Source organism: Pseudomonas sp. s4 (assembly GCF_046764235.1).
Classification (GTDB): domain Bacteria; phylum Pseudomonadota; class Gammaproteobacteria; order Pseudomonadales; family Pseudomonadaceae; genus Aquipseudomonas; species Aquipseudomonas asiatica.
On the sequence record NZ_CP177209.1, the window covers coordinates 4,289,088 to 4,404,430 of the forward strand.

Sequence of the window (115,343 nt, forward strand, 5' to 3'; positions counted from 1 at the left end):
ACAGCTGGGCCGACTCCTCGCGTCCGCTGCCGTTCTTCAATGACACCGCCGATGCCCTGGACGGCCTGTCGCCGGTCGGCAAGCGCGCCGTGCAGCGGCTGAACGACCTGGGCGTGATCATCGATGTGTCGCAAATGTCCAGCAAGGCGCTGGCCCAGGCCGTTGCCCTCAGCCGCGCGCCGGTGGTGGCCTCGCACTCGGTGCCACGGGCGATGGTCGACATCAGGCGCAACCTTTCCGACAAGGAGCTGCAACTGATCAAGGACAGCGGCGGCGTGGTCCAGCTGGTGGCCTTCTCCACCTACCTCAAGCCCTTGAGCAGCAAGACCCAGGACAAACTCAACGCCCTGCGCGCCCGCTACGACCTGCCGCCATTGGCCAACCTCGACTACGCACTGATGCCAGGTGACCCGGTGATCGCCGGCTGGCCCGAGCAGAAGGTCGGCCAGTACGCCAACGCGCTGTACGGCATTCTCGAAGAGGAGCCGCCGGCCACGCTCAAGGACTATGGCGACGCCATCGACTACACCGTGCGCAAGATCGGCATCGATCATGTCGGCCTGAGCTCGGACTTCAACGAAGGCGGTGGCATCGACGGTTGGCAAAACGCCAGTGAAGCACACAACGTCACCGCCGAACTGATCAGCCGCGGCTACTCCGAAGCAGATATCGCCAAGCTCTGGGGCGGCAACTTCCTGCGGGTGTGGGAGCAGGTGCAGCGCGCCGCGCATCCTGTCGCCACCTCATCCCCCTGACCCTTGCGAGCCATTTGATGAACGATCGTCGCACCTTTCTCAAGCAGGCCGGCCTGCTTGCGGCCGCCCTGCCCCTCACAGGCCCACTGCTGCCTGCCGCCCAAGCGGCGGCTGCGCAGCCTGCAACCGCCAGCGACTGGGCCGGGTTTCGCAACCTGTTCGAGCTGGACCCGGCGTACGCGCACTTTGCCAACTTCCTGATCACCTCGCACCCACGGCCCGTGCGCGAAGACATCGAGGCGCTACGCGCCCGCTTCGACCACCACCCGGCCCGCATGGTCGACTGGGACAGCCAATCGGAGTGGAAGCACGAGGCCGCCGTGCGTGAATGGGCAGCCCGCTACCTCGAAGTGACGCCCCGGCAAATTGCCCTGACCGGCAGCACCACCGAAGGCCTGGGGCTGATCTATGGCGGGCTGAAGATTGCCCCGGGGCAGGAAATTCTCACCACCGTGCACGAGCATTCGGCCGCCCGCCATACCATGGGCTTTCGCACCACGCGCGATGGCACACCGGTGCACCGGTTGCGCCTGTTCGACGACCCCGCCAAGGTCAACAGCGACCAGGTACTGACCACCATCGCCGCAGCCATCGGGCCGAAAACACGAGTACTGGGCATGACCTGGGTGCACTCGGGCAGTGGCGTCAAACTGCCCGTGGGCGAGATCGGCGCGCTGGTGCGCGAGGTCAATCGCCAGCGTGACGAGCAGGACCAGATCATCTACGTGATCGACGGTGTGCATGGCTTTGGCGTCGAAGACATGCGCTTTGCAGATCTCAACTGCGACTACTTCATCGCCGGCACGCACAAGTGGATGTTCGGGCCGAGAGGTACGGGGATCATCTGCGCGGCGTCCACCGAACTGAAGCAACTGAACCCGACCATTGCCACGTTTTCCGAAAACGAGGACTTTGCCACGGTGATGACGCCCGGGGGTTACCACGCGTTCGAGCACCGCTGGGCCTTGGGCAAGGCGTTCGAGCTGCACCTGCAGCTGGGCAAGGCGGCGGTGCAGGCGCGGATTCATGGGCTTAATGGCTATCTCAGGCAGCGGCTTGAGGCGCTGCCGGGGGTCGAGTTGGTGACACCGCGCAGCACGCAGTATTCGGCGGGGTTCACCTTCTTCCGGGTCACGGGGCAGGATGCTGACGAGGTGGCCCGGTATCTCAACAGCCAGCGCATCGTGGTCGATGCGGTGTCCCGGGATGTCGGGCCGGTGGTGCGGACGGCGCCTGGGCTGTTGAATACCGAGGCGGAGATCGAGCGATTGGTGGATATTCTGAAGCGCTACCTGCGCGCTTGATGGTTGCCAGTACCGGCCCTATCGCCGGCAAGCCAGCTCCCACCCCGACCGCACCGACTTCAAGTCATGTGCGGTGCCTGTGGGAGCCGGCTTGCCGGCGATAGGGGCGCAACGCGCCCCCGGCGAGCTCAAGTCAGGACTGGCCACCGACCCGCTTCAACCACTCCCCGACATCCCGGTAAATCCCCTCCACCTGCCCCACAATCCCCGACATGCGCAAGAAGTCATGGGTCAACCCCTCCACCCGGGCAAAGGTCACCGCCGTCCCCCCCGCTACCAGCCAGTCACGATAGGCCATGCCCTCATCATGCAAGGGGTCATATTCGGCCACGAACAGGTAAGCTGGTGCCAACGGCTGGCGCAGCGTCGACAGCAACGGCGATACCCGCCAGTCAAGGCGCTGCTCGCGCTGCGGCGCATAGTGCTGGTAGAACCACTCCAGGGTAGGCGTCTCCAGCAGGTAGCCCTCGGCATGCTCGCGATGGGACTCACGCCAGCAGGAGATATCGGTCACCGGGTAGAACAGCAACTGTGCCAGCGGCTTGAACGCCAGCGCCTCGGGCTGCTCCACTGCCGTAGTGGCCAGCACCGCCGCCAGGCTGGCACCCACGCTGTCCCCTGCCAGCACCACCCGGCGGTTGTCCAGGCCCAGCGACGCCGCCTGCTCCGCCAGCCAGTTGGCGGCGTCCAGCACATCGTGCAGGGCTTTCGGGAACTGCTGCTCCGGTGCCAGCCGGTAGTCCGCCGCCAGCACCGCGAACTCGCCCAGGGCCGCCAGGCGACGGCACACCGAGTCATGCGAATCGAGGCTGCCGACCACATAGCCGCCGCCATGCAGGTACAGGATCACTGGCTGCAAGGCAGCACCAGCATCGCCCTGGCGGTACAGGCGAGCAGCCAGGCGGGCACCGTCGCGCGCGGTAATCTGCAACTCGCTGACCCTGACGTTGCCGGGCGGGCTCGGGTCGAGTAACTGCGAGCTGCCTTCGAACTCGGCACGGGCCTGGGCCACGTCCATCGCGTGCATGGGCAGGCTCCTGCCCGTCAGCCGGCCAAATTCGACCAGTTCCAGAAATGCCGCCAGATCAGGGTGCAGTGCCATGTGGGTTCCTTGGGTGAACAATGTGACTCGAGCCTCCCTACGGGACGTAGCAGCACACCGAAAAATTACCCGCCCACACGGCTAAATCGTTGGTGCAAGCACTCGTTATCCCTGCACAACGAAAGACCGCCAGAGGCATACCGTGGACCTTCAGAGCATCCTCAGCAAACTGTTCGCCAACGCCCATGCCGTCGGCATCGAAGGCGTTTTCCAGTTCGTCTTCGGCCAGGACCGGGCCTTCTGGTCGGAGGTGCGCGACAGCAGCCGCACCGGTGCCGGCCGGCACAGCGCCCCGGACGTTACCATCGAAGTGGCCGAGCGTGACTTCATCTGCATCATGGGTGGCACCGCCAACGTCGAAGAGTTGTTCGCCAGCGCCCGGCTGAAGATCAGCGGCAACATGGGCCTGGCCACCCTGCTGCCGCAGATCATCAGCAACGTCCGGCGCGGCGCGCCGGCGACCAAGGTGTCGATGAACCAACGCTACCCGACACCGGCACGCCTCAGCGAACGGGTGTCGGCCGCGCAACCGGTGCAGCGCGAGGTGGCACGCATTGCCCGCGCCGACATGCCGCTGGCGCGCTTCCAGGGCGAATACCTGGCGCACGGCACGCCGGTGGTCATCAGCGATGCCCTGCAGGACTGGCCGCTGTTCACCATGGGCCGCGAAGCTTCGCTAGAGCATTTCGCCGAACTGCAGGGCATCACCCGGCACGGCGACTACGTGAAGAAGACCTTCTCCACCGACCGCGACTTCCGTTCCACTTCCATGGCCGACTTCATCGCCTCGCTGGACACCCCTGCCAAACCCGGCGAAACCCCGGCCTACATGGGCAACAACATCGTGCCGGAAAAGCTGCTGACGCTGATTCGCTACCCGCAGTACTTCGCCCGCGAGAAGTTCATTGCGCCGCGCATCTGGATCGGTCCCAAGGGCACACTGACGCCATTGCACCGCGACGACACCGACAACCTGTTCGCACAGGTATGGGGGCAAAAGTCGTTCATCCTTGCCGCACCGCACCATCGCCCGGCCCTGGGTACCTGGTCGACCAGCCCCAAGGGCGGCCTGGACGGCTGCGACTTCAACCCCGACGCCCCGGACTACCAGCGCTTCCCGGCGGCGCGCGAGGTGCCGTTCCTGCGCGTGGTGCTGCAGGCCGGTGACCTGTTGTTCCTGCCCGAAGGGTGGTTCCACCAGGTGGAGTCTGTGACCACCTCGCTGTCGGTGAACTTCTGGGTGAATTCCGGGCGCGGCTGGTAGCCGGGATTGCCAGGGGGCGCTTTGCCCCCCCTATCGCCGGCAAGCCGGCTCCCACAGGTACAGCGCAAGCCTTTCGGTCGGCGCAGTCCCTGTGGGAGCCGGCTTGCCGGCGATAGGGCCGCGCAGCGGCCCCGGCAATCGATCAGACCGCCGCGATCAACGCCTCGGCAAAGCGCTGCGCGACCTCATCGATCTGCTCGCCACTGATGATCAACGGCGGCAGGAAGCGCACCACCGCCCCATGCCGCCCACCGAGCTCCAGGATCAGCCCGCGCTTGAGGCACTCGCGCTGCACCTTCGCCGCCAACTCACGGTTGGCCGCCGGATGCCCAAGCGCATCCCTGTGGCCTTGCGGATCCACCAGTTCCACCCCAAGCATCAGGCCACGCCCGCGAATATCACCCAACTGCGGATAGTCCCGCTGCAACTGCTGCAGGTGCTGGCGCAGGCGCTGCCCCATGGCCTCGGCATGCTCTGCCAGGCGATGCTCGACCAGGTAATCGATCACCGCCGAACCCGCCGCCATGGCCATCTGGTTACCACGGAAAGTGCCGGCGTGGGCGCCCGGTTTCCAGGTGTCCAGCCATTCGCGGTACACCACCACCGCCAGCGGCAGGCTGCCGCCAATGGCCTTGGACAAGGTGACCACGTCCGGGATGATGCCGGCATGCTCGAAGGCGAACATGCGCCCGGTACGGGCGAAACCGCTCTGGATCTCATCGACGATCAACGCCACGCCGGCCTGCTCGGTGATACGGCGTACACCCTTGAGCCACTCGATATCGGCCGGAATCACCCCGCCCTCGCCCTGCACCACCTCGAGGATCACCGCCGCTGGCAGCGGCACGCCGCTTTCCGGGTCGAGCAGCAGGGTTTCCAGGTAATGCAGGTTGGCCCTGACCCCGGCTTCGCCGCCCAAGCCGAACGGGCAACGGTAGTCGTAGGGGTACGGCATGAACTGCACACCGTTGCCGAGCAAGGCCCCCAACGGCTGCTTCGGCCCATGGCTGCCCATCAGGCTCAGCGCCCCCTGGCTCATGCCATGGTAGGCGCCCTGGAAGGCCAGCACGGTGCTGCGGCCGGTGGCGCTGCGCACCAGCTTCAGCGCTGCTTCCACCGCATCGGTACCGGTCGGGCCGCAGAACTGGACCTTGGCTTCACGGCGTAACGCCTCGGGCAGCACGCCGAACAGGTCCTGGACGAAGCGGTCCTTGACCGGCGTGGTCAGGTCCAGGGTGTGCAGTGGCAGTTCATCGGCCAGTACCCGCTGGATCGCCTCGACCACCACCGGGTGGTTGTGGCCCAGCGCCAGAGTGCCGGCGCCGGCCAGGCAGTCGATGAACTGGCGGCCTTCGACATCCTCCACATGGATGCCACGGGCGCGCTTGAGTGCCAGGGGGATGCGCCGCGGGTAGCTGCGGGCGTTGGACTCCTGTTGTTGCTGGCGTTGCAGCAAGGGTGAATCGGTGAACTCGTACAAGGCACGCGGCGCGCTGGCCGGCGGGACCTGGGCAAGGCAGGAAGCGGTGGACATGGGTGAATCCTCGCAAGCAAGCGAAAGTGCTGGTGTTCGTCGCTTGGAAAACGCTTGAGTGCGGGGAGGATTTAGCGGTTGCTGTGGGATTTTTGAAAGCAGGCCCGGCCTCTTCGCGGGTAAACCCGCTCCCACAGGATTGGCACAGATCTCAGGGTTGATGCAGTACCTGTGGAAGCGGGTTTACCCGCGAAGAGGCCGGCACAGGCAATAAAAATCAATTCCCCGAGCGCGCCGGCACCTGCAACAACACCCGCAACCCATCACTGCGGCTGTCGAACTTCAGGCTACCGGCACAACGCTGCACGATCGCCTGTACGATCGCCAGCCCCAGCCCGCATCCACCACTCTGCCCGTTACGCCAGAAGCGCTCGGTCAGGTGCTCAAGGTCCGCCTCGGCAATCCCCGGCCCATGGTCCCGCACCATGAAGCCCACCTGGCCGTCAGCCATCTGCACCTCAAGCTCCACCGCCTCGTCGCCGCCATGGCGCAAGGCGTTGTCCAGCAGGTTGCGCAGCGCCGCCACCGCCAACGGCGCAGGCATGCCCAGGTAGATCTGCGTAGCGGCGTCAGGCAAACGCAACACGATGCGCCGGTTGTCACCGCCGCCGGCATCCTGCACCGCCTGCCGGGCCACCTGCTCGGCGCTGCACTGCACGCCATCCTCGAACGACAGGCTGCCTTCCACCCGCGCCAGCATCAGCAACTGCTCCAGCGTGCGGTGCATGCGGTCGGCGCCCTGCTCGGCATGCTCCAGCGCCTGCTCGCGCACGGCGCCATCGGTCATCCGTGCCACCTGCAGGTGGGTCTTGATCGCCGTCAGCGGGCTGCGCAGTTCATGCGCGGCATCGTCGGTCAGGCGCCGCTCACGCTCGATGGTCTGGGCAATGCGCAGGAACAGCTGGTTCTGGGTTTCCAGCAACGGTTGCAGTTCGCTGGGCATGCCCGCCACCTGCAGCGGCTCGACGCTGTCCGCGCGCCGGCGGCGCAGGGCATCGCGCATGCGGTTGAGCGGCTCCAGGCCCTTGCCCAGGCCGATCCACAACAACCCCAGGCTGCCAAGCAGGGCCATCAGCACCGGCGCCGAGGCCGCCAGCAGGATAGACTGGTTCAGTGCCTCGCGCTCCATGTGCCGGTCGGCGGTAGTAATGCGCACATCGCCATGGTTGTAGGTAAAGGTGCGCCACAGCGCGTCGTCGATAGTCTGGTCTCGGAAACCACTGCGTTCATCGTCCATGACGCCATCGTGCTTGTGGTTGCTGGCGAGAATCTCGCCACGCAGCGAGCTGACCTGGCAAGCCATGCCGTCCGGCACGCTGAACTGGTCGGCGGAAAAGTGCGCCTCCCCACCCTTGGCAGTCAGCGGCTGCGGCAGCTGGTCGATCAGCCCGGCGACCATGCGCGCCGAAGCCACCAGGCGCTGGTCGAGGGAGAACATCATCTGCTGGCGCAGGTCGCGCAGCATCCACGCGGCGGCCAGCGCCCAGATGATCACGAAGGCGCTGCCCAGGATCAGGCTCAGGCGTACCCGCAGGCTCATGATGCGGCCTGCTCCGGCGCCTGCGCCGGGCCCAGCCGGTAGCCCAGGCCGCGCACGGTCTCGACGATGCCGTTGCCCAGCTTGCGCCGCAGATGGTGGATATGCACGTTCAGGGCATTGCTCTCGACTTCGTCGCTGAAGCCGTACACGCAGTCTTTGAGCTGCTCGCTGGACAGCACCCGCCCGGGGTTCTGCAGCAGCGCCTGGAGCAATGCCTGTTCACGCCGGGACAGGTCGACCGGCTGGCCGGCCAGGGTTGCCTCGCAGCTGCTCGGGTCATAGCGCAGCGGGCCGTGTTCGATCACATTCACCGCCCGCCCGGCCACCCTCCGCAGCAGGGTGTGCAGGCGAGCAGCCAGCTCGCGCAGGTCGAACGGCTTGAGCAGGTAATCGTCGGCGCCGGCCTGCAGGCCATCGACCCGGTCGGTGACCGCATCTCGGGCAGTGAGCACCAGCACTGGCAGCGTCTCGCCTTTCTCGCGCAGGCGGCGCAACAGCTTCAGGCCGTCTTCGTCGGGCAGGCCAAGGTCGAGGATCATCACGTCGAACTGCGCGGCCTGCAGCATCGCCCGTGCATCGGCGGCGTTGCCCACACGGTCCACGGTCAGGCCCTGGGCGGTAAGGCCGGCGCAGATGCCGGCGGCGATCAGGTCGTCGTCCTCGCAGAGCAGAACGTGCATGGTGGGGCTCCCGGAATGGTGTAGCTGGCATTGCACCTTGGGCGGATTAAGGGGGGATTATGGACCTTTTGTGGGGGATTGGGGATGTATGGCGCCTGCGGCAACGAGCACCGCGCAACTGCCACACGCTCCCGGGAGCGACAAACATTTAAAGCCCCACCCAAGGCCCACCCCGACAGCCTAACTCCGCCGAACACGCCGGAAACGAAGTCGCATTTTCCTACAACTGGCTCAGAAACTTCGGATCCGAATCCATGATGGGATTTCCCCCTGCACACGCTGTCAGGGAGACACCTCATGTACCTGGATTACCTCGTGCCCTCCTGGCACGAGATCGAGTCACGTGTCATCGCCATGGTGGGCTACCAAAGCGGTGGCCAGTTCCGCACCAGCCTCAATGAAGAGGTCGCCTCGCTAGGCCTCAACCTGCGCCGGATAGAAGCCGTCCGCACCGCCTTCTACCACGCCGAATGGCAGGCGGCGCACATGCTGCGCCAGCGCTTCGCCGACCTCGACATCAACAGCATCGTCGACGAACTGCTGATGGTCGTGCGGCAGATGGCGATGATCGTCGCCGGCAGCACCATTACCGGTGGCCTGCTTGGCGCGGGGGTTGGCGCATTCGCCGGCGGCGCCGGAACCATTCCGTTTGCCGGCGCGGGCGCGGCCATGGGCCTCAAGGTCAGTGGCTGGATCCTCGGCGCGCTAGGGCTGGCTTCCATCGCCGAGTTCTTCATCGAGGGCTTGCCGCGTATCGGCGAGTACTACGTCGACGGCATTCGCTTCGCCTGGGAAGGCACCTGCGGCAATGAAGGCACGGGCCCGCTCTGCCGGGACGACCCCTATGCGATATCCCGGGCGACGCATCAGATTGCCCAAGCCCACGTGGAAGTCGTGCTGCTGTTGTTGGGGGCGATCGTGTCGTACCTCACCCGCGGCCGCGGTGATGCCCGGGTGCTCGCGCAGGAGATGGCGGCCAGCCGCAAAGGTGCGCGGCTGGGGCAATGGATGCTCAAGCATGAAGAGGGGTTGAAGAAACGGCCGGACCTGCAGGTGCCGGAGCGGCGCAAGGGGGCGGTGGGTGAGCCGCAACCGATGCAGCCTGATCGGCCGGCAGGGAAAGACAAGGAGCCCTCGACAGGGAAGCCCGGTAGCATGCCGTTGCATACCGTGGCGTGCTTCAAGGCCGACAAATTGCCACCCGCCAAGCATGGCGAGTTTGAACGGCAGTTGAAGGGGCAGCAGGATGGGTTGAATCGGCTGACGGTTGAGGAGTTTTTAGAAAACGTTGCCAATCCCGTAAAGCGAAACCCAATTGTAGCGCGCAAAGCTCGTAAACAGATGCAAGACAAGTTAGAGCAACGGATACTGGACGACTTGCCAGACGATTTGAGCCCACGTGAAGCCCAAAGGACGGCTGCAAAATTAGCGAAGGAGACGATGGCAACGCTCGCGGCATTGCACAACCCGGACCTGACCGCTGGAGGAAGAGATGTCATTGCCGATTTCGGTGACAAACAAGTCAACTCCACCATTGGCCCACAGTGGAAAAGCAAGATCAAGGGTATACAGCAAGCTGCCGAAGAAGCATTGAAATCAGGCGGAGATGCCTCCTTCATGAACATCAAACTGGTCAAGTGCTAGATTGATATGGAGCCAAATGATGGATGACGTCTATTCCGTCTTTATCGATACAATTGGACCACCTATTCACAAGCAAGAGGTTCCTCCTTCAACCATCGAGCGTTACAGGAGAAAGCTGCCGAAGAAATTATTGGAACATTGGACGACACATGGCTGGTGTGGATATGGTGATGGTATTTTTTGGACCGTCGACCCCCAAGAGTATGAAGGCGTCGTTGCATCTTGGATTGACGGTACGTCCCTGGCCGAACATGACACCTACCATGTGATCGCGCGCGGGGCGTTTGGCGACCTCTACTTATACGGAGAGAGAACCGGTTTCTCACTATGCATTGCGAGCCATATCTCACACTATTGCGGCAACAACCGCCGAATAGCAAACATTGACAGGCACGTTCAATCTTTCTTTCTACAGGTTAAAAAGGACAGCAATGACTTCGAGGATTTATTCGAACCGTCAAGAAACAATCTAGGCCCACTCAATCACGATGAAATGTATGGTTTCGTCCCCGCACTCGTCTTCGGCGGAAAAGCAAGACTGGAGCGAATTAAAAAAGTAAAAACAATTGAACACTTGATTATGGGCGGCGGCAAAAACTGAGTGCAACACCTGACCTTTCCGGTACGGTGCTGCCCCTATGTCTTATTCCGAACTCAGCGTTGAAGAACGCGCCACCATTCAAATCGGTCGTACCCAAGGCTTCAGCCTGCGCAGGATTGCCTGCTTGATCAACCGATCCCCTTCGACCATCAGCCGTGAGCTGCGCCGTAACCGAGGTGCTTGCGGTGGCTACTCGGCCCGCCTGGCCCAGCAGCAAATGCAGGCCCGCCGCCAACGCTGTCGACCGAAACGAAAGCTCTTGCCGAGTAGTGAGCGCTTCCAGTTGGTGGCCCATATGCTGCGCGAGCGTTTGTCTCCCGAGCAGATTGCCGGCAAGCTGCGCAGCATGAACATTCCCAGCCTCAGAGAAGCCTACGTCTGTCGCGAGACGATCTACAACGCGATCTATGCCCTGCCAGTGGGTGAGCTGCGTAAGGAGCTGATCATCTGTCTGCGCCAAGGCAAGACGACGCGCCGACCGCGCTCTGGTGGCGTGGATCGGCGCGGCCAGATCCCCGAGATGGTCAGTATTCATGTGCGCCCGCCGGAGATTGAAGACAGGCTGATGCCGGGGCATTGGGAAGGCGACCTCATCAAGGGCAAGGCCAACGCCTCGTGTGTAGGCACGCTGGTGGAGCGAACCAGTGGCTACCTGATGCTGGTAAAGATGAACGACGCGACGGCGACCTCGGCGATGGAAGGCTTCAGTGCAGCGCTCAATGGCATGCCGCTGGCGATGCGCAAGAGCATGACCTACGACCAGGGCCGAGAAATGGCGCGGCATGCTGAAATCACCCAGCAGACCGGGGTGGCAATTTACTTCTGCGACCCGCACAGCCCCTGGCAGCGCGGCAGCAACGAAAACATCAACGGCCTGATTCGCCAGTACTTGCCCAAGGGCACAGACCTGTCGGTACATAGCCAGGAGGAGCTGGACGCCATTGCCTTGCAACTGAATATGCGTCCCCGTAAGCGCTTCGATTTCAAATGTCCGATCGAAATGATGAGTGAGGTGATGCAAAAGGCCATGGCTATGCGGCACGATGCGCCCACTTCAATCCAATAACCGTGTTGCACTCAGCTTCTGCAACCGCCATGCTTTCACAACTTTCGGCACTGGTACCCTACAGCTTCTCCGACTTCTAAACACTAAAACGGACTTAATCAAATGGACGTCATCTTCAGCATCTTCCTCGAAACCTTCGGCGACCCCGTCGGCCACCAACCAGTACCGCCCTCTGCCCTCGATCATTACCAAGGCAAACTCCCCAATCGTCTCCTGGATTACTGGCAAGAGCACGGCTGGTGCGGCTACGGCGGTGGTCTGTTCTGGCTGGTAAACCCTCAGGATTACGAAGACGTAGTAGCGTATTGGCTGTCAGGCACGCACTTCGAAGCACGCGACACTTATCACCTCATCGCCCGTAGCGCTTTTGGCGACCTGTACCTGTGGGGTGAGAACACCGGCTCGGTGCTGACCATTGCGGCGTACCATTCCCGTTACCTCGATGGCGCCCACAGCTCAGGCGACGAAGAGCGGGACAACAAGATCCACGGCCTGCTCATGTGGCTGATGACCGAATGCATCTATTTCGACGACCTGTTCGAACCCGCCAGGGAACGGCTCGGCACGTTGGCCGCAGACGAAATGTATGGCTTTGTTCCTGCCTTGATGCTGGGAGGGTCAGACAGCCTCGAGCGGCTTGAAAAGCTCAAAGCAGTCGAGCATCTGGTACTGCTCGCCCAACTGAGCGAGCTTCAACCCTATGAGCTGGCTGACGAAGAAGATGAATAGGCCCTGACAAGTGCGTTCACCGGTGCACCGCATCAGGCTTGTCGACATCCAGCAGCACACCGGTATCCGGCACTTCTACCCTGACACAACTCGCCGGGTTGGCCTTGACCACCGAACGCGCCCCTTCATCGCCGGTCAGGCGCGCAAGCGCCGGCCAGAAATCGCGCCCGAACAGCACAGGGTGCCCTTGCTGCCCTTCATGGCAAGGCAACACGATGGTCGACGCGCTGGCCCTGGAAGCCAGCCGGGCAAGGGTTGCCTGCTCCAGCCAGGGCATGTCACCCAACAGAATCGCTACTGCCTGCGCCTCACTGTCGGCCAGCGAGGCGGCGCCGGCCGCCAGGCTATGGCCCATGCCCAATGCGAAGTCCGGGCTGGAGATGACCCGGCACCCCGCAGGCAGCCCCAGATCCACGCCCCGCTCCCCCTCGCGCAACACCACCCGCACATCGTCGAACACTGCACAGGCCCGCTCCACGCTGTGCACCAGCAAGCTGCGACCATCAACCAACAGCGCCCGACGCTTGTCAGCCCCGAAACGCACGCTGCTGCCAGCAGCCAATATCAGTGCAACCACACTCACAGCGCCACCCGCTCGATACCATTGCGCACGCGAAGGATATCGGCCAGCACCGCCAAAGCGATCTCGGCCGGGGTCTTGCTGCCCAGGTTGAGGCCGATCGGGGCGTGGATGCGGCCCAGTTCGACCTCGCCCAGGCCACCGATCCGCCGCAGGCGTTCGCGGCGCTTGTCGGAGGTCACCCGGGAGCCCATCACACCGATATAGAACGCCTCGGTGCGCACCGCTTCGAGCATGGCCAGGTCATCGATCTTCGGGTCGTGGGTCAGCGCCACCACCGCGGTGTCGGCATGGCAACCGCCATGGGCGATGAACTCCGATGGCAGCTCGCGACGCACCTCGATGCCATCCAGCCGCACGCCGTCGAGCACTTCGTCACGCGGCTCGCAGAGGATGACTTCAAAGCCCATGCCCTTGCCGAACTCGGCACAGAAATGCGCGACGCTGGAGTACCCGGCCAGCAGCAGGCGCTGGGCGGCCCCCACACGCAAGCGTACACAGGCACTTTCACGCTGCACACGCGGCCCCTGGCTGTGGTCATCGGCAAGCAGGCGCCTGCCCTCGGGCAGGCTCACTTCACGCAGCACACGGCGCTGGCCCTGCAATGCGCTTTCCAGCTCACGCAGGTGCGCCTGTACCTCGCATTCGGCCGGCAGGTTCTCCACCAGCACTTCCAGCACGCCGCCACACGGCAGGCGGATACTCGAACGCGAGTCGCTGCCATCGCCATAACGCACGATGGCCACCGGCTCGGGAAACTCCCCCCGGCCCACGCGCTCGAGAAAGTCGTCCTCGACGCAACCACCGGACAGCGAACCCAGCCACTGCCCGCTGGTGTTCACCGCCAGCAGCGAACCCGGCGCACGGGGCGCCGAGCCGTAGGTGGCGAGTACCGTGCACAACCACACCCGCTGGCCGCCGCACGACCACTGCAACGCCTGGCGGACCACCTGTAGATCGAGATGCTGCACCCTTTACTCCGCCTTCAGCTCGGCGAGCTGCTGTACGCTCAGGTCACCGGGCAATCCACCCCAGGCCTGGCGCAGGTAGTTGACCATATCCGCCACCTGCTGGTCATCGAGCTTGTCGGCAAAGCCCGGCATCGGCTGCATGCGCTCGAAGCCGGTGAACTGCTGTTCACGAATGCCTTCGAGGACCACCTTGACCAGGTTGCGCGAGTCGGCCTGGCGTAGCACCGTGTTGCCGCGCATGGCCACGGCGATGTGCGGCTTGCCCTCGCCGTCCACCCCATGGCAGCCGGCGCAGACGTTCAGGTACTGCTGGCGGCCGCGCCTGGCGCTGTCGCTCATCTGCTCCAGTGCCACCGCCTGAATGGCCTTGGCCGACGGTGGCTGGTCGCCCAGCAGGTAGGTGGCCATGGCCGCCAGGTCGGCATCCTCCAGGTGCTGGGTGCTGTGGTGCACCACCGGGAACATTTCGTTGAACATGCTGCCCTGAGCACTGATGCCGTGCTTGAGGAAGGTGGTCAGGTCCGGCTGGGTCCAGCCGCGCTCGGCCAGGTCCTGGGCCAGCAGGCTCGGGGCCAGGTAGCCACCCAGCAGGCCGCCGCTCAGGCGCTGGTCTTGCTGCAACGCACCGATCGGGTTGCGCGGGGTATGGCACTCGCCGCAATGGCCCATGACTTCGACCATGTACTGCCCACGCTGCCAGGCCGGGCTTTTGCCCTCGGTCGGCTGCAACTGCACGCTTTTACCGTACAGCATGTTCCAGCCGCTCAGCCCCTGGCGCACGTTGAACGGAAAGCGCAACGCAGTCTGCGGTGCCGGGCGGTTGATTGGCGGCACGGTCATCAGGTAGGCGAGGATCGCGTCCGAATCTTCGCGCTTGATCAGGTGGTACGAGGTGTACGGCATCGCCGGGTAGAGGTTGGCGCCGTCCTTGCGCTTGCCCTCGGTTACCGCGGCGAAGAATTCGTCGGCGCTGTAGTTGCCGATGCCGTACTGCTTGTCCGGGGTGATGTTGCTGCCGTAAATGGTGCCGAACGGCGAATGGATCGGCAGGCCGCCAGCATACGGCGCACCGCCTTCAGCGGTGTGGCAGGCCATGCAGTCAGCCGCGCGGGCCAGGTATTCACCGCGCTTGACCTGCGCCTGGTCGGCTGCCTGGGCAAGCGAGGTAACGGCAAGCCCGAGAGCCAGCGCCATTGCGCTACGAACAAGACCCATGCTCAACCCTCCTTGACCAGGCCGAGGTCGTTGAGCACCGTACGGGTGGCGTCGTAGTAACGCACGTAGCCGGTGCAACGGCAGATGTGGTGGCCCAGGCTCGCCTCGATGCGATCCTCCACCTCGCTCTTCTTCAGCGGCTGGCGCTGGGCGGTTTCCACCAGCACCGTGGCGGCATTGACGAAGCCCGGCGCGCAGTAGCTGCACTGGAAGGCGAACAGGTCGACGAACTTCTGCTGGATCGGGTTCAGCGTGAGGTTGCCGGCCTCGTCCTGTTTGGCATGGCCCTCGATGGTGCGGACCTTCTTGCCCTCGAAGTAATGCGCGCCGGTAATGCAAGTACGCACCTCCTCGCTGGTGCCGTCGGGGTTGTCGACGATCACCACGCAGGCGTGGCAGATGCCCTGGCCGCAGCCCAGGCGCGAGCCGGTGAGGTTCTGGTGTTCGTGCAGGTAGTCGATCATCGCCAGGTCGTCGGGGACCTCGACCGGGCCGACCGGTTGACCATTGAGGGTCAGTTGCAGTGGACGGTTAGCCATTGAGGGCCTCCTTGATACGGGCTGGGGTGATGGGAAGATCGCGAACGCGCTTGCCGATGGCATGCGCGACAGCATTGCCGATGGCCCCCACGACCGGGATCATCACCACCTCGGCAATGCCCTTGGACGGGTCGGTCGGTGACAGCGGCGGTAGGATTTCACTGGTCTGCTGCCAGACCGCCACGTCGCGCGCATGCGGCAGGCGGTAGCGGTTGAAGTTCCAGTCGCCCTCCCCGGGCCCGCCCTCGTACAACGGCATTTCTTCGGTCAAGGCATGGCCGATGCCCATGGCGATACCGCCCTCGAGCTGGCCCTTGACCAGTTCCGGCACAAGCACCCGGCCGCACTCGACCCAGCTGTGATGGTTGAGTACCTGCACTTCGTGAGTGCCCTTGTTCACCTTGACTTCGACAATGGTCGCCACCGGGCTGTAGTAGGTGACCATGGCGTTGTTCAGCTGGGTGTCGGGGTAGGCGGCGTTCTGCCGGTCGAGCAGGTGGTAGCCGTGGCTGCTCATCTGCGCCTTCTTGGCGCTCACCGCGCCATCGCCGTATTTGACTGCCACCGCATCGAGCGGGAAGCGTTCGCGCACGCCATCGATGACGAAGTCGGCCTCGGCCCAGCTCCAGCGGTTGAAGCCGTGCACGCTGACGCCGGTGACCAGGCCCATTTCATGGGCCTTTTGGGCCAGCTGGGCGAACGGGATAGGTGACAGGCCGTTGCCGGTCAGCTCGCCGTTGACCCATACCGCATTCTCGCGGCGCACCACCAGCGGGTTGGCCTGGCCGCCGTACGGGCCCTGGCGCCAGATGGCCATGGCCGCCGGCCACAGACCGTGGTTGAACAGCACGCGTGCCGCTTCGCGGGTGGCATGGCTGAAGTAGAAGGCCGAGTTGGTCGCCGACGACGGCGAAGCAAGCTTGCCGACCCAGCGCGGGTTGCGCAGCGCGGCGTCCTGCTCGGGCTGGCTGATCAGGTACGGGTTGCCGCTGGTGGTCAGCTGCAGCTCCGGCCATTCGGTGACCGCGGTCTTCACCTCGTCGGCCGAGCGGCCGAGGAAATCGCTGACAACCAGGGCCTGGGAGGTGGACATGCCGGTACCCAGCTCGGTGCCGATGTGGCGCAGGCTGATGCGCCCGTCGCGGCTGAACTCGATGCTGGCCATGGGGGCTTCGGAGCCGGTGCCGAAGTCTTTCTGGCAGATGGCAAAGCCCACGCCATACCAGTGGTCCGGGTCCTTGGCATCCATCTGCTGCTTGCGCGTGTCGCGGTTGCGCCACCAGTCGTGCACGGCGGCCTTGTCGAGAATCTCGTACAGGCGCAGGGCGCCGGCCGGGACCGCGCCCTGGGTGTTCTTCATGCCCGACTTCAGCGCGTTGGCGCGGCGCAGGTCGATGGCATCGACGCCCAGGCGCCCGGCGATCTCATCCACCATCATTTCGGTGGCGGCCATGGTCTGCAGGGTGCCGTAGCCACGCATGGAGCCGGCCTCGACGCCACGGGAATGATAGGCAGTGACCGACAGATCATTCTGCGGCATGTAGTAGATCGACTGCGCCGCCGTGGCGCCGACCGCCGCCACCGAGGGGCTGTAGTTGATACGCCCGCCGCCGTCACAAGTCATGTCGGCGCGGAAGATCCTGAAGCTGTTGTCCTTCTTGTCCACCGCCAACTGGTAGCGGATATCGAAGGCATGGCGCTTGATACCGCTCTGAAACTGCTCGTAGCGGTCGTTGGCCAGGCGGATCGGCACACCGGCGCCATACAGCGCGGCCACGGCGGCGTAGAAGACGAAGATGTTGTTGTCTTTCGAGCCGTAGCCCACGGTATAGCCCGGGTGCATGTTCAGCGTGTTCAGGGCGAAGCGCGACGGCTTGATCATGTGCACGCATTCCTGCGCCACTTCGAACGGGCACTGGGTCGCCACCACAAAGTGCAGCGTGCCGCTGGCCGGGTCGTACCAGCCGTTGCCGTTGTCCGGCTCCAGGGCGGCCGGCTCGATGGACGGCGTCTTGTAGCGCTCGTCGAACACCAGCCAGTCCTCGGGCGGGTTGTCCAGCTGCTCGGCCATGCGCTTGGCGTAGAACAGGCCCTGCTCGGTCAGGTCGCCATGCTGGTTGGGCTGCTTCGACCACACCGGCTTGCGGTTGAGGATGGTAGGGAACAGCATGGAATTCTTCAGGCTGGAGAATTCATCGTCGTCGAACGGTGTGGCACCGCCCACGCGCACGAAGCGGAAGCTGCCGTAGGGGTCGCGCTGGTACAGCGGCGCCTGGGCGCCATAGCGGATCGCCTGGTCATTGAACTGCAGCTTGCGCTTGGCCTGACGGAAGCGCTCGAAGTCGTGCCAGATCAGGATCGCCACCGGGTGGCCGATGAACATAGGCACCTTGCCGGGCGGCAGCAGCGGGTCGGGCGAGTGGGCCTCGGGCCAGGCGATGCCGTCCTTTTCCAGGTCGGCAGCGGTGACGATGCGGTCCGGCTGCAGGTCGGCGCCAAGCAGGCTGAGGTCATGGCCGGCATAGATACGATCGGCCTTGGTCGCCTTGAGCAGCAGCGCATGGCCCTGCTGTGCGGGCCAGCCGGGCATGTCCTTGGCACGGATGTCGCGAGCGAACACCTTGTCGCCGCACACCTTGGACAAGGCATCGTTACGGAAACGTGCCTTGCCATCATGGTTCATCCACTTCTGCGGCGAGGTGGTGACGCGTTCCTCCATCAGCGCGGCGAATGCCTGGCTGCCAAGCGGCGCCATGGTCACGCCGACACCAGCGATCAGGCCGCCTTGCAGGAAGGCGCGCCGGGAAATATCACGGTTGGACATGCTTGATCCTCTGGGCAGCAGGGGGTCTGCCCTTTTTTTGATTCTGGTACTAGCCTGAAAAGCTGACCTGTACGTCAACTTTACAGCAATTGTGTTGGCGCAGGCAAAGTCAAGCCGACAATATGTCGCGACATGTCTGGGATCTGGGGCGGAATTTGCTCTGGGGCTGGTAGGCGTTCGTCTTAGGATCTTCGGCGCTTGGGAGACCGAGCGCCGCCCGCGCGGCGCTTCGCAGCACAAGGCTGCTCCTACATCTGTTTCGGGCCAGTAACGCCTGTGCCAGTGCACGCGACCGCCTTGTTCGTACAACGCGATATCGAGACATGCGCCAAAGCGTTCGCGCACAGACCTCATAGGAATAATTGGCCCGAAACAGATGTAGGAGCAGCCTTGTGCTGCGAAGCGCCGCGCGGGCGGCGCTCGATCCCCCAGGCGCAGACAATCCCACGGCAAACACCTGCAAGCCCTGATGCGCCCCCCCTGACCAAAAACCAGAGTTAACCTTGGGTTAATCGACCCAAGCCAGCATGACCCCTTTCAACGTACTGCCAAGGCGAAGACATGCGCGTCCTCCTGCTCTTCCTGACACTACTGCTGGCCGGCCCATTGCAGGCCAACCCGTTCGATGTCAAACCGGACTTCCTGCCGGTCAACCAGGCCTTCGTGCTTACCCACGACCGCCAGGCCGACGGCCAGATGCGCCTGTTCTTCCAGATCCAGCCTGGCTACTACCTGTATCAGAAACGGCTGAAGTTCGACGGCCTGCCTGCCGAACAGCACCCGCAACTGCCGGCCGCTCTCAACCACCACGACGAGTTCTTCGGCGACAGTGCGGTGTACCGCGACCAGCTCGAACTGCTGCTCCCGGCCGATGCCCAGGGCCAGCTGCGCCTGGGCTGGCAGGGCTGTGCCGACGCCGGCCTGTGCTACCCCCCGCAAACCACGTTGGTCGACCTGGGTGGCAGTGTGGCGCCGGCGGTCGAACAAGCCAGTGACCAGGCCCTGGCCAGCGACCTGCAAAAAGGCCACCTGGCCTGGAGCCTGCTCGCGTTCTTCGGCCTGGGCCTGTTGCTGGCCTTTACCCCCTGCTCGCTGCCGATGCTGCCGATCCTCGCCGGGCTGGTGCTGGGCAATGGCGCCAGCGCCCGGCGCGGCTGGATACTGGCCGGGGTCTATGTACTGAGCATGGCCCTGGTGTATGCCGCCCTGGGCGTGGTCGCCGCACTGCTGGGTGCCAGCCTGCAGGCCTGGCTGCAGCAACCCTGGCTGCTGGGCAGCCTGGCGGGGCTGTTCGTGCTGCTGGCCCTGCCGATGTTCGGCGCCTTCGAACTGCAACTGCCCGCCGCCGTGCGTGACCGCCTCGACCGCGCCGGGCAAGGCACCCGTGGTGGCAACCTGTATGGCGCGGCGCTGCTGGGCGCGCTGTCCGGCCTGCTGATGGGCCCGTGCATGACCGCGCCGTTGGCCGGCGCGCTGCTGTACATCGCCCAGAGCGGCGACGTGCTGCAGGGGGCGCTGGTGCTGTTCAGCCTCGGCCTGGGCATGGGCGTGCCGCTGCTGTTGCTGGTAACCCTGGGCAACCGCTACCTGCCCCGCCCGGGCGCCTGGATGAACCGGGTCAAGGGCGTGTTCGGCTTCGTGTTCCTGGGCATGGCGCTATACACCTTGCGCAGCCTGCTGCCCGCAGCATTGCTGCTGGCCCTGAGCGGCGCCTTGCTGATTGCCCTGGCCTGGGCTGCCTGGCCGGCCCTGCAGCGGTTGCCGGCGTTGCGCGCCTTGCCACTGCTGGGAGCCCTGTGGGGCGGCCTGCTGCTGGTGGGTGCGGCGGCTGGTGGCGACGACCTCTGGCAGCCGCTGCGCCCGTTCGCCGGTGGCGGCGCTGCGCCGGCCACCGGCCAGCACATCGAGGACGCTTTCGTCACCGTCAGCCGCCCCGAAGACCTGCAACGCGAACTGGATGCGGCTAAGGCCCGTGGCCAGTGGGTGATGCTCGACTACTATGCCGATTGGTGCGTGTCGTGCAAGGTCATGGAAAAACAGGTGTTCGCCCGCAGCGACGTGCAGGCCGGCCTGGCCGGTGTGCACCTGCTGCGCCTGGACGTGACCGCCGACACCCCGGCCAGCCAGGCCTTGCTGCAGCGCTACCAGGTACCCGGCCCGCCCAGCATCATCTGGGTCGGCCCGGAAGGCGACGAACGCCGCGCGCGGCGCATCACTGGTGAGGTGGATGCAGCCGCCTTCCTGCAACACTGGACCCAGACCAGGAGCCAAGGCTGATGCTGACCGTAACCCTCGGGCCACTGACCATGGCCCTCAACCACCTGCTGATGCTCACCGCCCTGGTGATCGCCAGCATGGTCGGCTGGTGGGTCGCCCGGCGTGGCGGCGAGAGCCCGGAATCGGCACTGTTCAACCTGTTCCTGATCGGCCTGCTGTGCGCACGCGCCGGCTTCGTGCTGGCCTACTGGACGATGTACCAGGACGATCTGCTGCAGATCATCGATATCCGTGATGGCGGCTTCCTGTTCTGGTCGGGCCTTGCCGGCATCGTGCTCGGCGCCCTGTGGCAGGGCTGGCGCCATCCGGGCCTGCGCCGCCCGCTGGGCTGGGCGCTGTTCAGCGGTGCGCTGTTCTGGGGCCTGGCCAGCCTCGGGGGCCACCTGTACAGCAAGGGCACCGAACTGCCCGATTTGAGCCTGCGCAAGGCCAACGGCCAATCCGTGGCGTTGCACAGCTACCGCGGCAATCCGCTGGTCATCAACATCTGGGCCACCTGGTGCCCACCCTGCCGACGCGAAATGCCGGTGCTGCAACAGGCGCAAAGCGCTTACCCGCACGTGACCTTCCTGTTCGTCAACCAGGGCGAGACCCCGGAAAACGTCAGCACCTTCCTCGCCACCACCGGCCTGAGCCTGACCCACGTGCTGTTCGACGGCACCGGTCTGCTGGCCCAGCGCGTCGGCTCCATGGCGCTGCCCACCACCCTGTTCTACGACGCCGACGGGCGCCTGGTCGGCAGCCATCTGGGCGAGCTGTCCCGGGCCAGCCTGCGCCACGCCCTGGAGCCTTTCGACCGGGCCACCGCGCCCGCCCCTGCCGCACAAGGAAACTGACATGCGACTGACTGCACTGCTGCCCCTGTCCCTGGCCCTGCTGGCTGCCCCCACCCTGCAGGCCGAAGAGCTGCCCAAGGCGATTGCGCAACTACAAGCCAAGGGCGCCGTGATCAAAGGCAGCTTCGACGCCCCCAACGGCCTGCGCGGGTATGCCGCCGAGTACCAGAACAACGGCCTGGCGCTGTACCTCACCCCTGACGGCAAGCATGTACTGGTCGGCAGCCTGTTCGACGAACAGGGCAACGACCTCAGTGCCGAGCCGCTGAAAAAGCTGGTGTATGCGCCGATGAGCAAGGAAATCTGGGCGAAGATGGAGAAAACCTCCTGGATCGCCGACGGCAAGGACGATGCACCGCGCAAGGTGTACCTGTTCAGCGACCCCAACTGCCCGTACTGCAACATGTTCTGGGAACAGGCGCGGCCATGGGTGGAGTCGGGCAAGGTGCAGTTGCGCCATATCATGGTCGGCATCATCCGCGAGGACAGCCCGGGCAAGTCGGCGGCGCTGCTGGCGGCGAAAGACCCGGCCAAGGCACTACAGGAACATGAAAAGGCCGGCAAGGCCAGCAAGTTGAAGGCACTGGAGCAGGTGCCGGAGGCGGTGCAGCAAAAGCTGGCGGCGAACATGGCGCTGATGGAAGAAATGGGCTTGCAGGCGACCCCGGCGATCTTCTATCAGGATGAGCAGGGCAACCTGCAGAGCCAGCAAGGCGCGCCGCGGCCGGAGTTGCTTGGGAAGATTCTCGGCAAGCGCTGATGTGAAATCGCCGGGGCTGCCTTGCAGCCCATTCGTAGCACAAGGCTGTGGCGGCCCTGTGGGAGCGGGCAAGCCCGCGAAGAACTCAACGCGGTGTTATGTCACCGGCTGCGCCGGTGTTCGCGGGCATGCCCGCTCCCACAGGTACAGCGCCAAACCTCGAAAACAACGCCGTATCTGTAGGAGCGGCCTTGTGTCGCGAAAGGGCCGCATAGCGGCCCCCAAATTGCTGCATAAAAGCTGAAATTGCTGGGGCTGCTGTGCAGCCCTTTCGCGACACAAGGCCGCTCCTACAAGGGGCGATGCAGACCTCACTTGTTCTGGTCACAACCCCTCCAGCTCGTCCTCGAGCACATCGGCCCAGATGCCAGCCAATGGCCAAGTTCACATTTGGCAACACTAAGTTATACCACCTAAGGCGACAAACACTTTTCCGAACCGATCATCGGAAAACAACGCCCGGCGATAAAACATATAACAATCCCACAACAATTTCAGATCCGCCTTACAAAAAACAGACGTCTTTTTCACTCCCATGACCAGTGAACAGATCGCGATCAGACATACCCCTCAGATACATCTCACAATACCAACTGCAATTCAAACAACTAGATTACACCCCAGCCAACACATTGCCCCATCAAACTTGACGTACATGCAGCCTGAATATAAAACCCTTACCCCCTGCATTCGCGAAGACACTAAAGGCGAGAAAAATGAACAAAAAGCCATACCCCATAACGCGAAGAAAACAGATCCTCATGATCACCAAGGTGTTGATCCTGGAACACCTGCGAGAACCCACTGCGTTGCTGTGGACAGCGGCGGCGCCTTGCTTGATGTTCATACTACTGAGGCAAAGCCGTTCCCTTGCAGCGCCACCAGACACTCTCTATATATCCTCTGCTGCGTGGTTCTACGCCTACATCGCTGCAAACGTTGCCTTCTTCGGCCTCGGCTTTTATCTAATCGGACGACGAGAAAGTGGCTTCGTCCGGTCATTCATTTACCAACGCGAGGCAATTGCACTTTTCCTCACATCGCACGCCGTCAGCTACACATTGGTCAGTGTCGTGTACTCCAGCTTTTTCTACTTCATCTCCAAGCCTCTATACGGATCCTACTCGCCATCAGAATTCCTGTACCTTACAGCCGCGTTCTATACGAGTTACCTGATATTCGCCTGCATCGGCTTGGCAATTGCAGCGATGCCCATCAAATTCAGCACAGCCGGGACGCTATTTTCGCTACTTTCATTCCTGATGTTACTTTCCGGCTATTTGGGCACCACACAAGACGAACTGACCCACTGGTCAACGTTGATCAACCCCTTGCACCTGAGCACAAGAATAATTACCGGAGAGATACCACTCACTATTAGTTTTCTGACAGCTTTTGCCATTTCAACAGCGGGGCTCTATGCAACAGGAAAGCTATTCAGAATCCACCCTATATGGAGCCGCTATTAAAATGCACCTTCTCACCATCAAAAACCTGGACTTCTCATACAACAGCAGCCCTCTTTTACAAAACATCACGTTACAGTTGAAAAAAGGAGAGGCCGTAGGCGTACTGGGCAGTAACGGAGCAGGAAAGACCACGCTTTTCGACCTGATCTGCAACATCAGAAAACCAAGCAACGGCACAATCATAAATTCATCCAGACAGCAGGCTTATCTGACTCAAGTACTGACACCACCGCCCTTGCTCAGGATGAGCGAAGTCTACCAACTGATTACACAGTTAAACTCCAGATCAGCACCGGATCACTGCGAGGTGCTTTCACGCCTCTCTGAATGGTCACATTCCCTGTCGAAACGGTATGCTGAAATCTACAAGAAGAAGGCATCTACTTGCAGCTATGGCGAAGTCCGGAGCTTTGTCACACTGACGCTACTGCTCATGGGCAGTGACCTGATCATCCTCGACGAGCCTACTGCGGGGGTAGACCCAGAATTCAGACACCACATATGGCTAGGTATAAAAAACGCGTGCAAAAACGGGGCTAGTGTTTTGATTTCATCTCACTATACCGAGGAAATTGCCACAAACTGCCATCGTTTCTACATGCTCGCTCATCAACACCTCGAGCCATTTGAGAATGCTCATGAGTTTCTCGCTCGCTACCATGCGAACTCTTATGATGAAGCATTCATCAATGCGTCGATGTCGCAGGAAAAAATCGGGGCCGCATCATGACGGCGAAGAACCATGGGAAAGGTGGGGTTGCAGGTATGGCACCGGCTGCGCCGGTGTTCGCGGGCATGCCCGCTCACAGGTGCAGCGCCAAACCTCGAGAACAACGCCGTATCTGTAGGAGCGGCCTTGTGTCGCGAAAGGGCCGCATAGCGGCCCCAGCAATTTCAACTTTTGTGCACCAATCCAGGGGCGGTGCAGGCCTCACCTGCTCAGGTCACAACCCCTCCAGCTCAGCCATAAGGTCACTGAGCCGGTCGACTTTATCGTCATCCAGCACACTGCCCTGCAGCCCCCGCACATACACCGCCAGTTCCTCCACCGTGCTGCACTCGAACATCGCCCGCAGCGGCACGTTCAGTTGCAGCTGCTTCTGCACCCGCGAGGCGATTTGCGTGGCCAGCAGCGAATGCCCGCCCAGCTCGAAGAAGTTGTCGTGCACCCCGACCCGCTCGGCCTTGAGCACATCCGCCCAGATACCGGCCAGTACCTCTTCCAGCTCATTGCGCGGCGCCTGGTAGGCCTGGCTGTGCTGGCCACCGACGTCGATGGCTGGCAGGGCCTTGCGGTCGAGCTTGCCGTTGGCGTTGTGCGGCAGGCTGTCGAACCAGCCCCAGTGCAGTGGCACCATGTACTCCGGCAACTCGGCACGCAGGCGCTGCTTGAGCTGTTCCAGCAACGCAGCGTCGGCTGCAACGCCCTGATGCGCCACCAGGTAACCCACCAGGTGCTTGCCATTGACGCCCTCCTGCACGCCAACGGCAGCGTCGCGGATTTCCGGCTGTTCGTGCAGGCGGGATTCGATTTCGCCCAGTTCGATGCGGTAGCCGCGAATCTTCACCTGATGGTCGATGCGCCCGACATACTCCAGCACCCCGTCCAGGCGCTGCCGCGCCAGGTCGCCAGTGCGATACAGGCGTTCGCCCGGTGCACCATGAGGATGGGGAATGAACGCCAGCGCTGTGCGCACCGGGTCGCCGACATAGCCACGGCCCACGCCGGTGCCGGCCACGCACAACTCACCTGTCGCACCCAGTGGCACCAGTGCCTGGTCCTCGCCGTACAGGTACAGGCGGTTGTTGTCGGTCGGCGTGCCGATCGGCAAGTAACTGCCACGGGTCGAGGCGGCATCGACGCGGAAGAACGCCACGTCATCGGAGCACTCCGCCGGGCCGTAGGCGTTGACCAGGCCGATCTGCGGGTAGCGCTGCAACCACTGCGCCGCCAGCTCCGGAGGCATGGCCTCGCCGGTCGGCAGCATCCAGCGCAGGCCATCGAGGGCCTGGTGGTCGTTGGCCAACATACCCTGGATCAGCGACGGCACGCTCTCCAGCACGCTGATGCCGGTGGCCTGCACATGCGCCAGCAGGCCCTGCGGGTCATGGGCGATGGCATTCGGCACGATCTCCACCCTGGCGCCGAACAGCGGCGCGGCAAGGAACTGCCACACCGAAATGTCGAAGCTCTGCGAGGCCGTCTGGGCGATCACGTCCTGCTCGCCGAGCGCCAGGTACGGCACCTTGCTCAACTGGTTGTTGAGCATGCCGCGCTGCTCGACCATCACCCCCTTCGGCAGGCCGGTGGAGCCTGAGGTGTAGATCACATAGGCGAGGTTATCCGGCCCGCTGAGAATGCCGGGGTTGTGGCTGGCCACCGGGCTGGCCTGGATGTCTTCCCAGACCAGCAGCTGCGGCCGTGCCGCCAACGCAAGCTGGTCCAGCAACTGCCGCCCTTGCCCGGCACAGGCCGCGCTGCACACCAGCACGGGTGTACGGCTGAGCTGGATGATGCTTTGCAGACGCGCCGCCGGCAGGCCCGGGTCCAGTGGCAGGTAGCCGGCGCCGGCCTTGAAGCTGCCGACGATCATGCCCAGCAGCGGTAGCCCACGCTCGGCCAGCAGTGCCACCGGCTGGTCCACGTTCACACCCGCCGCGATCAAGGCATGGCCCAGACGGTTGGCCGCCAGGTTCAAGCCGGCGTAGTCGTAGGATGCGTCCAGGCAGCGGGCCACGGTACGTTGCGGATGCGCGGCCACCTGCGCCTCGAACTGCGCGATGTAACTCTGTTCCAACGGATAGGCGCGCGCGGTGCGGTTGCAGTCTTCCAGCAGGAAGCGCTGCTCTTCCGCACCCAGCAACGGCAGTGCGCTCATCTCCCCTTCAAAGCCTTGCACCAGCGCCAGCAGCAGGCGCTTGAACTCGGCCAGCAGGCGCTCGACGGTCGGGTAGTCGAAATAGCGCTGGTCGAACGACAGGTGCAGGCCAAGGTCATCGCCCGGGTAGCACACTGCGGTCAGCGGGAAGTTGGTGTGGGTACGACCCGAGTCGGAACTGGCATTCAGGTGCTGGGCGTGGTCGAGCACGGCGGTTTCCACCGGCGCGTTCTCGAACACGAACAGGCTGTCGAACAGCGGCTGGCCCTTGGGCAGTTCGCTGCATTCCTGGATGGCCACCAGCGGCAGGTACTCATGCTCGCGCAGCTCCATGTTGTGCTCCAGCAGGCCTTGCAGCCACTGCCGCACGCTGCAGCGCTCACCCGCCACCGGCAATTGCACGCGCAGGGCGACGCTGTTGATGAACAGGCCGACGGTACGCTGCATCTGCGGCATGCTCACCGGGCGCCCGGCCACGGTCACGCCAAAGGCCACGTCGCGGTCGCCACTGTAGCGCGCCAGCACCAGTGCCCAGGCCGCCTGGGCGAAGGTGTTGACGGTGAGCTGGTGGGCCTGGGCCAGTTCGCGCAGGCGCACACCGTCGCTCACCGCCAGGCGGGTGTAACAGTCGCCGACGATCATGCCGCTACCGGCATGGTCGTGGCGCAGCGGGCGGTCGCTGGGGATGGTGGTAGCGCGTTCGAAGCCGGCCAGGTTGGCCTGCCACCAGGCTCGCGCGTCGTCCAGGCCCTGGCGTTGCAGCCAGCCGATGTAGTCGCGGTAGCGCGGTGGCACCGGCAAGCGGGCCTGGCGCCCCTCGCCGAGGGCCTGGTAGATCTCGAAGAAATCGTTCATCAGCAGCGAACGGCACCAGGCATCGATGAGGATGTGGTGGTTGCTCATCATGAACCAGTAGCGCTCGTCGGCCACACGCACCAGGCGCAGGTGGAACGGCGCCTCGCTGAGCAGGGCGAAACCAGCCTCGCGTTCCTGCTTGTGCAGGGCCTGCAGGCGCTGTTCCTGGGCGTCGTCGTCGAGGCCACGCCAGTCCTGATAGTCCACCGGCATGTTGCCCGGTTTGTGGATGATCTGCAGCATCGCCTCGCCGGTGTTCCAGCTGAACGATGCGCGTAGCGCCTCGTGGCGTGCCACCACCGCCTGCCACGCCTGGGCGAAGCGTTCGGGGTCGAGCGCGCTGTTGATGCGGTAGCGGTCCTGCATGTAGTAAAGGCCGGTGCCCGGCTCCAGCAGGGTGTGCAACAGCATGCCCTCCTGCATCGGCGTCAGGGGATAGACATCCTCGATCTGCGCTGCCGGTACCGGCAGCGCGTCGATCTGCGCCTGGGTCAGGTGCGCCAGCGGGAAGTCCGATGGCGTGAAACTGCCGTTGCCATCAGCCAGGCAATGCTCGACCAGCGCCAGCAGCTCCTGACGATAGGCCTCGGCCAGGCAGGCGATGGTCCGCTCGTCGTAGCGTTCGGCACTGAAGGTCCAGCGCAGTTGCAGGGCACCGCCATACACCTGGCCATCGACACTCAGCCAGTTGGGCAGCGGTGCATCGAGGTCGTGGGCCAGGCCGGCCGCGGCGTCCAGCGGCTGGAACAGGGCTGTGCTGTCGAACTGCTGGTCGAACTGGCCCAGGTAGTTGAAGGTGATGCGTGCCTGCGGCAGGGCCGCCATCTGCTCACGCACTGCCGTATCGGCCAGGTAGCGCAGCACGCCATAACCCAGCCCTTTATGCGGCACCTGGCGCAGTTGCTCCTTGATGCGCTTGATCGAGCCTGCCCGCGCTGCATCGTCCTCGCCTGGCAGCGGGCGCAGGCTCAGCGGGTAGGCGTTGGTGAACCAGCCGACGCTGCGGGTCAGGTCCATATCTTCGAACAGCCCGTCACGGCCATGGCCTTCAAGCTGTACCAGCACTTCTTCGTCGCCGCTCCAGCGGCACAGGGCACGCGCCAGCGCGGTCAGCAGCAGGTCGTTGACCTGGGTGTGATAGGCCGCCGGGGCCTGCTGCAGCAACTGCCGGGTCTGCTCCACATCCAGGCCGATGGCCAGGGTACGGGCATGGCAGTGCAGGTTGCCGCCCTGCGGGTGATCGCATGGCAGTTCGCGGCGCACGCCGCCCAACTGGCCTTGCCACCAGCCCAGCTCGTCGCGCAGCGAATCACTGCCGGCATAGATGGCCAGGCGTGCGGCCCAGTCGCCCATGGCGTGGGTCTTGGCCGGCAGCGGCTGGCCTCGGTACAGCGCCTGAAGGTCTTCCAGCAGCACGCGCCACGACACGCCATCGACCACCAGGTGATGGATAGCCAGCAACAGGCGCTGGCCGCCCTGCCCGTCATTAACCAGCAAGGCGCGCAACAGTGGGCCCTGTTCCAGGTCGAGGCTGCGTTGCAAATCGGTGTACAGCGGTTGGCAATCGGCGAAGTCGGCGACCGTGGCTGTCCACAGCAATTGCCCGGTGGCAAGCGAAGCATATTCGGCCTGCCAGCGGCCCTGGGCCTGACTGAAGCGCAGGCGCAGGCTGTCGTGGTGCTGCACCAGGTCGGCCAAGGCTCGCTTCAGTACCCCCTCATCCAGCGGCTTGCGTGCCTCCAGCAGAACAGCCTGGTTCCAGTGCTGCGGCTGTGGCACTTTACTGTCGAAGAACCAGTGCTGGATCGGCGTGAGGCCGGCCTGGCCCTGGCGCAGGCCCTGTTCGATGCTGCTGGCGGCTTCGCTGCGCTGAACGATGGCGGCCAGGGTCTGGATGGTCTGATGCTGGAACAGGTCGCGCGGAGTGAACTGCAAGCCGGCCTGGCGGGCCCGGCTGACTACCTGGATCGACAGGATCGAGTCGCCGCCCAGCTCGAAGAAGTTGTCCTGCACGCCGACCCGGGCAACGTTGAGCACGTCGCGCCAGATCTGCGCCAGTTGCGCTTCCACCTCGTTGCCAGGCGCCTGGTACTGCTGGCGTGCCTGTTCCAGGTCCGGCAGCGGCAGCGCACGGCGGTCGAGCTTGCCGTTGCCCATCAGCGGCAGGCTGTCGAGCAGCACCAGGTGCGCCGGCACCATGTAATCCGGCAGGTGCTGGCGGGCATCGGCTTTCACCGCGTCGCGCAGCATGCCCTGGACCTCGCTGTCGGCAGCGGCCTGCCTGCACACCAGGTAACCCACCAGTTGCTTGCCGCCCGGCAGGTCGAGGGCCAGCACCACAGCTTCGTCGACATCGGCATGCGCCTGCAGGCGGCTTTCGATTTCGCCCAGCTCGATACGGAAACCGCGAATCTTCACCTGCTGGTCGGCGCGACCGACGTACTCGACAAGGCCATCGCTGCCCAGGCGCACCAGGTCACCGGTGCGATACAGGCGCCCGCCTTCGCTGCCGAACGGGTCGGCGACGAAGCGCTCGGCGCTTAGGCCCGGGCGGTCGTGGTAACCCTGGGCCAGGCCGGCACCGCCGACATACAGCTCGCCAACACCGCCTTGCGGCAACAGGGCAAGGTCTTCATCGAGGATGTAGGCCGTGCGGCTACCGATGACGCGACCGATCGGTACGCTGCCCAGCTCCGCCGGCAGCGTCTGTGGTGCCAGGCAGGCCAGCGGCATGACCACGGTTTCGGTCGGCCCGTAGGCGTTGAAGAACTGCTGCGGCGCGAAGGACTGGCGGATGCGCTGCAGGTGTTCGCCGGTCAGCGCTTCACCACCGGTAATGACCAGGCGCACTGGCAACTGCTCGCCCTGCCCGGCCAGGTACTGCGCCAACTGGCTGCCGTAGCTTGGCGTGAAGCCAAGAATGCTCACCTGCTGCTCACGCACCAGCTGGCAGATGTCTTCGGCGCCCCACTGCCCCTGGGCACGCAGTACCACGCGGGCGCCACACAGCAGCGGCACCCACAGGCGTTCGCTGGCGGCGTCGAAATTGATCGAATAGAAGTGCAGCTCGCAGTCATCGCCGCGCATACCGAACGCGTCGATCACCGCCTGGCAATGCATGGCGAACTCGCCGTGGCTGACTACCACGCCCTTGGGCTTGCCGGTGGAACCGGAGGTGTAGATCAGGTAGGCCTGGTGCTGCGGCAGGTTGAGGTTGTCCAGCGGCGCATAGCTGTAGGCTGACAGGCTGGCGCTGTCGTCCTCCAGGCTCCAGTGCGCCACGCCTTCGGGCAGCTGCCCCAGGGTTTGCAGCAGCGCGCGCTGGCTTAGCAGCAGGCCGATGCGGCTGTCTTCGATCATGTAGCGCAGGCGGTCGAGCGGGTATTCGGGGTCGAGCGGCACGCAGGCGCCACCGGCCTTGAGGATGGCCAGCAAGCCGATGACCATTTCCAACGAACGCTCCAGTGCCAGGCCCACGCGCACCTGCGGGCCGACGCCACGCTCGCGCAGGGCGCGGGCCAGGCGGTTGGCCTGCTGGTCGAGTTCGGCATAGGTCATGTGCCGGCCGGCAAACGTCAACGCGCCAGCGTGTGGCGTACGCGCAGCCTGGGCGGCGAACAGGCCGTGCACGGTCTGGTCGAGAGCGAGACCCTGCTCGCCCTGCAACCGGCCAGCCAGCAACTGCTGCTCGGCGCTGCTCAGCATCGGCAGCTCGCACAGGCGCTGTTGCGGGTTGTCGAGCAGGCCCACCAGCAATTGCTGCCAATGCTCGGCCATGCGCGCGATGCGTGGTTCGTCGAACAGGTCACGGCTGTAGGTCAGGCAGCAACCCAGGCGGCCGTCGAGGTCGGTCACCTCCAAGTACAGGTCGAACTTGGTGGCGCTGGCGTCGTTGACCAGGTAATCCACCTGCATGCCGGCAAGCTGACGGCTTTGCTGGAAGGCCCAGCGCTGAACGTTGCACATCACCTGGAACAGCGGGTTGTAGGCGCTGCTGCGCGGTGGCTGCAGGGCTTCCACCAGCTGATCGAACGGCAGGTCCTGGTGCGACTGGCCTTCGATGGCAACCTGGCGTACCTGCTCCAGCAACTGTGCGGCGCTCATCTGGCCGTCCAGCTCGCAACGCAGCACCTGGGTGTTGAGGAACGCGCCAATCAGCCCTTCGCTTTCCGGGCGGATGCGGTTGGCCACCGGCGCGCCAATGCGCAAGTCACGCTGGCCGCTGTAGCGGTGCAGCAAGGCGGCCAGGGTGGCAGTCATGGTCATGAACAGGGTCAGGCCGCGCTGGCTGTTGAAGGCATGCACGCGGGAGACCAGCGCCGGGTCGAGCTCGAAGCGGTACAGCTCGCCACGGTGGCTCTGCACTGCCGGGCGCGGGCGGTCGGCAGGCAGCGCCAGTACCGGGTGTTCATCGCCCAGGCGGGCCTGCCAGTAGGCCAGCTGGCGGGCGCCCTCGCCGCTTTCCAGCCATTGCCGTTGCCACACGCTGTAGTCCAGGTACTGCACCGGCAGCGGCGCCAGCGGCGATTCGCGGTCATCGACGAAGGCCTCGTACAGCTCGCCCAGTTCGCGGGCGAAGATGTCCATGGCCCAGCCTTCGGTGACGATATGGTGCAGGGTCAGCACGAAGAAGTGCTCGCGCTCTTCGGCTTTGACCAGGCAGGCACGCAGCAGCGGGCCGCGCTCCAGGTCGAACGGCTGGTGCGCCTGGTCGTCGGCCAGTTGTTGCAGGCGTTGTTGGCGGGCATCGGCGGGCAAGGCGCTGAAGTCCTGCCAGTCGAGGTGCAGGCTGCTGTCTTCGGCCACGCACTGATACGGCACGCCATCGATGCTGGGGAAGGTGGTGCGCAGGGTTTCGTGGCGCACCACCAGCGCCTGCAGCGCTCGCTCGAAGGCATCCACATGCAGGGTGCCGCGCAAGCGCGCCATGCCGCCGACGTTGTACGCCGGGCTGCCCGGCTCCATTTGCCAGAGGAACCACATGCGCTGCTGCGAGTACGACAGCGGCACCGCCTGGCGGCGGTCGACGCGGGCGATTGAACCTTGCAGGTTGCGCTCACCGGCAGCACGAATACGCGTGATCTCGGCACAGAAGGCGCCCAGCTCGCTGGCGTCGAACAGGGCCTTGAGCGGCAGCTCGACATCGCAGGCCTGGCGCGTGCGCGAGACAATTTGAGTGGCCAGCAGCGAATGGCCGCCGAGGGCGAAGAAGTCGTCCTGCAGGCCGATGCGCGGCAAGTTCAGCACCTCGCGCCAGATGGCGGCGACCTGCTGCTGCAACTCGGTTTGCGGCTTGACGTGCTGCCGCTGCTGCCACACCGGGGCCGGCAATGCCTTGCGGTCGACCTTGCCGCTGGGGCCCAGTGGCATCTGCGCCAGCGGGATGAGTTGTGCCGGCACCATGTAGGCCGGTAGTTGTTCAGCCAGCACCGTCAGCAATGCATCAGGCTGGGCGCTGCCACTGTAGTAGCCGACCAGTTGCGCACCTACGGCATCCTTGTGAATCAGCACCAGCGCCTGTTCGACCCCCGCTTGCGCCAGCAGGCAGGCCTGGACTTCCTCGGGTTCGACACGGAAGCCACGCACCTTGACCTGCTGGTCGAGGCGGCCAAGGTATTCCAGCGCCGCGGTCTGCACCTGCCAGCGGGCGCGGTCGCCACTGCGGTACAGGCGCTCGCCATTGCCGTCGGCCCGGGGCACGAAGCGCTCGGCGGTGAGGCCCGGGCGGCCCAGGTAGCCACGGGCCAGGCCTGCACCGCCGAGGTACAGCTCGCCCGGCACACCGGGGGCGGACAGTTCCAGCTCGTCGTCCAGCACACGGCACAGCACATTGCCCAGCGGGCGGCCGATCGGCGAGCGTTCGCCATCGGTGGCCTGGCAGTGCCAGTGGGTGACGTTGATGGCGGTTTCGGTCGGGCCATAGCGGTTGTGCAACTGCACCTGTGGCAGCACCTGCAGCACGCGGTCACGCAGTGCCGCGGACAGCGCTTCGCCACCGGAGAACAGCCGGCGCAGGCTGCCGCAGGCACCCGCCTGCGGCTCCTGGACGAACACCTGCAACAGCGGCGGCACGAAGTGCAGCGTGGTCACGCCATGGGCCTGCACCAACGCGGCGATGCGCTGCGGGTCGCGGTGCTCGCCAGGGCCGGCGAGCACCAGCTTGCAACCGGTCACCAGTGGCCAGAAGCATTCCCACACCGAAACGTCGAAGCTGATCGGCGCCTTCTGCATCAGCACGTCGCTGTCGTCCAGCACATAACTGGCCTGCATCCATTGCAGGCGCTCGGCCAGTGCCGCGTGGGTATTGCCCACGCCCTTGGGCTGGCCGGTGGAGCCGGAGGTGTAGATCACATAGGCCAGGTTGTCGCCATGCAGATGCAACCCGGGGGCATGGCTTGGCCAGCTGTCCAGGTGCAGCTGGTCGAGGGCGATGGCGCTGACGCCATCAACCTGTGGCAGCTTGCCCAGCAGGCTGCTGTGGCTCAGCAACAGGCCAGCGTTGCAGTCGGCGAGCATGTAGGCCAGGCGCTCGGCCGGGTAATCGATGTCCAGCGGCACATAGGCACCACCGGCCTTGAGAATGGCCAGCAGGCCCACCAGCAGCTGCGGCGAACGCTCGATGGCGATGGCCACGCAAGTGTCTGGGCCCACGCCTTTGTCACGCAGGTAGTGGGCCAGACGGTTGGCTTGCTGGTGCAACTCTGCGTAATCCAGGCTGCCACCGTCCCACACCAGGGCGGTGCGCTGCGGGGTCAGGCGTGCCTGTTCATTGAGCTGCTCGACCAGCAGGCGCTGCGGCGGCGCAGCGGGTGCCTCGCCCCAGCTCAGCAGTTGCGCGCGGCCAGGCTCGTCGAGCAGTTGCACCTCGCCCAGCGCCCGCTGCGGCCCGGCACACACCTGCTCGAGCAGGGCCAACAGGTGCTGGGCCAGGCGCTTGACGGTACTGGCATCGAACAATTCGGCGGCATAGTCGAAGGCCAGGCTCAGGCGGCCCTGGTGGTCTTCTTCACTGTGCAGCTGCAAGTCGAACTTGGCTTCGCGACTGTGCCACGGCAGCTCTTCGGCCAGCAGGCCCGGCAGGCGGCGCAGCGCAGACAGGTCACGTTGCTGGTGGTTGAACATGACCTGGAACAGGCCTTGCTCGCGAGCCTCGGGCAGGGCTTCGAGCAGTTGCTCGAACGGCAGGTCCTGGTTGGCCTGGGCATCCAGGGTGGCCTGGCGCACCTGGGCCAGCAACTGGTCGAACGGCAGGCGGCCGTCGAGCTGCGCACGCAGCACCTGGGTGTTGATGAAGAAGCCGACCATGCCTTGGGTTTCCAGGCGCGGGCGGTTGGCGTTGGGCACGCCGACACGGATATCGGCCTGGCCACTGTAGCGGTGCAACAGCGCCTGCCAGCCGGCCAGCAGTACCATGAACAGGCTGGCCTGCTGTTCGCGGGCCAGGCCCTTGAGCGCTTCGGTGAGCCTGGCCGGTACCTTGAGGTTGAAGCGGGCGGCGCGGTGGCCGCGCTGGCTGGTGCGCGGGTGGTCGGTGCACAGGTCGAGCACCGGCAGATCATCCCCCAGACGCGCCTGCCAGTACTGCAGCTGACGCTCGGCTTCGCCTGCGGCCAGCCACTGTCGCTGCCAGGTGCCGTAGTCGGCATAACCCAGGGTCAGCGGTGCCAGGTTGGCCTCAAGGCCCTGGCAGTGGGCGGCGTACAGTTTGGCGAATTCGTCGAGCAGGATGTTCAGCGACCAGCCGTCGGCGACGATATGGTGCAGGGTCACCCATAGTTGATGGTGTTCATCGTCCAGGCGCGCCAGGGTCACCCGCAGCAACGGCCCCCGGGTCAGATCGAACGGCTGGCGAGCTTCGGTTTCACGTTGGGCGGCGACCTGTTCGGCGGCCTGGCCTTCGAGGTCCAGGCGGCGAAGGTCGAACGGCTGCTGCGCCTGGATGCGCTGCAGGGCCTGGCCGTTCTCTTCGGCAAACAGGGTGCGCAGCGATTCATGGCGCGCAACCAGCGCCTGGAAGGCTGTTTCCAGGGCGTTTTCGTCCAGTTCACCGCGCAACTGCAGGCCGGCCGGAATGTTGTAGGCCGCCGACTGCGGGTCCAACTGCCACAGCAACCACAGGCGGTTTTGCGCCAGCGACTGGGGCAGCGCCTGGGTGCGTTCCAGTGTAGCGATGGCACCGACCCGGCCACCGCCTTCGGAGATGATCGCGGCCACGGCCTTGGCGTAGTCAGCCAGTATCGGCGCCTCGAACAGGGTGCGCAGGCCCAGGTCGATGGCCAGTTCATCGGCCAGGCGTGCGGTGGCATGGGTGGCGGCGATGGAGTTGCCGCCCAGCAGCAGGAAGTGGTCGTCTGCCGCCACCGCCTCGACCTTGAGAATGTCGCGCCACACATCGGCGATGCGCGCCTGCAGTTCATCGCCTGCGCCCACTGAAGCAACGGGCTCGTTCACCTCAGGGAAGCGGGCGTAGCAGTCCAGGCTGCCATCGTCCATGCGCAGGCGGCAGGCCGAACGCTGCAGCTTGCCGCTGGAGGTCTTGGGCAGCGCACCCGGGTTCAGCAGCAGGACCACGGCCGGTGCCTGGCGGCAGGCGTCGGCGATCACCTGGCGCAGGGTCTTGATCAGCTCCTGGGGCTTGATCGCCTTCTGCACGTTGCGGCTGATTTCCACCGCCACGCCAATGCCCTCCTCGCCTTGCTGCTCGACGGCGAACACTGCCACCCGGCCTTTTCGCAGCACATCCACTTCGCGCTCGAGGGTTTTTTCCAGGTCCTGCGGGTACAGGTTCTGCCCGCGCACGATGAGCATGTCCTTCAGGCGGCCGGTGACGAACACTTCGCCTTCGCGCATGAAGCCCAGGTCACCGGTACGCAGCCAGGTCTGGCCGTCCATGTCGACGAAGGTGCGGGCGCTGGCCTCGGGGTTGCGCCAGTAGCCCAGGGCGATGCTCGGGCCGGCGGCCCAGATCTCGCCCACCTGGTTGTCGTCCAGCACCTGCAGGCGTTGTGGTTCGACAATGCGCACGGCATGCCCGGGCTGCGGGTAGCCACAGCTCATCAGCACACTGCCCTTGCCAGGCTCCGCACGGTTGGCGGCGAAGGCTTCGGCGTCCAGCTCCAGCGCGGCGATGCCCTGGCCACGGCGACTACCGCTGACGAACAGGGTCGCCTCGGCCAGGCCGTAGCTGGCGAAGAATCTCTGCGGGTCGAAGCCGCAGGCCTGGAACTTGTCGGCAAAGGCCGCCAGGCTGTCCTGGCGGATCGGCTCGGAGCCAGAATAGGCCACCCGCCAGCGGCTTAGGTCGAGCCCGGCCAGGGAGGCCTCGCTGACCCGCTCGCTGCACAACCGGTAGGCAAAGTCGGGGCCGCCGCTGATGGTGCCGCCGTATTCGCTGATGGCCTGCAACCAGCGCAGCGGCCGGGCCAGGAAGTAGCCCGGCGACATCAGCACACAGGGCACGCCGCTGAAGATCGGCTGCAGCAGGCCGCCGATCAGGCCCATGTCGTGGTACAGCGGCAGCCAGCTGACGATCACATCGTCTGGGTTGAGGTCGATGCCAAAGCCTTGGCGGATCAGTTGTTCGTTGGCCACCAGGTTGCCATGGCTGACCTGCACGCCCTTGGGCAGTGCTGTGGAGCCGGAGGTGTATTGCAGGAAGGCGATGTCATCACCCTTGAGCGCGGGTTCGCGCCAGTTTGCAGCCAGTGCCGGGTCCAGGCCATCCACCGCCAGCAGCTCGGGGGCGTTGGCCGCTGTCAGGGCCTCCAGGCCCTGCAGGCTGTCGCGCAGGGCCGCGACGGTCAGCAGCAGGCGCGGCTCTGCGTCGTCGATGATCGACAGCAAGCGCTGCTGGTGGTGCTGGCGCGCGGACTCCGGCGGGTAGGCCGGCACCGCAATCACACCGGCATACAGGCAGCCGAAGAACGCCGCAACATAGTCTGGCCCGCTGGGGAACAACAGCACCGCGCGGTCGCCGAAGCTGGCCCGGGTTTGCAAGGCAGCGGCGATGGTGCGCGCACGCTGATCGAGGTCCCGGTAGCTGAGCACGGCCTGCTCGCCGGGAGCGTCGGCCAGAAAGCGCAAGGCGACTTTGTCCGGGGTCTGCGCGGCGCGTTGCGCCAGGGCCTGGACCAGCGAGAGCGGGAGTTCGAAGGCGTCCGTCATGGGGTGTTCCTGCCAGTGTCTGGTTGGGTCGGGCCGGCTGCTGCGCGAACGTGGGCGCGGCGGCATGTGGCGGCCTGAGGTGTACACAGGGGAACGGATGGGCGGGGGGAGAAATTAGCGGCGGTGAGGCTTTGGGGGGGGCGTGAGGGTTGCCGGGGGTTTGCCTTGAGAGATGTTGCGCCTGGGAGATCGAGCGCCGCCCGCGCGGCGCTTCGCGAGTATTCACCTTGACACTTTCTGCGCCTGTGAGATCGAGCGCCGCCCGCGCGGCGCTTCGCGGGACAAGCCCGCTCCCACATTTGTTGCAACGTGGCCATGCCTGTGGGAGAGGCGTTGTCAGCTTTGGTACAAGGCTTGAGACAAGTGGGGCGACAGCAATGCCAACTCAGGAATCCAGCCAGCCCAACAAGGCTGGCAACCATGGCCTGTCAGGTTCGGCACGTTGCAACAAATGTGGGAGCGGGCTTGCCCCGCGAAGCGCCGCGCGGGCGGCGCTCGATCTCACAGGCGCTGAAAATGCCCTGACATGCACCTAGCCACCCTCACACCTTAGAACTGAAATCACATGAAACTAATTACATTTCGCATTTGACAATCATTATCATTCTGAATAGCTTGTCGCCCGTCGTAGGAAGCTTCCCAAATTTGGGTGCGTCCTTTCCCCTCTGTGACAAGGTGATTTCCATGGCGGAACAACTATCCACAAGTAAGTGCGATTCACCATTACTGCAGGCCTTCGTCGACAACCGCAGCATTCTGGTCAAGATCGCTGCCCGCATTACCGGCTGTCGATCGCGCGCCGAAGATGTGGTGCAGGACGCCTTTTTCCGGCTCAGCGCCGCCCCGCAGATCACATCGTCGTTCAAGGCGCAGCTGAGCTACCTGTTCCAGATCGTGCGCAACCTGGCCATCGACCACTATCGCAAGCAGGCGATGGAGTTGAAGTACTCCGGCAGCGAGGAGGAAGGCCTTAACGTAGTCGTGCAAAACGCCTCCCCCGAAGCCACCCACATCAACCTTGCCGCGCTGGATGACATTGCCGAGGCGCTGAACGAACTGCCCCAGCGCACCCGCTATGCCTTCGAGATGTACCGCCTGCATGGCGTGCCGCAGAAGGACATTGCCAAGGAGCTGGGAGTGTCGCCGACGCTGGTCAACTTCATGATCCGCGATGCGCTGGTGCATTGCCGCAAGACGGCCAGTCGGCAGGCCTGATCAGGCAGAGTCTGCTTCTTCGCGGGCACGCCCGCGAAGAAGCCACCCCGATATCAAGCCAGTTTGCAACGATCGAAAAACCGTTCCCGCCCCAGAATCATCAACGCCGCACGCTTGTGCGGGAAGTCGAACTCCTTGTCGCAATGGAAGCACTGGTCGTGCATGTAGCCGATCATCTTGCCGTTGTCGGCACGCGGCTCGGCCACCACCCGCTGGGTGCGCGGGTCATCCAGGAACAGGTAGTGCACCAGCGCCGATAGCCAGCTGGCCACCTTGTGCGGCCCGCGGTGGCTCTCCTCCCCCACCAGCATATGGATGCCACGGTCGTAGTCATCGGCCGGGTAGAACGGCGCAATGCGGTCTTCCTTGGCCCAGTACGCCTCGAAGTAGGCAAACGGCTGGTCATCGAAGCAACCGATCAGCGTCAGGGCATGCGGATCGGCCTCGAGCTTGCCCAGGTATTCGCGATGCTGCGCAAGGGTGCCACCCTCCTGCCAGAACGCCTCCACCCGCGGGTTGTTCTGCCAGCGGTTGAAGCGCTCCAGGTCATGCTCGATCTCCAAGGTACGCAGCGATACCCAACTGCCCAGGCGCGTATCGAAGCGCCGGTACACCTCGCCACGAGGCTTGGGCGCGCGGCGTGGGTGGCGCTTGCCGTTGCTGATCTGCATCTGCTGTGGGTAGGCCACGCTGGCCGACTCGCCCAGCCACGGCTGTGGCAGCTGCCAGAACAGCGCCCGCTCGCACAGGTATTGGCCAGGCTGCTCGCCGGCCAGCAGCAGGCCACTGGTCAATGCCTGAGGCAACGGCTCGGGCAGGTGCCAGGCAAGACGCTGGCAGGCCGCATCGCGGGCCAGCAGCCAATAACAGGCGGCCCACAAGGCCACATAGGGGCGCTCGGGGCACAGCCGCTCGAGGTGGACATGCAGAGTAGCACCCATCTCCAGGCGCAACTGGATCAACGCGCGGCCTTCGAGGGACAGGCTCAGCCAGCTGTCCCCCTCCTCGGCACTGAGGCTGCGCCAGCGTGGCGCTGACTGGGGCTGTGATGCGGCATCGAACGGCATGGGCTTGACTCGCGGCAATGAAAGAAAGGCTCACTGCTGAGAACGTTGCCGCATCACGGGAATTTAGTCGCGCGGGGCCGCTACCGTGATGCGGTAGGGCTCGAAGATGCGCGCCAGCTCGCCACTGTCGCGCAGGGCCCGCAGCAGCGCCGCGAACGACTGCTCGCCGATGGGCGCCCCCGGGCGCAACAAGGCGTAGTGATGGTAGACCTGGTCAATGCGTTGCGAGGGCACCAACCGCTCCCGGCTGGCCGGGTTGCGTGCCAGGAAATCGCTGAGGTAGGAACGCGTGACCAGGGCGATGTCGGCGCGGCCTGCCTGCACCATCAGCAGGTTGCTGTCGTGGGAGTAGGTCAGGGTCGCGTTGTAGGCGGTGCGCAGGTATTCGGGGTCGGAGTTGAAGCCGGCGAACGCATAGTGATAGCCATTGAACAACGCCAGGCGCTTGCCGTTCAAGTCGTCGAAGTAATGCGGGTCACCGCCATTGGCTTGGCGAGCGACGAACACCTCGGCGTCTTCCAGGCCCATGTCCACGGTCTTGTGGGGAATCTGCTGCCAGCCCCATTGCGGGTTCTCGAAAATGGCCATGTCGGTACGGCCTTGCTGGAAGTCGCCGAAACGCCTCTGAATGGACGTGGGTACCAGAACGAAGCGGTAGTGCTGCTGCGCGCGGTTGAGCGCGTCGACCAACTGCGGCAGAAGACCGGTGTCGGCACCCTGCTCCGGGCGCACGGTGTAGGGCGGAAAATGCGCCGCGCCAATCTTCACTTCAACGGTACTTGCCGCCCATGCCGGCACCGCCAGCCAGAACACGGCCAGCAGCATCAGGGAAGACAGGGCCTTCAGGCCGGTCGCTGGAGTCAAGACGGACACTCATCACGGTTCATGCCGGGGTCCGCCTAAGCTAGGCGTTTTCCGGGCCGGACACAACTGCCGGTTAGTGGCCCTTTGCGCCAAAGCTGCGGGCAAACTGCCAGGGGATGCCGGATGCCCGGAGTTTCGCTACGCTCTAGCAGGATCTGCAAGGGAGCCTGGTATGGGCCACTGGTTGGTGATCGACCTGGAAGCCACCACCGACGATGGTGGGTGGCCGGTCACAGAGATGGAAGTCATTGAAATCGGCGCAAGCCTGGTTACCCGCGATGGCCGCGAGGTCGACCACTTCCAGCGCTTCGTGAAGCCTCGGCGGCGGCCGCAGCTGACCCCGTTCTGCCGTGAGCTGACCCACATCAGCCAGGCCAGCGTGGACAGTGCCGCGTCGTTCCGCGAGGTATGGGCAAGCTTCGAGCGCTGGCTCGGGCACCACCGCGGGCAGCTTCAGGCCTGGGTCAGCTGGGGCGACTACGACCGCCAGCAGTTGCACCAGGAGTGGCAGCAGCATGGGCTGGACAGCCTGCTGCGGACCCTGCCGCACATCAACCTCAAGCAACGCTTCGCCAAGGCCCGCCACCTGCAGCGCCCCGCTGGGCTGAACGGTGCACTGCAGCTGGCCGGCATGCACTTTTGCGGGCAGCAGCACCGGGCCCTGGAAGATGCGCGCAATACCGCGCGGCTGCTGCCGTTGAGCCTGCCGGCAGACGCTACCTGAAAGCAGATGACGGAGCCGGTGGGCTTGGGCATACTGGCCAGCCCTTTTTCATCCCCCCTTTTCAGGAGTCGCCCATGTTCCAGGTCAACGAGTACTTCAACGGCACCGTCAAGTCGATCGCATTCGCGGGCGAAGAAGGCCCGGCCACTGTCGGTGTGATGGCCCCGGGCGAATACGAGTTCGGCACTGCCAAGCGCGAGATCATGCACGTGGTTTCGGGTGCGCTGACCGTGAAGCTGCCAGGTAGCGACAACTGGGAAACCTTCAAGGCGGGCGACAAGTTCAACGTGCCGGCTGACAGCAAGTTCCAGCTGCAGGTGAAGGTGGATACCGCCTACCTGTGCGAGTACCGCGACTAAGCGTCAGCCTGGTCCGGCCTCTTCGCGGGTAAACCCGCTCCCACAGGTGCTGCACAAGTTTCAGACCTGTAGTGAACCCGTGGGAGCGGGCAAGCCCGCGAAGAATCCAGCACTATTGCGACAGGAATGCCGCAACCTTCTCAGCCGCCGCCTGCAAGTGCTGCTCATGGCTGAACCCCGAGGCCTTCAGCGGCTTCAGGTCATGGTCCCCCGCCACCAGCCAGCTCACCTCGATCGCCGGCGATAACGCATACCCTGCCACCGCCTCGCGGTTACCCAGTGCATCCCGCTCGCCCTGCACGATCAACGTCGGCGTCTTCAATTCGGCCAGGTGCTCGACCCGTGGCTTTTCCGGTTTGCCCACCGCATAGAACGGATAGCCCAGGCACACCAGTGCATCCGCTTCCAGTTCATCGGCCAGCAGGCTGGCCATGCGCCCGCCCATGGATTTGCCACCCACTGCCAATTTGCCCGCGACCAAAGGTCGCACCTGCCGGTACACCTCGCGCCAGCATTCCAGCAACACCCTCTGCGGGTTCGGCGGCCGCTTGCCGCCGGCAACCCTGCGCTCGGCCATGTACGGGAACTCGAAGCGCACTACCGCTACCCCAAGCGCCGCAAGCCTTTGCGCCATTTCGTCCATGAACCCGCTGTCCATCGGCGCACCTGCGCCATGAGCCAGGATCAGGCAGCCCTTGTAGCCGTCCTTGCCCCGAACGTGCGGGGGATCGCAGCGCAAGCCTGGGACATTTCCGACCTTCGCCCATTGATCCCCGTCAATACCGGCACTTTGCCCATTAATCATGCTTGCCTCGCTGTAAAGCCTGCCAAATAACCGTGGATGGGAACCCATACATGAACACAACCAGCAGTACCGCCTATAACTACAAGGTGGTCCGCCAATTCGCCATCATGACGGTGGTGTGGGGAATCGTCGGGATGGGGCTCGGCGTCTTCATCGCCGCCCAGCTCGCCTGGCCCTCCCTCAACTTCGACCTCCCCTGGACCAGCTTCGGCCGCCTGCGCCCCCTGCATACCAATGCGGTGATCTTCGCCTTCGGCGGCTGTGCGCTGTTCGCCACCTCCTATTATTCGGTGCAACGTACCTGCCAGACCACCCTGTTCGCACCGGGCCTGGCCGCGTTCACCTTCTGGGGCTGGCAACTGGTGATCCTGCTGGCGGCCATCAGCCTGCCGCTGGGTTACACCAGCTCCAAGGAATACGCCGAACTGGAATGGCCGATCGACATCCTGATCACCATCGTCTGGGTGAGCTACGCCATCGTGTTCTTCGGCACGCTGATGAAGCGCAACACCAAGCACATCTACGTCGGTAACTGGTTCTTCGGCGGCTTCATCCTCACCGTGGCGATGCTGCACGTCGTCAACAACCTGGAACTGCCGGTCAGCCTGACCAAGTCCTACTCGGTCTATGCCGGTGCCACCGATGCCATGGTGCAGTGGTGGTATGGCCACAACGCCGTGGGCTTCTTCCTGACCGCAGGCTTCCTGGGGATGATGTACTACTACGTGCCCAAGCAGGCCGAACGCCCGGTGTATTCCTATCGCCTGTCGATCGTGCACTTCTGGGCGCTGATCACCCTGTACATCTGGGCCGGCCCGCACCACCTGCACTACACCGCCCTGCCCGACTGGGCGCAGTCGCTGGGCATGGTGATGTCGCTGATCCTGCTGGCACCAAGCTGGGGCGGCATGATCAACGGCATGATGACCCTGTCCGGCGCCTGGCACAAACTGCGCAGCGACCCGATCCTGCGTTTCCTGGTGGTGTCGCTGGCGTTCTACGGCATGTCCACCTTCGAAGGCCCGATGATGGCCATCAAGACGGTCAACGCCCTGTCCCACTACACCGACTGGACCATCGGCCACGTGCACGCCGGCGCCCTCGGCTGGGTGGCGATGATCTCGATCGGCGCGCTGTACCACACCATCCCGAAAGTGTTCGGCAAGGAGCGCATGTACAGCATCGGCCTGATCAACGCGCACTTCTGGCTGGCCACCATCGGCACCGTGCTGTACATCGCCTCGATGTGGGTCAACGGCATCGCCCAAGGCCTGATGTGGCGCGCGGTCAACAGCGACGGCACGCTCACCTACTCGTTCGTGGAAACCCTGGTGGCCAGCCACCCAGGCTTCATCGTGCGCTTCGTCGGCGGTGCGATCTTCCTCAGCGGCATGTTCCTGATGGCCTGGAACACCTGGCGCACCGTGCGTTCGCCGGCGCTCGATGTCGCCCCTGCGAACGCCCAGCTGGCTTGAGGAGACCTGCCTGATGAAACATGAAGTCATCGAGAAAAACGTCGGCCTGCTGGCCCTGCTGATGGTGTTCGCCGTCAGCATCGGCGGCCTGACCCAGATCGTCCCGTTGTTCTTCCAGGACGTCACCAACAAGCCGGTGGAAGGCATGAAGCCCTACACCGCACTGCAGCTGGAAGGCCGCGATATCTACATCCGCGAAGGCTGCGTGGGCTGCCATTCGCAGATGATCCGCCCGTTCCGCGCCGAAACCGAGCGCTATGGCCACTACTCGGTGGCTGGTGAAAGCGTGTGGGACCATCCGTTCCTGTGGGGCTCCAAGCGCACCGGGCCGGACCTGGCCCGGGTCGGTGGCCGCTACTCGGACGACTGGCACCGTGCGCACCTGTACAACCCGCGCAACGTGGTACCGGAGTCGAAGATGCCGTCGTACCCATGGCTGGTCGCCCAGCAGGTCGACAACAGCCATACCGACACCAAGATGCGCACCCTGCGCACCCTGGGCGTGCCGTACACCGACGATGACATCGCCGGGGCTCGCGACGCGGTCAAGGGCAAGACCGAAATGGATGCCCTGGTCGCCTACCTGCAGGTGCTAGGCACCGCGATCAAGAACAAGAGGTGAATGCGATGGGAATGGACATCGGCATGATCCGCGGCCTGGGCACACTGGTGGTGATGATCGCCTTCATCGGCCTCACCCTGTGGGTATTCAACCGCCGCCGCGACCGTGATTTCGCCGAAGCGCGCCTGCTGCCCTTCGTCGACGACCGCCTGCCCTCTGCCGGACAGAAACCTGCTGCAAAAAGGAGTAACGGGCAATGACCACCTTCTGGAGTACGTACATCTGCGTACTGACCATCGGTAGCCTGATTGGCCTGACCTGGCTGCTGCTCGCCACCCGCAAGGGCCAGAGCAACAACACCACCGACCAGACCATGGGCCACAGCTTCGACGGCATCGAGGAATACGACAACCCGCTGCCCAAGTGGTGGTTCTGGCTGTTCGTCGGCACCCTGGTGTTCTCAGTCGGCTACCTGATCCTCTATCCGGGCCTGGGCAACTGGAAGGGCATTCTGCCGGGCTATGAAAATGGCTGGACTGGCGCCAACGAATGGCAGAAGGAGATGGAGAAGGCTGACGCAAGATTCGGCCCGATCTTTGCCAAGTACGCCGCCATGCCCGTGGAAGAAGTGGCCAAGGACCCGCAGGCGCTGAAAATGGGCAGCCGCCTGTTCGCCTCCAACTGCTCGGTGTGCCACGGCTCGGACGCCAAGGGTGCCTATGGCTTCCCCAACCTCACCGACAAGGACTGGCGCTGGGGCGGCGAAGCGGAAACCATCAAGGCGTCGATCATGAACGGTCGTCACGGCGTGATGCCGGCCTGGGCCGAAGTGATCGGCGAGCAGGGCGTGGCGGATGTGGCCGCGTTCGTGCTCACCAACCTCGATGGCCGCAGCCTGCCGGAAGGGGTCAAGGCTGACGCCGCCAAGGGCAAGGAGATCTTTGCCGGCAACTGCGTGGCCTGCCACGGACCTGAAGGCAAAGGCACCCCGGCCATGGGCGCGCCAGACCTGACTCACCCGCAGGCGTTCATCTACGGTTCGAGCTTTGCCCAGCTGCAGCAGACCATTCGCTATGGTCGCCAGGGTCAGATGCCGGCGCAGGCGGAGATCCAGGGCAACGACAAGGTGCACCTGCTGGCGGCGTATGTGTATAGCCTGTCGCAGGATGGTGCTGCTGAAACCGTGACTGCCAAGTAATACCGCCCAGGGGCCGCTTTGCGGCCCTATCGCGACACAAGGCCGCTCCTACAAGGGATTGCGTACTTCCTGTAGGAGCGGCCTTGTGTCGCGACGGGCTGCAAAGCAGCCCCATTCCCACCTTGCCCCCGCTCTACCCTCCCTTGCACCCCCTCCGAACAGAACTAAGCTTGTTGCCTCAGTGGGCCTCGCTCCGAAAGGACCGAAGCAGACGCGGCGCGTAGCCTGTCGCCGTCCCGATAAAAAGCTTGACCGATCGATCAGAAAAAGGCGAAAAACGGTACACATTACAAATATTTATTTGTGTACAATCGTCCAGACCCGATCGCTGCGGGACATCAGTGAACGGGCTCGGGCACGGGTCGGCGTACCAAAGTTGCGTTGCAGTAACCCCGGTGGTTATCAATACTGGCGCCGATTTTTCGACCAACAAGAACATCAAAACCGTGGAACCTTAGCAATGAGCACAGCAATCAGTCCGACTGCTTATAACTATAAGGTCGTCCGCCAGTTCGCCATCATGACGGTGGTCTGGGGGATCCTTGGCATGGGCCTCGGCGTCTTCATCGCCTCGCAGCTGGTATGGCCGCAACTGAACCTGGACCTGCCCTGGACCAGCTTCGGCCGCCTGCGCCCGCTGCACACCAACCTGGTGATCTTCGCCTTCGGGGGCTGTGCGCTGTTCGGCACGAGCTACTACGTGGTGCAGCGCACCTGCCAGACCCGGCTGATCTCCGACAGCATGGCCGCCTTCACCTTCTGGGGTTGGCAGGCGGTGATCGTCGGGGCGCTGATCACCCTGCCGATGGGCTACACCACCACCAAGGAGTACGCCGAGCTCGAGTGGCCGCTGGCGATCCTGCTGGCCATCGTCTGGGTCACCTACGGGTTGGTGTTCTTCGGCACCATCGTCAAGCGCAAGACCAAGCACATCTATGTCGGCAACTGGTTCTACGGCGCCTTCATCGTGGTTACCGCGATGCTGCACATCGTCAACCACATCTCGCTGCCGGTAAGCCTGTTCAAGTCGTACTCGGCCTACTCCGGCGCCACCGACGCGATGATCCAGTGGTGGTACGGCCACAACGCCGTGGGCTTCTTCCTCACCACCGGCTTCCTGGGGATGATGTACTACTTTGTACCGAAGCAGGCCGAACGCCCGATCTACTCGTATCGTCTGTCTATCGTGCACTTCTGGGCGCTGATCACCCTGTACATCTGGGCCGGCCCGCACCACCTGCACTACACCGCCCTGCCAGACTGGGCGCAGTCGCTGGGCATGGTGATGTCGATCATCCTGCTGGCGCCAAGCTGGGGCGGCATGATCAACGGCATGATGACCCTGTCCGGTGCCTGGCACAAACTGCGCACCGACCCGATCCTGCGCTTCCTGGTGGTGTCGCTGGCGTTCTACGGCATGTCCACCTTCGAAGGCCCGATGATGGCCATCAAGACCGTGAACTCGCTGTCGCACTACACCGACTGGACCATCGGCCACGTTCACGCCGGCGCCCTCGGCTGGGTAGCGATGATCTCGATCGGCGCCGTGTACCACATGATCCCGCGCCTGTATGGCCGCGAGCAGATGCACAGCGTCGGCCTGATCAACGCGCACTTCTGGCTGGCTACCATCGGTACCGTGCTGTACATCGCCTCGATGTGGGTAAACGGCATCACCCAGGGCCTGATGTGGCGCGCCATCAACGATGACGGCACCCTCACCTACTCCTTCGTCGAAGCACTGCAGGCCAGCCACCCTGGCTATATCGTCCGCGCCCTGGGCGGTGCGTTCTTCGCCACCGGCATGCTGCTGATGGCCTACAACGTGTTCCGTACCGTACGTGCCGCCAACCCGGCACAGGCTGAGGAAGCCGCCAAGATCGTCGTCGTGGGAGCGCACTGATGAAGCATGAAGCCGTCGAGAAGAACATAGGCCTGCTGGCCTTCTTCATGGTCATCGCCGTGAGCGTCGGTGGCCTGACCCAGATCGTCCCGCTGTTTTTCCAGGACGTCACCAACAAACCCGTGGAAGGCATGAAGCCGCGCACCGCGCTGGAGCTTGAAGGCCGCGATATCTACATCCGCGAAGGCTGCGTGGGCTGCCACTCGCAGATGATCCGCCCGTTCCGTGCCGAAACCGAGCGCTACGGCCATTACTCGGTGGCCGGCGAGAGCGTGTGGGACCACCCGTTCCTGTGGGGCTCCAAGCGTACCGGGCCGGACCTGGCCCGGGTCGGTGGCCGCTACTCGGACGACTGGCACCGTGCGCACCTGTACAACCCGCGCAACGTGGTACCGGAATCGAAGATGCCGTCGTACCCGTGGCTGGTCGAGCACAAGCTCGACGGCAAGGACACCGCGAAGAAGATGGAAGTGCTGCGCACCCTCGGCGTGCCATACACCGACGCCGACATCGCCGGGGCCCGCGACGCGGTCAAGGGCAAGACCGAAATGGACGCCATCGTCGCGTACCTGCAGGGTCTTGGCACCATCATCAAGAGCAAACGGTGACGCTGATGGATATCGGGATGATTCGCGGCCTGGGCACCGTCGTGGTGATGGTGGCATTCGTGGGCCTGGCGCTGTGGGTGTTCAACCCACGGCGCAAGAAGGACTTCGACGAAGCGACCCAACTGCCCTTCGCGGATGACCCCGAGGCCTGCCGCCACGTCGAGCAAGAGCACGCAAAAGCTTCTGGGAGCAAAAAACAATGACAACCTTCTGGAGTCTGTACGTTACCGTCCTGACCCTGGGCACCATCTTCTCGTTGACCTGGCTGCTGCTGTCGACCCGCAAGGGCCAGCGCGAAGAGGTCACCGACGAAACCGTCGGGCATGCCTTCGATGGCATCGAGGAGTACGACAACCCGCTGCCGAAATGGTGGTTCTGGCTGTTCGTCGGCACCATCATCTTCGCCCTCGGCTACCTGGTGCTGTACCCGGGCCTGGGCAACTGGAAAGGCGTCCTGCCGGGCTACTCATACCTGGATAACGACAAGCAGACCGAGTTTTCCAACGGCCAGCCGGGCTGGACCGGCGTGCACGAGTGGGAAAAGGAAATGGCCAAGGCCGACGCCCGCTTCGGGCCGATCTTCGCCAAGTTCGCCGCCATGCCCATCACCGAGGTGGCCAAGGACCCGCAGGCCCTGAAGATGGGCGCGCGGCTGTTCGCCTCCAACTGCTCGGTATGCCACGGCTCCGACGCCAAGGGTGCCTATGGTTTCCCCAATCTTACCGACAACGACTGGCGCTGGGGCGGCGAGCCGGACACCATCAAGGCAACCATCATGGGCGGCCGCCACGGCGTGATGCCGGCCTGGGCCGAAGTGATCGGCGAGCAGGGCGTGGCCGACGTGGCTGCGTTCGTGGTCAGCAAGCTCGATGGCCGCACCCTGCCAGAGGGCGTGAAAGCCGATGCCGAAAACGGTCAGAAGATCTTCGCCGCCAACTGCGTGGCCTGCCACGGCCCCGAGGGCAAGGGCACGCCAGCCATGGGCGCGCCGAACCTGACCCATCCGCAGGCGTTCATCTACGGCTCGAGCTTTGCCCAGTTGCAACAGACCATCCGCTACGGTCGCCAGGGGCAGATGCCGGCCCAGGAGCAGCTGCAAGGGAATGACAAGGTGCACTTGCTGGCGGCTTATGTGTATAGCCTGTCGCAGCAGGACCAGGCACCGGCCAAGGCAGAGTAAGCAGGCCTGGCCTCTTCGCGGGTAAACCCGCGAAGAGGCCGGTACTGAAAACACATTTGTTGCAGGCCCCATGACCTGGATCAATTGACACCTGCCATAACACGACTCATACCACGAACCCAACGCGACTAAAGGTCGCAGTGCAGCCCCATACTGCCATCAGCGGCGTATCATGGGCCGCAGAGCGCTAGCAGATTGCGCGAGACTGCGGCCGGCATGCACTGGCTGCGGCACTTCTCCACTGCCGTGGGACTTGATGATGAGCAAGCAAATTCCGGTACATGATGTCACCCCGCCTGCCAACAAAGGGAAGGATTCCGTCGACCTCTACGCCTCCCGGGAAAAGATCTACACCCGCGCTTTCACCGGCCTGTTCCGACGCCTGCGCATGGTCGGCGGGGCTGTGCTGTTCATGCTGTACTTCGGCACGGTGTGGTTGAACTGGGGCGGCCACCAGGCCGTGTGGTGGAACCTGCCCGAACGCAAGTTCTACATCTTCGGCGCCACCATCTGGCCGCAAGACTTCATATTGCTCTCGGGCATCCTCATCGTTGCCGCCTTCGGCCTGTTCTTCATCACCGTGTTCGCCGGCCGGGTGTGGTGCGGCTACACCTGCCCGCAAAGCGTGTGGACATGGATTTTCATGTGGTGCGAGAAGGTCACCGAGGGCGACCGCAACCAGCGCATGAAGCTCGACAAAGCCCCCATGAGCGGCAACAAGTTCCTGCGCAAGTTCGCCAAGCACAGCCTGTGGCTGCTGATCGGTTTCGTCACCGGCATGACCTTCGTCGGCTATTTCTCGCCGATCCGTGAACTGGCCATCGAATTCTTTACCGGCCAGGCCGACGGCTGGGCCTACTTCTGGGTCGGCTTCTTCACCCTCGCCACCTACGGCAACGCCGGCTGGCTGCGCGAGCAGGTGTGCGTGTACATGTGCCCCTACGCGCGCTTCCAGAGTGTGATGTTCGACAAGGACACGCTGATCGTTTCCTACGACCCGCGTCGTGGCGAAACCCGCGGCCCGCGCAAAAAGGACCTGGACTACAAGGCCGCCGGCCTGGGCGACTGCATCGACTGCACCATGTGCGTGCAGGTCTGCCCCACCGGCATCGATATCCGTGACGGCCTGCAGATCGAGTGCATCGGCTGCGCCGCGTGCATCGATGCCTGTGACAACATCATGGACAAGATGAATTACCCAAGGGGGCTGATCAGCTACACCACCGAGCACAACCTGTCCGGGCAGAAGACCCACATGCTGCGCCCGCGCCTGATCGGCTATGCCGTGGTACTGCTGGTGATGATGGTCGGCCTGGCCACCGCCTTCGCCACCCGTTCGCTGGTCGGTTTCGACGTCAGCAAGGACCGCGTGCTGTACCGCGAGAACGCCCAGGGCCGGATCGAGAACGTGTATAGCCTGAAGGTGATGAACAAGGACCAGCGTGACCACGTCTACGTGCTGGACGCCACCGGCCTGCCGGACCTGAAGCTTGAAGGCCAGCGCGAGATCCGCGTGGACGCTGGTGATATCGTCAGCCTGCCGGTGCAGCTGTCGATCGCGCCCGAGAAACTGCCATCGACCACCAACGAAATTACCTTCATCCTCAAGAGCGCCGATGACAGCGACGCCCAGGTTGAAGCCAAGAGCCGCTTCATCGGCCCACAGATCCGCTAAGAGAGATAACCCACAATGCCTGCCACCGCCGCCAGCCCCTGGTACAAGCACCTCTGGCCCTGGATCATCATCGGCATTCTCGCCACCTCGGTGTGCCTGAGCCTGACCATGGTCAGCATCGCCGTGCACAACCCGGACAACCTGGTGAACGACAACTACTACGAGGCTGGCAAGGGCATCAACCGCTCGCTGGACCGAGAACTGCTGGCGCAGACGCTGGGCCTGAAGGCCGGCGTGCACCTGGACGAGCTGACCGGCGAAGTGGACGTGCGCCTGGCCGGCAACAGCGACCCGCAGAGCCTGGAGCTGAACCTGATCTCGCCAACCCAGCCGGAGAAAGACCGCAAGGTGCTGTTGAGCCGGGTCGAGGCTGGGCGCTATGTGGGGCAGCTGGAGGACAAGGTTGACGGGCGGCGCTTCGTTGAGCTGCTGGGTAGCGAAGGTGGCCAGGTTTGGCGCTTGTTCGAGGAAGAGAAAGTGGAGCATGGTGTCACTTTGCAACTGGGTGACGAAGCCATTCAAGGCGCCGAGCACCTGTAGGAGCGGCCTTGTGTCGCGAAAGGGCTGCAGCGCAGCCCCAGCGATTCATGCACCGCTGCTGAAGTCCCGGGGCCGCTTCGCGGCCCTTTCGCGACACAAGGCCGCTCCTACAGGGATGCGCGCCAGCCGGCCGATTTGTGTAAGGCAATGATGTGATGACCCAGCCCACCCCCTGCTACCACTGCGCAATGCCCGTCCCCGCCGGCAGCCGCTTCAACGCCGTGGTCCTCGGTGAGTCCCGGCAGTTCTGCTGCCCCGGCTGCCAGGCAGTGGCCGAGTCGATCGTCGCCGGTGGCCTGGAACACTACTACCAGCACCGCAGCGACAACAGCGCCAACCCCGAGGCCCTGCCCAGGCAGCTACAGGACGAACTGGCCCTCTACGACCGCAGCGACGTTCAGCAAACCTTCGTTCGCCATGCTGGCGACCTGGCCGAGACCACCCTGCTGGTCGAAGGCATCAGCTGCGCCGCCTGCGGCTGGCTGATCGAAAAGCACCTGCGCAACCTGCCCGGCGTCGCCGAGGCGCGCCTGAACCTGTCCAACCACCGCCTGCTGCTGAACTGGGATGACAAGCAACTGCCGCTCTCGCGCCTGCTCGCAGAGCTGCGCCAGATCGGCTACGCCGCCCACCCCTATCAGCCCGACCAGGCCGCCGAGCAACTGGCCCGCGAGAACCGCAGCGCCCTGCGCCGCCTGGGCGTGGCCGGGCTGCTGTGGTTCCAGGCGATGATGGCAACCATGGCCACCTGGCCGGAATTCAACATCGACCTGTCGCCCGAGCTGCACACCATTCTGCGCTGGGTGGCGCTGTTTCTCACCATCCCCATCGTGTTCTACAGCTGCGCACCGTTCTTCAAAGGCGCGGCACGCGACCTGCGTACCCGCCACCTGACCATGGACGTTTCGGTGTCGCTGGCCATTGGCCTGGCGTTCGGCGCCGGTATCTGGACCGCCATCACCGGCAGCGGCGAGCTGTATTTCGACACCGTGGGCATGTTCGCGCTGTTCCTGCTAACTGGCCGTTACCTGGAGCGCCGCGCCCGCGAACGCACCGCCGCGGCCACCGCGCAGCTGGTCAACCTGCTGCCGGCCTCGTGCCTGCGCCTGGACGCCGTCGGCCGCAGCGAACGCATCCTGCTCAGCGAACTGCAGCGCGGTGACACAGTGCAGGTGCTGCCAGGCGCGGTAATCCCCGCCGACGGGCGCATCGTCGAAGGCCGCTCCAGCGTCGATGAATCGTTGCTGACCGGTGAATACCTGCCGCAACCACGGCGGGTCGGCGAGCGGGTCACCGGCGGTACCCTGAACGTCGAAAGCACCCTGAACGTGGAAGTCGAAGCCCTCGGCCACGACTCGCGGTTGTCGGCCATCGTCCGCCTGCTGGAACGCGCCCAGACCGAAAAACCACGCCTGGCCGAAATCGCCGACCGGGCCTCGCAGTGGTTCCTGCTGTTCTCGCTGCTGGCCGCCGCGGCCATCGGCCTGTGGTGGTGGCACCTGGACCCGGCGCGGGCGTTCTGGATCGTGCTGGCCATGCTGGTAGCGACCTGCCCCTGCGCGCTGTCCCTGGCCACGCCAACGGCGCTTACCGCAGCCACTGGCACGTTGCACAAGCTCGGCCTGCTGGTGACCCGTGGCCATGTGCTGGAAGGCCTGAACCAGATCGACACGGTGATTTTCGACAAGACCGGCACGCTGACCGAAGGCCGCCTGACCTTGCGCAGCATTCGACCGCTCGGCAGCCTGCCCGCCGACCGCTGCCTGGCCCTGGCCGCAGCGCTGGAGAACCGCTCCGAACACCCCATCGCCCGTGCCTTCGGCCGCACCGCCACGCCTGCTGACGAGGTGCAGACCGTACCGGGCCTGGGCCTGGAAGGGTTGGTCGAAGGCCAGCGCCTGCGCATTGGCCAGGCCACCTTCGTCTGCGCCCTGAGCGGCGCGGAAATCCCCGGAGTGCCAGAGCCGCGCGGCCAGTGGCTGCTGCTGGGCGACCGCCAGGGCCCGCTGGCCTGGTTCGGCCTGGACGACCGCCTGCGCGACGATGCCCCTGCCCTGCTGGCGGCCTGCAAGGCCCGTGGCTGGCGCACGCTGCTGCTGTCGGGCGACAGCTCGCCGATGGTTGCCGAAGTGGCCGCGCAGCTGGGCATCGACCAGGCCATCGGCGGGCTGCGCCCGGACGACAAACTGGACCGGCTGAAGGCGCTGCAGGCGGCCGGGCGCAAGGTGCTGATGCTGGGTGACGGGGTCAACGACGTGCCGGTACTGGCCGCCGCGGACATCAGCATCGCCATGGGCAGCGCCACCGACCTGGCCAAGACCAGCGCCGACGCCGTGCTTCTGTCCAATCGTTTGCAGGCGCTGGTACAGGCCTTCGAGCTATCCCGCCGCACCCGCCGCAACATCCTCGAGAACCTGCTGTGGGCGACCCTGTATAATGGCCTGATGTTGCCGTTCGCCGCGCTCGGCTGGATCACCCCGGTATGGGCAGCCATCGGCATGTCGGTCAGTTCGCTGATCGTGGTGCTCAATGCCCTGCGCCTGACCCGCCTGCCCCCGGCATCGGGTTTGCCATCGACCGAAGCGCCCCTGCCTGGGAGGAAGTCGCCATGCCCGCCCTCTATGTCATGATCCCGGCGGCCCTGCTGCTGGTCGGCGTGGCCGTGTACATCTTCTTCTGGGCGGTGGACAGCGGCCAGTACGACGACCTGGAAAGCCCTGCCCACAGCATCCTGTTCGACGACCAGGACCCGCGCCATCAGGCGGCGGTGAAACCTGACGACAGCAAGGCCGACACCGACAAGGAAAACCCGCCCCGTGCCTGACCTGCTGCCCCTGCTGGGCTCGGCGTTGATCCTCGGTTTGCTCGGCGGCGGCCACTGCCTGGGCATGTGCGGCGGCCTGATGGGCGCGCTGACCCTTGCCATCCCGCCTGAACAACGTGGGCGGCGCATGCGCCTGCTGCTCGCGTACAACCTTGGCCGCATTCTCAGTTATGCCTGTGCCGGCCTGCTGCTGGGCCTGGCCGGCTGGGCCGTGGCCAGCAGCCCGGCGGCGCTGGCACTGCGGGTGGTGGCGGCGCTGCTGTTGATCGCCATGGGGCTGTACCTGGCAGGCTGGTGGAGCGGGCTGACCCGCATCGAGGCGCTGGGCCGGGGACTGTGGCGGCATATTCAGCCAGCGGCGTCGCGCTTGCTGCCGGTGTCCAGCGTGCCTCGGGCGTTGTTGCTGGGGGCGCTATGGGGGTGGCTACCATGCGGCCTGGTATACAGCACCCTGCTGTGGGCGGCCAGTCAGGGCAATGCCGGGTACAGCGCGGCGCTGATGCTGGTGTTCGGCGTGGGGACCTGGCCGGTGCTACTGGCCACGGGGCTGGCGGCTGAGCGAGTAAACAGGTTGTTGAAACGGCGCAGTGTGCGGGTGGCTGGCGGGGTGCTGGTGATGCTGTTTGGTATCTGGACCATGCCGGGGCCGCATCAGCACTGGTTGATGGGGCATTGAGGGGGCCGCTTTGCGGCCCTTCGCGGGCTTGCCCGCTCCCACAGGATCATGTGTACCCCTGTGGGAGCGGGCAAGCCCGCGAAGGGCTGCAGAGCAGCCCCTATGCTCTTGATACAAATCAACACAGATTCCTACAGACGGCCATAGACTCCGGGGCACTGCTGCTCTTTCCGGGGACCACCCTCATGCTCGACGACCTACGTTGGGATACCGACCTGATCCGCCGCTACGACCTGGCCGGGCCACGCTACACCTCCTACCCGACCGCCGTGCAACTGCACAGCGAAGTGGGCTCGTTCGACCTGCTCCACGCCCTGCGCGAGAGCCGTCGGGCCGTGCGCCCGCTGTCGCTGTACGTGCACGTGCCGTTCTGCGCCAACATCTGCTACTACTGCGCCTGCAACAAGGTCATCACCAAGGACCGCGCCCGCGCTGCGCCCTACCTGCAGCGCCTGGAGCAGGAAATCCAGCTGATCGCCTGCCACCTCGATCCCAAGCAGCGTGTCGAGCAGTTGCACTTCGGCGGCGGCACGCCAACCTTCCTCAGCCATGTGGAACTGCGCCAGCTGATGGCCACCCTGCGCCAGCACTTCCACCTGCTGGACGACGACTCCGGTGACTACGGCATCGAGATCGACCCGCGCGAAGCCGACTGGTCGACCATGGGCCTGCTCCGCGAACTGGGCTTCAACCGCGTCAGCCTGGGCGTGCAGGACCTCGACCCAGCCGTGCAGCGCGCGGTCAACCGCCTGCAGAGCCTGGAGCAGACCCGCACCCTGATCGAAGCCGCGCGCACCCTGCAGTTCCGCTCGATCAACCTCGACCTGATCTACGGCCTGCCCAAGCAAACCCCGGAAGGCTTTGCCCGCACTGTCGAAGAAGTGATCCGCCTGCAACCCGACCGCCTGTCGGTGTTCAACTACGCCCACCTGCCCGAACGCTTCATGCCGCAACGGCGCATCGACAGCAATGACCTGCCCAGCGCGGCCGCCAAGCTGGAGATGCTGCACGCCACCATCGACCAGCTGACCGCCGCCGGCTACCGCTACATCGGCATGGACCACTTCGCCCTGCCCGACGACGAGCTGGCCATCGCCCAGGAAGAAGGCACCCTGCAGCGCAACTTCCAGGGCTACACCACCCATGGGCACTGCGACCTGATCGGCCTGGGCGTGTCGGCCATCAGCCAGATCGGCGACCTGTACTGCCAGAACAGCAGCGACCTCAACACCTACCAGGACAGCCTGTCCAACGCCCAGTTGGCCACCCAGCGCGGCCTGCTGTGCAACCACGACGACCGCATCCGCCGTGCAGTGATCCAGCAACTGATCTGCCATTTCGAGCTCGATTTCGAGCCGATCGAACAGGCATTCACCATTGATTTTCGCGGCTACTTCAACGACCTCTGGCCAGAACTGCTGACCTTGCAGCGCGACGGCCTGATCCGCCTGGATGACAAAGGCATCCGCATCCTGCCGGCCGGCCGCCTGCTGGCGCGCTCGGTATGCATGGTGTTCGACGCCTACCTGGCGATGCACAACCGCCAGCGCTTCTCGCGGGTGATCTGAACCGAGTCGTTCAACCGCATGGACAAAGTTCCTTGCCAGGCACACCATGGGCACAGCGAAGGCCCCGGCGCACACCCGCCGGGGCCGGGCCAGCTCGCACCACAACAGCGCACGCTGGCCTACAACCTATGCCGTGAGTTACCCTTACGTCTTATGTGTGCTTTCCCACAAGGATCGAATGAAAATGTCCGAGCCAGTCAAACTGCGCCCACACAACCAGGCCCATTGCAAGGACTGCAGCCTGGCCCCCCTGTGCCTGCCTCTGTCGCTCAACCTGGAAGACATGGATGCACTGGATGAAATCGTCAAACGTGGGCGGCCGTTGAAAAAAGGCGAGTTTCTGTTCCGCCAGGGCGACAATTTCGGCTCGGTCTACGCGGTACGTTCCGGCGCGCTGAAAACCTTCAGCCTCAGCGACAGCGGCGAAGAGCAGATCACCGGCTTCCACCTGCCCAGCGAGCTGGTCGGCCTGTCGGGCATGGACACCGAAGCCTACCCGGTGTCGGCCCAGGCCCAGGAAACTACCTCGGTGTGCGAAATCCCGTTCGAACGCCTCGACGAGCTGTCGGTGCAGCTACCGCAGCTACGCCGCCAACTGATGCGGGTAATGAGCCGGGAAATCCGCGACGACCAGCAGATGATGCTGCTGCTGTCGAAAAAGACCGCCGACGAGCGCATTGCCACCTTCCTGGTCAACCTGTCGGCACGCTTCCGCGCCCGCGGCTATTCGGCCAACCAGTTCCGCCTGAGCATGTCGCGCAACGAAATCGGCAACTACCTGGGCCTGGCGGTGGAAACCGTGTCACGGGTGTTCACCCGCTTCCAGCAGAATGGCCTGATCCGTGCCGAAGGCAAGGAAGTGCACATTCTCGACCCGATCCAGCTGTGCGCGCTGGCCGGCGGCGCAATGGAGGCCTGAGGCCGGCGTTTAGCGGGTATACTTGGGCATTCGTTTTCCCAGGATACCCGCAACAATGCACAGCGACGCCTTCGACCTCAAAGCCCTGATCCGCCCGGTAGTGGACTTCCCCAAACCGGGCGTGATCTTCCGCGATATCACCCCGCTGTTCCAGTCGCCGCGCGGGCTGCGCTATGTAGCCGACCAGTTCATCGAGCGCTACGTCGAAGCCGAGTTCAGCCACATCGGTGCCATGGATGCCCGGGGCTTTCTGATCGGCTCGATCATCGCGCACCAACTGAACAAGCCGCTGATCCTGTTCCGCAAGCAGGGCAAGCTGCCGGCTGATGTGCTGAGCGAGGGTTACCAGACCGAGTACGGCGAAGCCTTCCTGGAAGTGCATGCCGACAGCCTGTGCGAAGGGGATTCGGTGTTGATCTTCGATGACTTGATTGCTACGGGCGGTACGCTGCTGGCAGCGGCCAACCTGGTGCGCCGGACCGGTGCGCAGGTGTTCGAGGCGGCGGCGATCATCGATCTGCCGGAGCTGGAGGGGTCGCGCCGCTTGCAGGCTGCGGGTGTGCCGACCTTCTGCCTGACCGAGTTTTCGCTCAGCGAGTACTGAGTTGGGTTTTGGGCTGCTTTGCAGCCCATTCGCGGCACAAGGCCGCTCCTACAGGGACCGCGAACACCTGGATATTGCGCGGTGCCTGTAGGAGCGGCCTTGTGCCGCGAATGGGCCGCAAAGCGGCCCCAACAATTCTGGATCAGAGCGAAATCGGCCGACGCCCCGCAAACGCATGGGCCAAGGTCCCACCATCCACCAGCTCCAGCTCGCCGCCCAGCGGCACGCCATGGGCAATCCGCGACGCCACCAGGCCCTTCTCGCTCAGCAACTGGGCAATGTAATGCGCCGTCGCCTCCCCTTCCACCGTCGGGTTGGTCGCCAGGATCACCTCGGTGAAGGTGCCCTGCTCCTCGATCCGCGCCATCAGCTGCGGAATCCCGATCGCCTCGGGCCCCAGCCCGTCCAGCGGCGACAAGTGGCCCTTGAGCACGAAGTAGCGACCACGGTAGCCGGTCTGCTCCACTGCATACACATCGGTCGGCCCTTCGACTACACACAACTGGGTATCGTCACGGCGCGTGTCGGCGCATTGCGGGCACAGCTCCTGCTCGGTCAGGGTACGGCACTGACGGCAATGCCCAACCCCTTCCATGGCCTGGGTCAAGGCCTGTGCCAGGCGCAGGCCGCCGCTGCGGTCACGTTCGAGCAATTGCAGGGCCATGCGCTGGGCGGTTTTCTGGCCGACACCCGGGAGAATACGCAGGGCATCGATCAGTTGGCGGATGAGAGGGCTGAAGCTCATGGGAAAGGCCTGACAAATCAATAAGAGGCGGTTTATACCCAGCGGGGGCAGTGGCGTCAAATCAGCCATGCGCACATCGCAAGGCTTGCGCGGTCCCTGTAGGAGCGGCCTTGTGTCGCGATGGGGCGCGAAGCGGCCCCAGGTTATCAGCTTCGCAGCATGGATTGCCGGGGCTGCTGCGCAGCCCTTTCGCGACACAAGGCCGCTCCTACAAAGACCGCGCAGGCTGAAGGAACGCACAAAAAAACCGCCGCTGTCATCAGCGGCGGTTTTCGGTAACGCAAATACCCTTAGAACGGCATCTTGAAGCCCGGCGGCAGCTGCATGCCGGCGGTCATGCTGCCCATCTTGTCCTGGCTGTTCTGCTCGACCTTGCGCACCGCGTCGTTCAGTGCCGCGGCGATCAGGTCTTCCAGCACTTCCTTGTCGTCTTCATCAGTCGACATCAGGCTCTGGTCGATGCTGACACGCTTGACGTCGTGACGACCGGTCATCACCACGCTCACCAGGCCACCACCGGACTGGCCGGTGACTTCGGCGTTGGCCAGCTCTTCCTGCATCTTCTGCATCTTTTCCTGCATCTGCTGGGCCTGCTTCATCAGGCCGGCCATGCCACCTTTCATCATGGGGGTATACCTCGATTGGGTCATGTGATGCGGCCCGGCACCGGGCCGGCCGCATGGTTATCCGTTACTGGCCCTGATTAACCAGGGCTTCTACAGGCTCAATAGTATCCTGCCGCACCTTGGCGCCGAACAACTTGATCATCTGCTGGATCAACGGATCCTGCTCGATCGAGGTGACTGCGTCCTGCTGGCGCTCGGCGCGTTTGCGCGCCGCCGCCTGGGCCGGGGTTTCCTGCTCGGGCAGGATCAACTCGATGCGCAGGTTCAGCGTGCGCCCCAGGTGCTGGTTGAGCGCTTCGTTAAGGCGCCGTTGCTGGGTGGCGTTGAACAGCGCCCCCTGGCCAGGGTCCAGGTGCAGCAGCCAGTCGTCGCCATCGACGGCAATCAACGTACAGTTTGCCGCGATGTTGCCTGTCATCCCGGATACAGGCAACTGTGGGAATAATTCCAGCCATTGCAGGGCCAGGCCGGTGGCCGGCTTGGCTGCGGGCAGCGGTTCGGCTGCCGGCTTGGGTGCTTCTTCCTGGACGTGTTCGGCCAGTTCGTCCAGGTAGCTGAAGCCGACCGGGTCGCTTTCGCCGCCGTAATAGTCCTCGTCCAGGGGCGGTTCGTCGTCGCGATCCATGCCCACGGCGGCATAGGCGGACGGGTCGAAGGGTGGCTCGTCGTCGTGCGCCGGGGCGGCAGGTGCCGGCGTGGGCGCAGCGGCCGGTGCAGGAGCCGGCGCAGGCTCGGCCACTACCGGTGCGGGCGTTGGCGCAGGCTCTTCCCATGGCAGGTCAACCACCTCTGCCACGGGTTCTGGTGCTGGCTCAGGTTCACTGACCGGGGCAGGCTCAGCTGCCACCACAGGCTCGACAACCGGCTGTGGCGCTGGTTCGACCGGTGCGGGCGCCTGCACTTGTTGCTCGGCAACCGGTGCAACCGGCGCCACGACAGCAGCGGCCGGCGGCGCCACGGCAACCGCCGGCGCTGCCACCGGTGTTGCAGGATCAGCTGTGGCCTGGCTGATCCCCATTGGCTTTAGTACCGGCTTCGGCGCGTCGTCGGTGTCGGCGGGGCGGAACGCCAGCATGCGCAGCAGGACCATTTCGAAACCGCCGCGCGGGTCCGGCGCAAGTGGCAGGTCACGGCGGCCGATCAGGCCCATCTGGTAATAGAACTGCACGTCCTCGGCTGGCAATGCCGAGGCCAGTGCCAGCACCCGCTCACGGTCGCCCTGGCCGTTGTCCACCGCTTCCGGCAGCGCCTGGGCAATGGCCACGCGGTGCAGCACATTGAGCATCTCGGCCAGCACGCCACCCCAGTCCGGCCCCTGCTCGGCCAGGTTGCGCACGGCCTCGAGCAAGGCCCGGGCATCGCCTTCGAGCAGCGCCTGCAGCACCCCGTAGACTTGGCCATGATCAAGGCTGCCGAGCATGGCCCGCACATCGGCGGCCAGCACCTTGCCTTCGCCAAAGGCGATGGCCTGGTCGGTCAGGCTCATGGCGTCGCGCATCGAACCATCGGCCGCGCGCCCCAGCAGCCACAGGGCATCCGGCTCGAACGGCACGTTCTCGGCGGCCAGAACATGGCTGAGGTGCTCGACCACCCGCTCCGGGCTCATGTTCTTCAGCGAGAACTGCAGACAGCGCGACAGGATGGTGGCCGGCAGTTTCTGCGGGTCAGTGGTGGCGAGGATGAACTTGACGTAGGGCGGTGGCTCTTCCAGCGTCTTGAGCAAGGCGTTGAACGAGTGAGTCGAGAGCATGTGCACTTCGTCGATCAGGTAGACCTTGAAGCGCCCACGGCTCGGCGCGTACTGCACGTTATCGAGCAGTTCGCGGGTGTCCTCGACCTTGGTGCGGCTGGCGGCGTCGATCTCGATCAGGTCGACGAAACGGCCTTCGTCGATCTCCCGGCACACCGAGCAGGTGCCGCAGGGCGTGGAGGTGATGCCGGTTTCGCAGTTCAGGCACTTGGCGATGATACGGGCAATGGTGGTCTTGCCCACACCCCGGGTACCAGTGAACAGATAGGCATGGTGCAGGCGCTGGTTGTCCAAGGCATTGATCAAGGCCTTGAGCACATGGGTCTGGCCGACCATTTCGCGGAACGAGCGCGGACGCCATTTACGTGCAAGAACCTGATAACTCATCGAAAAACCATCGCAGCCTGATCGAGCGGAAGATCGCTAATGCTAGCGGAGCGGGGGCAAAATTGCACCCTGCGCAAGTCGTCTAAACTTTGAAACTGGCGCGCCATCCAGGGAGGATCGCCTTTGCGAAGACTGCTGGCCCTGTTGCTGCTGTGGAGCACCTACAACCAGGCTGAACAGCCCGTGGTGCGTTTTTCTGTCGCCGAGAGCTGGAGCATGCCGCTGGTGCGCATCGAAGGCGACCAGCCGGTGGAAGGCATGCTGTACGACCTGATGCAGGCCTTGGCCAAGGAAGTGGGCATCCGCCCTGAATACCACGTCATGGCCCGCCTGCGCCTGCAGGAGGCGATGAACAGCGGTGATATCGATGTGCGCTGCTATGTCAGCACCCAGTGGTTCAATGACCGGCCAGGGGATTTTGTCTGGAGCATTCCACTGCTGCACCAGCGAGACCTGCTGGTAGGGCGCGCTGGCGATAGTACTCCGCTGCCCCCGGAGCAATTGCCTGCCCAGGCCATCGGTACGGTGCTTGGCTACACCTATTCGACCTTGCAACCGCTGCTCGCCCAGGGTCGCCTGCACCGCGAGGACAGCCGCAGCCAGTTGCTGGTACTGCAGAAGCTGCAAGCCGGGCGCTATCGGCATGCGGTAAGCAACCAGCTGTCGTTGCAGTGGTTCAACCAGGGCCTGCCCACCGAACAGCAATTGCAAGCGCTGGCAGTACTGGAAGAACAGGACCTGGGGTGCATGGTACGCAATGACCCGTCGATACCGACCCAAAGGCTGCTGCGGGCGCTGGTGCGAATGAAGCAGTCGGGGGAGATCGAGCGGATTGTGCAGCGGTATGGGGGGACGGGCAACCAAGAACCCATGTCTGTGGCTCGCCCCTGAGCCACGCATACCTGATGAAAGACAAACCCGCCCGAAAATTGCACGCCCGCTGTGGGAGCGGGTTCACCCGCGAACACCGGCAAAGCCGGTGCCATCCATCGCGTCGCGTTCTTCGCGGGTAAACCCGCTCCCACAGGGTTAATTGATATCCCTGCTATCTCTACTTACTCCAAGGCCGACTTCACTGGCTTCTACGCTCAACTGCCAGTGCCACAGCATCCGCCTGCCCCCAGGCAATCTGCATGGCCCGTAACCCGTGCTCCAGCAACTGCCGCGTCTCCTCGTCCTGGATACGCTCCAGCGCCCGCCGGCTGTCGCTATAGGCAAACATCAGATAGTGGGTGACATTCATCAACGCGAACTCCATCGGCACGATGCCTTCGCTGATCGCGCGGGAAAGGGATTTACCTTGGGGAAGCTCGAAAACGTGGGGTGGATCGGGGATCAGTTTTTTCATGACAGCTCCGTGTTGGCTGTGTTGTCCCCTTCCGCTTCCACGCATTAGGGTGGCAACTGTACGCGGGGTGGAAGACCAGGTACACGGTAGACCCGGCAGGTACGAATACCTCCCGCGCACAGCCGCCATAAATGACAACCGTCCCGTGTACTGCCCAGGCTTCCACACCCGATCGCTGAACCGACAGCGACCGCAAAAGCCTAGTGGGCGGTGATTCCCGGGACAATCAGACGGGAGTCGACGGAGTGCGTAGGATATTTCGACACCTCCTACAGAAAAAGCGGGAAATTGCCCTGACCGTTGTAGGAAGCATCCTGAAAGCAGATCGCATTCCTGCTACCGATTGCTCGTCTTGAGGAATGTCGCTCTCACACAGCCGCAACCAAACCCGCACTCAAGAACATCCCAACGCCAAACACAGAATGCGTGGCCAGGCTCTTCAAGCAGTTGCGCGCAGGCGTCGGCGTCCTCGACGCAAAGAACCCCGCGCCCATCGCCGGCTGCATGAAGCACAAAGGCGCCACGACCGTCACCACACCGACAACCAGCGCGGGCAACAATGTCGGTGCCAGCAACCAGCCCTCCCCCACGATCATGACCAGCAGCATCGCGAACAGCACGCCGATGGCGTAATGAATCCCCCACCCCAACGCCAGCTCATGCCGCACCGGTTCCGCCTTGGCAATCGCCTGGTGCCGCACACGCCCGTGCAGCAAATGCCCCGCCCAACGCCCGACCATGGCGAAGTTCAGCGTGGCGACACCCATTCGCCTAAGCAGCAGCCCCCACAAGTCCATCACCATCGTGGCACCGATACCAATCGGCAAGGCAGCGGAAAACATCGCAGTAAAGGTCATTGAACAAGCCCTCCAAGATTGACGGTCATCACCATGCCGCGCAGCATAGAAGTTGAAGTCAACTTCAAGTCAAGGGCCCGAAATGGACATTGCCGACGTCGCCAAGCGCACAGGCGTACCCGCCTCGACGCTGCGCTACTACGAGAAGAAAGGCCTGCTCAAGTCACTCGCCGGGCCTGGCCAGCGGCGGCAGTTCGCAGCCGATGTTGCAGACCGGCTGGCGCTGATCGCCCTGGGCCAGGCTGCGGGGTTTTCGCTGGATGAAGTGGGGGCGATGCTGGTGGACCTGCAGGTCGACCGGCAGATGCTGATCGCCAAGGCCGACGAACTGGATGCACGGATCAGGCGCTTGCAGGCGATGAGCAAGGGCCTGCGGCATGCGGCGCAGTGCCCTGAGGAAGATCACCTGGAATGCCCGAAATTCCAGCGGCTGATGAAGCTGTCGGCGGCAGGGCATGGGAAAAAACAGGGCAGTTCAACAGTTGCCTTTAAGCGGCCAGGATAAAACCACCATCTGGATGCATCATCATCTGAATAGAGTAATGGCAATACGATATCAATACGCCACTACTCAGTGTAGAGTTACGCGCCTCCGCGCCCAGCCGTGCGCCGAGAACAGTACTCACACTCAGGAAATGTTGCATGTCCACAATTCGAAATCTGACCGCTGCCGCACTGATAGCGCTGACCACTGGTTGTGCTACCGGCCTCAATTCGGCCCAAGAGTCGGAACTTGCCAGCTATCGCGCCAGAAACCTCGCGGTTGAAGAAAAAAGCCCAGGGCTTGCTGCCGGCCTTGGCCTGCTTCCAGGTGGCGGCTCGTTCTATGGTCGTGCATATGGCTTTGGCGTGGTGAACCTGCTGTTCTGGCCGCTTTCCATTCTGTGGGACCCGGTGAGTGGGCATGACGCTGCAGAGATGATCAACTACCAAGCCACCAAAGCCCATGTTGCAACGCTGAAAAAGCACGACATGGACGAACTCGATGCCAAGCTGGAATCCGACTCGATCGACCTCAAGCGCTACACGCTCGACAAACGCAGAATCGATGAGAAATACAACCTGTAAAGGCATCTGCCGCACAGCGCGACGCTCGGCCTTTCAATAGTTGAAGCCATACACGATGTATGGCTTTCGTCTTGCACTACCGGCATCTCACTCAAGGATTATTAAAGTGACCTACTTCCGTGTGTTTCTGGTCTCGGTATTTATTGCCCTTTGCACAGGGTGCGCTTCGCCTGCTCAAATCTCCGGAATGTCCGTGGCATCCGACCAGACCGATGCGCAGTTTTACGATCAACGCCTGCATCGCAATATTCAGGTAACCGAAGTAAATGGCGGAGACGCCACCAACCCGCTCTGGACTTCGGAAATCGACGGCCCGGACTTTGGCGCTGCACTCAAACAATCACTTGCCAGTGCTGACCTGCTTGGCGAAGCACCAGCCGCCTACACCCTGCGCGCCAACCTGCTACGCGTCGACCAACCCATTTTTGGCCTGGACTTCGAAGTTACCTGCGAGGCTGAATATACGTTGACCGAGTCCGCTACAAACACCGTAATTTTCCGAGAGATCATCAGGACGCCCTTTACCGCTGGCGTTGGCGACTCCGTTATCGCGATCAAGCGCCTGCGCCTGGCCAATGAAGGTTCGGCACGCACAAATATCAACACGCTGCTGAAGCGCCTGAAGGAACTCAAACTTGAGACCAGACAGGTTTCTTTGAAGTAATGAACGCCTGCTGATAGCGGCTTTCGATGCGGGTAGGACGACAGCGCCTACTCCGCTGCATCGGCGCGGTCGCGGCAGGACTGGCGGCCAAACCAGAGCGAAGTTGGGTAAAGCGAGAAATCCTTGAGAATTCAAGGACCTGAAATGGAGGCGGCCCCACCAGCCACACCCCGGCACTCGATGTTCCCGCTATGGCTGCTCCCTTCCGGGCCTGACCAGGTTAACGGGTAATCAATGCGGGGGGACCGATGGGGCCACCACTACAAGGCTCGCTGAACAGCGAGTGGCGCCATTGTACCGGTCTTGGGGGCAGATACAACCTCTGGAGGAGAAAAAGTCATCATTTCTCAATGACTTGTCCGGGCCGGGGTGGCCTGGAGCTGCCAATTCGCGGGTGAACCCGCTCCTACAGGGTTAGCGCTGACAGCAAGACCAGCGCAGGACTTGTGGGAGCGGGCGTGCCGAGGCGTCGAACCGCCGCGAAGCAGGCGCCGCGGTGGATGGCACGGGCTTCGCCCGTGTTCGCGGGCATGCCCGCTCCCACAAGGACTGTGCAAGCAGCAACATCTGCCATTGGCCTGCTAGACAGCGATGCCCTGCTCGCCCAGGAAGGTGACGAAGGCATCTTCATCAAGCACCTTCACGCCCAACTCACTGGCCTTGGCCAGCTTGGACCCCGCCCCCGGCCCCGCCACCACGCAGTGGGTCTTGCCGGATACCGAACCCGCCACCTTGGCCCCCAGGCTTTCCAGCTTTTCCTTGGCGATGTCGCGGCTCATGCGCTCCAGGGTGCCGGTCAGCACCCAGGTCTGGCCAGCCAGCGGCAAGCCTTCGGCCACTTTCTTCTCGCTGCTCCAGTGCATGCCGAACGCCAGCAACTGTGCCTCGATGTCCCGGGCCAGCTTCTGGTTGGCTTCATCCTTGAAGAACTCGCGCACGGCTTCGGCCTGCTTGGCCGCCAGGGCCTGACGCAGGTCGATACCGTCGGCGGCGATGATCTTGTCCAGGCTGTCTAGCTTGGCCACCAGCTTCTCGGCACCGGTCGGGCCAACGGAGGCGATGTCGAGTTTGGCGATCATGCCGGCCAGGGTGGTGCTGGCGGCGAATTCGGCAGCCAGCTCGCCTTCGTCCTGCAGTTGCATGCCGCTGTCGAGCAGCTGCTTGATGACCTTGCGGTTGTGCTCGTCCTCGAAGAAGTTGTGGATCTCGTACGCCACCTCCAGGCCGATGTCCGGCAGGTAGGTGAGCACCTGCGGCAGCGCTTGCTGCACGCGCGCCAGGCTGCCCAGCGAGCGGGCCAGCACCTTGGCGGTCTCCTCGCCTACGTCCGGGATACCCAGGGCGTAGATGAAGCGCGCCAGGCCCGGGCGCTTGCTGGCTTCGATGGCATCCAGCAGCTTCTTGCTGGACACTTCGGCAAAGCCTTCCAGGCCGACGACCTGGTCGAATTCCAGCTTGTACAGGTCGGCCGGCGAGCCGATCAGGCCTTCGTCCACCAGTTGCTCGACGCTCTTCTCGCCCAGGCCGTCGATGTCCATGGCGCGGCGCGACACGTAGTGGATGATTGCCTGCTTGAGCTGGGCGCCACAGGCCAGGCGACCGACGCAGCGGTACACCGCCCCCTCGCTGGTTGTTTCCTTGCCCTTGCTACGCTTGACCAACTGGGTACGCTCGACCTGCGAGCCGCATACCGGGCACTCACTCGGCACCTGCACCGGGCGCGCATCTTCCGGGCGGCGCTCCAGCACCACCTGCATCACCTGCGGAATCACGTCACCGGCGCGGCGGATGATCACCGTGTCGCCAATGCGCAGGCCCAGGCGGGCGATTTCGTCCATGTTGTGCAGGGTGGCGTTGGACACGGTCACACCGGCCACCTTGACCGGCTTAAGGCGCGCCACAGGCGTTACCGCGCCGGTGCGGCCGACCTGGAACTCGACATCCAGCACCTCGGTCAGCTCCTCCATGGCCGGGAACTTGTGGGCAATCGCCCAGCGCGGCTCACGAGCACGGAAGCCCAGTTCGCGCTGGGCGGCCAGGCTGTTGACCTTGAACACCACGCCGTCGATTTCGTAGGGCAGGCTGTTGCGTCGCTCGCCGATGTCGCGGTAGTAGGCCAGGCATTCTTCGATACCGGCGGCATGCTTGAGTTCGCGGCTGATCGGCAACCCCCACGCCTTGAGCTGTTCGAGGATGCCGATGTGGCTGTCGCCAATGCTCGCAGACACCTGGCCGACGCCATAGCAACAGAACTCCAACGGCCGGCTGGCGGTGATTTTCGAGTCCAGCTGACGCAGGCTGCCGGCTGCGGCGTTGCGCGGGTTGGCGAAAGTCTTGCCACCGGCTTCGGCCTGGGCGGCGTTGAGCCGGTCGAAACCGGCCTTGCTCATGTACACCTCGCCGCGCACCTCCAGCACCGCAGGCCATCCCTCGCCTTGCAGCCTGAGCGGGATGTTGCGCACGGTGCGTACGTTGGCACTGATGTCTTCGCCGGTGGTGCCGTCGCCACGGGTGGCGCCCTGTACGAGCAGACCGTCGCGGTACAGCAAGCTCACGGCCAGGCCGTCGAGCTTGGGCTCGCAGCTGTAGTCGACCGCACCGGGCTGGTCGAGGCCGTCTACCACGCGGCGGCCGAACTCACGCAGGTCGGCTTCTTCGAAAGCGTTGCCCAGGCTGAGCATGGGCACTTCGTGGCGGACCTGGCTGAACGCGGCCAGGGCTGCGCCACCGACGCGCTGGGTGGGCGAGTCGGGGGTTACCAGGTGCGGGCATTCGGCTTCAAGCGCCTTGAGCTCGTTGAACAGGCGGTCGTATTCGGCATCGGGCACACTGGGCTCATCGAGCACGTAGTAGCGGTAGTTGTGCTGGTCGAGCTCGGCACGCAGTTCGTGGATACGGGTTTCGGCGGTCATGGAATTTGTCTTCTCTTGCAAAGCAAAAGAGCAGCCTGGGGGTGGTGCCGGGGGTTTGAGGTATTTATTGCCTGTGCCGGCCTCTTCGCGGGTAAACCCGCTCCTACAGGGACACCACAAACCTCAAGGGCTGTGGTGTCCCTGTAGGAGCGGGTTTACCCGCGAAGAGGCCGGAACAGGCGATAACAACACCCGAACCGACCAGCACGCCCTGAGGCTGCTCTTTCGTCTGGATCTGTCAGCGCTTCTGGGTCAGCGCACGGCGCTCGAACTCGACGATGCGCTGGCGATAGTGCTCGATGGTCTGGGCGGTCAGCACGCTGCGCTGGTCGTCCTTGAGCTCACCGTTCAGTTCGTGCGCCAGCTTGCGTGCCGCAGCCACCATCACGTCGAAGGCCTGCTTCGGATGACGCGGGCCCGGCAGGCCGAGGAAGAAGCTCACCGCGCGGGTGCTGAAGTGGTCGATGTCGTCCAGGTCGAACACGCCGGGCTTGACGGCGTTGGCCATGGAGAACAGCACCTCGCCGTGACCGGCCATGCTCTCGTGACGGTGGAAGATGTCCATTTCGCCGAAGCGCAGGCCGCTTTCCAGAATGTTCTGCAGCAGCGCCGGGCCCTTGAAGCCACCCTCGTCGCGGGAGATGACACTGATCACCAGCACTTCCTCGGCCGGCGGCAGCTCCTTGACGCTGCTGCTGGCAGGCGCAGCACCGTTGCTGCGGGTATTTTCCGCGGCAAAGTCGTCATCGCTGTCGGCAAACAGGTCGGGCTCGCGTGGCTCGGCGCTGAGGTTCAGGTCGCCCTGCTGTGCATCCGCAGCAGCGGTGGCGCGCTTGCCGCGCTTGGCAGCCTTGGCCGGCTTGGGCTCGCGCTCGCGATCACGCGCAGAAGCACTGAGCGACGGCAGGTCGCTTTCGTCCAGCTCAGGCTCCTTGTGGGTATCCAGCACCCGCGACGGGCCAAGCACTTCGGCATTGCCCTCTTCGTCCGGCAGGTTGGAATAACTGCGATCCAGACGGAATTTCAACTTGCCTTTCCCGCCGCGCATGCGGCGCCAGCCGTCGAAAAGAATCCCGGCAATGACAATGATGCCGATGACGATCAGCCACTCGCGCAGACCGATTTCCATGTAATCCCGTGCCTCTATAAAAATATGCTTGAAAACAAAGGGTTCAAAGCCCTTTAACACGTGGCGCCAACTCTATGTTCTGACAGGCGTTTTACCCACGCAAAAAACGAGTGACATTAAGCTAGCACGACCAAAGACAACTTTACACCGTCTGTCGCACATGGCGGGGGCATTTCGCTACGGAATATGCCCTTATCGTCGAGCATCAGGCATCGACCATGGCCATGGCCTCCTCCACGTCGACGGCAACCAGACGTGAACAGCCCGGTTCATGCATGGTCACCCCCATCAACTGATCCGCCATCTCCATGGCAATCTTGTTATGGGTGATGTAAATGAACTGCACGCTTTCACTCATTTCCTTGACCAGACGGGCGTAGCGCCCGACGTTGGCATCGTCCAGCGGCGCGTCGACTTCGTCGAGCATGCAGAACGGTGCGGGGTTCAACTTGAAGATGGCAAACACCAGCGCCAATGCGGTCAGTGCCTTCTCGCCGCCGGACAGCAGATGGATGGTGCTGTTCTTCTTGCCCGGTGGCCGCGCCATGATCGTTACCCCTGTATCGAGTAGATCTTCGCCCGTCAGTTCCAGATAAGCGCTGCCACCACCGAAAACTTTTGGGAAAAGTGCCTGTAATCCGGCATTTATCTGATCAAAGGTATCCTTGAAGCGGTTGCGGGTTTCCTTGTCGATCTTGCGAATGACGTTTTCCAGGGTCTCCAGGGCTTCGACCAGGTCGGCGTCCTGGGCGTCCAGGTAGCGCTTGCGCTCGGACTGCTGCTCGTACTCTTCGATGGCCGCCAGGTTGATCGCCCCCAGGCGCTGGATACGCGCCTCGAGCTGCTCCAGCTCCTGTTCGGTACCCTGCTCGCTGGCCTCGGCCTCGAGAGTGGCGAGCACACCTTGCAGGTCGTAGCCATCGGCCAGCAACTGCTCCTGCAAGGTCTTGCGCCGCACATCCAGGCCTTGGCACTCCAGGCGCAGCTGCTCCAGCTGGCCACGCAGCAATTGGGCCTGCTGCTCGGCCTGGGTACGACGCTTTTCGGCGTTACGCAGTTCGCGGTCGGCTTCGTCCATGTGCAGGCGGGCCTGGCGCATTTCCTCGTCGACGCTCATGCGCTGCTCCAACAGCTCTTCCAGCTTCAGGCGCAGTTCTTCCTGCGGGGCCTCGCCCTCTTCCAGGTTCAGGCTCAGTTGCTCCTGGCGCTCGATCAGGCGCGCGGCCTGCTGCTCCAGGCGCTCCAGTGCCTGCCGGGTGGAGTCGTGCTGGGCACGCAGCGAGCCCAGGCGGACAGCCAGCTGGTGGGCGTGATCCTTGTGCTGGCGGGCCTCCTGGCGCACGCGATCGAGGCTTTCGCGCAAAGTGTCGCGGCGGGCCATCAACTGCTCGCGCTGCTCGGTGTCCTGGGCCATCAGCTCCAGGGCCTCCTGCAGCAGCAGGCGGGCTTCGCCCAGTTGCTCATGTTCCAGAGCGCGCTGTTCTTCCAGTTCGGCCAGCTCTTCCTGCAGGCGCCGGCGGCGCAGTTCGACCTGCTCGGCACGTGCGCGGCCAGCCGACAGGTTGGCCTTCAGCTCGCCATGCAGGCGGCTTTCTTCCTGGGTGCGACGGCGCAGTTGTTCACGCTGTTCTTCAAGGTCCAGCTGCTGCTCGCGCAGGGCCTGCAGTTGCTGTTCCAACTGCTCCAGCGCCGCTTCCTGCTCCAGTTGCTCCTGGCCGAGGCGCTCGATCTCCTGGCCGCGTGCCAGCACGCCGCCTTCGGCTTCGCCGCCACGGCGCACCCGCAGGAAGTGTCGGCCAACCCAGTAGCCATCGCGGCTGACCAGGCTCTGGCCTTCACCGAGCGACGCGCGCTGTGCCAGCGCCTGGGCAAGGTCTTCCACGGGTTTGACGTGGCCTAGCCAGGGCGACAGGTCGACACGGCCTTCGACCTTTTCCAGCAGGCTACCAGGCAGCGACGAGCCGGTACCGCTCGCCAGCAGCAAGCGCAACTCGCCCTGCTCCAGGCCGGCAAAATCGAGGTTACCGAGGTCGTCCACCAGTACAGCCTGCAGGTCGGCGCCAAGCACGGTTTCTACCGCAAGCTCCCAGCCCGGCTCAACCCGCAACCCTTCAGCCAGCCGCGGCCGTTGCGCCAGGCCTTGGCCCTGCAGCCAGTCCGCAGCACCTGCACCCGGCTCCAGGGTAGCCTGCTGCAAGGCTTCGAGCGAGGCCAGGCGGCCTCCCAGGCGTTGCAGGTCGCCCTGCGCCTGCTGTTGGGCCTGGGTGGCCTGCTGCAGTTGTTCACGCGCGCCTTCCAGGCGCTCGACCACCTGCTCTTCGGACAACTGCAACTCTTCCAGCAACATTTCGCTACTGGCCAGCTGCTCGGCCAGTTCGAGCATGGCCGCATCCTGCGGGTCGCTGCCCAGCAGCTCGCGCTCCTCGCCCAGCTTGCGTTGGCGCTCGGCCTGGCGTTCCAGGCTGGCTTCCAGCTGCTGCAGACGCGCCTGCTGCACTTCGGCCTGGCGGCGCGGCTCGGCGGAACGGCTGTTGAAGCTGTCCCACTGTTCCTGCCAGCCGTGCATGCCCAGCTCGGCCTCTTCAAGGGCAGCGGCGGCTTCTTCGGCAGCGGCCAGGGTCATTTCCTGCTCGGGTTCGAGCATTGCCAGCTCTTCGCCCAAGGTAGCCAGCAGGGTGCGGTCGTGCCCGAGGTGCGACTCGGTCTCCAGGCGCGTGCGCTCGGCTTCCTTGAAGTCATCCTGCAACTGGCGCAGGCGCTGCTGGCCGTGCTGGATGCTCTGCTCGACCCGGGCGATGTCACCGGCCACCGAGTAGAAGCGGCCCTGCACCTGGTTGAAGCGCTCGGACAATTCGTGATGGCCATCGCGCAAGCGCTCGATGCTGGCATCGGCATTGCGCTGCTCGGCCACCAGCGCCTCATGGGACACATCCTGGTCGCCGATCACCGCCTCGCGCTGGCGCACCCGTTCGTCCAGATCACGCCAGCGCAAGGCCGACAGGCGCGCCTTCAACTGGCGTTCCTGGGCTTTGTATTCCCGGTACTTCTCGGCTGCCTGGGCCTGGCGGTGCAGGCGCTCCAGCTGGCGTTCCAGCTCTTCGCGCAGGTCGGTCAGGCGCGCCAGGTTTTCCTGGGTGCGGCGGATGCGGCTCTCGGTTTCCCGGCGGCGTTCCTTGTACTTGGAAATACCGGCGGCTTCCTCGATGAAGTTGCGCAGCTCCTCGGGCTTGGCCTCGATCAGCTTGGAGATCATGCCTTGCTCGATGATCGAGTAGCTGCGAGGCCCCAGGCCGGTGCCGAGGAAGATGTCGGTGATATCGCGCCGGCGGCACTTGGTACCGTTGAGGTAGTAGCTGTTCTGCCCGTCGCGGGTGACCTTGCGGCGGATCGAGATCTCGGCGTAGGCGGCGTATTCGCCGACCAGGGTGGTTTCGCTGTTGTCGAACACCAGCTCGATGCTGGCCTGGCTGACCGGCTTGCGGCCACTGGAGCCGTTGAAGATGACATCGGTCATCGACTCGCCGCGCAGGTTCTTCGCCGAACTTTCGCCCATCACCCAGCGCACGGCATCGATGATGTTGGACTTGCCACAGCCGTTGGGGCCGACCACGGCCGCCATGTTGCTGGGGAAGTTGACCGTGGTCGGGTCGACGAACGACTTGAACCCGGCCAGGCGAATGCACTTCAGGCGCATCGGTCAGCCTCGGGCCAACGCCGCCAGCACCAGTTCGCAGCTGCGCTGGCCATAGGCGGTGAGCACCTCGCGAATGCGCGGCAGGTCACGGGCGATCACGGCGTCGAGCAGGCGGGCGAACAGGTCCAGGTAATCGATCATGTTGGCCTGGCGCTGGTCCAGCGACAGGTAGTAGGCACGGCTCATCGCCGGCTGCAGGTTTTCCACGGTTTCCTGCAGGAAAGGGTTGTCAGCGAACGGATAGGCCGCCCGCATGACCGCGAAGCTGTCGGCGACGAAGGCCTTGATGTCCAGCTGGTCATGGGCTCGCTGCAGGCGCTGCTGGATCTCCAGGAACGGGCGCAGGTCGGCATCGGTGCGCCATTTTTGCGCAACCGCGTTACCCAGCAGGATGTAGAACTCGCCCATCAGTGCACACAGGCTGCGCACACTGCGCTCGTCGAGCTCGGTCACATGGGCACCCCGGCGCGGCAGGATCGCCACCAGGTGGCGGCGTTCGAGGATCAGCAGCGCCTCGCGCACCGAGCCGCGGCTGACGTTGAGTGCCTGGGTGACCTTCTGCTCCTGGATACGCTCGCCTGGCGCCAGCTCGCCACGGATGATGCGTTCGGCCAGGTAATCGGCAATCTGCTCGGAGAGGCTGTCCGGGGCCTTGAACGTCATGGTTTTCCTTCAAAATCATTGAACTGGGCACAAGGAGCGGATTGTAGCGTACTTGGCCGCTGATCGCGCAGAGGGGCCTGGCGGTTTATTTGACCTGCAAGGCAACCACACGCCCGGCGCGTTCTATGCTTGGAATATGGGCAATGTGTGCGGCCGGGCTTGGACATGAGCAATTTCTTGACCTTTGAGTCAGAAAAATATTGACCAGCTGGACAGCTCTTGCTTAGAGTCCGCCCAACAACAATAAAACCATTGCGAGGCCATCCCCGTGATCCAGTTTCTCGTAAACCAGGAGCTGCGTAGTGAGCATGCCCTGGACCCGAACATGACGGTGCTGCAGTACCTGCGCGAGCACCTGGGCAAACCTGGCACCAAGGAGGGCTGCGCCAGTGGTGACTGCGGTGCCTGCACCGTGGTGGTCGGCGAACTGACCCAGGACGACCAAGGCAACGACAGCATCCGCTACCGTAGCCTCAACTCGTGCCTGACCTTCGTCTCGTCGCTGCACGGCAAGCAACTGATCAGCGTCGAGGGTCTCAAGCACCAGGGCCAGCTGCACAGCGTGCAACAGGCCATGGCCGATTGCCATGGCTCGCAGTGCGGCTTCTGTACACCCGGCTTCGTCATGTCGCTGTTCGCCCTGCAGAAGAACAGCAGCGGCCCCGACCTGCACCAGGCCCAGGAAGCCCTGGCCGGCAACCTGTGCCGCTGCACCGGCTACCGACCGATCCTCGACGCCGCCGAGCAGAGCTGCCGCCAGCCCTGCCGCGACCAGTTCGATGCCCAGCAGGCACAGACCATCAGCCGCCTCAAGGCCATTGCCCCAACCCAGACCGGCGAACTGAACAGTGGCGACAAGCGCTGCCTGGTGCCACTGACCGTGGCCGACCTGGCCGACCTGTACAGCTCGCACCCCGAAGCGCGGCTGCTGGCCGGCGGTACCGACCTGGCACTGGAAGTCACCCAGTTTCACAAGACCTTGCCGGTGATGATCTACGTAGGCCATGTGGCCGAGCTCAAGCGCATCGAGAAAACCGCCAGCCACCTGGAAATCGGCGCCGCCACACCGCTCACCGACTGCTACGGTGCGCTGAACGAGGAATACCCGGACTTCGGTGCCCTGCTGCACCGCTTCGCCTCGCTGCAGATCCGCAACCAGGGCACCCTGGGCGGCAATATCGGCAACGCTTCGCCAATCGGTGACTCGCCACCCCTGCTGATTGCCCTGGATGCGCAGATCGTCCTGCGCCAGGGCGATCGCCAGCGGGTGATGCCACTGGAAGACTACTTCATCGACTACCGCATCACCGCCCGCCAGGACAGCGAGTTCATCGAGAAAATCATCGTGCCGCGCGCCACCAGCGATTGGGCGTTCCGCGCCTATAAAGTGTCCAAGCGCCTGGACGATGACATTTCTGCCGTGTGCGGCGCCTTCAACCTGAGCATCGAAGACGGCGTGGTCAGCGGTGTGCGCATCGCCTTCGGCGGCATGGCGGCAATCCCCAAACGGGCCCGTGCCTGCGAAGCAGCGCTACGCGGCAAGCCGTGGAACCAGGCTGCCATCGAGCGCGCCTGCCAGGCCCTGGCGGAAGACTTCACCCCGCTCAGCGACTTCCGCGCCAGCAAGGAATACCGCCTGCTGACCGCCCAGAACCTGCTGCGCAAGTACTTCATCGAACAGCAAACGCCGTACATCGAAACCCGGGTGACCGCTTATGTCTAACCATCACGTAGCCAAGAGCCAGGCCGAGATGGCCGAACTGTTCAGCCAAGACCTGACCACCGGGGTCGGCCGCAGCGTCAAGCATGACAGCGCCGACAAGCATGTGTCCGGCGAGGCGGTGTATATCGACGACCGCCTGGAATTCCCCAACCAGCTGCACGTCTATGCGCGCACCGCCGACCGCGCCCACGCGCGCATCCTGCGCATCGACACCACGCCGTGCTATGCCTTCGAGGGCGTGCGTATCGCCATCACCCACGAAGACATCCCTGGCCTCAAGGACATCGGCCCGGTGGTGGCCGGCGACCCGCTGCTGGCCATCGACAAGGTCGAGTTCTTCGGCCAGCCGGTGCTCGCCGTGGCCGCCCGCGACCTCGACACCGCACGCCGTGCGGCCATGGCCGCCATCGTCGAGTATGAAGACCTGGAACCGGTGCTGGATGTGGTCGAGGCATTGCGCAAGAAGCACTTCGTGCTCGACAGCCACACCCACCAGCGTGGCGATTCCGCCGCTGCCCTGGCCAGTGCACCGCACCGCATCCAGGGCACCCTGCACATCGGTGGCCAGGAGCACTTCTACCTGGAAACGCAGATTTCCTCGGTGATGCCCACCGAAGACGGCGGCATGATCGTCTACTGCTCCACGCAAAACCCCACCGAAGTGCAGAAACTGGTCGCCGAAGTACTCGACGTGCCAATGAACAAGGTGGTGCTGGACATGCGCCGCATGGGTGGCGGTTTTGGTGGCAAGGAAACCCAGGCCGCCAGCCCGGCGTGCCTGTGCGCCGTGGTGGCGCGCCTGACCGGCCAGCCGACCAAGATGCGCCTGCCACGGGTCGAAGACATGACCATGACCGGCAAACGCCACCCGTTCTACGTCGAGTACGACGTGGGCTTCGACGACGACGGGCGCCTGCACGGCATCAACTTCGACCTGGCCGGCAACTGCGGCTACTCGCCCGACCTGTCCGGTTCGATCGTCGACCGCGCCATGTTCCACTCCGACAATGCCTACTACCTGGGCGATGCCACCGTGCACGGCCACCGCTGCAAGACCAACACCGCCTCCAACACCGCCTACCGCGGCTTCGGCGGCCCGCAGGGGATGGTCGCCATCGAGCAGGTGATGGACCACATCGCCCGCCACCTGGGCCGCGACCCGCTGGCGGTGCGCAAGGCCAACTACTACGGCAAGACCGAGCGCAACGTCACCCACTACTACCAGACCGTCGAGCACAACATGCTCGAAGAGATGACCGCCGAACTGGAAGCCAGCAGTGACTATGCCGAGCGCCGCGAGTCGATCCGCCGCTTCAACGCCAACAGCCCGATCCTGAAGAAGGGCCTGGCGCTGACCCCGGTCAAGTTCGGTATTTCGTTCACCGCCACCTTCCTCAACCAGGCCGGTGCGCTGATCCATATCTACACCGACGGCAGCATCCACCTGAACCACGGTGGCACCGAGATGGGCCAGGGCCTGAACACCAAGGTGGCACAGGTGGTGGCGCAGATCTTCCAGGTCGATTTCAGCCGTATCCAGATCACCGCCACCAATACTGACAAGGTGCCCAACACCTCACCGACCGCTGCCTCCAGTGGTGCCGACCTGAACGGCAAGGCAGCGCAGAACGCTGCGGAGATCCTCAAGAAGCGCCTGACCGAGTTCGCCGCGCGGCACTACCAGGTGACCGAGGAAGACGTCGAGTTCCGCAACGGCCATGTGCGCGTGCGCGACCAGATCGTCAGCTTCGAGCAGCTGGTGCAGCAGGCCTATTTTGCCCAAGTGTCGCTGTCCAGCACCGGTTTCTACCGCACGCCGAAGATCTACTACGACCGCAGCCAGGCACGTGGCCGGCCGTTCTACTACTTCGCCTTCGGCGCCGCCTGCGTGGAGGTGGTGGTCGACACCCTGACCGGCGAATACAAGATGCTGCGCGCCGACATCCTGCACGATGTGGGTGATTCGCTGAACCCGGCCATCGACATCGGCCAGGTGGAAGGCGGCTTCATCCAGGGCATGGGCTGGCTGACCACCGAAGAACTGGTGTGGAACGCCAAGGGCAAGCTGATGACCAACGGCCCGGCCAGCTACAAGATCCCGGCAGTGGCGGACATGCCGCTGGATTTGCGGGTAAAGCTGGTGGAAAACCGCAAGAACCCTGAGGACACCGTGTTCCACTCCAAGGCCGTGGGCGAACCGCCGTTCATGCTCGGCATCGCCGCCTGGTGCGCGATCAAGGACGCCGTGGCCAGCATCGCCGACTACCGCGTGCAGCCACAGGTGGATGCACCGGCGACGCCGGAGCGGGTGTTGTGGGGTTGCGAGCAGATGCGCAAGGCGGTGGCTGCAGCGCAACCTGCCGAGCCGGAGCTGGAAACCGTCACCCAGTAACTCCGCCGGCCCGCTTTTTGTAGGAGCGGCCTTGTGTCGCGAAAGGGCCGCGCAGCGGCCCCAAAAAACTGTACAGCAACATGGATTTCTGGGGCTGCTGCGCAGCCCTTTCGCGACACAAGGCCGCTCCTACACAAAGCGGACCGCGTTGTCCTGAAGAGGATCTGCATCATGCACCAATGGATCAACGCCCTCGCCGACCACCAGTCCCGTGGCGAAGCCTGCGTGCTGGTTACCATCATCGAGGAGCGCGGCTCGACCCCGCGCAATGCCGGCTCGAAAATGGTCGTCAGCGCCAGCGGCCTGTTCGACACCATCGGCGGCGGCCACCTGGAATACAAGGCCCTGCACATCGCCCGGCAAATGCTCGAAGAGCACCGCACCACCCCGCATCTGGAGCGCTTCAGCCTCGGTGCCAGCCTTGGCCAGTGCTGCGGCGGCGTCACTGTGCTGCTGTTCGAGCCCATGGCCGCGGTGCAGGCGCAGATCGCGGTGTTCGGCGCGGGCCATGTCGGCCGGGCTCTGGTACCCTTGCTCGCCGCGCTGCCCTGCCGGGTGCGCTGGATCGATTCGCGCGAGCAGGAATTCCCCGCCCTGATCCCCGACGGGGTGACCAAGGTGGTCAGCGAGGATCCGGTCGACGAAGTGGCAGAGCTGCCGCCAGGCTGCTACTGCATCGTCATGACCCACAACCACCAGCTCGACCTGGAATTGACCGCCGCCATTCTCAAGCGCAACGACTTCACCTGGTTCGGCCTGATCGGCTCGAAGACCAAACGGGTCAAGTTCGAACACCGCCTGCGCGAGCGCGGCTATGACGAGGCCGTGATGGCGCGCATGCGCTGCCCGATGGGCCTGGCCGAGGTCAAGGGCAAGCTGCCCATCGAGATCGCCGTGTCCATCGCCGGTGAAATCATCGCCACCTACAACGCCTGCTTCGGCCAGCACGACGCTGCCGCCAATGCCGGCCCCATTGCCCAGTTGCTGCCGCCCTCCCGGCGCAGCCAAGCCATTTGACGAGTGTGTTATGACCGTTACCCGCAAAGCCTACCGTGCCGCCATCCTGCACAGCATCGCCGACCCGGCCGAGGTGGGCCTGGAGGCTTCCCATGAATACTTCGAGGACGGCCTGCTGGTGGTCGACAATGGCCGCATCAGCGCCGTAGGCCACGCCGCCGAACTGTTGCCGACCCTGGACGCCGATATCCCGGTCGAGCACTACCAGGACGCATTGATCACCCCAGGCTTCATCGACACCCATATCCATTTCCCGCAGACCGGCATGATCGGCTCCTACGGCGAGCAGCTGCTGGACTGGCTGAACACCTACACCTTCCCCTGCGAAAAGCAGTTCGCCGACAAGGGCCACGCCGACCAGGTGGCCAAGATCTTCCTCAAGGAACTGCTGCGCAACGGCACCACCACCGCCCTGGTGTTCGGCAGTGTGCACCCGGAATCGGTCAATGCCCTGTTCGAAGAAGCCGAACGCCTGGACCTGCGCCTGATCGCCGGCAAGGTGATGATGGACCGCAACGCCCCGGACTACCTGACCGATACCGCAGAGTCCGGCTATACCGAAAGCAAGGCACTGATCGAGCGCTGGCACGGCAAGGGCCGCCTGCATTATGCAGTCACCCCGCGCTTCGCCCCGACCAGTACGCCTGAACAGCTGGCGCTGGCGGGCCAACTGCTCAAGGAACACCCGGGCGTGTACATGCACACGCACCTGTCGGAAAACCTCAAGGAAATCGATTGGGTCAAGTCGCTGTTCCCCGAGCAGAAGGGTTACCTGGACGTATACGACCACTTCGAGCTGCTGGGCGAACGCTCGGTATTCGCCCATGGCGTGCACCTGTGCGATGACGAATGCCAGCGCCTGGCCGAAACCGGCTCGGCGGTGGCCTTCTGCCCCACCTCCAACCTGTTCCTCGGCAGCGGCCTGTTCAACCTGCCCCAGGCCGAGCGCTTCAAGGTCAATGTGGGCCTGGGCACTGACGTTGGCGCCGGCACCAGCTTCTCGCTGCTCAACACCCTGAACGAAGCGTACAAGGTGATGCAACTGCAGGGCGCACGCCTGCACCCGTACAAGTCACTGTACCTGGCCACCCTCGGCGGCGCCCGCGCGCTGCGCCTGGACGACCGCATCGGCAGCCTGCGCCCGGGCAACGATGCCGACTTCGTGGTACTGGACTACAAGGCCACGCCACTGCTGGACTACCGCATTCAGCAGTCCAACAGCATCGAGGAAACCCTGTTCGTGCTGACCACCCTCGGCGACGACCGCACCGTGCGTGAAACCTACGCCGCTGGGCGTTGCGTGCACCAGCGCTAAGGTTCTTTTGCCAGACCCCGGTACAGTGCGCCGCCGATCGCAGCACCAATCAGCGGCGCCACCCAGAACAGCCACAGCTGTTGCAGGGCCCAGCCACCGACGAACAAGGCCGGCCCCGTGCTACGCGCGGGGTTGACCGAGGTATTGGTCACCGGGATCGAGATCAGGTGGATCAGGGTCAAAGCCAAACCGATGGCGATCGGCGCAAACCCCGCCGGCGCCCGGGCGTCGGTAGCGCCCATGATCACCACCAGGAACATCGCCGTCATCACCACTTCACTGACAAAGCCCGCCCCGAGCGTGTAGCCGCCAGGCGAGTGGTCGGCGTAGCCGTTCGAAGCCAATCCCGCAGACAGCTCGAAACCTGACTTGCCGCTGGCGATGAGGTAGATCACACCTGCCGCCAGAATGGCGCCGATCACCTGGGCGATCACGTAGGGCAGCAGCTCTTTGGCCGGAAAGCGCCCGCCCACCACCAGCCCGAACGACACCGCGGGGTTGAGGTGACAGCCGGAGATATGGCCGATGGCGAAGGCCATGGTCAGCACGGTGAGGCCGAAGGCGAAGGCGACGCCAAGTACACCGATGCCGATGGGGGAGCTGGCGGCGAGTACCGCACTGCCACAGCCGCCAAGCACCAGCCAGAAGGTGCCGACCAGCTCGGCCCCCATGCGTTTACCGAGGGACATGCTCATGAGTCCATTCCTCAAGAAGTTGAACGCAACGAATGCGCAAGCCCAACTGCTTGATGAAGGTTTGCTCACAAGAATTTAGCAGACACCAGGCTAATGGCCAGAAATGGCTGGGCCGCTTCGCGCCCCTTGTGCTGCGAATGGGCTGCAAAGCAGCCCCCTTCAGTCAACCAGGCAAACGATCAACCCTTGGCAGAAACCTTGGGCTTTTTCAGCAAGTGCGAGAACACCGCGTGCAGGTCGTCCGAGGCACTCTCCTCGTCCAGGTTCAGCTTGCTGTCGATGTGGTCCATGTGGTGCATCATCAGGCTCACCGCCTGCTCGGCATCGCGCGCCTCGATGGCATCGATCAGCTGCATGTGCTCGTCATACGAGCAATGCGAGCGGTTGCCGCTTTCGTACTGGGCGATGATCAACGAAGTCTGCGACACCAGGCTGCGCTGGAAGCTGACCAGCGGCGCATTGCCCGCAGCCTCGGCCAGCTTGAGGTGGAATTCGCCGGAAAGACGAATGCCGGCACCACGGTCACCACGCGAGAAGCTGTCGCGCTCCTCCCGCACCATCTGCCGCAGCTCGTTGAGCTGCTCGAGGGTAGCGTGCTGCACGGCCAGTTCGGTAATGGCCCGTTCGACCATGCGCCTGGAGAAGAACACCTGACGGGCTTCTTCCACCGTAGGGCTGGCCACCACTGCGCCGCGGTTCGGCCGCAACAGCACCACGCTTTCATGGGCCAGCCGCGACAACGCGCGGCGAATGATGGTGCGGCTGACGCCGAAGATCTCGCCCAGCGCTTCCTCGCTCAACTTGGTACCCGGTGCCAGACGCTGCTCGAGGATCGCCTCGAAAATATGCGCGTAGACGATGTCGTCCTGGGTACCACTGCGGCCAGCCTTGCCGGTACGCGCAGGTTTCTTCAGAGGTTGCAGCTGTTCGTTCATGGGCTCTCGAGGCACGAAGGAAAGTATGGCGCCATTGTACACAGGCTGAGCCGTTTCTGCAGGTGGCCTTTTACCTATATAGCCGTTGTACGACGTATTGCGCACACAAAAGATAAAACATTATTTGCTTTATTTGTACACAAAAGCATAATCCACCGAGCAACTTCTTGACCCATAAGTCAACAAACCGGTCAGACGTCTGCCTTCCCTCGCGGAGCCGCCAAGTGCATTGCGCAGGCCCATGGTTCCAGAACAACAAGAAAGACTTGAGGAGTACTCGCTGTGGAAAGCCGCAAATCCGAAGCCCCTACGCTGGATCTTGCTCCACCGCTCGAAACGAGCTGGCTGGAGCGGATTTTCAAACTCAAGCAACACGGCAGCACCGTCAGAACCGAAATGATCGCCGGCGTGACCACCTTCATCACCATGGCCTACATCATCTTCGTCAACCCCAACATCATGGCCGACGCAGGCATCGACCACGGTGCCGCCTTCGTCGCCACCTGCATCGCCGCCGCGCTGGGCTGCCTGCTGATGGGCCTGTACGCCAACTGGCCGGTGGGCCTGGCGCCGGGCATGGGGCTCAACGCCTTCTTCACCTACACCGTGGTCGGCACCATGGGCTACAACTGGGAAACGGCACTGGGCGCAGTATTCGTCTCGGGTGTGCTGTTCATGTTCCTGACCTTGTCGAAAGTGCGCGAATGGTTGCTCAACAGCATCCCGGTCAGCCTGCGCCATGCCATGGGGGCCGGCGTCGGATTGTTTCTCGGGCTGATCGGCCTGAAGACGGCAGGCATCATCGTCGACAGCCCCGCCACGCTGATCAAGCTGGGCTCGCTGCATGAGCCAGGGCCGCTGCTGGCGGCGGTGTGCTTCCTGCTGATCGCCATCCTCAGCTACAAGCGGGTGTTCGGCGCGATCCTGATCAGCATCATCGGTGTCACCCTGGCCGGCTGGGGTCTAGGGCTGGTCAAGTTTGGCGGGGTGATGTCGATGCCGCCGAGCCTGGCGCCGACCTGGATGGCCATGGACGTGGCTGGCGTGTTCAACGTCAGCATGATCAGCGTGGTGCTGGCGTTCCTGTTCGTGCACATGTTCGACACCGCCGGCACGCTAATGGGCGTGGCGCAGCGAGCCAACCTGGTGGCACCGGACGGGCGTATCGAGAACTTGTCGAAGGCGCTGAAGGCTGACAGCGCTTCGAGTGTGTTCGGTGCCGTGGTCGGTGTGCCGCCGGTGACCAGTTATGTGGAAAGTGCTGCCGGTGTGGCCGCTGGTGGCCGTACCGGCCTGACGGCGGTGGTGGTCGGCCTGCTGTTCATTGCCGCCATGTTCTTCGCGCCATTGGCCGGAATGATTCCGGCCTATGCCACCGCGGGCGCACTGATCTACGTGGCAATGCTGATGATGGGCAGCATGGCGCATATCCACTGGGACGAGGCCACCGACAGCATTCCGGCGATCGTCACGGTGATCATGATGCCGCTGACTTTCTCGGTCGCTGATGGTATTGCCCTGGGCTTCATCAGCTATGTGGCATTGAAGGCAGGTACCGGCAAGTACAAGGAAATCTCCGCCAGCCTGTGGGTGCTGTGCGCAATCTTCATTGCCAAGTTCGTGTTCCTCTGAACCCTCCACATCCAAAAAGGGCGCTCCGGCGCCCTTCTCTTTTATTTAGCCGGTGCTGGTTTTTTCGCGAAGATGCCCGTTCGAGGGAGTTCAGCTGGCGTCACGCCTGAAGGAACGGTTTCCCGCACGCTTACAACCTCAAATGCCGCCGGCAAGATCGCTACTACATCAAATACATCCTTTTTATAACCTACACCGGGGACCAGATTAAGATCCTTGCGCACGAGTACCGGCAGGACAACACCATCGTCGTAGGCATTAGCGTATGTTTTGGCGTGTTCAGGGGTTGGCGCGACATAGAAGCCTTGCCCTTGGGCTTGCCTATGAGGCTCTGAATACACTGGCGATAGCCCCTTAGCCAATGAAGGAATATTTTTTCGGCTCGTCCCGTGCCAGCCTACCAGTTTTGTAAATACCCCCTTGTTAGCAACTGCAGCCAGAACCTCTACTCGCTTGGGCGGCTTTGCAACCCCCATCAGCCTTTTCCAAAGGCTATGACCGCTTGGATCCTGGTAATTCACTGGGTCGCCCTGGCAGTAGGCATACGCGTTCAAACCACCTTGATCGAACGGACTCAAGCTGTCCGGGCTGTTGAACCGCATCAAAGAGGGAATGAATGCTCGATAACCATTACCCAAGTGGTAATGCTCGGTGACTGGGTCCAGTTGTTCACCGTTGAAGCCGAGTACACCCTGATCAGGCAGATGGTAGCCATAGGGCGCATACGCATTTTTTGTGTCCATCAGGCTGGCTCCTCAACTTGGTAGCTGATCATCCCAGATGAACCAAAAAGAGAGTACTGGCAGAAATGTGAGTGATTTGACCTGATATAAAAAACGCAGACGAAAAAAAGCCCGCCAGTGTGAGAGCGGGCCAAAGGACCTACGAAGATTCTTCTAGCGACCAACTAGCTTCCACGATAGGTCGAATAGCTGTACGGCGAGATCAGCAGCGGCACGTGGTAGTGCTCCTGCTGCTCGTCGATGCCAAAGCGCAGCACGACAACGTCCAGGAACGCCTGGGCCGGCAGCTGTACACCGCGAGCGCGGTAGTAGTCACCAGCGCTGAACTGCAGCTGGTAGACGCCGGTACGGTAGTCGTCACCCTGCAGCAGCGGCGCATCGACGCGGCCATCGCTGTTGGTCAGGGCGGTGTTCACCAGCTCAAGCTGCTGGCCTTCGACACGGTACAGCTCGACCTTGATCGAGCTGCCCGGGCAGCCATGCGCGGCATCCAGTACGTGTGTGGTCAAACGTCCCATTGCTTGTCGCCTCTTGTTCAATCTGTGGGCAAAAAATACTCAGCCGTCGCACCAGCATAGCGCCTGCGGCAGGCGGGAATGACGTCATTAAGACATTCCGAACAAAGATTGTACACAATTTTTTCAATCCATCTGTCGCCCGCAGCGAATCTTGCCCCTGAGCGACCCACCGATCGCAAAGACAGGCCTGGTAACGACACCAACGTCATTAGCTGACCAATCAGGCAGGTTTCTTGCACTGTTTTTCCAGGTCGCTGCGAGGCGACAAAAGGGAAGAAATGCGGAAAAACAGGCTTACAAAAGATTTCAGAAGTTGTATACAATCAGCCCATCCGGTGGTGCGACATCCCGACGCGGTCCGCCCACCCCCGCACAAACGCACAAGAAGGAAGACTGCAGTGAGCGCTGACTACCCTCGCGACCTGATCGGTTACGGCAACAACCCTCCTCACCCGCAATGGCCGGGCAACGCTCGCATCGCGCTGTCTTTCGTCCTCAACTACGAGGAAGGTGGCGAACGCAACATCCTGCACGGTGACAAGGAGTCCGAAGCGTTCCTCTCGGAAATGGTCGCCGCCCAGCCACTGCAGGGCGTGCGCAACATGAGCATGGAATCGCTGTACGAGTACGGCAGCCGTGCCGGCGTGTGGCGCCTGCTGAAGCTGTTCAAGGACAGCGGCGTGCCGTTGACCATCTTCGCCGTGGCCATGGCCGCCCAGCGCCACCCCGACGTGATCCGTGCGATGGCCGAGGCCGGTCATGAAATCTGCAGCCACGGCTACCGCTGGATCGACTACCAGTACATGGACGAGGCCCAGGAGCGCGAGCACATGCTCGAAGCCATCCGCATCCTCACCGAAATCACCGGCGAGCGCCCGCTGGGCTGGTACACCGGCCGCACCGGCCCGAACACCCGTCGCCTGGTGATGGAGGAAGGCGGCTTCCTGTATGACAGCGACACCTACGACGACGACCTGCCCTACTGGGAGCCGAACAACCCTACCGGCAAGCCGCACCTGGTGATCCCCTACACCCTCGACACCAACGACATGCGCTTCACCCAGGTACAGGGCTTCAACTGCGGCGAGCAGTTCTTCCAGTACCTGAAGGACGCCTTCGATGTGCTGTACGCCGAGGGCGCCGAAGCACCGAAAATGCTGTCCATCGGCCTGCACTGCCGCCTGGTCGGCCGCCCGGCGCGCCTGGCCGCACTGAAGCGCTTCGTCGATTACGCAAAAAGCCATGACCAGGTCTGGTTCGCCCGTCGCGTGGACATCGCCCGCCACTGGCACGCCACCCACCCGTACAAGAAAGAGAACGCCTGATGACCGCCTTCAAGACCCTCAAGCCATCCGCCCTGGACCGCGACGCCTTCGTCAAGGCCTTCGCCGACATCTACGAGCACTCGCCGTGGGTAGCCGAAAAAGCCTATGACCTGGGCCAACTGGGCGAACTGGACGAGATCGAGGCGCTGCACCAGCGCATGAGCGACATCCTGCTCAGCGCCAACCACGCCGACCAGTTGGCGCTGATCAACGCTCACCCGGACCTGGCCGGCAAGGCCGCCATCCAGGGCGAGCTGACCGAATCGAGCACCAACGAGCAGGCCGGCGCCGGTATTCACCAGTGCACCGCCGAAGAGTTCGCCCGTTTCACCGAACTGAACGACGCCTACAAGGCCAAGTTCCAGTTCCCGTTCATCATGGCGGTAAAAGGCAGCAACCGGCACCAGATCCTCGCCTCCTTCGAAAAACGCATCCACAACGATGCCGATGCCGAATTCAAGGAAGCCCTGGCGCAGATCAACCTGATCGCCCTGTTCCGCCTGCTGCAGCTGTAAAGCCGCCGCAACGCTTGAGCCTTATCCAGAACAACGAACATAGAAGAGATATCCGCATGCGCACCCTGATGATCGAGCCCCTGACCAAAGAAGCCTTCGCCCCCTTCGGAGACGTGATCGAAACCGACGGCAGCGACCACTTCATGATCAACAACGGCTCGACCATGCGCTTCCACAAGCTCGCCACGGTCGAAACCGCCGAGCCTGAAGACAAGGCGATCATCAGCATCTTCCGCGCCGACGCGCTGGACATGCCGCTGACCGTGCGCATGCTGGAACGCCATCCGCTGGGCAGCCAGGCTTTCATCCCGCTGCTCGGCAACCCCTTTCTGATCGTGGTCGCGCCAGTTGGCGATGCACCTGTATCAGGTTTGGTCCGAGCCTTCCGCAGTAATGGCAGGCAGGGCGTTAATTACCATCGCGGCGTCTGGCACCACCCGGTGCTGACGATCGAAAAGCGGGATGACTTCCTGGTGGTTGATCGCAGTGGTTCCGGCAACAACTGCGACGAGCATTACTTCACCGAGGAACAGATGCTGGTCCTCAATCCCCACCAATAAGAAAAGGTCGGTCATTCAAGGGCATTGCCCGAGCGGGTGACCGGCAAGAGGTACATACTGTGGAAGCACACCTTCACGAATGGCTGAACCTGAGCATTCGCTGGGTTCACATGATCACCGGTGTCGCCTGGATCGGTGCATCGTTCTACTTCGTCTGGCTGGAGAACCACCTGAACCGAAGCAACCCGCGCGATGGGTTGTCGGGTGATCTCTGGGCAATTCACGGCGGTGGTATTTACCACCTGGAGAAATACAAGCTCGCCCCCCCGAAAATGCCCGAGAACCTGCACTGGTTCAAATGGGAGGCCTACTTCACCTGGATGTCCGGTATTGCGCTGCTGTGCGTGGTGTTCTACTGGAACCCGACCCTGTACCTGCTGGCCCCCGGCAGCACCTTGAGCGGTGCCGAAGGCGTGGCCATCGGTATCGGCTCGCTGATCGCCGGCTGGTTCATCTACGACTTCCTGTGCGACTCGCCCCTGGGCAAGAAGCCAGCGCTGCTCGGTGCAGTACTGTTCGTGCTGATCATCGCGGCATGCTGGGGCTTCAGCCTGGTGTTCAGCGGCCGTGGTGCGTACCTGCACACCGGCGCGATCATCGGCACCATCATGGTCGGCAACGTGTTCCGCATCATCATGCCGGCCCAGCGCCAGCTGGTTGCGGCGATCGAGAACAACCAGACCCCAGACCCGGTACTGCCGGCCAAGGGCCTCCTGCGCTCGCGACACAACAACTACTTCACCCTGCCGGTGCTGTTCATCATGATCAGCAACCACTTCCCGAGCACCTACGGTAGCCAGTACAACTGGCTGATCCTGGCCGGTATCGCAGTAGCCGCGGTCCTGATCCGCCACTACTTCAACACCCGCCACGACAGCAACAAGTACGCCTGGACCCTGCCGGTCGGCGCCCTGGCGATGATCTGCCTGGCCTATGTCACCGGTCCGAAACCGATGGCCGTCAGCCCTGAGCAAGCCGCGGCGAAGGTCGAGTACCAGCCACTGCCCGCGACCGCTGTAGGTGGCAAGACCGCCGCCGAGCAACGCGCCGAAGACGCCGCCAAGGCTGCCGCAGCGCCGGCCGCGCCGGCCGAAGCCCCTGCCCAGGCCAACGCCCAGGCTGGCGGCGAGAGCTTCGACAAGATCCACAATGTCATCCAGGAACGCTGCACCGTGTGCCACTCGTCCAAGCCGACCAGCCCACTGTTCAGCGCCGCCCCTGCCGGCGTGATGTTCGACACCCCGCAGCAGATCCAGGCCCAGGCCGCGCGCATCCAGGCGCAAGCGGTCGCCAGCCAGATCATGCCGCTGGGCAACATCACCCAGATGACCACCGAAGAGCGCAAGCTGGTCGGTGACTGGATCGCCAAAGGCGCCCCGGTCAACTGATAGCACCTCGCCAGGCAACCCGTTCCCAAGGGGGATCACCTCCCCCTGTGGGAGCGGGCGTGCCCGCGAAGAGGCCGGCAAAGCCAGCCTCAGGCTTCATGTATTACGCAACAAGCAAGCATCGAGCGTTCGACCTCTAGCGGGAACCCCAGGCTGCCTCCACCGGGCCTGCCGCCTGAGCCCGGCGCTTGGATCCGAGAATAAAAACAAAACTCGAGGTGCTGCATGTCCGAGTCACGCAAGGCGTACATCCCTGTTGCGCCGCCGCGCGAGCCCTTGCCCCTGTTCCAACTGATCCTGGTTGGCCTGCAACACGTTCTGCTGATGTACGGCGGCGCGATCGCCGTGCCGTTGATCATCGGCCAGGCCGCCGGGTTGTCCCGTGAAGAAGTCGCTTTCCTGATCAACGCCGACCTGCTGGTCGCTGGCGTCGCCACCATCATCCAGTCCTTCGGTATCGGCCCGGTGGGCATCCGCATGCCGGTGATGATGGGTGCCAGTTTCGCTGCCGTCGGCAGCATGGTGGCCATGGCCGGCATGCCAGGGGTGGGCCTGCAGGGGATCTTCGGCGCGACCATTGCCGCCGGGTTCTTCGGCATGCTGATCGCGCCGTTCATGTCCAAGGTCGTACGCTTCTTCCCACCCCTGGTTACCGGCACGGTGATCACCTCGATTGGCCTGTCGCTGTTCCCGGTGGCAGTCAACTGGGCCGGTGGTGGCCAACAGGCAGATACCTTCGGCTCGCCGATCTACCTGCTGGTGGCCGGCCTGGTACTGGCGGTAATCCTGCTGATCAACCGCTTCATGCGCGGTTTCTGGGTCAACGTGTCGGTGCTGGTGGGCATGGGCCTGGGCTACATCCTGGCCGGCTCCATCGGCATGGTCGACCTGTCGGGCCTGAACGACGCACCGTGGCTGCAAGTGGTGACCCCACTGCACTTCGGCATGCCGACCTTCAGCCTGGCGCCGATCCTGTCCATGTGCCTGGTGGTGGTGATCATCTTCGTCGAGTCCACCGGCATGTTCCTGGCCCTGGGCAAGGTGACCGATCGTGAAGTTACCCCAGGGATGCTGCGTCGCGGCCTGCTGTGCGATGCCGGTGCGTCGTTCATCGCCGGCTTCTTCAACACCTTCACCCACTCCTCGTTCGCCCAGAACATCGGCCTGGTGCAGATGACCGGGGTGCGCTGCCGCTATGTCACCATCGTGGCCGGTGCACTGCTGATCCTGCTCAGCCTGCTGCCCAAGGCGGCCTTCCTGATCGCCTCGATCCCGCCTGCGGTACTGGGCGGCGCGTCCATCGCCATGTTCGGCATGGTCACCGCCACCGGGATCAAGATTCTCCAGGAGGCGGACATCGGCGACCGTCGCAACCAGCTGCTGGTTGCAGTGAGCGTCGGCTTCGGGTTGATCCCCGTGGTACGTCCGGAGTTCTTCGCCCAGATGCCCCAGTGGATGGAGCCCATCACCCACAGTGGCATCGCCATGGCCACGGTTAGTGCCCTGGTGTTGAACGTGCTGTTCAACATCCTTGGTGGTGCCGACCGCGCGGTGCACAACGAAGCCTGTCACCAACATTGAGCCAGACGGGGCGGCGCATGGCCGCCCCGCATTCACACAGGCAGTAAACGCAACACCGTCGGCCCGCCGGAATGGGCCGCCCGGGGCGCCTGCGCGCCAAATAAACCGCCAACAAAAACAATAAGTCCGGGAATCACAACATGAAGCGCATCACCACGTCCCTGTTGCTGGGCAGCAGCCTGCTGGCCACCCTCCCCTCGCATGCAGGCGAATGGCTGCAATGGCACGGCGAAAGCCTGACCTACCTGTACGGCAAGGACTTCAAGGTCAACCCTGATATCCAGCAGACCATCACGTTCGAGCACGCCAACAAATGGAAGTACGGCGACACCTTCATGTTCGTCGACAAGATCTTCTACAACGGCAAGGCCGACGCCAGCAAAGGCGTCACCACCTACTACGGCGAGTTCAGCCCACGCCTGTCATTCGGCAAGATCTTTGACAAGAAGCTGGCCTTCGGCCCGATCAAGGACGTACTGCTGGCAATGACCTACGAGCGCGGCGAAGGCGACAACGAGGCCTACCTGATCGGCCCAGGTTTCGACCTGAACGTCCCCGGCTTCAACTATTTCACCCTGAATTTCTACGTGCGCAACACCGAGGGCAGCCGCCCGGGTGACAACGTCTGGCAGATCACCCCCGGCTGGTCCTACACCATCCCCGTGGGCAGGTCCGACATTCTGATCGACGGCTACATGGACTGGGTCACCGACAATGACCAGACCCGCCGTGGCACCTACCACGCCAACCTGCACTTCAACCCGCAGGTGAAGTACGACCTGGGCAAAGCGCTGAACCTGGGCGCCAAGCAGCTGTACGTGGGCTTTGAGTACAGCTACTGGAAGGACAAGTACGGCATCGACAGCCGCGGCAATCTGGAAAGCAACCAGAGTGTCGCCAGTGCGCTGATCAAAGTGCACTTCTAGAAAACTGACCAAACGCACAAGTTTGTTCCACTCTGCTCCAGGACGGAGCACTTGAGGCAAGGCGCGCAAGCCAGTAATCTGCGCGCCCCCTCGATCAGGGCAGAACGGATTCTGCCTGCGTTTACTGACCGCTCAGTCAATGAATACGGGCGGTTGGCCAACGTGTTGCCAGCCTGAAAGACCCTTTTCATCCGTTCAGAACGAAGTCGAGCAGGAAGGTTTTGCCAGCCCAGGAAAGTTGGCTCAACCCTTGCCAAACAGCTGTGGCCTATCGAAAAAAGCTGACTCAAAAGACAAAAAGCGCCAATAACGAGCGCTGACAACAGATCAATCAAGGGAGCGACATTCGCAATGCGTACCATCAACAGCCTGATCCTCGCCGGCGGCCTGCTGGCCTGTGGCACCACCTTCGGCGGCGACCTGCTGCAATGGCAGAACAACAGCCTGACCTACCTGTGGGGCAAGAACTTCAAGGTCAACCCGTCGATCCAGCAAACCGTGACCTTCGAGCACGCTGATGGCTGGAAGTACGGCGATAACTTCATCTTTGTCGACAAGATCTTCTACCAAGGCCAGAAAGATGAGGGCAACGGCCCGAACACCTACTACGGCGAAATCAGCCCGCGCCTGTCGTTCGGCAAGATCTTCGACCAGAAGATCGGGTTTGGCCCGGTCAAGGACGTACTGCTGGCGATGACCTACGAGTTCGGTGAAGGTGATACCGAGTCTTACCTGATCGGCCCTGGCTTCGACCTGGACATCCCAGGCTTCGACTACTTCCAGCTGAACTTCTACAACCGCACCACCGACGGCAGCCGCGCCGGCGACAACGTGTGGCAGATCACCCCGGTGTGGTCGTACACCATTCCGGTCGGTTCGTCCGATGTGCTGATCGACGGCTTCATGGACTGGGTGGTGGACAACGACGAGAACCGCCGCGGCACCTACCAGGCCAACCTGCACTTCAACCCGCAGATCAAGTATGACCTGGGCAAGGCCTTGCACCTGGGCGAGAAGCAGCTGTATGTGGGTGTGGAGTACGACTACTGGAAGAACAAGTACGGCATCAAGGATTCCGATGCCTTCACCACCGACCAGAACACCATGAGCTTCCTGCTCAAGGTTCACTTCTGATCGGAGCATAGGGGCTGCTGCACAGCCCCTCGCGGCACAAGGCCGCTCCTACAGGTACGGCACAGGTTTCGGAAACTGTGTATTCCCTGTGGGAGCGGGCTTGCCCGCGAACCGGGGCAAAGCCCCGGCCATGCAAATCAGGTGGCCGGCCGAACCGCACGCCACAATTTCCCCGCAATGCCCACCACGGCCAGCACCACCGCACCGGCCACAACCCCAACACCGCCGTTCAGCAGTGCCACGGTCAACGCCCCGCCACGCCCTTCGCTAAATGCCTCGATCGCATGATGCAGAGGTGCGATGCCATGCACCAGGATCCCGCCACCAACCAGGAACATGGCCGCCGTGCCGATCACCGACAGGCTCTTCATCATGTATGGCGCGGCACGCAGAATGCCGTTACCCACCGCCCTGGCCAGGCGTGATGCCTTGCGGGTCATCCACAGCCCCAGGTCATCGAGCTTGACGATACCGCCCACCAGCCCGTACACGCCGATGGTCATGACCACCGCAATACCCGACAGCACGACGATCTGCTGGGTCAACGGCGAGTCGGCAACGATGCCCAGGGTGATGGCGATGATTTCTGCCGACAGGATGAAGTCGGTACGTACAGCGCCCTTGATCTTGGCTTTCTCGAACGCCACCAGGTCGACATTGGCATCGGCCACCGCCTCCTTGAGCGCTTCGTGCTCGGCGTCAGTCTCGGCCTTGCTGTGCAGGAACTTGTGCGCCAGCTTCTCGAAGCCCTCGAAGCAAAGGTAGGCACCGCCCAGCATCAGCAACGGCGTCACCGCCCAGGGAATGAACGCACTGATCAGCAGCGCCGCCGGCACCAGGATGGCCTTGTTCACCATCGAGCCCTTGGCTACTGCCCACACCACAGGGATCTCGCGCTCGGCACGTACCCCGGTGACCTGCTGGGCATTCAGCGCCAGGTCATCGCCCAGCACGCCTGCGGTCTTTTTCGCCGCCACCTTGGTCATCACCGAGACGTCATCGAGCACAGTGGCGATGTCGTCGATCAGTACCAGTAGACTGCTTCCTGCCATGTTTGCCTGCATCCAGAAGAGTGAGTGCCCAGGATTCTAGCCCAAAGCCGCTGCCTTGAGCGCCCGTCGAGCCCGGTGCTACCATGCCCGATCCCTCTTAGAGGTGGCCAGACACGAGGAAGATCCCTGACCATGAGCACCATTCGCGAGCGCAACAAGGAACTGATCCTGCGCGCGGCCAGCGAGGAATTCGCCGACAAGGGCTTCGCCGCCACCAAGACCAGCGATATCGCGGCCAAGGCCGGCCTGCCCAAGCCGAACGTGTATTACTACTTCAAATCCAAGGACAACCTCTACCGCGAGGTCCTGGAAAGTATCATCGCGCCGATCATGCAGGCGTCGACCCCGTTCAATGCCGACGGTGACCCGAAGGAAGTGCTGAGTGCGTACATCCGCTCGAAGATCCGCATTTCGCGCGACCTGCCGCATGCGTCCAAGGTGTTCGCCAGCGAGATCATGCACGGTGCCCCGCACCTGTCGCCGAACCAGGTAGCGCAGCTGAACGAGCAGGCGCGACATAACATCGAGTGCATCCAGCGCTGGATCGACCGCGGGCAAATCGCCCATGTGGATGCGCATCACCTGATGTTCAGCATCTGGGCAGCGACCCAGACCTATGCCGATTTCGACTGGCAGATCTCTGCCGTGACCGGCAAGGCCAAGCTGGCCGACAGCGACTATGACGCGGCGGCGGAGACCATCATCCGCATGGTGCTCAAGGGGTGTGAGCCTGAGCTAGCCTGACAGGGCCAGTGGGGCTGCCTTGCAGCCCTTTCGCGACACAAGGCCGCTCCTACAAGGGATCGCGTACTACCTGCGATCCCTTGTAGGAGCGGCCTTGTGTCGCGAAAGGGCCGCAAAGCGGCCCCAGCCATCTTCAGCCTTACGCCGCTACCCCGGCATCCGCCTTCAACCCCACCTCCTCGATCGCACTGATCGCGCACTGCTCGTCGATATCCGACGTATCCCCGCTGATCCCTACCGCACCCAACACCTTGCCGTCCTGATCACGCACCAGCACACCACCCGGCGCCGGCACCACCGGTCGCTCGCCCAACCCGTTCAGCGCGGCAAAAAATGCCGGCCGCTGCTGCGCGTCCAGCGCCAGCAGGCGCGACCCCTTGCCCAGGGCAATCGCCCCCCAGGCCTTGCCGGTAGCCACCTCCGGCCGGATCAGGCTGGCGCCATCCTCGCGCTGCAGCGCCAGCAAGTGGCCGCCGGCATCCAGCACCGCCACGGTCAGTGGCGCGGCGTTGATCTTGCGGCCCGCCGCCAGCGCGGCATTCACCAGGCTGACCGCGACTTTCAGGTTCAAAGCGTTCATGGAAAGGTCCTCTTCTTGTTGTGAGAAGCCCTGAGGGCAGGTGAAAAACCGATAAGCCAATAGAACACAACTGAATCTTTTTTTGTATACAATAAATTGAAACGATCGTATGCGAGATTGCAAGCGCCCGTTTTCACGGGCGCTTGAACGAAAGCGGCCTCGTCCGACGAAAACCCGTTGACCTGAGCGGCCAGCCGTGAATACACTCTGGCACAAAGCAAGTTGTATACAATTACAAAATCGATGAGGCACAAACCATGAGCAAAATGAGAGCAATCGATGCAGCCGTTCTGGTCATGCGCCGTGAAGGTGTAGATACCGCGTTCGGCATCCCGGGGGCTGCCATCAACCCGTTGTACTCGGCCCTGAAGAAAGTCGGTGGCATCGATCACGTCCTCGCTCGTCACGTCGAAGGCGCCTCGCACATGGCCGAGGGTTACACCCGTGCCAACCCGGGCAACATCGGCGTGTGCATCGGCACCTCCGGCCCAGCCGGCACCGACATGGTCACCGGCCTGTACAGTGCCTCCGCCGACTCCATCCCGATCCTCTGCATCACCGGCCAGGCCCCACGTGCCCGCCTGCACAAGGAAGATTTCCAGGCTGTCGACATCACCAACATCGTCAAGCCGGTCACCAAGTGGGCCACCACCGTTCTGGAGCCAGGCCAGGTGCCTTACGCCTTCCAGAAGGCCTTCTATGAAATGCGCACCGGCCGCCCAGGCCCGGTACTGATCGACCTGCCGTTCGACGTGCAGATGGCCGAAATCGAATTCGACATCGACGCCTACGAACCGCTGCCAGTGCACAAGCCGTCCGCCACCCGCGTACAGGCCGAAAAAGCCCTGGCCCTGCTCAATGACGCCGAGCGCCCGCTGCTGGTAGCCGGTGGCGGCATCATCAACGCCGACGCCAGCGACAAGCTGGTCGAGTTTGCCGAACTGACCGGTGTACCGGTAATCCCGACCCTGATGGGCTGGGGCACCATCCCGGACGACCACGCACAGATGGTCGGCATGGTCGGCCTGCAGACTTCGCACCGCTACGGCAACGCCACCCTGCTGAAATCCGACCTGGTGTTCGGTATCGGTAACCGCTGGGCCAACCGCCACACTGGTTCCGTCGACGTCTACACCGAAGGCCGCAAGTTCGTGCACGTGGACATCGAGCCGACCCAGATCGGCCGCGTGTTCACCCCGGACCTGGGTATCGTTTCCGACGCCGGCAAGGCACTGGACGTATTCCTCGAAGTGGCCCGCGAGTGGAAAGCCGCTGGCAAGCTGAAGTGCCGCAAGGCCTGGCTGGAAGACTGCCAGGAGCGCAAGGCAACCCTGCAGCGCAAGACCCACTTCGACAACGTGCCGGTCAAGCCGCAGCGCGTCTACGAAGAAATGAACCAGGTATTCGGCAAGGACACCTGCTACGTCAGCACCATCGGTCTGTCGCAGATCGCCGGTGCGCAGTTCCTGCACGTGTACAAGCCACGCCACTGGATCAACTGCGGCCAGGCCGGCCCGCTGGGCTGGACCATCCCTGCCGCCCTCGGTGTGGTCAAGGCCGATCCGAAGCGCAAGGTGGTCGCGCTGTCGGGTGACTACGACTTCCAGTTCATGATCGAAGAGCTGGCGGTGGGCGCACAGTTCAACCTGCCGTACGTGCACGTACTGGTGAACAACGCCTACCTGGGCCTGATCCGTCAGGCGCAACGTGGCTTCGACATGGATTACTGTGTACAACTGGCGTTCGAGAACATCAACTCGACCGACGCCGCCACCTACGGTGTCGACCATGTCGCCGTGGTCGAAGGTCTGGGCTGCAAGGCCATCCGTGTATTCGAGCCGGCCGAGATCGCCCCTGCCCTGCTCAAGGCACAGAAGATGGCCGAAGAGTTCCGCGTGCCGGTGGTGGTCGAAGTGATTCTCGAACGTGTGACCAACATTTCCATGGGCACCGAGATCAACGCGGTCAACGAGTTCGAAGACCTGGCCCTGGTCGGCAACGACGCGCCAACCGCCATCTCGCTGCTGGACTGATCGCCTGACGCCCCCGTGCCGGCCCCTACCTGAGGGCGCCGGGGGCCTTCATCGCAAGGAGACACAACATGCCTCGCTTCGCTGCCAACCTGTCCATGCTGTTCACCGAACAGGACTTCCTGGCCCGCTTCAAGGCTGCCGCCGATGCTGGTTTCAGCGGCGTCGAATACCTCTTCCCGTACGACTTCAGCGCTGCCGAGATCAAGCAGCAGCTGGACGCCAACGGCCTGACCCAGGTGCTGTTCAACCTGCCGGCGGGCGATTGGGCCAAGGGTGAGCGCGGTATCACCTGCCACCCTGACCGCGTCGAGGAGTTCCGCGCCGGTGTCGACAAGGCCATCGAGTACGCCAAGGTGCTGGGCAACACCCAGGTCAATGCCCTGGCCGGCATTCGCCCACAAGGCCCGGACTGCGCCACCGTGCGCAAGACCTTCGTGGAAAACCTGCGCTACGCCGCCGACAAGCTGAAAGCCGCCGGGATCCGCCTGGTCATGGAAATGATCAACACCCGCGACATCCCTGGCTTCTACCTGAACACCACCAAACAGGCCCTGGAAATCCAGGCCGAGGTTGGCAGCGACAACCTGTTCCTGCAGTACGACATCTACCACATGCAGATCATGGAAGGTGACCTGGCTCGCACCATGGAAGCCAACCTGAAACTGATCAACCACATCCAGTTGGCCGACAACCCCGGCCGCAACGAGCCAGGCACCGGCGAGATCAACTACCGCTTCCTGTTCGAACACCTGGACCGCATCGGCTACCAGGGCTGGGTGGGCGCGGAGTACAAGCCACTGACCACCACCGAAGCGGGCCTGGGCTGGCTGAAGACCCATAACGCTATTTAAGGACCACACGCTCCTACACGGGGCCGCGTTGTCTGCTCCATCGAGATTCAACAAATACAACGAGGTAATCTCTCATGGCTAAAATCGGTTTCATCGGCACCGGCATCATGGGCAAGCCCATGGCTCAGAACCTGCAGAAAGCAGGTCACAGCATCTTCATTTCCACCCACCACGACGCTGCCCCGGCCGACCTGATCGCCGCCGGTGCCGTGGCCCTGGCCAACCCGAAGGAAGTTGCCCAGGAAGCCGAGTTCATCATCGTCATGGTCCCCGACACCCCGCAGGTCGAGAGCGTCCTGTTCGGTGACAACGGCGTGGCCGAAGGCGTGGGCCCGAACAAGGTCGTGATCGACATGAGCTCGATCTCCCCTACCGCTACCAAAGCCTTCGCCGAGAAGATCAAGGCTACCGGCGCTGCCTACCTGGATGCCCCGGTGTCCGGCGGCGAAGTCGGTGCCAAGGCCGCGACCCTGAGCATCATGGTCGGTGGCTGCCCGAAAGCCTTCGAGCGCACCCTGCCGCTGTTCGAAGCCATGGGCAAGAACATCACCCGCGTCGGTGGCAATGGCGACGGCCAGACCGCCAAGGTGGCCAACCAGATCATCGTTGCCCTGAACATCCAGGCCGTTGCCGAAGCCCTGCTGTTCGCCGCCAAGAATGGTGCCGACCCGGCCAAGGTACGTGAAGCCCTGATGGGCGGCTTCGCCTCGTCGAAGATCCTCGAAGTGCACGCCGAGCGCATGATCAAGGGCACCTTCGACCCAGGTTTCCGCATCAACCTGCACCAGAAGGACCTGAACCTGGCCCTGCAAGGCGCCAAGGAACTGGGCATCAACCTGCCCAACACCTCCAATGCACAGCAAGTGTTCAACACCTGCCAGGCCCTGGGCGGCGGCAACTGGGACCACTCGGCGCTGATCAAAGGCCTGGAGCACATGGCCAACTTCTCGATCCGCGACGACAAATGATCTAGATCCGGGGGCTGCTGCGCAGCCCTTTCGCGACGCAAGGCCGCTCCTACAACGGATCGCGGTCCCCTGTAGGAGCGGCCTTGTGTCGCGAAAGGGGCGCAAAGCGCCCCCAAAATCTCAGATCCAACACCTTTGAACCTGCGACCACAGCTTCAAGGGTGGCACCGAGCAACACCCGCCCCTGGTTCGGCCTGCACGGAGGCAGTTCCAGGGGCGTTTTTGATTCTGCAGAACAACAATAATTGGGAGCCTGCCATGTCGGTCGATCCGCAAAAACTTCTCCGCGAGCTGTTCGACACAGCCATCGCCGCCGCCCACCCTCGTCAAGTCCTCGAACCCTACCTGCCCGCCGACCGCAGCGGCCGGGTCATCGTCATCGGTGCCGGCAAGGCCGCAGCCGCCATGGCCGAAGTGGTCGAGAAGTGCTGGCAGGGCGAAGTCTCCGGGCTTGTTGTCACACGGTACGGTCACGGTGCCAACTGCCAAAAGATCGAGGTGGTCGAAGCCGCCCACCCGGTCCCCGATGCCGCCGGCCTGGCTGTGGCAAAACGCGTGCTGGAACTGGTCAGCAACCTCAGTGAAGACGACCGCGTCATCTTCCTGCTGTCCGGCGGTGGCTCAGCACTGCTGGCCCTGCCCGCCGAAGGCCTGACCCTGGCCGACAAGCAGCAGATCAACAAGGCACTGCTGAAATCCGGCGCCACCATCGGCGAGATGAACTGCGTGCGCAAGCACCTCTCGGCGATCAAGGGCGGCCGCCTGGCCAAGGCCTGCTGGCCGGCCACGGTGTACACCTATGCCATTTCCGATGTCCCGGGCGACCTCGCCACGGTGATCGCCTCCGGCCCTACCGTGGCCGACCCGAGCACCTCGGCCGATGCCCTGGCCATCCTCAAGCGCTACAACATCGAAGCGCCCAAGGCCGTTATCGACTGGCTCAACAACCCCGCCTCGGAAACCGTCAAGGCCGACGACCCGGCCCTGGCCCGCAGCCACTTCCAGCTGATCGCCAAGCCCCAGCAGTCGCTCGAAGCCGCCGCGGTCAAAGCCCGCCAGGCCGGGTTCAGCCCGCTGATCCTCGGCGACCTGGAAGGCGAATCACGCGAAGTGGCCAAGGTGCACGCCGGTATCGCCCGGCAGATCGTCCAGCACGGCCAGCCGCTGAAAGCGCCCTGCGTGATCCTGTCCGGCGGCGAAACCACCGTGACCGTGCGCGGCAATGGCCGTGGCGGGCGCAATGCCGAGTTCCTGCTCAGCCTCACCGAAAGCCTGAAAGGCCTGCCGGGCGTGTACGCCCTGGCCGGTGACACCGACGGTATCGATGGCTCGGAAGAAAACGCCGGCGCCTTCATGACCCCGGCCAGCTACGCCCGCGCCGAAGCCTTGGGCCTGTCGGCCAGCGACGAGCTGGACAACAACAACGGCTACGGCTATTTCGCCGCCCTGGATGCGCTGATCGTCACCGAGCCGACCCGCACCAACGTCAACGACTTCCGCGCCATCCTGATCCTCGAGACTGCCCAATCATGACGCCTGATAAAAAAGTAAAGATCCTCGCCACCCTCGGCCCTGCGATCAAAGGCATCGACGACATCCGCCAACTGGTAGAAGCCGGGGTGAATATCTTCCGCCTCAACTTCAGCCACGGCGAGCATGCCGACCACGCCCTGCGCTACCAGTGGATCCGCGAAGTCGAGCAGCAACTGAACTACCCACTGGGTATCCTCATGGACCTGCAAGGGCCGAAGCTGCGCGTCGGCCGCTTTGCCGACGGCAAGGTGCAGCTGCAACGCGGCCAGGCCCTGCGCCTGGACCTGGACAACACCCCGGGCGACAGCCGCCGGGTCAACCTGCCGCACCCCGAGATCATCGCCGCCCTCGAGCCGGGCATGGACCTGCTGCTGGACGACGGCAAGCTGCGCCTGCGCGTCACCGCCAAGCACAGCGACGCCATCGACACCGAAGTGCTGGCCGGTGGAGAGCTGTCCGATCGCAAGGGTGTCAACGTGCCGCAAGCGGTGCTCGACCTCTCCCCGCTCACCGAGAAAGACCGCCGCGACCTGGCCTTCGGCCTGGAGCTGGGCGTGGACTGGGTGGCCCTGTCGTTCGTACAGCGCCCCGAAGACATCACCGAAGCACGCCAGCTGATCGGTGACCGTGCCTACCTGATGGCGAAGATCGAAAAGCCATCGGCAGTCGAACAGCTGCAAGCCATCGCGGAGCTTGCGGATGCGATCATGGTGGCCCGTGGCGACCTGGGCGTGGAAGTGCCGGCCGAAAGCGTGCCGCAAATCCAGAAACGCATCATCGGCACCTGCCGCCAACTGGGCAAACCGGTGGTGGTGGCCACCCAGATGCTCGAATCCATGCGCTTCTCGCCAGCGCCGACCCGCGCCGAAGTCACCGACGTGGCCAACGCCGTGGCCGAAGGTGCCGATGCGGTGATGCTGTCGGCCGAGACTGCCTCGGGTGAGTACCCGCTGGAAGCCGTGCAGATGATGAGCAAGATCATCCGCCAGGTGGAGAACGGCCCGGACTACCAGGCCCAGCTCGACGTTGGCCGGCCGAAGGCCGAGGCCACCGTATCGGACGCCATCAGCTGCGCCATCCGCCGTATCAGCGGCATTCTGCCGGTGGCGGTGCTGGTCAACTACAGCGAGTCGGGCGCCTCGACCCTGCGCGCGGCACGCGAGCGGCCACGGGCACCGATCCTCAACCTCACCCCGAACCTGGCCACCGCGCGTCGCCTGAGCGTGGCGTGGGGCGTGCACTCGGTAGTCAACGACCGCCTGCGCCAGGTGGACGAGGTTGTATCCACCGCACTGGAGATTGCCCAGGCACAAGGCATGGCCAGCCGTGGCGACACGCTACTGATCACCGCCGGTGTGCCTTTCGGCAAACCAGGGTCGACTAACACGCTGCGGATCGAGACCTTGATCTGAGATTTCGGGGGCGCCTTGCGCCCCATTCGCAGCACAAGGCTGCTCCTACAAAGGGACCGCGAAAACCTCCCGCTGCGCGGTCCCTTTGTAGGAGCAGCCTTGTGCTGCGAATGGAGGGCAAAGCCCTCCTCGTACACAGAAACACCACAACTGCGGAAAACCCGAGGCCCAAAGAGGCCCACCGCGCCCCATCAACCTCACTGACTGCCCCGATGTACACCAAAAATTTCGTCAACCCGTGCCCTGACTGGGCCACGGCGTTACTCAACGGCTTCAGCCAGGTGCTGCTGCTGCGCAACCCTCTGTGCGGCCTGTGCTGCCTGCTGGCCATCCTGCTGACCGCCCCCGGCCTGGTCGGTGGCGCCCTGCTCGGCGCCCTGGCCGGCCTGCTCACCGCCCAGGCTCGTGGCTACGACCGTGCCGACCGCCAGGCAGGCCTGTACAGCTACAACGGCGTACTGATCGGCATCCTGATCAGCGCCGTGCTGCCCTGGTCGGTCATCCTGCCGCCACTGATCATCGCCGCTGGCGGCCTGTCCAGCATCATCACCCACCAGTGGCGCAAGCGCGGCGGCAAGCTGCTGATCGCCTACACCGCACCCTTCGTCCTGCTTGGCTGGGCCGTATTGCTGATCGCCAGCCCCTCGCCCAGCGGCTTCGTCGAAGCCGACCCGCTGTACGCGTTGGCGCGCGGCGTGGGCCAGATCTTCCTGCTCGACCAGCCCCTGGCCGGCCTGCTGATCAGCATTGGCATGTTCATCGCCAACCCCTATGCCGCAATGTGGGCGGTGATCGGTTCGGCCATCGGCGGCGGCGTGGCACTGTTCGCCGACCAGGCGCAAGCCGCCTGGCTGGGCCTGTACGGTTTCAACGCTGCACTGGCAGCACTGGCGTTCAGCAGGCAAGGTGAGAAGCCGTGGGTGACGCTGCTGGCCATCGCCCTGGCCCTGCTGCTGCAACCGCTGTTCAAGCTGCTACCGGTGCCCGGCCTGACCGCGCCCTTCGTCGTCGCCTGCTGGATCCTTGGCGTCGGACTGGCTCGGTTGAAACAACATTCATCGAATCAAGACTTGACGCTACATAGCTGAAGTTTACTCATTCTGCTACGAGCGTCTGATCCCGGCCCCTGCTGCGACCGGGTCGGCGACGTAAAGGTTGCTGTTCCGAGGGGGATGGGGATTGTCTTCGCCCTCGGATTCGTCGCTCGATGCTCCTGTGTAAAAGGTGCTCAAGTAGCCGTCAAGATCGAACCGGATCAATTCAAAACCAGCCCTCTTGAGCCCCTTGACTGCTTCGGGGGGAACAGTCCGCTCCGGGATATACAACTCGCCGAAGCGATAAAAATGCTCGGTGCCCAGGAAACTGTTCATGCCGGAATAATTGGCGTCTAGTTTTTCACCGGTGATCTTCGCCGCCCCTTTGAACACGAATTGTTCGAAATCGGCATTCTTCGTGGCTCGAAATACGATACGTTTCTGCTCGAAATTCTCGGGTCGACCCAGCGGTTTAAGATAGCCCCGTAGCGGCCGCTTCGGCAGCTTTAAATCTTTCAACAGCTTGGTAAGGCCAGTCCTGGCACGGCCAGAAGGGTCGCGAAAATTAACGGGATCGCCAGAACAGTACACATAGCAATTGACTCCGCCCGCAGCGAATGGGCTCAGGCTGTCAGGGCTCAGGAACCGCATGATGGCCGGGATATACAACCTGAGCCCGTTGCCCAGGAAGTAACCCTGTACTACTGGGTCGAACCACTGCCCCACGAACCGCAGTGCGCCGACAGCCTGCTGCGTGGAAAGCTGTCCATAGGGCAGAAAAGACCATTCCCCTTGGCGCGAGCCTCGCTCGGCGACGATACTACCAACCTCATCAACCTGCAGCAGAGTTGTCTTGCCCGGACTCAGCAGCGAAAGCGGGACATCGGACATAGTGTTCGCTCCATACTCGATCGATTTTGCGCCCAATGATGCCCACTGGCGTAACTGAGGAAAACTATCAGTTCTATCAGGTCTGCCATGTGCCCCCACTCCCGTTACTTACCAAGACCCTCTAGGCTTGGCATTTTTTACCCGCGGAACCCGAGCCCATGTCCACCCCACAATCCCTGCGTGAACGCCTCTACATAATGGTCTTCCAGACCGACACCGTAGCCGGCCGGCGCTTCGACAAGATCCTCCTGCTGATCATCCTGGCCAGCCTGGTTACCGTCATCCTCGACAGCATCGACGAAGTGCACCAGGGTTACGCCGGCCTGCTGGCGGGTGTCGAGTGGGGCTTTACCGCGATCTTCCTGGCCGAGTACCTCACCCGCCTGTACTGCTCGCCCAAGCCTTTGCGCTACGCATTCAGCTTTTATGGCCTGGTCGATCTGCTGGCGATCGTGCCGGGGATCATCGCGCTGTACTACAGCGACGCGCAGTACCTGCTGATCATCCGCGTGATACGGATGCTGCGGATCTTCCGCGTGCTCAAGCTCAGCCCGTACCTCAAGCAGGCCCATTACCTGATGGAGGCGCTGCGCGGCAGCAAGCAGAAGATCATCGTGTTCCTGGTGACGGTATCGACCCTGGTGACGGTGTTCGGCACCTTGATGTATGTGATCGAAGGGCCTGAGCATGGCTTTACCAGCATTCCCAAGGGTATCTACTGGGCCATCGTTACCCTGACCACGGTAGGCTTTGGCGACATCGTGCCGAAGACCCCGCTGGGGCAGGTGCTGTCGTCGCTGGTGATGATTACCGGTTATTCGATCATTGCCGTGCCGACCGGGATCTTTACCGCCGAGCTGGCCAATGCCATGCGCGGGGAGCAGCTGCAGCATGATTGCCCGACTTGCAGCAAGAAAAGCCATGAGCATGGCGCGGCGTTCTGTTCGCGGTGCGGGAATGTGCTGTTTCCCAAACAATGATTCCGCCTGTTCCGGCCCTGTCGCCGGCAAGCCCGCCCGCACAGGATCACCACAGGCCCGAACCCTGCGCTGTCTCTGTAGGAGCGGGTTTACCCGCGAAAGGGCCGGCACAGGCAGAAGCATAACCAAAGTGTTTTTTGTTCTTTAACCCCCACAAACCCACCCGCTATAGTCGCAGGCAAACTGCCAACACCTTCTCGATAACAAGGAAGCAACGTGAAAAAACTCTTCACCGCCTCGCTGCTCGCCGCAGGCCTTGCCCTGGGCAATTTCGCCCAGGCTGCCCCCACCCTGCTCAACGTTTCCTACGACGTGATGCGCGACTTCTACAAGGACTACAACCCGGCCTTCCAGAAGCACTGGGAAGCCGAGCACAACGAGAAGGTCAACGTGCAGATGTCCTTCGGCGGCTCGAGCAAGCAGGCGCGAGCGGTGATCGATGGCCTGCCGGCCGATGTCATCACCATGAACATGGCCACCGACATCAACGCCCTGGCCGACAACGGCAAGCTGGTGCCGGACAACTGGGTAACCCGCCTGCCGAACAACAGCGCGCCGTTCACCTCGGCCACTGTATTCATCGTGCGCAAGGGTAACCCCAAGGCGCTGAAAGACTGGCCCGACCTGCTCAAGGATGGCGTACAGGTGATCGTACCCAACCCCAAGACCTCGGGTAACGGCCGCTACACCTACCTGTCGGCCTGGGGCTATGTGCTCAAGCAAGGCGGTGATGAAAACAAGGCCAAGGACTTTGTCGGCAAGCTGTTCAAGCAGGCGCCGGTATTGGACACCGGTGGCCGCGCCGCCACCACCACCTTCATGACCAACCAGATCGGCGACGTGCTGGTGACCTTCGAGAACGAAGCCGAGATGATCGCCCGCGAGTTCGGCCGCGACCAGTTCGAAGTGGTCTACCCGAGCGTGTCGGCCGAAGCCGAGCCGCCGGTCAGCGTGGTCGACAAGGTGGTGGCGAAGAAAGGCACCCAGGCAGCGGCCGAGGAATACCTGAAGTACCTGTGGTCGCCAGCCGCACAGGAAATCGCCGCACAGAACTACCTGCGCCCGCGTGATGCGACGGTACTGGCCAAGTACACCGACCGCTTCCCGAAAGTGGACTTCCTGTCGGTGGAGAAGACCTTTGGTGACTGGCGCACCGTGCAGAAGACCCACTTCAATGATGGTGGGGTGTTTGACCAGATCTACACCAACAATCAGTAATTGATGCATGCAGGTCCGGCCCTATCGCCGGCAAGCCAGCTCCCACAGGGACTCCACAGTACTCAAGACCTGTGCAGTACCTGTGGGAGCTGGCTTGCCGGCGATAGGGCCGGTACAGGCAACATCAGACCTGGCGGAATACCAGGGCCTTCAAGCCCCCCGCCGGGTCCACGTCAGGAAACTCCGGCGGGTTCTGCAGCCGCTCGACAAATGCCAGCGACGGCGCCTGCTCCGCCATCCCCTCGATCAGAAACTCTGGCCCGATGCCCGGGTCGTTCACGCATGCCAGCACCGTCCCGCCCTCGCTCAACAACTCCGGCAAGCGCCGCAGAATCTTCGCGTAATCCTGGGTCAGCACAAAACTGCCGCGCTGGAAGGTCGGTGGGTCGATGATGATCAGGTCGTAAGGCCCGTACTTGCGCACCTTGCCCCACGACTTGAACAGCTCGTGCCCCAGGTAGGCCACCCGCGACGCATCGTGGCCATTGAGGCGGTGGTTGTCGCGGCCCCGGGACAACGCCGACTTGGCCATGTCCAGGTTAACCACCTGCTGGGCGCCACCGGCAATCGCCGCCACCGAGAAACCGCAGGTGTAGGCAAACAGGTTCAGCACGCGCTTGCCCGCCGCCTGCTCGCGAACCCAGCGCCGACCATAGCGCATGTCGAGGAACAGGCCATTGTTCTGCCGCACGCCCAGGTCCAGCAGGTAGGCCAGCCCATCCTCGACCACCTCGCGCTGCTGGCACGGTTCGCCCAGCAGCCACTGGCCCGGGCTGTCGGGCAGGTAGCGATGCTGGAGAAGGATGGCTTGACCAGTCCACTGTGGACGCTCGGCGAGCGTGAGCAGCATGGATTCCAGTTCGGCTAGCTGGCCGTCAGGCGGCTCACGGAACAGGGCGACCGACAGCACGCCTTGCAGCCAGTCCACGGTGACCTGCTCCAGGCCCGCCCAGCAGCGGCCGCGGCCGTGGAACAGGCGGCGGGTTTCCTGCGGGGCAGGGTCGAGGGCGGCGAGCAGGTGTTGCTCCAGAGTCTGGATCGGCGAAGTCATCATGGGTCGCAAGCTGGCAAAAGCGGCATTCTACCTCCAGAGGGCGCTTCGCGCCCTATCGCCGGCAAGCCAGCTCCCACAGGTCCTGCGCAAGCTTTGAGAACTGTGCATTACCTGGGAGCAACTTGTACTGCCTGTACTGGCCTCATCGCCGACAAGCCAGGCTCCTATAGGTACTGCGCATGGCTTGAGCCCGATGCGGTCGAAGTGGGAGCTGGCTTGCCGGCGATAGGCCGCAAAGCGGCCTCAATGGCCCTTGACCGCTATCGTCCTGGGCCGGAACCACCACCCCTGCTGCATCCCCGCCGCCGCCAGCAGGATCAACGCCACCCCCAGCCACTGCAACGGTGCCAGCCGGTGCCCGAACGCCACCCAGTCCACCAGAATCGCCGCAATCGGGTAGATGAACGACAGCGCCCCGGTCAACGCCGTGGGCAAGCGCTGGATGGCGCTGTACAGCAACACATACATCAAGCCGGTGTGCACCATGCCCAAGGTCACCAGGCTGGCCAGCGCCGGCACTTCACCCGGCAACCCGCCAAGCTTGACCCACGGCGCCAGCAACAGCGCACCCGTGGCCACCTGGATCAGCGCGATCAGGTGCGGTGGCGTGCCACTCAGGCGTTTGATGATCAACGCCGCAATGGCATACAGGAAGGCCGCCCCCAGCGCCAGCGCAATGCCCAGCAAATAGTCCTCGCCGCCACCCTGCCCCGCGCCATGGGCACTGACGATGGCCAGCATGCCGAGGAACGCCACGCTCAGCCAGGTGACCTTGGCCAGGGTGATCTTCTCGCCCAGGAACACCGCCGCCAGCCCCACCAGCATGAACGGCTGCACGTTGTACACCGCCGTGCCGATGGCAATCGATGCCCGCGAGTAGGAGGCGAACAGCAACACCCAGTTGCCGACAATGGCCACACCGCTGGCAATCGCCAACAGGAACGCCGTACGGCTTATCGCGCCAGGCCGCAGAAAGCCGAACCCCGCGCAAATCGCCAGCAAGGTCACGGCACCGAACACGCAACGCCAGAACACCACCTCCAGCACCGGCTGGCCAGATACCAGCACGAACCAGCCGATGGTCCCGGAAATCAGCATGGCGGCAACCATTTCCAGCGAGCCACGACGCAATGAACTGTCCATCTCAAACCTCCTGTTGACGATGGCAACAGTATGCAAAGGTTGTCGGCGAGCCTTCCAGCGCATAACGAAGGAAGATTGGCCAGTTTGCCTTTACTATCAAGGCAAATAACGCGAATAACCTGATTGAGGTGACCATGACCGATGCCATCGACCAACTGCTGATCAACGCGCTGATGGAAGACTCGCGCCGCTCGCTCAAGGCCCTGGCGCAGATCAGCGGGCTGTCTTCACCCAGCGTCAGCGAACGCCTGCGTCGCCTGGAGGAACGCGGCGTGTTGCGCGGTTACACCGTAGAGGTCGACCCACGCGCCTTTGGCTACCAACTGCAGGCCATCGTGCGCATCCGCCCGCTACCCGGGAAGCTGCAGGAGGTGGAACGGCAGATCATCGCCATTCCCGAATTCACCGAGTGCGACAAGGTAATTGGCGAAGACTGCTTCATTGCCCGCCTGCATGTTCGCTCGATGGAGCAACTGGACACCCTGCTCGACCGCCTCTATACGGTGGCCGAAACCAATACGGCGATCATCAAGAAGACACCGGTCAAGCGGCGGTTGCCGCCGATGGATTGAATCTGCCTGTGCGGGCCTCTTCGCGGGTAAACCCGCTCCCACAGGATTTCGACCGACCTGAATGCTACGGGGTACTTGTGTGCGGGTTTACCCGCGAAGAGGCCAGCACAGGAAAAAGTTGACCAATTTTTGTACACAAGAATGTCACCTTAAGTGCCGTTTTTGTGTGCACTTTTCAAGATTGCGCCCCAATAGGTTACACACTTCCCACAAATTATTCTGACCAAACGATCAACAAAATTACCTTCGGGAAATTTAAATCTGTTCATTTGGTCAACTTATACTCTCTTCATTTCATGAACTTACAACTCAACAAGGTAAGTTCAAAATGATGGCCAACTGAAGTTTGCTTTTTCCTTGGCATGGAACTCGCTTTTGTGTGTTCGTGTTTTGTATACAAACCAAGCAAAACATAAATACACAAGAACCCGCGACGCCGACTCAACATCGGCCGCCGCGCCCCAAACCCTGAGATGCCAACGCTGCACCGACGAGATGGCGAGCCCGTGCGCATGCCCGCTCATCGCAGTCCACGTGCATCAGGAGCCCGCCGGAATGAGTACCAGCTTCGACCTTGCCCCTGAACTATCCGTCGCCAGCACCCACCCCGCGTCCACTCTCGCCGGCAGCCAGCCGGAACTCGCCCTGAGCCCGCGCCTGCATAACCGCGACCTCGCGCCGACGCGCATCGAAGGTCGCCGCTGGGGCGGCTACAGCATCTTTGCGCTGTGGACCAATGATGTGCACAACATCGCCAACTACTCGTTCGCCATGGGCTTGTTCGCCCTCGGCCTGGGTGGCTGGCAGATCCTGCTGTCGCTGGCCATCGGCGCGGCGCTGGTGTACTTCTTCATGAACCTGTCCGGCTACATGGGGCAGAAGACCGGCGTACCATTCCCGGTCATCAGCCGCATCGCCTTCGGCATCCATGGTGCGCAGATTCCGGCGTTGATTCGTGCGGTCATCGCCATCGCCTGGTTCGGCATCCAGACCTACCTGGCTTCGGTGGTGCTGCGCGTGCTGCTCACCGCTGTATGGCCGCAAATGGCAGCCTACGACCACGACAGCATCCTCGGCCTGTCGAGCCTGGGCTGGGTGTGTTTCGTGTCGATATGGCTGGTGCAGCTGGTGATCCTGGCCTATGGCATGGAGATGGTGCGCCGCTACGAGGCCTTTGCCGGCCCGGTGATACTGCTGACCGTCGCCGCCCTGGCGGTGTTCATGTACTTCAAGGCCGACGCCCGCATCGCCTGGTCGGTGGCCGAACCGCTGACCGGCTACGAGATGTGGCGCAACATATTTGCCGGCGGCGCGCTGTGGCTGGCGATCTACGGCACCCTGGTGCTGAACTTCTGTGACTTCGCCCGCTCCTCGCCATGCCGCAAGACCATCCGCGTCGGCAACTTCTGGGGCCTGCCGGTGAACATCCTGGTGTTCGCCGTGATCACCGTGGTGCTGTGCGGCGCGCAGTTCCAGATCAACGGCCAGATCATCGACAGCCCGACCCAGATCGTCGCGGCCATCCCAAGTACAGCGTTCCTGGTACTGGGCTGCCTGGCCTTCCTGATCGTGACGGTGGCGGTGAACATCATGGCCAACTTCGTCGCCCCGGCCTTCGTCCTCAGCAACCTGGCACCGCGTCACCTGAACTTCCGCCGCGCCGGGCTGATCAGCGCCACCCTGGCGGTGCTGATCCTGCCGTGGAACCTGTACAACAGCCCACTGGTGATCGTGTACTTCCTGTCCGGCCTGGGTGCCCTGCTCGGCCCGCTGTACGGGGTGATCATGTCCGACTACTGGTTGCTGCGCAAAGGCTGCATCAACGTGCCGCAGCTGTACAGCGAAGACCCGGCTGGCGCCTACCACTACACCAAGGGCATCAACCTGCGCGCCGTGGCCGCCTTCGTGCCGGCCGCCCTGCTGGCCATCGTCCTGGCCCTGGTGCCCAACTTCCATGGCGTGGCGCCATTCTCCTGGCTGATCGGTGCCGGCATCGCCGCCGCACTTTACCTGCTGATCGCCCCACGCAAACACCAATACCAGGACGTCAGCGGCGAATGCATCGCCGTGGACCACAGCAGCCATTGACCAGGGAGGACTACCCATGCGCATTCTGATCGCCAACGTCAACACCACCGAAGCCATCACCGAAGCCATTGCCGAACAGGCCCGTGCGGTGGCAGCGCCCGGCACGGAAATCATCGGCCTCACCCCATGGTTCGGTGCCGAGTCGGTGGAGGGCAACTTCGAAAGCTACCTGGCCGCCATCGCGGTGATGGACCGAGTGCTGGCCTACGAAGGCCCTTATGATGCCGTGATACAGGCGGGTTACGGCGAACATGGCCGCGAAGGCTTGCAGGAACTGCTGAACGTACCGGTGGTGGACATCACCGATGCAGCCGCCAGCACGGCGATGTACCTGGGCCATGCCTACTCGGTGGTGACCACCCTGGACCGCACCGTGCCGCTGATCGAAGACCGCCTGAAGCTCTCCGGCCTGTATGACCGCTGCGCATCTGTACGCGCCAGCGGGCTGGCAGTGCTGGAGCTGGAAGCCGACCCGCAGCGCGCGGTGGAGGCGATTGTCGAGCAGGCAGAACGCGCCGTGCGTGACGACAAGGCCGAGGTGATCTGCCTGGGTTGCGGCGGCATGGCCGGTTTGGACGAGCAGATCCGCCAGCGCACCGGCGTGCCGGTGGTGGATGGTGTGAGTGCGGCGGTGACCATGGCCGAATCGCTGGTGCGCATGGGCTTGAGTACCTCCAAGGTCCGTACCTATGCCACGCCACGGGTGAAGAAAGTGGTGGGTTGGCCGGTGCGGTTCGGGCGCTAACCTTCTATTTGCCTGCGCAGGCCCTTTCGCGGGCTTGCCCGCGAAGAGGCCGGTATAGGCAAACCATCACCAGCGGATCAGGTCGGGCAACTATGCGCACCATCATTCAGGCCCTGACGCACGTTGCGGCTGAGCAGGCTGGCCTTGCCGTCGTGCCAGGTCAGGGTCAGGACGTAGAGGGTGTCGAAGTCGTCGCCGCTCCAGTCCTCGGTGATCACCCGCTTTTCACCGAGGGCCTTGCCAGCCACGGCATTGATCAGGTCAGGGAGGTAGCCATGCGACCAGGCGGTGTACACGGTCGCGTTACGGTACTTGTCGCGCAGCAGCTCTTCGGCCAGCGCGTCGGTGTCGTTGGCGCCATAGTCGATGTTTACCGGCAGGCCCAGGCGAATGGCGCTGGGGCTGATGGTCATCAGCGGGCGAATGTAGCTGTAGCTTTGGTCCTTGCTGCCTTCCTCGACATGCCGCGAGGGGTTGGCAGCGAACACGTAGTCGGCCTTGCCAAAGCGCTCGGGGAGCAGGGTAGCCAGGTCCAGCGCACGGTTGAGGCCCTGGCAGTTCAACTGGCCCAGCCCCTCGCCCGGCTTCTCGGCGTGGCGCAGGAACACAAGGGTCTGGGTGCCATCCACCGGTTGCGCCCGGCTTTCGACTGCTTCCAGCGCCAGCGGTACGGCTATGGCTGTAAGCGTCAGGCTCAGCAACCAGTGACGACGACGGCGGAAGAATGTTGGCAACTTCATCAAAACAGGCCCATGTGGCAGAAAGAATCGGGTAGACCCGCCACATCACCCCGCCAACAGCACCGCGGGGCATCCTTGTAGTGAATGCCATCCTTGGCAACGAGTGAGGGTGAGAGTGCCCTGAACCCGTTTGGTTCCTCCCTGGAGGTGGATGCCGTTCCCTAGGCAAGGCTTAGATTAGAGGATGGGTGTTGCTGAAATGTGTCCGTTCGTTACTCGTTGCTCTCGCTGATTACCGTTACGGTGGCCCGGCTGCTTGTTCCATAGAGACAGAGTCGAGAATGGTTACATCAAATACCTGCTCGATAACCTGCTTTGGGCCTTGATTCAGACTCCAGGTGAAGAACACCAGAAAGCCCCGCAAGAACACGAAGAGAATCGAGCCCACGAGACTTTGTGCCACACCCGACCATATGGCTCTTACCCTTTGCGCAGGCGGGAATACGCAGCCTCGAATGCTGCCTTCAGTTCCGAACGGGTCTTTCGGGAGTTGGTAACCACACTCGCCAGTTCGCGTGGTAACGAGATTTCCATTCGCGCGCCTGATGCCACCAACAGCGCGTTCGCTTTGCGTACCACCCGTGAGGAAAAATGCGATTTCATGGATAGGCTACCCTCTTCACTCAGTGAGTCTGCAAGGTTAGCCGTACCCGGGAGGCACCTCAATCAGACACTGGCCGACAGCGCGTGTAGTCCTTTTCCTCAATCATCCCGTGTCAGCACTTCCAGCAATTCGATCTCGAAGGTCAAATCCGAATTCGGCGGAATCGCCCCCACGCTGCGTTCGCCATAGCCCAGGTGCGCCGGTACCAGCAACTTGCGCTTGCCGCCAACGCGCATACCCATCAGGCCTTGATCCCACCCCTTGATTACCCGACCAGTGCCGATCACGCACTGGAACGGCTTGCCGCGCGACCAGGACGAGTCGAACTCGCTGCCGTCGGCCAGCCAGCCGGTGTACTGGGTGGTGATCAGGGCGCCTTTGACGGCGGCTTTGCCATCCCCCTCCACAAGGTCGATGATCTGCAGTTCTTGGCTCACGGGGCATACTCCAACGCTGGAAACAAAGCCGCCCTTTTCTCAGGAATGCAACGGTTTGGCAAGTTCGCGTGGCGTTTCGTGCTGGCGCATCGATCACAGCACGCCGCCTGAATCAGCCGAGCTGCTCGAAGGCTTCCTGGCCAGTCAGTTCCTTGGTCTGGTTGGCGAAGCAATACCAGGCGGGTTTCTGTTCGACGAAGATCTGCAAGTCAAAATGCCATTCCTGGTCGCCGTCGAGCAGGCCGACCGGCACGGCGTGGAAGTCATTGGCCTTGAGCCGGTAGTACAGGTGCGTGCCGCACTGGCCGCAGAAGCCGCGCTGGGCCCAATCGGAAGACTCATAGATGCTGGGCGCGCGCCCTTCGATCACCGGTGGCTGGCTGCAATGCACCACCAGCAATGGGCCGCCGGTCCATTTGCGGCACATGCTGCAGTGGCAGGCGCTGATATGGGTATTGTCGACGGTGACCTTGAGCCGGGTGGCGCCGCACAGGCAGGTGCCGTGTTTTTCCAGGGCCATGGCTGGCTCCTTGAGCGGAAGATGGGCCAGCAAGTATAGATGCCTGTACCGGTCTCATCGCCGGCAAGCCGGCTCCCACCCCGACCGCGCCGTTCTAAGGCCAGTGCAGTACCTGTTGGAGCTGGCTTGCCGGCGATGAGGCAGGCACAGGCAGCAAAAGACAGTTGCCCAAGGTCAGATGTACACCGTACCGCGCAGGTACAACGCCGCCCGCCCGCTGATGATCACCCGGCCGTTACCCGGCACTTCGCACTGCAGCTGCCCTTTGCGCACCCCACCCTGCTCGCAGCTCAGCACGTTCCTACCCAGACGCTCGGCCCATATCGGCGCCAGCGAGGTGTGCGCCGAGCCAGTCACCGGGTCTTCGTTCACGCCGACCCGCGGGCCGAACCAGCGGGTGACGAAATCAAAGCCACGGCCTGCCGCGGTAACGGCGATACCGCGCACATCGAAGGCCAACAGCGCAACGAAATCCGGCTTCAGGGTGTCGAGCAACAGGGCGTCATCGATCACCACCACATAGTCGTCACTGCGGTACAGCGCCTGTGCCTGGCCCAGGCCCAGCGCCTGCAACAGGCCCGGCAGCATGTCCACGGCGACCGGCTGCTTGGCCGGGAAGTCCATGGCCAGCAGCCCGTCAGCGTTGCGGCTGACCCGCAGCTCGCCACTGCGGGTGTTGAAACGCAGCACCTGCGCCTGCTCGCCCAGCTGTTCGAACAGCACATAGGCCGAGGCCAGGGTGGCATGGCCGCACAGGTCGACTTCCACGGTCGGGGTGAACCAGCGCAGGTCGAAGGTTTCGCCGTTGCGCACGAAGTAGGCGGTTTCCGAGAGGTTGTTCTCTTCGGCAATGCGCTGCAGCACGTCGTCCGGCAGCCAGCTTTGCAGTGGGATCACTGCCGCCGGGTTGCCCCCGAACGGCTCGGCGGAAAACGCATCGACCTGGAAGATTTCAAGTTGCATGCACACACTCCTTGTTGCCCGATCGCTGCCAGGCAGATGTATGAAAAGGGTTACTGGCGTACCGGAGTCAACACGGCTTCGCCGGCAAAGAACGCCTGCAGGTTGCGCAGCACCAGGGTCACCGTGTCGCGCGCCGCCTCCGGCGACTGGCCGGCCACGTGGGGGGTGAGCACGGTGTTGCCAAGGGCCTTGAGAGCATCGGGTACAGCCGGCTCGTCGTCGAACACATCCAGTGCCGCACCAGCCAGCTGGCCATGCTGCAGCGCGGCCACCAGGGCCTGGGTGTCGACCACGCTGGCTCGGGCGATATTCACCAGGTAGCCCTCGGCCCCCAGGGCCTCGAGCACCTGTGCATCGACCAGGTGACGAGTGTTGGCTCCCCCGGGGGTTGCCACCACCAGGATGTCGACGGCGTCGGCCAGGTGCTGCGGGCTGTCGTACCAGGTGTAGGGCACATCCTGGCGCGGCGTGCGGCTGTGGTAGCTGACGGGCATGGCGAAGCCCAGATGGGCGCGCCTGGCGATGGCCAGGCCCACCGCACCAAGGCCGAGAATGCCAAGGCGCTTGCCACTCACCGAGGGGCTG

Annotated in this window: 94 protein-coding genes, 1 other RNA gene and 1 pseudogene (2 of these 96 cut by a window edge); 59 read left to right on the top strand and 37 right to left on the bottom strand. The window is 63.5% G+C overall.

Features of this window, described 5'->3' with window-relative positions; genetic code table 11:
- Together pvdM and ACK56M_RS19950 are read left to right on the top strand one after the other, a co-directional pair.
- Positions 1-755 carry the 3' portion of a pyoverdine-tailoring dipeptidase-like protein PvdM gene (pvdM, locus tag ACK56M_RS19945; protein ID WP_411958951.1) on the top strand. 592 nt of this gene lie to the left of the window's left edge, so the window shows 755 of its 1,347 coding nt (coding positions 593-1,347); the start codon falls outside the window, past its left edge; its stop codon occupies positions 753-755.
- 17 nt (positions 756-772) lie between these two features.
- Complete coding sequence (locus ACK56M_RS19950; RefSeq protein ID WP_411958952.1) at positions 773-2,059, top strand: aminotransferase class V-fold PLP-dependent enzyme; 1,287 nt, start codon at positions 773-775, stop codon at positions 2,057-2,059.
- 133 nt (positions 2,060-2,192) lie between these two features.
- Here the strand turns inward: ACK56M_RS19950 and ACK56M_RS19955 are convergent, their stop codons facing one another.
- Positions 2,193-3,161 carry an alpha/beta hydrolase gene (locus ACK56M_RS19955; RefSeq protein ID WP_280168114.1) on the bottom strand — a complete coding sequence of 323 codons (969 nt, stop codon included), beginning with the start codon at positions 3,159-3,161 and terminating at the stop codon, positions 2,193-2,195.
- Between the two features lie 142 nt (positions 3,162-3,303).
- On the opposite strand from ACK56M_RS19955, the gene ACK56M_RS19960 reads away from it, so the two are divergent.
- Positions 3,304-4,425 (top strand): cupin-like domain-containing protein, encoded by a 1,122-nt coding sequence (locus tag ACK56M_RS19960; RefSeq protein ID WP_061304257.1) that lies wholly within the window; start codon positions 3,304-3,306, stop codon positions 4,423-4,425.
- 142 nt (positions 4,426-4,567) lie between these two features.
- Here the strand turns inward: ACK56M_RS19960 and ACK56M_RS19965 are convergent, their stop codons facing one another.
- From ACK56M_RS19965 to ACK56M_RS19975, 3 genes are all read right to left on the bottom strand, one after another.
- Positions 4,568-5,959, bottom strand: coding sequence for an aspartate aminotransferase family protein (locus tag ACK56M_RS19965; RefSeq protein ID WP_061304259.1), 1,392 nt, complete (start codon positions 5,957-5,959; stop codon positions 4,568-4,570).
- Positions 5,960-6,176: 217 nt separating this feature from the next.
- Complete coding sequence (locus tag ACK56M_RS19970) at positions 6,177-7,499, bottom strand: ATP-binding protein (protein WP_015271115.1); 1,323 nt, start codon at positions 7,497-7,499, stop codon at positions 6,177-6,179.
- On the bottom strand, positions 7,496-8,179 hold the full coding sequence (locus tag ACK56M_RS19975; protein ID WP_015271116.1) for a response regulator transcription factor: 684 nt from the start codon (positions 8,177-8,179) through the stop codon (positions 7,496-7,498). The genes ACK56M_RS19970 and ACK56M_RS19975 overlap by 4 nt, the downstream gene beginning before the upstream one ends.
- A gap of 297 nt (positions 8,180-8,476) precedes the next feature.
- On the opposite strand from ACK56M_RS19975, the gene ACK56M_RS19980 reads away from it, so the two are divergent.
- From ACK56M_RS19980 to ACK56M_RS19995, 4 genes are all read left to right on the top strand, one after another.
- Complete coding sequence (locus ACK56M_RS19980) at positions 8,477-9,823, top strand: DUF6861 domain-containing protein (protein WP_411958953.1); 1,347 nt, start codon at positions 8,477-8,479, stop codon at positions 9,821-9,823.
- 19 nt (positions 9,824-9,842) lie between these two features.
- Positions 9,843-10,424: a GAD-like domain-containing protein gene (locus ACK56M_RS19985; protein WP_411958954.1), complete on the top strand. Its 582-nt coding sequence runs from the start codon at positions 9,843-9,845 to the stop codon at positions 10,422-10,424.
- Between the two features lie 37 nt (positions 10,425-10,461).
- Entirely contained in the window at positions 10,462-11,490 is a 1,029-nt protein-coding gene (locus ACK56M_RS19990; RefSeq protein ID WP_188258425.1) for an IS30 family transposase, read from the top strand.
- Between the two features lie 102 nt (positions 11,491-11,592).
- A complete protein-coding gene (locus tag ACK56M_RS19995; protein ID WP_015271119.1) occupies positions 11,593-12,219 on the top strand; it encodes a GAD-like domain-containing protein in 627 nt (208 codons plus the stop codon).
- Between the two features lie 16 nt (positions 12,220-12,235).
- On the opposite strand, the gene ACK56M_RS20000 is transcribed toward ACK56M_RS19995, so the two are convergent.
- Genes ACK56M_RS20000 through ACK56M_RS20020 form a run of 5 tightly spaced genes read right to left on the bottom strand, consistent with a single transcriptional unit; the run spans position 12,236 to position 18,348 of the window.
- A complete protein-coding gene (locus ACK56M_RS20000; RefSeq protein WP_015271120.1) occupies positions 12,236-12,802 on the bottom strand; it encodes an NTP transferase domain-containing protein in 567 nt (188 codons plus the stop codon).
- The gene (locus ACK56M_RS20005; protein WP_015271121.1) at positions 12,799-13,770 is read right to left on the bottom strand and encodes an XdhC family protein; all 972 of its coding nucleotides are present in this window, start codon (positions 13,768-13,770) and stop codon (positions 12,799-12,801) included. The genes ACK56M_RS20000 and ACK56M_RS20005 overlap by 4 nt, the downstream gene beginning before the upstream one ends.
- A gap of 3 nt (positions 13,771-13,773) precedes the next feature.
- The gene (locus ACK56M_RS20010; protein ID WP_015271122.1) at positions 13,774-14,985 is read right to left on the bottom strand and encodes a cytochrome c; all 1,212 of its coding nucleotides are present in this window, start codon (positions 14,983-14,985) and stop codon (positions 13,774-13,776) included.
- A gap of 2 nt (positions 14,986-14,987) precedes the next feature.
- Positions 14,988-15,524 carry a (2Fe-2S)-binding protein gene (locus ACK56M_RS20015; RefSeq protein WP_013973477.1) on the bottom strand — a complete coding sequence of 179 codons (537 nt, stop codon included), beginning with the start codon at positions 15,522-15,524 and terminating at the stop codon, positions 14,988-14,990.
- The gene (locus ACK56M_RS20020) at positions 15,517-18,348 is read right to left on the bottom strand and encodes a xanthine dehydrogenase family protein molybdopterin-binding subunit (protein WP_015271123.1); all 2,832 of its coding nucleotides are present in this window, start codon (positions 18,346-18,348) and stop codon (positions 15,517-15,519) included. Before ACK56M_RS20020 ends, ACK56M_RS20015 begins: the two co-directional genes overlap by 8 nt.
- Before the next feature lie 561 nt (positions 18,349-18,909).
- Here ACK56M_RS20020 and dsbD point away from each other — a divergent pair.
- The 5 genes from dsbD (at position 18,910) to ACK56M_RS20045 (ending at position 24,420) form a co-directional block, all read left to right on the top strand.
- A complete protein-coding gene (gene dsbD, locus ACK56M_RS20025; protein ID WP_015271124.1) occupies positions 18,910-20,625 on the top strand; it encodes a protein-disulfide reductase DsbD in 1,716 nt (571 codons plus the stop codon).
- Positions 20,625-21,461 carry a prolipoprotein diacylglyceryl transferase family protein gene (locus ACK56M_RS20030; protein ID WP_411958955.1) on the top strand — a complete coding sequence of 279 codons (837 nt, stop codon included), beginning with the start codon at positions 20,625-20,627 and terminating at the stop codon, positions 21,459-21,461. The genes dsbD and ACK56M_RS20030 overlap by 1 nt, the downstream gene beginning before the upstream one ends.
- Position 21,462: 1 nt before the next feature.
- On the top strand, positions 21,463-22,221 hold the full coding sequence (gene dsbG / locus ACK56M_RS20035; RefSeq protein WP_015271126.1) for a thiol:disulfide interchange protein DsbG: 759 nt from the start codon (positions 21,463-21,465) through the stop codon (positions 22,219-22,221).
- A gap of 716 nt (positions 22,222-22,937) precedes the next feature.
- Positions 22,938-23,690 carry an ABC transporter permease gene (locus ACK56M_RS20040; protein ID WP_043935785.1) on the top strand — a complete coding sequence of 251 codons (753 nt, stop codon included), beginning with the start codon at positions 22,938-22,940 and terminating at the stop codon, positions 23,688-23,690.
- 1 nt (position 23,691) lies between these two features.
- A complete protein-coding gene (locus ACK56M_RS20045) occupies positions 23,692-24,420 on the top strand; it encodes an ATP-binding cassette domain-containing protein (protein ID WP_015271128.1) in 729 nt (242 codons plus the stop codon).
- Between the two features lie 214 nt (positions 24,421-24,634).
- Here the strand turns inward: ACK56M_RS20045 and ACK56M_RS20050 are convergent, their stop codons facing one another.
- Complete coding sequence (locus ACK56M_RS20050; RefSeq protein WP_411958956.1) at positions 24,635-37,588, bottom strand: non-ribosomal peptide synthetase; 12,954 nt, start codon at positions 37,586-37,588, stop codon at positions 24,635-24,637.
- A gap of 684 nt (positions 37,589-38,272) precedes the next feature.
- On the opposite strand from ACK56M_RS20050, the gene ACK56M_RS20055 reads away from it, so the two are divergent.
- Positions 38,273-38,803: an RNA polymerase factor sigma-70 gene (locus ACK56M_RS20055; RefSeq protein ID WP_015271130.1), complete on the top strand. Its 531-nt coding sequence runs from the start codon at positions 38,273-38,275 to the stop codon at positions 38,801-38,803.
- A 53-nt stretch (positions 38,804-38,856) separates the two neighbouring features.
- Here the strand turns inward: ACK56M_RS20055 and ACK56M_RS20060 are convergent, their stop codons facing one another.
- A complete protein-coding gene (locus ACK56M_RS20060) occupies positions 38,857-39,870 on the bottom strand; it encodes a GNAT family N-acetyltransferase (RefSeq protein WP_015271131.1) in 1,014 nt (337 codons plus the stop codon).
- 63 nt (positions 39,871-39,933) lie between these two features.
- On the bottom strand, positions 39,934-40,734 hold the full coding sequence (locus ACK56M_RS20065; protein ID WP_015271132.1) for a substrate-binding periplasmic protein: 801 nt from the start codon (positions 40,732-40,734) through the stop codon (positions 39,934-39,936).
- A 172-nt stretch (positions 40,735-40,906) separates the two neighbouring features.
- Here ACK56M_RS20065 and ACK56M_RS20070 point away from each other — a divergent pair, with 172 nt between their 5' ends.
- On the top strand, positions 40,907-41,458 hold the full coding sequence (locus ACK56M_RS20070; RefSeq protein WP_003259919.1) for an exonuclease domain-containing protein: 552 nt from the start codon (positions 40,907-40,909) through the stop codon (positions 41,456-41,458).
- Positions 41,459-41,532: 74 nt separating this feature from the next.
- Positions 41,533-41,817 carry a pyrimidine/purine nucleoside phosphorylase gene (locus ACK56M_RS20075; RefSeq protein WP_003259920.1) on the top strand — a complete coding sequence of 95 codons (285 nt, stop codon included), beginning with the start codon at positions 41,533-41,535 and terminating at the stop codon, positions 41,815-41,817.
- 112 nt (positions 41,818-41,929) lie between these two features.
- Here the strand turns inward: ACK56M_RS20075 and ACK56M_RS20080 are convergent, their stop codons facing one another.
- Positions 41,930-42,622, bottom strand: coding sequence for an alpha/beta family hydrolase (locus ACK56M_RS20080; RefSeq protein WP_054572583.1), 693 nt, complete (start codon positions 42,620-42,622; stop codon positions 41,930-41,932).
- Between the two features lie 50 nt (positions 42,623-42,672).
- On the opposite strand from ACK56M_RS20080, the gene ccoN (ACK56M_RS20085) reads away from it, so the two are divergent.
- From ccoN (ACK56M_RS20085) to ACK56M_RS20160, 16 genes are all read left to right on the top strand, one after another.
- On the top strand, positions 42,673-44,097 hold the full coding sequence (ccoN, locus tag ACK56M_RS20085) for a cytochrome-c oxidase, cbb3-type subunit I (RefSeq protein ID WP_013973491.1): 1,425 nt from the start codon (positions 42,673-42,675) through the stop codon (positions 44,095-44,097).
- 13 nt (positions 44,098-44,110) lie between these two features.
- Positions 44,111-44,719, top strand: coding sequence for a cytochrome-c oxidase, cbb3-type subunit II (gene ccoO / locus ACK56M_RS20090; RefSeq protein WP_013973492.1), 609 nt, complete (start codon positions 44,111-44,113; stop codon positions 44,717-44,719).
- 5 nt (positions 44,720-44,724) lie between these two features.
- Positions 44,725-44,919, top strand: a complete 195-nt coding sequence (locus ACK56M_RS20095) for a cbb3-type cytochrome oxidase subunit 3 (RefSeq protein ID WP_015271135.1) — start codon at positions 44,725-44,727, stop codon at positions 44,917-44,919.
- A complete protein-coding gene (gene ccoP / locus ACK56M_RS20100) occupies positions 44,916-45,857 on the top strand; it encodes a cytochrome-c oxidase, cbb3-type subunit III (protein ID WP_038410020.1) in 942 nt (313 codons plus the stop codon). The genes ACK56M_RS20095 and ccoP (ACK56M_RS20100) overlap by 4 nt, the downstream gene beginning before the upstream one ends.
- 460 nt (positions 45,858-46,317) lie before the next feature.
- Positions 46,318-47,760 carry a cytochrome-c oxidase, cbb3-type subunit I gene (ccoN, locus tag ACK56M_RS20105; protein WP_015271137.1) on the top strand — a complete coding sequence of 481 codons (1,443 nt, stop codon included), beginning with the start codon at positions 46,318-46,320 and terminating at the stop codon, positions 47,758-47,760.
- On the top strand, positions 47,760-48,368 hold the full coding sequence (ccoO, locus tag ACK56M_RS20110; RefSeq protein ID WP_013973496.1) for a cytochrome-c oxidase, cbb3-type subunit II: 609 nt from the start codon (positions 47,760-47,762) through the stop codon (positions 48,366-48,368). Before ccoN (ACK56M_RS20105) ends, ccoO (ACK56M_RS20110) begins: the two co-directional genes overlap by 1 nt.
- Before the next feature lie 5 nt (positions 48,369-48,373).
- Entirely contained in the window at positions 48,374-48,571 is a 198-nt protein-coding gene (locus ACK56M_RS20115; RefSeq protein ID WP_015271138.1) for a CcoQ/FixQ family Cbb3-type cytochrome c oxidase assembly chaperone, read from the top strand.
- Positions 48,568-49,548 (top strand): cytochrome-c oxidase, cbb3-type subunit III, encoded by a 981-nt coding sequence (gene ccoP / locus ACK56M_RS20120; RefSeq protein ID WP_015271139.1) that lies wholly within the window; start codon positions 48,568-48,570, stop codon positions 49,546-49,548. Before ACK56M_RS20115 ends, ccoP (ACK56M_RS20120) begins: the two co-directional genes overlap by 4 nt.
- A gap of 259 nt (positions 49,549-49,807) precedes the next feature.
- Entirely contained in the window at positions 49,808-51,223 is a 1,416-nt protein-coding gene (ccoG, locus tag ACK56M_RS20125) for a cytochrome c oxidase accessory protein CcoG (RefSeq protein ID WP_054572584.1), read from the top strand.
- A gap of 15 nt (positions 51,224-51,238) precedes the next feature.
- Complete coding sequence (locus tag ACK56M_RS20130) at positions 51,239-51,763, top strand: FixH family protein (protein WP_054572585.1); 525 nt, start codon at positions 51,239-51,241, stop codon at positions 51,761-51,763.
- Positions 51,764-51,918: 155 nt separating this feature from the next.
- Positions 51,919-54,393, top strand: a complete 2,475-nt coding sequence (locus ACK56M_RS20135) for a heavy metal translocating P-type ATPase (protein ID WP_054572586.1) — start codon at positions 51,919-51,921, stop codon at positions 54,391-54,393.
- Complete coding sequence (gene ccoS / locus ACK56M_RS20140; RefSeq protein ID WP_013973501.1) at positions 54,372-54,587, top strand: cbb3-type cytochrome oxidase assembly protein CcoS; 216 nt, start codon at positions 54,372-54,374, stop codon at positions 54,585-54,587. The genes ACK56M_RS20135 and ccoS overlap by 22 nt, the downstream gene beginning before the upstream one ends.
- On the top strand, positions 54,580-55,263 hold the full coding sequence (locus ACK56M_RS20145) for a sulfite exporter TauE/SafE family protein (RefSeq protein WP_054572587.1): 684 nt from the start codon (positions 54,580-54,582) through the stop codon (positions 55,261-55,263). The genes ccoS and ACK56M_RS20145 overlap by 8 nt, the downstream gene beginning before the upstream one ends.
- A gap of 185 nt (positions 55,264-55,448) precedes the next feature.
- Positions 55,449-56,831, top strand: coding sequence for an oxygen-independent coproporphyrinogen III oxidase (gene hemN, locus ACK56M_RS20150; RefSeq protein ID WP_015271144.1), 1,383 nt, complete (start codon positions 55,449-55,451; stop codon positions 56,829-56,831).
- A 184-nt stretch (positions 56,832-57,015) separates the two neighbouring features.
- Positions 57,016-57,750, top strand: coding sequence for a Crp/Fnr family transcriptional regulator FnrA (gene fnrA, locus ACK56M_RS20155; RefSeq protein WP_015271145.1), 735 nt, complete (start codon positions 57,016-57,018; stop codon positions 57,748-57,750).
- 55 nt (positions 57,751-57,805) lie between these two features.
- Positions 57,806-58,354, top strand: coding sequence for an adenine phosphoribosyltransferase (locus ACK56M_RS20160; RefSeq protein WP_054573138.1), 549 nt, complete (start codon positions 57,806-57,808; stop codon positions 58,352-58,354).
- Positions 58,355-58,496: 142 nt separating this feature from the next.
- Here ACK56M_RS20160 and recR read toward each other — a convergent pair whose 3' ends face one another.
- From recR to dnaX, 3 genes are all read right to left on the bottom strand, one after another.
- Positions 58,497-59,099 carry a recombination mediator RecR gene (gene recR, locus ACK56M_RS20165; RefSeq protein ID WP_003259670.1) on the bottom strand — a complete coding sequence of 201 codons (603 nt, stop codon included), beginning with the start codon at positions 59,097-59,099 and terminating at the stop codon, positions 58,497-58,499.
- 290 nt (positions 59,100-59,389) lie between these two features.
- Positions 59,390-59,725 (bottom strand): YbaB/EbfC family nucleoid-associated protein, encoded by a 336-nt coding sequence (locus ACK56M_RS20170; protein WP_003259671.1) that lies wholly within the window; start codon positions 59,723-59,725, stop codon positions 59,390-59,392.
- 64 nt (positions 59,726-59,789) lie between these two features.
- Positions 59,790-61,862, bottom strand: coding sequence for a DNA polymerase III subunit gamma/tau (gene dnaX, locus ACK56M_RS20175; protein WP_054572349.1), 2,073 nt, complete (start codon positions 61,860-61,862; stop codon positions 59,790-59,792).
- 123 nt (positions 61,863-61,985) lie between these two features.
- On the opposite strand from dnaX, the gene ACK56M_RS20180 reads away from it, so the two are divergent.
- A complete protein-coding gene (locus ACK56M_RS20180) occupies positions 61,986-62,753 on the top strand; it encodes a substrate-binding periplasmic protein (protein ID WP_411958957.1) in 768 nt (255 codons plus the stop codon).
- A gap of 181 nt (positions 62,754-62,934) precedes the next feature.
- Here the strand turns inward: ACK56M_RS20180 and ACK56M_RS20185 are convergent, their stop codons facing one another.
- Together ACK56M_RS20185 and ACK56M_RS20190 are read right to left on the bottom strand one after the other, a co-directional pair.
- Positions 62,935-63,210, bottom strand: a complete 276-nt coding sequence (locus ACK56M_RS20185; RefSeq protein WP_411958958.1) for a hypothetical protein — start codon at positions 63,208-63,210, stop codon at positions 62,935-62,937.
- A gap of 368 nt (positions 63,211-63,578) precedes the next feature.
- The gene (locus tag ACK56M_RS20190; RefSeq protein ID WP_085664012.1) at positions 63,579-64,067 is read right to left on the bottom strand and encodes a DUF2938 domain-containing protein; all 489 of its coding nucleotides are present in this window, start codon (positions 64,065-64,067) and stop codon (positions 63,579-63,581) included.
- An 82-nt stretch (positions 64,068-64,149) separates the two neighbouring features.
- Between ACK56M_RS20190 and ACK56M_RS20195 the strand changes: the two genes are divergently transcribed.
- The 3 genes from ACK56M_RS20195 (at position 64,150) to ACK56M_RS20205 (ending at position 65,799) form a co-directional block, all read left to right on the top strand.
- On the top strand, positions 64,150-64,572 hold the full coding sequence (locus ACK56M_RS20195) for a helix-turn-helix domain-containing protein (protein ID WP_061551050.1): 423 nt from the start codon (positions 64,150-64,152) through the stop codon (positions 64,570-64,572).
- Between the two features lie 137 nt (positions 64,573-64,709).
- Positions 64,710-65,135 carry a hypothetical protein gene (locus tag ACK56M_RS20200; protein ID WP_015271150.1) on the top strand — a complete coding sequence of 142 codons (426 nt, stop codon included), beginning with the start codon at positions 64,710-64,712 and terminating at the stop codon, positions 65,133-65,135.
- 106 nt (positions 65,136-65,241) lie between these two features.
- On the top strand, positions 65,242-65,799 hold the full coding sequence (locus ACK56M_RS20205) for a hypothetical protein (protein ID WP_223997978.1): 558 nt from the start codon (positions 65,242-65,244) through the stop codon (positions 65,797-65,799).
- Between the two features lie 154 nt (positions 65,800-65,953).
- On the opposite strand, the gene ffs is transcribed toward ACK56M_RS20205, so the two are convergent.
- From ffs to ACK56M_RS20230, 5 genes are all read right to left on the bottom strand, one after another.
- An RNA gene (ffs, locus tag ACK56M_RS20210) (signal recognition particle sRNA small type) lies at positions 65,954-66,050 on the bottom strand.
- 330 nt (positions 66,051-66,380) lie between these two features.
- On the bottom strand, positions 66,381-68,711 hold the full coding sequence (gene ligA, locus ACK56M_RS20215) for an NAD-dependent DNA ligase LigA (RefSeq protein WP_411958959.1): 2,331 nt from the start codon (positions 68,709-68,711) through the stop codon (positions 66,381-66,383).
- A 238-nt stretch (positions 68,712-68,949) separates the two neighbouring features.
- The gene (zipA, locus tag ACK56M_RS20220) at positions 68,950-69,840 is read right to left on the bottom strand and encodes a cell division protein ZipA (protein WP_015271153.1); all 891 of its coding nucleotides are present in this window, start codon (positions 69,838-69,840) and stop codon (positions 68,950-68,952) included.
- A gap of 205 nt (positions 69,841-70,045) precedes the next feature.
- Positions 70,046-73,534 carry a chromosome segregation protein SMC gene (gene smc / locus ACK56M_RS20225; RefSeq protein WP_411958960.1) on the bottom strand — a complete coding sequence of 1,163 codons (3,489 nt, stop codon included), beginning with the start codon at positions 73,532-73,534 and terminating at the stop codon, positions 70,046-70,048.
- Positions 73,535-73,537: 3 nt separating this feature from the next.
- Positions 73,538-74,197, bottom strand: a complete 660-nt coding sequence (locus tag ACK56M_RS20230) for a GntR family transcriptional regulator (RefSeq protein WP_015271155.1) — start codon at positions 74,195-74,197, stop codon at positions 73,538-73,540.
- A 268-nt stretch (positions 74,198-74,465) separates the two neighbouring features.
- On the opposite strand from ACK56M_RS20230, the gene xdhA reads away from it, so the two are divergent.
- From xdhA to guaD, 4 genes are all read left to right on the top strand, one after another.
- Positions 74,466-75,920 (top strand): xanthine dehydrogenase small subunit, encoded by a 1,455-nt coding sequence (xdhA, locus tag ACK56M_RS20235; RefSeq protein WP_015271156.1) that lies wholly within the window; start codon positions 74,466-74,468, stop codon positions 75,918-75,920.
- Entirely contained in the window at positions 75,913-78,312 is a 2,400-nt protein-coding gene (xdhB, locus tag ACK56M_RS20240) for a xanthine dehydrogenase molybdopterin binding subunit (protein ID WP_015271157.1), read from the top strand. Before xdhA ends, xdhB begins: the two co-directional genes overlap by 8 nt.
- Before the next feature lie 171 nt (positions 78,313-78,483).
- Positions 78,484-79,329: a xanthine dehydrogenase accessory protein XdhC gene (gene xdhC, locus ACK56M_RS20245; protein ID WP_015271158.1), complete on the top strand. Its 846-nt coding sequence runs from the start codon at positions 78,484-78,486 to the stop codon at positions 79,327-79,329.
- Positions 79,330-79,339: 10 nt separating this feature from the next.
- Positions 79,340-80,644: a guanine deaminase gene (guaD, locus tag ACK56M_RS20250; RefSeq protein ID WP_015271159.1), complete on the top strand. Its 1,305-nt coding sequence runs from the start codon at positions 79,340-79,342 to the stop codon at positions 80,642-80,644.
- Here guaD and aqpZ read toward each other — a convergent pair.
- Positions 80,641-81,339 carry an aquaporin Z gene (aqpZ, locus tag ACK56M_RS20255; protein WP_013973527.1) on the bottom strand — a complete coding sequence of 233 codons (699 nt, stop codon included), beginning with the start codon at positions 81,337-81,339 and terminating at the stop codon, positions 80,641-80,643. The genes guaD and aqpZ overlap by 4 nt on opposite strands.
- 179 nt (positions 81,340-81,518) lie before the next feature.
- Positions 81,519-82,274 carry a GntR family transcriptional regulator gene (locus ACK56M_RS20260; protein ID WP_015271161.1) on the bottom strand — a complete coding sequence of 252 codons (756 nt, stop codon included), beginning with the start codon at positions 82,272-82,274 and terminating at the stop codon, positions 81,519-81,521.
- Positions 82,275-82,556: 282 nt separating this feature from the next.
- On the opposite strand from ACK56M_RS20260, the gene ACK56M_RS20265 reads away from it, so the two are divergent.
- Positions 82,557-83,906, top strand: a complete 1,350-nt coding sequence (locus ACK56M_RS20265; RefSeq protein ID WP_013973528.1) for an NCS2 family permease — start codon at positions 82,557-82,559, stop codon at positions 83,904-83,906.
- A 485-nt stretch (positions 83,907-84,391) separates the two neighbouring features.
- On the opposite strand, the pseudogene ACK56M_RS20270 reads toward ACK56M_RS20265, so the two are convergent.
- Positions 84,392-84,634, bottom strand: a pseudogene (locus tag ACK56M_RS20270) (RHS repeat-associated core domain-containing protein); the annotation flags it as partial.
- Positions 84,635-84,813: 179 nt separating this feature from the next.
- On the bottom strand, positions 84,814-85,167 hold the full coding sequence (uraH, locus tag ACK56M_RS20275) for a hydroxyisourate hydrolase (protein ID WP_003259496.1): 354 nt from the start codon (positions 85,165-85,167) through the stop codon (positions 84,814-84,816).
- 398 nt (positions 85,168-85,565) lie between these two features.
- Between uraH and puuE the strand changes: the two genes are divergently transcribed.
- From puuE to ACK56M_RS20310, 7 genes are all read left to right on the top strand, one after another.
- On the top strand, positions 85,566-86,492 hold the full coding sequence (gene puuE / locus ACK56M_RS20280) for an allantoinase PuuE (protein WP_013973531.1): 927 nt from the start codon (positions 85,566-85,568) through the stop codon (positions 86,490-86,492).
- A complete protein-coding gene (gene uraD / locus ACK56M_RS20285; protein WP_013973532.1) occupies positions 86,492-87,007 on the top strand; it encodes a 2-oxo-4-hydroxy-4-carboxy-5-ureidoimidazoline decarboxylase in 516 nt (171 codons plus the stop codon). Before puuE ends, uraD begins: the two co-directional genes overlap by 1 nt.
- A 56-nt stretch (positions 87,008-87,063) precedes the next feature.
- Positions 87,064-87,567, top strand: coding sequence for an ureidoglycolate lyase (locus tag ACK56M_RS20290; RefSeq protein ID WP_003259500.1), 504 nt, complete (start codon positions 87,064-87,066; stop codon positions 87,565-87,567).
- A 59-nt stretch (positions 87,568-87,626) separates the two neighbouring features.
- Positions 87,627-88,955: a urate hydroxylase PuuD gene (locus ACK56M_RS20295; protein WP_015271163.1), complete on the top strand. Its 1,329-nt coding sequence runs from the start codon at positions 87,627-87,629 to the stop codon at positions 88,953-88,955.
- A 225-nt stretch (positions 88,956-89,180) separates the two neighbouring features.
- Positions 89,181-90,536: a nucleobase:cation symporter-2 family protein gene (locus ACK56M_RS20300; protein WP_013973535.1), complete on the top strand. Its 1,356-nt coding sequence runs from the start codon at positions 89,181-89,183 to the stop codon at positions 90,534-90,536.
- A gap of 140 nt (positions 90,537-90,676) precedes the next feature.
- The gene (locus ACK56M_RS20305) at positions 90,677-91,462 is read left to right on the top strand and encodes an outer membrane protein OmpK (protein ID WP_015271165.1); all 786 of its coding nucleotides are present in this window, start codon (positions 90,677-90,679) and stop codon (positions 91,460-91,462) included.
- A 351-nt stretch (positions 91,463-91,813) separates the two neighbouring features.
- Positions 91,814-92,596, top strand: a complete 783-nt coding sequence (locus ACK56M_RS20310; RefSeq protein ID WP_003259506.1) for an outer membrane protein OmpK — start codon at positions 91,814-91,816, stop codon at positions 92,594-92,596.
- Between the two features lie 137 nt (positions 92,597-92,733).
- Here ACK56M_RS20310 and ACK56M_RS20315 read toward each other — a convergent pair whose 3' ends face one another.
- On the bottom strand, positions 92,734-93,648 hold the full coding sequence (locus ACK56M_RS20315; RefSeq protein ID WP_015271166.1) for a DUF808 domain-containing protein: 915 nt from the start codon (positions 93,646-93,648) through the stop codon (positions 92,734-92,736).
- A gap of 132 nt (positions 93,649-93,780) precedes the next feature.
- On the opposite strand from ACK56M_RS20315, the gene ACK56M_RS20320 reads away from it, so the two are divergent.
- Complete coding sequence (locus ACK56M_RS20320) at positions 93,781-94,392, top strand: TetR/AcrR family transcriptional regulator (RefSeq protein WP_015271167.1); 612 nt, start codon at positions 93,781-93,783, stop codon at positions 94,390-94,392.
- Between the two features lie 139 nt (positions 94,393-94,531).
- Here ACK56M_RS20320 and ACK56M_RS20325 read toward each other — a convergent pair whose 3' ends face one another.
- Positions 94,532-94,972, bottom strand: a complete 441-nt coding sequence (locus ACK56M_RS20325) for a GlcG/HbpS family heme-binding protein (protein ID WP_013973539.1) — start codon at positions 94,970-94,972, stop codon at positions 94,532-94,534.
- 257 nt (positions 94,973-95,229) lie between these two features.
- On the opposite strand from ACK56M_RS20325, the gene gcl reads away from it, so the two are divergent.
- From gcl to ACK56M_RS20355, 6 genes are all read left to right on the top strand, one after another.
- Positions 95,230-97,005 carry a glyoxylate carboligase gene (gene gcl / locus ACK56M_RS20330; protein WP_015271168.1) on the top strand — a complete coding sequence of 592 codons (1,776 nt, stop codon included), beginning with the start codon at positions 95,230-95,232 and terminating at the stop codon, positions 97,003-97,005.
- Positions 97,006-97,073: 68 nt separating this feature from the next.
- Positions 97,074-97,856 carry a hydroxypyruvate isomerase gene (gene hyi / locus ACK56M_RS20335; RefSeq protein WP_003259508.1) on the top strand — a complete coding sequence of 261 codons (783 nt, stop codon included), beginning with the start codon at positions 97,074-97,076 and terminating at the stop codon, positions 97,854-97,856.
- 74 nt (positions 97,857-97,930) lie between these two features.
- Positions 97,931-98,824, top strand: coding sequence for a 2-hydroxy-3-oxopropionate reductase (locus ACK56M_RS20340; protein WP_003259509.1), 894 nt, complete (start codon positions 97,931-97,933; stop codon positions 98,822-98,824).
- Between the two features lie 258 nt (positions 98,825-99,082).
- Positions 99,083-100,357, top strand: coding sequence for a glycerate kinase (locus tag ACK56M_RS20345; RefSeq protein WP_015271169.1), 1,275 nt, complete (start codon positions 99,083-99,085; stop codon positions 100,355-100,357).
- Complete coding sequence (gene pyk, locus ACK56M_RS20350; RefSeq protein ID WP_013973542.1) at positions 100,354-101,769, top strand: pyruvate kinase; 1,416 nt, start codon at positions 100,354-100,356, stop codon at positions 101,767-101,769. Before ACK56M_RS20345 ends, pyk begins: the two co-directional genes overlap by 4 nt.
- A gap of 212 nt (positions 101,770-101,981) precedes the next feature.
- Positions 101,982-102,857 carry an urea transporter gene (locus ACK56M_RS20355; RefSeq protein ID WP_015271171.1) on the top strand — a complete coding sequence of 292 codons (876 nt, stop codon included), beginning with the start codon at positions 101,982-101,984 and terminating at the stop codon, positions 102,855-102,857.
- Between the two features lie 15 nt (positions 102,858-102,872).
- Here the strand turns inward: ACK56M_RS20355 and ACK56M_RS20360 are convergent, their stop codons facing one another.
- Positions 102,873-103,694, bottom strand: a complete 822-nt coding sequence (locus ACK56M_RS20360; protein ID WP_253138805.1) for an RHS repeat-associated core domain-containing protein — start codon at positions 103,692-103,694, stop codon at positions 102,873-102,875.
- A gap of 158 nt (positions 103,695-103,852) precedes the next feature.
- On the opposite strand from ACK56M_RS20360, the gene ACK56M_RS20365 reads away from it, so the two are divergent.
- Both ACK56M_RS20365 and ACK56M_RS20370 read left to right on the top strand, forming a co-directional pair.
- Positions 103,853-104,674 carry an ion transporter gene (locus tag ACK56M_RS20365; RefSeq protein ID WP_054573077.1) on the top strand — a complete coding sequence of 274 codons (822 nt, stop codon included), beginning with the start codon at positions 103,853-103,855 and terminating at the stop codon, positions 104,672-104,674.
- A gap of 216 nt (positions 104,675-104,890) precedes the next feature.
- Complete coding sequence (locus tag ACK56M_RS20370; protein ID WP_015271174.1) at positions 104,891-105,892, top strand: sulfate ABC transporter substrate-binding protein; 1,002 nt, start codon at positions 104,891-104,893, stop codon at positions 105,890-105,892.
- Positions 105,893-106,016: 124 nt separating this feature from the next.
- Here the strand turns inward: ACK56M_RS20370 and ACK56M_RS20375 are convergent, their stop codons facing one another.
- Entirely contained in the window at positions 106,017-106,943 is a 927-nt protein-coding gene (locus tag ACK56M_RS20375; RefSeq protein ID WP_191472960.1) for a class I SAM-dependent methyltransferase, read from the bottom strand.
- 246 nt (positions 106,944-107,189) lie between these two features.
- On the bottom strand, positions 107,190-108,089 hold the full coding sequence (locus tag ACK56M_RS20380) for a DMT family transporter (protein WP_054573076.1): 900 nt from the start codon (positions 108,087-108,089) through the stop codon (positions 107,190-107,192).
- 134 nt (positions 108,090-108,223) lie between these two features.
- On the opposite strand from ACK56M_RS20380, the gene ACK56M_RS20385 reads away from it, so the two are divergent.
- The 3 genes from ACK56M_RS20385 to ACK56M_RS20395 all read left to right on the top strand — a co-directional run bounded on the left by ACK56M_RS20385 (position 108,224) and on the right by ACK56M_RS20395 (position 111,494).
- Positions 108,224-108,661, top strand: coding sequence for an Lrp/AsnC family transcriptional regulator (locus ACK56M_RS20385; RefSeq protein WP_003260363.1), 438 nt, complete (start codon positions 108,224-108,226; stop codon positions 108,659-108,661).
- 555 nt (positions 108,662-109,216) lie between these two features.
- A complete protein-coding gene (locus tag ACK56M_RS20390) occupies positions 109,217-110,749 on the top strand; it encodes an NCS1 family nucleobase:cation symporter-1 (protein ID WP_039614451.1) in 1,533 nt (510 codons plus the stop codon).
- Between the two features lie 16 nt (positions 110,750-110,765).
- Positions 110,766-111,494, top strand: coding sequence for an aspartate/glutamate racemase family protein (locus ACK56M_RS20395; protein WP_182328502.1), 729 nt, complete (start codon positions 110,766-110,768; stop codon positions 111,492-111,494).
- A gap of 77 nt (positions 111,495-111,571) precedes the next feature.
- Here ACK56M_RS20395 and ACK56M_RS20400 read toward each other — a convergent pair whose 3' ends face one another.
- The 5 genes from ACK56M_RS20400 to ACK56M_RS20420 form a co-directional block, all read right to left on the bottom strand.
- Positions 111,572-112,234, bottom strand: coding sequence for a hypothetical protein (locus ACK56M_RS20400; protein ID WP_015271179.1), 663 nt, complete (start codon positions 112,232-112,234; stop codon positions 111,572-111,574).
- Positions 112,235-112,936: 702 nt separating this feature from the next.
- Positions 112,937-113,275: an FKBP-type peptidyl-prolyl cis-trans isomerase gene (locus tag ACK56M_RS20405; RefSeq protein ID WP_003254365.1), complete on the bottom strand. Its 339-nt coding sequence runs from the start codon at positions 113,273-113,275 to the stop codon at positions 112,937-112,939.
- Between the two features lie 112 nt (positions 113,276-113,387).
- Positions 113,388-113,795, bottom strand: a complete 408-nt coding sequence (locus tag ACK56M_RS20410; protein ID WP_015271181.1) for a GFA family protein — start codon at positions 113,793-113,795, stop codon at positions 113,388-113,390.
- Between the two features lie 174 nt (positions 113,796-113,969).
- Positions 113,970-114,758 carry a PhzF family phenazine biosynthesis protein gene (locus ACK56M_RS20415; RefSeq protein ID WP_015271182.1) on the bottom strand — a complete coding sequence of 263 codons (789 nt, stop codon included), beginning with the start codon at positions 114,756-114,758 and terminating at the stop codon, positions 113,970-113,972.
- Between the two features lie 50 nt (positions 114,759-114,808).
- Positions 114,809-115,343: the 3' portion of a 2-hydroxyacid dehydrogenase gene (locus tag ACK56M_RS20420; protein ID WP_015271183.1), read on the bottom strand. The gene runs 404 nt beyond the window's last position; 535 of the gene's 939 nt are visible here — the last part of the coding sequence; its start codon lies off the right edge, out of view; its stop codon occupies positions 114,809-114,811.

Excerpts from the sequence above, each read along its gene's own strand:
- ACK56M_RS19950 (WP_411958952.1), top strand. The coding sequence starts at position 773 with ATGAACGATCGTCGCACCTTTCTCAAGCAGGCCGGCCTGCTTGCGGCC.
- ACK56M_RS19955 (WP_280168114.1), bottom strand. The coding sequence starts at position 3,161 with ATGGCACTGCACCCTGATCTGGCGGCATTTCTGGAACTGGTCGAATTT.
- ACK56M_RS19965 (WP_061304259.1), bottom strand. The coding sequence starts at position 5,959 with ATGTCCACCGCTTCCTGCCTTGCCCAGGTCCCGCCGGCCAGCGCGCCG.
- ACK56M_RS19970 (WP_015271115.1), bottom strand. The coding sequence starts at position 7,499 with ATGAGCCTGCGGGTACGCCTGAGCCTGATCCTGGGCAGCGCCTTCGTG.
- ACK56M_RS19975 (WP_015271116.1), bottom strand. The coding sequence starts at position 8,179 with ATGCACGTTCTGCTCTGCGAGGACGACGACCTGATCGCCGCCGGCATC.
- ACK56M_RS19980 (WP_411958953.1), top strand. The coding sequence starts at position 8,477 with ATGTACCTGGATTACCTCGTGCCCTCCTGGCACGAGATCGAGTCACGT.
- ACK56M_RS19985 (WP_411958954.1), top strand. The coding sequence starts at position 9,843 with ATGGATGACGTCTATTCCGTCTTTATCGATACAATTGGACCACCTATT.
- ACK56M_RS19990 (WP_188258425.1), top strand. The coding sequence starts at position 10,462 with ATGTCTTATTCCGAACTCAGCGTTGAAGAACGCGCCACCATTCAAATC.
- ACK56M_RS19995 (WP_015271119.1), top strand. The coding sequence starts at position 11,593 with ATGGACGTCATCTTCAGCATCTTCCTCGAAACCTTCGGCGACCCCGTC.
- ACK56M_RS20010 (WP_015271122.1), bottom strand. The coding sequence starts at position 14,985 with ATGGGTCTTGTTCGTAGCGCAATGGCGCTGGCTCTCGGGCTTGCCGTT.
- ACK56M_RS20015 (WP_013973477.1), bottom strand. The coding sequence starts at position 15,524 with ATGGCTAACCGTCCACTGCAACTGACCCTCAATGGTCAACCGGTCGGC.
- ACK56M_RS20020 (WP_015271123.1), bottom strand. The coding sequence starts at position 18,348 with ATGTCCAACCGTGATATTTCCCGGCGCGCCTTCCTGCAAGGCGGCCTG.
- dsbD (WP_015271124.1), top strand. The coding sequence starts at position 18,910 with ATGCGCGTCCTCCTGCTCTTCCTGACACTACTGCTGGCCGGCCCATTG.
- ACK56M_RS20030 (WP_411958955.1), top strand. The coding sequence starts at position 20,625 with ATGCTGACCGTAACCCTCGGGCCACTGACCATGGCCCTCAACCACCTG.
- dsbG (WP_015271126.1), top strand. The coding sequence starts at position 21,463 with ATGCGACTGACTGCACTGCTGCCCCTGTCCCTGGCCCTGCTGGCTGCC.
- ACK56M_RS20040 (WP_043935785.1), top strand. The coding sequence starts at position 22,938 with ATGAACAAAAAGCCATACCCCATAACGCGAAGAAAACAGATCCTCATG.
- ACK56M_RS20045 (WP_015271128.1), top strand. The coding sequence starts at position 23,692 with ATGCACCTTCTCACCATCAAAAACCTGGACTTCTCATACAACAGCAGC.
- ACK56M_RS20050 (WP_411958956.1), bottom strand. The coding sequence starts at position 37,588 with ATGACGGACGCCTTCGAACTCCCGCTCTCGCTGGTCCAGGCCCTGGCG.
- ACK56M_RS20055 (WP_015271130.1), top strand. The coding sequence starts at position 38,273 with ATGGCGGAACAACTATCCACAAGTAAGTGCGATTCACCATTACTGCAG.
- ACK56M_RS20060 (WP_015271131.1), bottom strand. The coding sequence starts at position 39,870 with ATGCCGTTCGATGCCGCATCACAGCCCCAGTCAGCGCCACGCTGGCGC.
- ACK56M_RS20070 (WP_003259919.1), top strand. The coding sequence starts at position 40,907 with ATGGGCCACTGGTTGGTGATCGACCTGGAAGCCACCACCGACGATGGT.
- ACK56M_RS20075 (WP_003259920.1), top strand. The coding sequence starts at position 41,533 with ATGTTCCAGGTCAACGAGTACTTCAACGGCACCGTCAAGTCGATCGCA.
- ACK56M_RS20080 (WP_054572583.1), bottom strand. The coding sequence starts at position 42,622 with ATGATTAATGGGCAAAGTGCCGGTATTGACGGGGATCAATGGGCGAAG.
- ccoN (WP_013973491.1), top strand. The coding sequence starts at position 42,673 with ATGAACACAACCAGCAGTACCGCCTATAACTACAAGGTGGTCCGCCAA.
- ccoO (WP_013973492.1), top strand. The coding sequence starts at position 44,111 with ATGAAACATGAAGTCATCGAGAAAAACGTCGGCCTGCTGGCCCTGCTG.
- ACK56M_RS20095 (WP_015271135.1), top strand. The coding sequence starts at position 44,725 with ATGGGAATGGACATCGGCATGATCCGCGGCCTGGGCACACTGGTGGTG.
- ccoP (WP_038410020.1), top strand. The coding sequence starts at position 44,916 with ATGACCACCTTCTGGAGTACGTACATCTGCGTACTGACCATCGGTAGC.
- ccoN (WP_015271137.1), top strand. The coding sequence starts at position 46,318 with ATGAGCACAGCAATCAGTCCGACTGCTTATAACTATAAGGTCGTCCGC.
- ccoO (WP_013973496.1), top strand. The coding sequence starts at position 47,760 with ATGAAGCATGAAGCCGTCGAGAAGAACATAGGCCTGCTGGCCTTCTTC.
- ACK56M_RS20115 (WP_015271138.1), top strand. The coding sequence starts at position 48,374 with ATGGATATCGGGATGATTCGCGGCCTGGGCACCGTCGTGGTGATGGTG.
- ccoP (WP_015271139.1), top strand. The coding sequence starts at position 48,568 with ATGACAACCTTCTGGAGTCTGTACGTTACCGTCCTGACCCTGGGCACC.
- ccoG (WP_054572584.1), top strand. The coding sequence starts at position 49,808 with ATGAGCAAGCAAATTCCGGTACATGATGTCACCCCGCCTGCCAACAAA.
- ACK56M_RS20130 (WP_054572585.1), top strand. The coding sequence starts at position 51,239 with ATGCCTGCCACCGCCGCCAGCCCCTGGTACAAGCACCTCTGGCCCTGG.
- ACK56M_RS20135 (WP_054572586.1), top strand. The coding sequence starts at position 51,919 with ATGACCCAGCCCACCCCCTGCTACCACTGCGCAATGCCCGTCCCCGCC.
- ccoS (WP_013973501.1), top strand. The coding sequence starts at position 54,372 with ATGCCCGCCCTCTATGTCATGATCCCGGCGGCCCTGCTGCTGGTCGGC.
- hemN (WP_015271144.1), top strand. The coding sequence starts at position 55,449 with ATGCTCGACGACCTACGTTGGGATACCGACCTGATCCGCCGCTACGAC.
- fnrA (WP_015271145.1), top strand. The coding sequence starts at position 57,016 with ATGTCCGAGCCAGTCAAACTGCGCCCACACAACCAGGCCCATTGCAAG.
- ACK56M_RS20160 (WP_054573138.1), top strand. The coding sequence starts at position 57,806 with ATGCACAGCGACGCCTTCGACCTCAAAGCCCTGATCCGCCCGGTAGTG.
- recR (WP_003259670.1), bottom strand. The coding sequence starts at position 59,099 with ATGAGCTTCAGCCCTCTCATCCGCCAACTGATCGATGCCCTGCGTATT.
- ACK56M_RS20170 (WP_003259671.1), bottom strand. The coding sequence starts at position 59,725 with ATGATGAAAGGTGGCATGGCCGGCCTGATGAAGCAGGCCCAGCAGATG.
- dnaX (WP_054572349.1), bottom strand. The coding sequence starts at position 61,862 with ATGAGTTATCAGGTTCTTGCACGTAAATGGCGTCCGCGCTCGTTCCGC.
- ACK56M_RS20185 (WP_411958958.1), bottom strand. The coding sequence starts at position 63,210 with ATGAAAAAACTGATCCCCGATCCACCCCACGTTTTCGAGCTTCCCCAA.
- ACK56M_RS20190 (WP_085664012.1), bottom strand. The coding sequence starts at position 64,067 with ATGACCTTTACTGCGATGTTTTCCGCTGCCTTGCCGATTGGTATCGGT.
- ACK56M_RS20195 (WP_061551050.1), top strand. The coding sequence starts at position 64,150 with ATGGACATTGCCGACGTCGCCAAGCGCACAGGCGTACCCGCCTCGACG.
- ACK56M_RS20200 (WP_015271150.1), top strand. The coding sequence starts at position 64,710 with ATGTCCACAATTCGAAATCTGACCGCTGCCGCACTGATAGCGCTGACC.
- ligA (WP_411958959.1), bottom strand. The coding sequence starts at position 68,711 with ATGACCGCCGAAACCCGTATCCACGAACTGCGTGCCGAGCTCGACCAG.
- zipA (WP_015271153.1), bottom strand. The coding sequence starts at position 69,840 with ATGGAAATCGGTCTGCGCGAGTGGCTGATCGTCATCGGCATCATTGTC.
- smc (WP_411958960.1), bottom strand. The coding sequence starts at position 73,534 with ATGCGCCTGAAGTGCATTCGCCTGGCCGGGTTCAAGTCGTTCGTCGAC.
- ACK56M_RS20230 (WP_015271155.1), bottom strand. The coding sequence starts at position 74,197 with ATGACGTTCAAGGCCCCGGACAGCCTCTCCGAGCAGATTGCCGATTAC.
- xdhB (WP_015271157.1), top strand. The coding sequence starts at position 75,913 with ATGTCTAACCATCACGTAGCCAAGAGCCAGGCCGAGATGGCCGAACTG.
- xdhC (WP_015271158.1), top strand. The coding sequence starts at position 78,484 with ATGCACCAATGGATCAACGCCCTCGCCGACCACCAGTCCCGTGGCGAA.
- guaD (WP_015271159.1), top strand. The coding sequence starts at position 79,340 with ATGACCGTTACCCGCAAAGCCTACCGTGCCGCCATCCTGCACAGCATC.
- aqpZ (WP_013973527.1), bottom strand. The coding sequence starts at position 81,339 with ATGAGCATGTCCCTCGGTAAACGCATGGGGGCCGAGCTGGTCGGCACC.
- ACK56M_RS20260 (WP_015271161.1), bottom strand. The coding sequence starts at position 82,274 with ATGAACGAACAGCTGCAACCTCTGAAGAAACCTGCGCGTACCGGCAAG.
- uraH (WP_003259496.1), bottom strand. The coding sequence starts at position 85,167 with ATGGGACGTTTGACCACACACGTACTGGATGCCGCGCATGGCTGCCCG.
- uraD (WP_013973532.1), top strand. The coding sequence starts at position 86,492 with ATGACCGCCTTCAAGACCCTCAAGCCATCCGCCCTGGACCGCGACGCC.
- ACK56M_RS20290 (WP_003259500.1), top strand. The coding sequence starts at position 87,064 with ATGCGCACCCTGATGATCGAGCCCCTGACCAAAGAAGCCTTCGCCCCC.
- ACK56M_RS20300 (WP_013973535.1), top strand. The coding sequence starts at position 89,181 with ATGTCCGAGTCACGCAAGGCGTACATCCCTGTTGCGCCGCCGCGCGAG.
- ACK56M_RS20305 (WP_015271165.1), top strand. The coding sequence starts at position 90,677 with ATGAAGCGCATCACCACGTCCCTGTTGCTGGGCAGCAGCCTGCTGGCC.
- ACK56M_RS20310 (WP_003259506.1), top strand. The coding sequence starts at position 91,814 with ATGCGTACCATCAACAGCCTGATCCTCGCCGGCGGCCTGCTGGCCTGT.
- ACK56M_RS20315 (WP_015271166.1), bottom strand. The coding sequence starts at position 93,648 with ATGGCAGGAAGCAGTCTACTGGTACTGATCGACGACATCGCCACTGTG.
- ACK56M_RS20320 (WP_015271167.1), top strand. The coding sequence starts at position 93,781 with ATGAGCACCATTCGCGAGCGCAACAAGGAACTGATCCTGCGCGCGGCC.
- ACK56M_RS20325 (WP_013973539.1), bottom strand. The coding sequence starts at position 94,972 with ATGAACGCTTTGAACCTGAAAGTCGCGGTCAGCCTGGTGAATGCCGCG.
- gcl (WP_015271168.1), top strand. The coding sequence starts at position 95,230 with ATGAGCAAAATGAGAGCAATCGATGCAGCCGTTCTGGTCATGCGCCGT.
- hyi (WP_003259508.1), top strand. The coding sequence starts at position 97,074 with ATGCCTCGCTTCGCTGCCAACCTGTCCATGCTGTTCACCGAACAGGAC.
- ACK56M_RS20340 (WP_003259509.1), top strand. The coding sequence starts at position 97,931 with ATGGCTAAAATCGGTTTCATCGGCACCGGCATCATGGGCAAGCCCATG.
- ACK56M_RS20345 (WP_015271169.1), top strand. The coding sequence starts at position 99,083 with ATGTCGGTCGATCCGCAAAAACTTCTCCGCGAGCTGTTCGACACAGCC.
- pyk (WP_013973542.1), top strand. The coding sequence starts at position 100,354 with ATGACGCCTGATAAAAAAGTAAAGATCCTCGCCACCCTCGGCCCTGCG.
- ACK56M_RS20355 (WP_015271171.1), top strand. The coding sequence starts at position 101,982 with ATGTACACCAAAAATTTCGTCAACCCGTGCCCTGACTGGGCCACGGCG.
- ACK56M_RS20360 (WP_253138805.1), bottom strand. The coding sequence starts at position 103,694 with ATGTCCGATGTCCCGCTTTCGCTGCTGAGTCCGGGCAAGACAACTCTG.
- ACK56M_RS20365 (WP_054573077.1), top strand. The coding sequence starts at position 103,853 with ATGTCCACCCCACAATCCCTGCGTGAACGCCTCTACATAATGGTCTTC.
- ACK56M_RS20375 (WP_191472960.1), bottom strand. The coding sequence starts at position 106,943 with ATGACTTCGCCGATCCAGACTCTGGAGCAACACCTGCTCGCCGCCCTC.
- ACK56M_RS20380 (WP_054573076.1), bottom strand. The coding sequence starts at position 108,089 with ATGGACAGTTCATTGCGTCGTGGCTCGCTGGAAATGGTTGCCGCCATG.
- ACK56M_RS20385 (WP_003260363.1), top strand. The coding sequence starts at position 108,224 with ATGACCGATGCCATCGACCAACTGCTGATCAACGCGCTGATGGAAGAC.
- ACK56M_RS20390 (WP_039614451.1), top strand. The coding sequence starts at position 109,217 with ATGAGTACCAGCTTCGACCTTGCCCCTGAACTATCCGTCGCCAGCACC.
- ACK56M_RS20395 (WP_182328502.1), top strand. The coding sequence starts at position 110,766 with ATGCGCATTCTGATCGCCAACGTCAACACCACCGAAGCCATCACCGAA.
- ACK56M_RS20400 (WP_015271179.1), bottom strand. The coding sequence starts at position 112,234 with ATGAAGTTGCCAACATTCTTCCGCCGTCGTCGTCACTGGTTGCTGAGC.
- ACK56M_RS20410 (WP_015271181.1), bottom strand. The coding sequence starts at position 113,795 with ATGGCCCTGGAAAAACACGGCACCTGCCTGTGCGGCGCCACCCGGCTC.
- ACK56M_RS20415 (WP_015271182.1), bottom strand. The coding sequence starts at position 114,758 with ATGCAACTTGAAATCTTCCAGGTCGATGCGTTTTCCGCCGAGCCGTTC.